Source organism: Sphingomonas sp. GW821-FHT02B09, assembly GCF_059421875.1.
Genome location: NZ_JBWKVV010000001.1, coordinates 1 through 115,343, shown reverse-complemented (window position 1 = coordinate 115,343; position 115,343 = coordinate 1). Strand labels below are relative to the sequence as shown.

The 115,343-nt window shown below is 68.0% G+C and carries 89 protein-coding genes and 3 pseudogenes (1 of these 92 running past the window's edge); 44 read left to right on the top strand and 48 right to left on the bottom strand.

The window, feature by feature from the left end; translation table 11 throughout:
- Nucleotides 1-503: the 3' end of an aminotransferase class I/II-fold pyridoxal phosphate-dependent enzyme gene (locus AC07U4_RS00460; RefSeq protein ID WP_495194032.1), read on the top strand. The gene continues 691 nt to the left of window position 1, outside the view; the window shows 503 of its 1,194 coding nt (coding positions 692-1,194); the start codon falls outside the window, past its left edge; the stop codon is at nt 501-503.
- Nucleotides 504-584: 81 nt separating this feature from the next.
- Here AC07U4_RS00460 and mntR read toward each other — a convergent pair whose 3' ends face one another.
- Entirely contained in the window at nt 585-1,022 is a 438-nt protein-coding gene (gene mntR, locus AC07U4_RS00455; protein WP_495194031.1) for a manganese-binding transcriptional regulator MntR, read from the bottom strand.
- 249 nt (nt 1,023-1,271) lie between these two features.
- On the opposite strand from mntR, the gene AC07U4_RS00450 reads away from it, so the two are divergent.
- Complete coding sequence (locus AC07U4_RS00450; RefSeq protein WP_495194030.1) at nt 1,272-3,176, top strand: TonB-dependent receptor; 1,905 nt, start codon at nt 1,272-1,274, stop codon at nt 3,174-3,176.
- Between the two features lie 68 nt (nt 3,177-3,244).
- Here AC07U4_RS00450 and AC07U4_RS00445 read toward each other — a convergent pair whose 3' ends face one another.
- The gene (locus tag AC07U4_RS00445; RefSeq protein WP_495194029.1) at nt 3,245-4,132 is read right to left on the bottom strand and encodes an SDR family NAD(P)-dependent oxidoreductase; all 888 of its coding nucleotides are present in this window, start codon (nt 4,130-4,132) and stop codon (nt 3,245-3,247) included.
- 169 nt (nt 4,133-4,301) lie between these two features.
- Here AC07U4_RS00445 and AC07U4_RS00440 point away from each other — a divergent pair, with 169 nt between their 5' ends.
- Nucleotides 4,302-5,615: a spinster family MFS transporter gene (locus tag AC07U4_RS00440; protein WP_495194028.1), complete on the top strand. Its 1,314-nt coding sequence runs from the start codon at nt 4,302-4,304 to the stop codon at nt 5,613-5,615.
- Nucleotides 5,612-7,234, top strand: a complete 1,623-nt coding sequence (locus AC07U4_RS00435; RefSeq protein WP_495194027.1) for a carboxylesterase/lipase family protein — start codon at nt 5,612-5,614, stop codon at nt 7,232-7,234. Before AC07U4_RS00440 ends, AC07U4_RS00435 begins: the two co-directional genes overlap by 4 nt.
- A gap of 261 nt (nt 7,235-7,495) precedes the next feature.
- Here the strand turns inward: AC07U4_RS00435 and AC07U4_RS00430 are convergent, their stop codons facing one another.
- From AC07U4_RS00430 to AC07U4_RS00400, 7 genes and pseudogenes are all read right to left on the bottom strand, one after another.
- A complete protein-coding gene (locus AC07U4_RS00430) occupies nt 7,496-8,185 on the bottom strand; it encodes a TetR/AcrR family transcriptional regulator (RefSeq protein WP_038666192.1) in 690 nt (229 codons plus the stop codon).
- Nucleotides 8,186-8,204: 19 nt separating this feature from the next.
- Nucleotides 8,205-9,791: an AMP-binding protein gene (locus AC07U4_RS00425; protein WP_495194026.1), complete on the bottom strand. Its 1,587-nt coding sequence runs from the start codon at nt 9,789-9,791 to the stop codon at nt 8,205-8,207.
- 115 nt (nt 9,792-9,906) lie between these two features.
- A complete protein-coding gene (locus AC07U4_RS00420; protein WP_495194025.1) occupies nt 9,907-12,021 on the bottom strand; it encodes a TonB-dependent receptor in 2,115 nt (704 codons plus the stop codon).
- Nucleotides 12,022-12,766: 745 nt separating this feature from the next.
- Nucleotides 12,767-12,880: pseudogene (locus AC07U4_RS00415) on the bottom strand (IS5/IS1182 family transposase); the annotation flags it as partial.
- Nucleotides 12,881-13,016: 136 nt separating this feature from the next.
- Nucleotides 13,017-13,241 carry an MbtH family protein gene (locus tag AC07U4_RS00410; protein ID WP_495194024.1) on the bottom strand — a complete coding sequence of 75 codons (225 nt, stop codon included), beginning with the start codon at nt 13,239-13,241 and terminating at the stop codon, nt 13,017-13,019.
- Nucleotides 13,238-13,981, bottom strand: a complete 744-nt coding sequence (fes, locus tag AC07U4_RS00405) for an enterochelin esterase (protein ID WP_495194023.1) — start codon at nt 13,979-13,981, stop codon at nt 13,238-13,240. Before fes ends, AC07U4_RS00410 begins: the two co-directional genes overlap by 4 nt.
- Before the next feature lie 22 nt (nt 13,982-14,003).
- Nucleotides 14,004-14,495, bottom strand: a pseudogene (locus AC07U4_RS00400) (enterochelin esterase domain-containing protein); the annotation flags it as partial.
- A 208-nt stretch (nt 14,496-14,703) separates the two neighbouring features.
- Between AC07U4_RS00400 and AC07U4_RS00395 the strand changes: the two are divergent.
- Entirely contained in the window at nt 14,704-16,689 is a 1,986-nt protein-coding gene (locus tag AC07U4_RS00395; RefSeq protein ID WP_495194022.1) for a TonB-dependent receptor, read from the top strand.
- Nucleotides 16,690-17,108: 419 nt separating this feature from the next.
- On the opposite strand, the gene AC07U4_RS00390 is transcribed toward AC07U4_RS00395, so the two are convergent.
- The 4 genes from AC07U4_RS00390 to AC07U4_RS00375 all read right to left on the bottom strand — a co-directional run bounded on the left by AC07U4_RS00390 (nt 17,109) and on the right by AC07U4_RS00375 (nt 22,809).
- Complete coding sequence (locus AC07U4_RS00390) at nt 17,109-17,366, bottom strand: PepSY domain-containing protein (RefSeq protein ID WP_495194021.1); 258 nt, start codon at nt 17,364-17,366, stop codon at nt 17,109-17,111.
- Nucleotides 17,367-17,410: 44 nt separating this feature from the next.
- Nucleotides 17,411-19,624 (bottom strand): TonB-dependent receptor, encoded by a 2,214-nt coding sequence (locus AC07U4_RS00385; RefSeq protein WP_495194020.1) that lies wholly within the window; start codon nt 19,622-19,624, stop codon nt 17,411-17,413.
- 83 nt (nt 19,625-19,707) lie between these two features.
- On the bottom strand, nt 19,708-20,109 hold the full coding sequence (locus AC07U4_RS00380; RefSeq protein WP_495194986.1) for a DUF2946 family protein: 402 nt from the start codon (nt 20,107-20,109) through the stop codon (nt 19,708-19,710).
- Nucleotides 20,110-20,199: 90 nt separating this feature from the next.
- Nucleotides 20,200-22,809 carry a TonB-dependent receptor plug domain-containing protein gene (locus tag AC07U4_RS00375; RefSeq protein WP_495194019.1) on the bottom strand — a complete coding sequence of 870 codons (2,610 nt, stop codon included), beginning with the start codon at nt 22,807-22,809 and terminating at the stop codon, nt 20,200-20,202.
- Nucleotides 22,810-22,944: 135 nt separating this feature from the next.
- Between AC07U4_RS00375 and AC07U4_RS00370 the strand changes: the two genes are divergently transcribed.
- From AC07U4_RS00370 to AC07U4_RS00355, 4 genes are all read left to right on the top strand, one after another.
- Entirely contained in the window at nt 22,945-23,682 is a 738-nt protein-coding gene (locus AC07U4_RS00370) for an ABC transporter ATP-binding protein (RefSeq protein ID WP_495194018.1), read from the top strand.
- Nucleotides 23,679-25,118 (top strand): ABC transporter permease, encoded by a 1,440-nt coding sequence (locus tag AC07U4_RS00365; protein WP_495194017.1) that lies wholly within the window; start codon nt 23,679-23,681, stop codon nt 25,116-25,118. Before AC07U4_RS00370 ends, AC07U4_RS00365 begins: the two co-directional genes overlap by 4 nt.
- Nucleotides 25,115-26,404 carry a DUF3526 domain-containing protein gene (locus tag AC07U4_RS00360; RefSeq protein WP_495194016.1) on the top strand — a complete coding sequence of 430 codons (1,290 nt, stop codon included), beginning with the start codon at nt 25,115-25,117 and terminating at the stop codon, nt 26,402-26,404. Before AC07U4_RS00365 ends, AC07U4_RS00360 begins: the two co-directional genes overlap by 4 nt.
- A gap of 317 nt (nt 26,405-26,721) precedes the next feature.
- On the top strand, nt 26,722-27,135 hold the full coding sequence (locus tag AC07U4_RS00355; protein ID WP_495194015.1) for a VOC family protein: 414 nt from the start codon (nt 26,722-26,724) through the stop codon (nt 27,133-27,135).
- 55 nt (nt 27,136-27,190) lie between these two features.
- On the opposite strand, the gene AC07U4_RS00350 is transcribed toward AC07U4_RS00355, so the two are convergent.
- Both AC07U4_RS00350 and AC07U4_RS00345 read right to left on the bottom strand, forming a co-directional pair.
- The gene (locus tag AC07U4_RS00350) at nt 27,191-27,769 is read right to left on the bottom strand and encodes a DUF1826 domain-containing protein (protein ID WP_495194014.1); all 579 of its coding nucleotides are present in this window, start codon (nt 27,767-27,769) and stop codon (nt 27,191-27,193) included.
- A gap of 8 nt (nt 27,770-27,777) precedes the next feature.
- The gene (locus AC07U4_RS00345; RefSeq protein ID WP_495194013.1) at nt 27,778-29,013 is read right to left on the bottom strand and encodes a GTP-binding protein; all 1,236 of its coding nucleotides are present in this window, start codon (nt 29,011-29,013) and stop codon (nt 27,778-27,780) included.
- 1,016 nt (nt 29,014-30,029) lie between these two features.
- Here AC07U4_RS00345 and AC07U4_RS00340 point away from each other — a divergent pair.
- Nucleotides 30,030-32,924, top strand: coding sequence for a TonB-dependent receptor domain-containing protein (locus tag AC07U4_RS00340; RefSeq protein ID WP_495194012.1), 2,895 nt, complete (start codon nt 30,030-30,032; stop codon nt 32,922-32,924).
- 40 nt (nt 32,925-32,964) lie between these two features.
- Here the strand turns inward: AC07U4_RS00340 and AC07U4_RS00335 are convergent, their stop codons facing one another.
- Nucleotides 32,965-33,807, bottom strand: coding sequence for a PhzF family phenazine biosynthesis protein (locus tag AC07U4_RS00335; protein ID WP_495194011.1), 843 nt, complete (start codon nt 33,805-33,807; stop codon nt 32,965-32,967).
- A gap of 236 nt (nt 33,808-34,043) precedes the next feature.
- Between AC07U4_RS00335 and AC07U4_RS00330 the strand changes: the two genes are divergently transcribed.
- Together AC07U4_RS00330 and AC07U4_RS00325 are read left to right on the top strand one after the other, a co-directional pair.
- The gene (locus AC07U4_RS00330) at nt 34,044-36,440 is read left to right on the top strand and encodes a TonB-dependent receptor (RefSeq protein WP_495194010.1); all 2,397 of its coding nucleotides are present in this window, start codon (nt 34,044-34,046) and stop codon (nt 36,438-36,440) included.
- Nucleotides 36,441-36,480: 40 nt separating this feature from the next.
- Nucleotides 36,481-37,311, top strand: a complete 831-nt coding sequence (locus tag AC07U4_RS00325; protein ID WP_495194009.1) for an aldo/keto reductase — start codon at nt 36,481-36,483, stop codon at nt 37,309-37,311.
- A 7-nt stretch (nt 37,312-37,318) separates the two neighbouring features.
- Here AC07U4_RS00325 and AC07U4_RS00320 read toward each other — a convergent pair whose 3' ends face one another.
- Nucleotides 37,319-39,067 carry an alpha-amylase family glycosyl hydrolase gene (locus AC07U4_RS00320; protein WP_495194008.1) on the bottom strand — a complete coding sequence of 583 codons (1,749 nt, stop codon included), beginning with the start codon at nt 39,065-39,067 and terminating at the stop codon, nt 37,319-37,321.
- A 131-nt stretch (nt 39,068-39,198) separates the two neighbouring features.
- Here AC07U4_RS00320 and AC07U4_RS00315 point away from each other — a divergent pair, with 131 nt between their 5' ends.
- Nucleotides 39,199-40,527, top strand: coding sequence for an MFS transporter (locus AC07U4_RS00315; RefSeq protein WP_495194985.1), 1,329 nt, complete (start codon nt 39,199-39,201; stop codon nt 40,525-40,527).
- On the opposite strand, the gene AC07U4_RS00310 is transcribed toward AC07U4_RS00315, so the two are convergent.
- Entirely contained in the window at nt 40,492-41,514 is a 1,023-nt protein-coding gene (locus tag AC07U4_RS00310) for a LacI family DNA-binding transcriptional regulator (RefSeq protein WP_495194007.1), read from the bottom strand. The two genes, AC07U4_RS00315 and AC07U4_RS00310, sit on opposite strands and share 36 nt — an antisense overlap.
- A gap of 65 nt (nt 41,515-41,579) precedes the next feature.
- Nucleotides 41,580-42,527 carry an NAD-dependent epimerase/dehydratase family protein gene (locus AC07U4_RS00305; protein WP_495194006.1) on the bottom strand — a complete coding sequence of 316 codons (948 nt, stop codon included), beginning with the start codon at nt 42,525-42,527 and terminating at the stop codon, nt 41,580-41,582.
- A gap of 91 nt (nt 42,528-42,618) precedes the next feature.
- Here AC07U4_RS00305 and AC07U4_RS00300 point away from each other — a divergent pair, with 91 nt between their 5' ends.
- The gene (locus AC07U4_RS00300) at nt 42,619-43,512 is read left to right on the top strand and encodes a LysR family transcriptional regulator (RefSeq protein WP_495194005.1); all 894 of its coding nucleotides are present in this window, start codon (nt 42,619-42,621) and stop codon (nt 43,510-43,512) included.
- Here the strand turns inward: AC07U4_RS00300 and AC07U4_RS00295 are convergent.
- Together AC07U4_RS00295 and AC07U4_RS00290 are read right to left on the bottom strand one after the other, a co-directional pair.
- A complete protein-coding gene (locus AC07U4_RS00295) occupies nt 43,479-44,834 on the bottom strand; it encodes a sensor histidine kinase (RefSeq protein ID WP_495194004.1) in 1,356 nt (451 codons plus the stop codon). The two genes, AC07U4_RS00300 and AC07U4_RS00295, sit on opposite strands and share 34 nt — an antisense overlap.
- A complete protein-coding gene (locus AC07U4_RS00290) occupies nt 44,831-45,505 on the bottom strand; it encodes a response regulator (protein ID WP_038658449.1) in 675 nt (224 codons plus the stop codon). Before AC07U4_RS00290 ends, AC07U4_RS00295 begins: the two co-directional genes overlap by 4 nt.
- Before the next feature lie 87 nt (nt 45,506-45,592).
- On the opposite strand from AC07U4_RS00290, the gene AC07U4_RS00285 reads away from it, so the two are divergent.
- Genes AC07U4_RS00285 through AC07U4_RS00275 form a run of 3 tightly spaced genes read left to right on the top strand, consistent with a single transcriptional unit; the run spans nt 45,593 to nt 51,470 of the window.
- Nucleotides 45,593-46,855 (top strand): efflux RND transporter periplasmic adaptor subunit, encoded by a 1,263-nt coding sequence (locus AC07U4_RS00285; RefSeq protein WP_495194984.1) that lies wholly within the window; start codon nt 45,593-45,595, stop codon nt 46,853-46,855.
- Nucleotides 46,852-50,049: an efflux RND transporter permease subunit gene (locus AC07U4_RS00280; RefSeq protein WP_495194003.1), complete on the top strand. Its 3,198-nt coding sequence runs from the start codon at nt 46,852-46,854 to the stop codon at nt 50,047-50,049. Before AC07U4_RS00285 ends, AC07U4_RS00280 begins: the two co-directional genes overlap by 4 nt.
- Nucleotides 50,046-51,470, top strand: a complete 1,425-nt coding sequence (locus AC07U4_RS00275; protein ID WP_495194002.1) for an efflux transporter outer membrane subunit — start codon at nt 50,046-50,048, stop codon at nt 51,468-51,470. Before AC07U4_RS00280 ends, AC07U4_RS00275 begins: the two co-directional genes overlap by 4 nt.
- 678 nt (nt 51,471-52,148) lie before the next feature.
- On the opposite strand, the gene AC07U4_RS00270 is transcribed toward AC07U4_RS00275, so the two are convergent.
- The 3 genes from AC07U4_RS00270 to AC07U4_RS00260 form a co-directional block, all read right to left on the bottom strand.
- Complete coding sequence (locus AC07U4_RS00270; protein WP_171009465.1) at nt 52,149-52,388, bottom strand: hypothetical protein; 240 nt, start codon at nt 52,386-52,388, stop codon at nt 52,149-52,151.
- Between the two features lie 304 nt (nt 52,389-52,692).
- Nucleotides 52,693-53,676, bottom strand: coding sequence for a polysaccharide deacetylase family protein (locus tag AC07U4_RS00265; RefSeq protein ID WP_495194001.1), 984 nt, complete (start codon nt 53,674-53,676; stop codon nt 52,693-52,695).
- A 32-nt stretch (nt 53,677-53,708) separates the two neighbouring features.
- Nucleotides 53,709-55,370, bottom strand: coding sequence for a sensor histidine kinase (locus AC07U4_RS00260; RefSeq protein WP_495194000.1), 1,662 nt, complete (start codon nt 55,368-55,370; stop codon nt 53,709-53,711).
- 197 nt (nt 55,371-55,567) lie between these two features.
- Between AC07U4_RS00260 and AC07U4_RS00255 the strand changes: the two genes are divergently transcribed.
- On the top strand, nt 55,568-56,035 hold the full coding sequence (locus AC07U4_RS00255; protein WP_038658436.1) for an Lrp/AsnC family transcriptional regulator: 468 nt from the start codon (nt 55,568-55,570) through the stop codon (nt 56,033-56,035).
- A gap of 75 nt (nt 56,036-56,110) precedes the next feature.
- On the opposite strand, the gene AC07U4_RS00250 is transcribed toward AC07U4_RS00255, so the two are convergent.
- Nucleotides 56,111-57,430 (bottom strand): outer membrane protein assembly factor BamD, encoded by a 1,320-nt coding sequence (locus tag AC07U4_RS00250; RefSeq protein ID WP_038658433.1) that lies wholly within the window; start codon nt 57,428-57,430, stop codon nt 56,111-56,113.
- Nucleotides 57,431-57,593: 163 nt separating this feature from the next.
- Here AC07U4_RS00250 and yaaA point away from each other — a divergent pair, with 163 nt between their 5' ends.
- From yaaA to AC07U4_RS00220, 6 genes are all read left to right on the top strand, one after another.
- Entirely contained in the window at nt 57,594-58,334 is a 741-nt protein-coding gene (yaaA, locus tag AC07U4_RS00245) for a peroxide stress protein YaaA (RefSeq protein ID WP_495193999.1), read from the top strand.
- Nucleotides 58,316-59,020, top strand: coding sequence for an SDR family NAD(P)-dependent oxidoreductase (locus AC07U4_RS00240; RefSeq protein WP_038658426.1), 705 nt, complete (start codon nt 58,316-58,318; stop codon nt 59,018-59,020). The genes yaaA and AC07U4_RS00240 overlap by 19 nt, the downstream gene beginning before the upstream one ends.
- Before the next feature lie 400 nt (nt 59,021-59,420).
- The gene (locus AC07U4_RS00235) at nt 59,421-59,717 is read left to right on the top strand and encodes a hypothetical protein (RefSeq protein ID WP_038658422.1); all 297 of its coding nucleotides are present in this window, start codon (nt 59,421-59,423) and stop codon (nt 59,715-59,717) included.
- A 114-nt stretch (nt 59,718-59,831) separates the two neighbouring features.
- Nucleotides 59,832-62,648 (top strand): DNA gyrase subunit A, encoded by a 2,817-nt coding sequence (gyrA, locus tag AC07U4_RS00230; protein WP_038658420.1) that lies wholly within the window; start codon nt 59,832-59,834, stop codon nt 62,646-62,648.
- Nucleotides 62,645-62,998: a DUF952 domain-containing protein gene (locus AC07U4_RS00225; RefSeq protein WP_495193998.1), complete on the top strand. Its 354-nt coding sequence runs from the start codon at nt 62,645-62,647 to the stop codon at nt 62,996-62,998. Before gyrA ends, AC07U4_RS00225 begins: the two co-directional genes overlap by 4 nt.
- Before the next feature lie 96 nt (nt 62,999-63,094).
- On the top strand, nt 63,095-63,652 hold the full coding sequence (locus AC07U4_RS00220) for a hypothetical protein (protein ID WP_038658413.1): 558 nt from the start codon (nt 63,095-63,097) through the stop codon (nt 63,650-63,652).
- A 325-nt stretch (nt 63,653-63,977) separates the two neighbouring features.
- On the opposite strand, the gene alaS is transcribed toward AC07U4_RS00220, so the two are convergent.
- Genes alaS through AC07U4_RS00205 form a run of 3 tightly spaced genes read right to left on the bottom strand, consistent with a single transcriptional unit; the run spans nt 63,978 to nt 68,346 of the window.
- Entirely contained in the window at nt 63,978-66,638 is a 2,661-nt protein-coding gene (gene alaS / locus AC07U4_RS00215; protein WP_495193997.1) for an alanine--tRNA ligase, read from the bottom strand.
- 44 nt (nt 66,639-66,682) lie between these two features.
- Complete coding sequence (locus tag AC07U4_RS00210) at nt 66,683-67,075, bottom strand: hypothetical protein (protein WP_038666114.1); 393 nt, start codon at nt 67,073-67,075, stop codon at nt 66,683-66,685.
- A gap of 11 nt (nt 67,076-67,086) precedes the next feature.
- A complete protein-coding gene (locus AC07U4_RS00205) occupies nt 67,087-68,346 on the bottom strand; it encodes a M24 family metallopeptidase (protein WP_495193996.1) in 1,260 nt (419 codons plus the stop codon).
- A gap of 72 nt (nt 68,347-68,418) precedes the next feature.
- Here AC07U4_RS00205 and AC07U4_RS00200 point away from each other — a divergent pair, with 72 nt between their 5' ends.
- Nucleotides 68,419-69,732, top strand: coding sequence for a dicarboxylate/amino acid:cation symporter (locus tag AC07U4_RS00200; RefSeq protein ID WP_495193995.1), 1,314 nt, complete (start codon nt 68,419-68,421; stop codon nt 69,730-69,732).
- 6 nt (nt 69,733-69,738) lie between these two features.
- Here the strand turns inward: AC07U4_RS00200 and AC07U4_RS00195 are convergent, their stop codons facing one another.
- The 6 genes from AC07U4_RS00195 to AC07U4_RS00170 form a co-directional block, all read right to left on the bottom strand.
- Complete coding sequence (locus tag AC07U4_RS00195; RefSeq protein WP_038658401.1) at nt 69,739-70,374, bottom strand: glutathione S-transferase family protein; 636 nt, start codon at nt 70,372-70,374, stop codon at nt 69,739-69,741.
- Nucleotides 70,371-71,198, bottom strand: a complete 828-nt coding sequence (locus tag AC07U4_RS00190; protein ID WP_038658399.1) for a class I SAM-dependent methyltransferase — start codon at nt 71,196-71,198, stop codon at nt 70,371-70,373. The genes AC07U4_RS00195 and AC07U4_RS00190 overlap by 4 nt, the downstream gene beginning before the upstream one ends.
- 94 nt (nt 71,199-71,292) lie before the next feature.
- Entirely contained in the window at nt 71,293-72,366 is a 1,074-nt protein-coding gene (gene recA / locus AC07U4_RS00185; protein WP_038658396.1) for a recombinase RecA, read from the bottom strand.
- A 160-nt stretch (nt 72,367-72,526) separates the two neighbouring features.
- Nucleotides 72,527-73,360, bottom strand: a complete 834-nt coding sequence (locus AC07U4_RS00180) for a 4-(cytidine 5'-diphospho)-2-C-methyl-D-erythritol kinase (RefSeq protein ID WP_495193994.1) — start codon at nt 73,358-73,360, stop codon at nt 72,527-72,529.
- On the bottom strand, nt 73,357-74,961 hold the full coding sequence (locus tag AC07U4_RS00175) for a tetratricopeptide repeat protein (protein WP_495193993.1): 1,605 nt from the start codon (nt 74,959-74,961) through the stop codon (nt 73,357-73,359). Before AC07U4_RS00175 ends, AC07U4_RS00180 begins: the two co-directional genes overlap by 4 nt.
- Complete coding sequence (locus AC07U4_RS00170) at nt 74,933-76,588, bottom strand: electron transfer flavoprotein-ubiquinone oxidoreductase (protein ID WP_495193992.1); 1,656 nt, start codon at nt 76,586-76,588, stop codon at nt 74,933-74,935. Before AC07U4_RS00170 ends, AC07U4_RS00175 begins: the two co-directional genes overlap by 29 nt.
- Nucleotides 76,589-76,753: 165 nt before the next feature.
- Here AC07U4_RS00170 and AC07U4_RS00165 point away from each other — a divergent pair, with 165 nt between their 5' ends.
- The 4 genes from AC07U4_RS00165 (at nt 76,754) to AC07U4_RS00150 (ending at nt 83,082) form a co-directional block, all read left to right on the top strand.
- Nucleotides 76,754-77,497, top strand: coding sequence for a uracil-DNA glycosylase (locus tag AC07U4_RS00165; RefSeq protein WP_137898615.1), 744 nt, complete (start codon nt 76,754-76,756; stop codon nt 77,495-77,497).
- On the top strand, nt 77,494-79,317 hold the full coding sequence (locus tag AC07U4_RS00160) for a lytic transglycosylase domain-containing protein (protein ID WP_495193991.1): 1,824 nt from the start codon (nt 77,494-77,496) through the stop codon (nt 79,315-79,317). The genes AC07U4_RS00165 and AC07U4_RS00160 overlap by 4 nt, the downstream gene beginning before the upstream one ends.
- 299 nt (nt 79,318-79,616) lie before the next feature.
- Nucleotides 79,617-81,206 (top strand): long-chain fatty acid--CoA ligase, encoded by a 1,590-nt coding sequence (locus AC07U4_RS00155; protein ID WP_495193990.1) that lies wholly within the window; start codon nt 79,617-79,619, stop codon nt 81,204-81,206.
- An 85-nt stretch (nt 81,207-81,291) separates the two neighbouring features.
- Complete coding sequence (locus tag AC07U4_RS00150; RefSeq protein WP_495193989.1) at nt 81,292-83,082, top strand: cation:proton antiporter domain-containing protein; 1,791 nt, start codon at nt 81,292-81,294, stop codon at nt 83,080-83,082.
- 101 nt (nt 83,083-83,183) lie between these two features.
- On the opposite strand, the gene AC07U4_RS00145 is transcribed toward AC07U4_RS00150, so the two are convergent.
- A complete protein-coding gene (locus AC07U4_RS00145; protein WP_495193988.1) occupies nt 83,184-83,618 on the bottom strand; it encodes a DUF488 domain-containing protein in 435 nt (144 codons plus the stop codon).
- A 65-nt stretch (nt 83,619-83,683) separates the two neighbouring features.
- Between AC07U4_RS00145 and trmFO the strand changes: the two genes are divergently transcribed.
- Entirely contained in the window at nt 83,684-85,051 is a 1,368-nt protein-coding gene (gene trmFO, locus AC07U4_RS00140) for a methylenetetrahydrofolate--tRNA-(uracil(54)-C(5))-methyltransferase (FADH(2)-oxidizing) TrmFO (protein ID WP_137898619.1), read from the top strand.
- Here trmFO and AC07U4_RS00135 read toward each other — a convergent pair.
- The 3 genes from AC07U4_RS00135 to AC07U4_RS00125 are packed head-to-tail and all read right to left on the bottom strand — an operon-like array spanning nt 84,984 to nt 86,592.
- Nucleotides 84,984-85,454: an EF-hand domain-containing protein gene (locus tag AC07U4_RS00135; protein WP_495194983.1), complete on the bottom strand. Its 471-nt coding sequence runs from the start codon at nt 85,452-85,454 to the stop codon at nt 84,984-84,986. The two genes, trmFO and AC07U4_RS00135, sit on opposite strands and share 68 nt — an antisense overlap.
- Before the next feature lie 23 nt (nt 85,455-85,477).
- Nucleotides 85,478-85,918, bottom strand: a complete 441-nt coding sequence (locus AC07U4_RS00130; protein WP_495193987.1) for an EF-hand domain-containing protein — start codon at nt 85,916-85,918, stop codon at nt 85,478-85,480.
- 56 nt (nt 85,919-85,974) lie between these two features.
- Nucleotides 85,975-86,592, bottom strand: a complete 618-nt coding sequence (locus tag AC07U4_RS00125) for a squalene/phytoene synthase family protein (protein WP_495193986.1) — start codon at nt 86,590-86,592, stop codon at nt 85,975-85,977.
- Between the two features lie 162 nt (nt 86,593-86,754).
- Here AC07U4_RS00125 and AC07U4_RS00120 point away from each other — a divergent pair, with 162 nt between their 5' ends.
- From AC07U4_RS00120 to AC07U4_RS00110, 3 genes are read left to right on the top strand one after another with little or no spacing between them, the layout of a single operon-like run.
- Nucleotides 86,755-88,647 (top strand): TadE/TadG family type IV pilus assembly protein, encoded by a 1,893-nt coding sequence (locus AC07U4_RS00120; protein WP_495193985.1) that lies wholly within the window; start codon nt 86,755-86,757, stop codon nt 88,645-88,647.
- Nucleotides 88,644-89,240 (top strand): TadE/TadG family type IV pilus assembly protein, encoded by a 597-nt coding sequence (locus AC07U4_RS00115; protein ID WP_038658361.1) that lies wholly within the window; start codon nt 88,644-88,646, stop codon nt 89,238-89,240. Before AC07U4_RS00120 ends, AC07U4_RS00115 begins: the two co-directional genes overlap by 4 nt.
- Nucleotides 89,240-89,971, top strand: coding sequence for a TadE/TadG family type IV pilus assembly protein (locus AC07U4_RS00110; protein WP_495193984.1), 732 nt, complete (start codon nt 89,240-89,242; stop codon nt 89,969-89,971). Before AC07U4_RS00115 ends, AC07U4_RS00110 begins: the two co-directional genes overlap by 1 nt.
- A gap of 111 nt (nt 89,972-90,082) precedes the next feature.
- On the opposite strand, the gene AC07U4_RS00105 is transcribed toward AC07U4_RS00110, so the two are convergent.
- The 4 genes from AC07U4_RS00105 to AC07U4_RS00090 all read right to left on the bottom strand — a co-directional run bounded on the left by AC07U4_RS00105 (nt 90,083) and on the right by AC07U4_RS00090 (nt 94,834).
- Nucleotides 90,083-91,504: a pyruvate dehydrogenase complex E1 component subunit beta gene (locus AC07U4_RS00105; RefSeq protein WP_495193983.1), complete on the bottom strand. Its 1,422-nt coding sequence runs from the start codon at nt 91,502-91,504 to the stop codon at nt 90,083-90,085.
- 1 nt (nt 91,505) lies between these two features.
- Complete coding sequence (gene pdhA, locus AC07U4_RS00100) at nt 91,506-92,546, bottom strand: pyruvate dehydrogenase (acetyl-transferring) E1 component subunit alpha (RefSeq protein WP_038658356.1); 1,041 nt, start codon at nt 92,544-92,546, stop codon at nt 91,506-91,508.
- A gap of 147 nt (nt 92,547-92,693) precedes the next feature.
- The gene (locus AC07U4_RS00095) at nt 92,694-93,107 is read right to left on the bottom strand and encodes a MerR family transcriptional regulator (RefSeq protein ID WP_038658353.1); all 414 of its coding nucleotides are present in this window, start codon (nt 93,105-93,107) and stop codon (nt 92,694-92,696) included.
- Nucleotides 93,108-93,139: 32 nt separating this feature from the next.
- Complete coding sequence (locus tag AC07U4_RS00090) at nt 93,140-94,834, bottom strand: long-chain-fatty-acid--CoA ligase (protein WP_495193982.1); 1,695 nt, start codon at nt 94,832-94,834, stop codon at nt 93,140-93,142.
- A gap of 123 nt (nt 94,835-94,957) precedes the next feature.
- On the opposite strand from AC07U4_RS00090, the gene AC07U4_RS00085 reads away from it, so the two are divergent.
- The 7 genes from AC07U4_RS00085 to paoC all read left to right on the top strand — a co-directional run bounded on the left by AC07U4_RS00085 (nt 94,958) and on the right by paoC (nt 104,666).
- Nucleotides 94,958-96,094, top strand: coding sequence for a thiolase family protein (locus AC07U4_RS00085; protein ID WP_495193981.1), 1,137 nt, complete (start codon nt 94,958-94,960; stop codon nt 96,092-96,094).
- The gene (locus tag AC07U4_RS00080) at nt 96,094-98,412 is read left to right on the top strand and encodes a 3-hydroxyacyl-CoA dehydrogenase/enoyl-CoA hydratase family protein (RefSeq protein ID WP_495193980.1); all 2,319 of its coding nucleotides are present in this window, start codon (nt 96,094-96,096) and stop codon (nt 98,410-98,412) included. The genes AC07U4_RS00085 and AC07U4_RS00080 overlap by 1 nt, the downstream gene beginning before the upstream one ends.
- A 511-nt stretch (nt 98,413-98,923) precedes the next feature.
- Nucleotides 98,924-99,334, top strand: a complete 411-nt coding sequence (locus AC07U4_RS00075; RefSeq protein ID WP_038658341.1) for a DUF2147 domain-containing protein — start codon at nt 98,924-98,926, stop codon at nt 99,332-99,334.
- Between the two features lie 51 nt (nt 99,335-99,385).
- On the top strand, nt 99,386-100,693 hold the full coding sequence (locus AC07U4_RS00070; RefSeq protein ID WP_495193979.1) for an OmpP1/FadL family transporter: 1,308 nt from the start codon (nt 99,386-99,388) through the stop codon (nt 100,691-100,693).
- A gap of 168 nt (nt 100,694-100,861) precedes the next feature.
- Entirely contained in the window at nt 100,862-101,497 is a 636-nt protein-coding gene (gene paoA, locus AC07U4_RS00065; protein ID WP_495193978.1) for an aldehyde dehydrogenase iron-sulfur subunit PaoA, read from the top strand.
- Complete coding sequence (locus tag AC07U4_RS00060; RefSeq protein ID WP_495193977.1) at nt 101,494-102,450, top strand: FAD binding domain-containing protein; 957 nt, start codon at nt 101,494-101,496, stop codon at nt 102,448-102,450. The genes paoA and AC07U4_RS00060 overlap by 4 nt, the downstream gene beginning before the upstream one ends.
- Nucleotides 102,447-104,666 carry an aldehyde oxidoreductase molybdenum-binding subunit PaoC gene (gene paoC, locus AC07U4_RS00055; RefSeq protein WP_495193976.1) on the top strand — a complete coding sequence of 740 codons (2,220 nt, stop codon included), beginning with the start codon at nt 102,447-102,449 and terminating at the stop codon, nt 104,664-104,666. The genes AC07U4_RS00060 and paoC overlap by 4 nt, the downstream gene beginning before the upstream one ends.
- 46 nt (nt 104,667-104,712) lie before the next feature.
- Here the strand turns inward: paoC and AC07U4_RS00050 are convergent, their stop codons facing one another.
- Entirely contained in the window at nt 104,713-105,126 is a 414-nt protein-coding gene (locus AC07U4_RS00050; RefSeq protein WP_495193975.1) for a hypothetical protein, read from the bottom strand.
- A gap of 229 nt (nt 105,127-105,355) precedes the next feature.
- On the opposite strand from AC07U4_RS00050, the gene AC07U4_RS00045 reads away from it, so the two are divergent.
- Entirely contained in the window at nt 105,356-106,720 is a 1,365-nt protein-coding gene (locus tag AC07U4_RS00045) for a cryptochrome/photolyase family protein (RefSeq protein ID WP_495193974.1), read from the top strand.
- Between the two features lie 294 nt (nt 106,721-107,014).
- Nucleotides 107,015-108,556 (top strand): DHA2 family efflux MFS transporter permease subunit, encoded by a 1,542-nt coding sequence (locus tag AC07U4_RS00040; protein WP_495193973.1) that lies wholly within the window; start codon nt 107,015-107,017, stop codon nt 108,554-108,556.
- A 767-nt stretch (nt 108,557-109,323) separates the two neighbouring features.
- On the opposite strand, the gene AC07U4_RS00035 is transcribed toward AC07U4_RS00040, so the two are convergent.
- Together AC07U4_RS00035 and AC07U4_RS00030 are read right to left on the bottom strand one after the other, a co-directional pair.
- Nucleotides 109,324-109,542, bottom strand: a complete 219-nt coding sequence (locus tag AC07U4_RS00035; protein WP_038658321.1) for a hypothetical protein — start codon at nt 109,540-109,542, stop codon at nt 109,324-109,326.
- 70 nt (nt 109,543-109,612) lie between these two features.
- Nucleotides 109,613-110,518 (bottom strand): LysR family transcriptional regulator, encoded by a 906-nt coding sequence (locus AC07U4_RS00030; RefSeq protein ID WP_495193972.1) that lies wholly within the window; start codon nt 110,516-110,518, stop codon nt 109,613-109,615.
- A 77-nt stretch (nt 110,519-110,595) separates the two neighbouring features.
- Between AC07U4_RS00030 and AC07U4_RS00025 the strand changes: the two genes are divergently transcribed.
- On the top strand, nt 110,596-112,692 hold the full coding sequence (locus AC07U4_RS00025) for a malate synthase G (protein ID WP_495193971.1): 2,097 nt from the start codon (nt 110,596-110,598) through the stop codon (nt 112,690-112,692).
- On the opposite strand, the gene AC07U4_RS00020 is transcribed toward AC07U4_RS00025, so the two are convergent.
- Together AC07U4_RS00020 and AC07U4_RS00015 are read right to left on the bottom strand one after the other, a co-directional pair.
- Entirely contained in the window at nt 112,686-113,276 is a 591-nt protein-coding gene (locus AC07U4_RS00020) for an NADPH-dependent FMN reductase (RefSeq protein ID WP_038658312.1), read from the bottom strand. The two genes, AC07U4_RS00025 and AC07U4_RS00020, sit on opposite strands and share 7 nt — an antisense overlap.
- Nucleotides 113,277-113,331: 55 nt before the next feature.
- On the bottom strand, nt 113,332-114,030 hold the full coding sequence (locus tag AC07U4_RS00015; RefSeq protein ID WP_495193970.1) for a pirin family protein: 699 nt from the start codon (nt 114,028-114,030) through the stop codon (nt 113,332-113,334).
- Nucleotides 114,031-114,132: 102 nt separating this feature from the next.
- Between AC07U4_RS00015 and AC07U4_RS00010 the strand changes: the two genes are divergently transcribed.
- On the top strand, nt 114,133-115,053 hold the full coding sequence (locus AC07U4_RS00010; protein ID WP_495193969.1) for a LysR family transcriptional regulator: 921 nt from the start codon (nt 114,133-114,135) through the stop codon (nt 115,051-115,053).
- Here the strand turns inward: AC07U4_RS00010 and AC07U4_RS00005 are convergent.
- A pseudogene (locus AC07U4_RS00005) lies at nt 115,050-115,343 on the bottom strand (protein CapI); the annotation flags it as partial. The gene AC07U4_RS00010 and the pseudogene AC07U4_RS00005 sit on opposite strands and share 4 nt — an antisense overlap.

Below are 115,343 nucleotides of genomic sequence, written 5' to 3'. Positions count from 1 at the left end.
ACGTGTCGGGCCTTGGCGTCGCCGGATACGCGATCGACGACTGGCTGAACGAGCATCACCGGCTGTGTGTCGGTCTTTCTGATGTTCGCCATCTGCTCGCGGTCGTTTCGGTAGGCACGACCGCCGGCGACGTGCGGGCGTTGGCGAAGGGGATTGCGGACTGCGTCACGCGGCTACGTGCGGGCGATCTCGCGCTGACGGCCGCGACCGCTGTGCCTGGCATCGCGACGCTCACGACGGAAATGGCGGCGGCACCCGCGGATGCGTTCTTCGGACCGGCCGAGCGTATCGCGCTGGAGGATGCGGCTGGCCGGATTGCCGCGGAGATCATCGCACCCGCCCCTCCGGGAGTGCCTCGCCTCGTCCCTGGGCAGCGGATCGGGATCGAGCACGTCGCCTGGCTTACCGCTAACCGTGATCTAGGCATGTTCCTGCTCGACCCGACCGATCCCAGCGAAAGAACGATCCGGTGCGTCGCGGCAGACGCTGCTGCTTCAAATTGACCCAATGTCGGTCATTGAAGCCTGCTGAACTGACTCCCGGAAGCGGACGCTCATTGCTGCGAAGGCGTGCAGCCCCGGCCGCTACGCCTTGTCCTGCGCTGAAGAGCTCATGACGACGCCCCGCATCGCTTGCAGCGTCGCGTCGCTGACGTGGTGCTCCATTCCCTCAGAGTCGATCGCGGCGATTTCCGGATCAATCCCCAGCGCGACCAGGAAGTCGACCACCACCTGATGCCGCTCCCGCGAGCGGGTGGCGAGGGCCTTGCCGGCGTCTGTGAGAAACAACGCGCGGTAGCGGCGGTTCTGCACCAGCCCGAGGCTCTTCAGCCGCTGGATGATCTTCGCGACCGTCGGCTGGGTCACCCCCATGTGCTGCGCTAGATCGATCACGCGGGCTTCGCCGCGCTCCTCGATCAGATCGCCGATCAGCTCGACATAATCCTCCGCCATCTCGCTGGCATGGGCCTCGCGGGTGGCGCGAAACGCCGCGGCACGGCGGACGGCGGTATCATCGGCCATTAGCGCACCTCCTGCTCCTGTTTGCGCTTCTGCCAGCCGAAGTGCTCATTGACCAGCCGGCTTGACATATTAGCCATGGCTAAGATAGATAGGACCAGCTGTTTAGGGGGTGACACCATGTCATGCGCAGTCGTCTGTTCGTTGCTCCTCCTCGGGGCGAACACGCCGCCGATCGATGATGGCCGCTCATCCGATCCCGCCATGCTTAGGGCAGCAACGCAGTCTACCGACGATCCGTCAAAAGACATCGTGGTGATCGGTCGCGGCGAGCGGCGGGTCGGGAGCGACCGCGCCGCCAGCGCCGGCGCAATATCGGGTGAGGACATCCGCATCCGTCCGCTGCTGCGCGCCAACGAGCTGGCCGAAGCGGTGCCGGGACTGCTCGCCGTCCAGCACTCAGGCGGGGGCAAGGCGGCGCAATATTACATCCGCGGCTACAATCTCGACCACGGCACCGATTTCAGCATCTCACTCGACGGCGTGCCGATGAACCTGCCGAGCCATGCGCACGGCCAGGGCTACCTCGATCTCAACGGTCTTATCCCCGAGACGATCGACAGGGTCGAATACCGCAAGGGACCCTATTACGCGCAGGATGGCGACTTCTCGCTCGTCGCGGCGGCGTCGATGCGCACTCTCGATCGCGTCGAGCGGCCGATGGTGGCGATACAGGGCGGCAGCTACGGCTATGGTCGCTTGGTTGCGATCGGCTCAGAGCAATTGGGGGGCGGCGACCTGCTGCTCGCGGGCGAGCTGACGATCAACAATGGCGTGTGGGCGTTGCCCGAGCGGCTGCGCCACACGTCAGCCTTCGCCAAATACACGATCGACACCGCGCTCGGCACCGTCCGCGCAAGCCTATCCGACTACAACGCGACCTGGCAGCCGACCGAGCAGATCCCGGTGCGCGCGATCGGCACGCTGGTGCCCGACCGGTTCGGCACGCTCGATCCATACCTGCGCGGCGAGACGCAGCGGCAGATCGCGACGATCGGCCTCACGAGCGAGCGGACCGATGTGACGCTCTACGCGCAGCGCTACCTCTTCGACCTCGTCTCTAACTTCACCTTCTTCCTTGCCGACCCAATTCGCGGCGACGAACTCGAGCAGGCGGAGCGCCGCTGGACCTTTGGTGGTCGGGTGCAGCACCGCATACCGCTCGGTACGGCGTGGCAGATCACCGTCGGCGCCGATGCTCGCGCCGACCGGATCGATGACCTGGGTCTCTACCATACCGAACGTGGCCACCGGATCGGCACCACCAGCCTTGCCGACGTCAGCGAAACTGCGTTCGCCGGCTATGCAGACTTGCGGTGGCGACCGATCGAGCGGCTGACGCTGTCCGGCGGAGGTCGGATCGATCGCTACCGCTTCCGCTCGCGTGCGCTTGCGGGAGCGGCGACCACCGGCGCACGGAGTGAAACGGTCGTCACGCCCAAGACCAGCGCGGCGCTGACGCTGGCGCGGGGCGTCGCAATCTATGCCAATTACGGCCAAGGCTTTCACTCGAACGACGCGCGCGGGGTGCTCGCCGCGACTGATCCGGTGCCGGGTCTCGTGCGCGGCACGGGGTATGAGATCGGCACCCGTATCGAGCGTGGGCCGGTGGTGCTCACCGTCGATCGCTGGTGGACCCGCTCGGCGGGCGAATTGGTCTACTCGGGCGACGACGGCACGGTAGAGCCGTCAGGTGCGAGCCGCCGCCGCGGCTGGGAGACGACGCTGTTCGTGCGGCCGTTCCGATGGCTGTCGCTCGACGCGGTCTACGCGACCAACCACGCCCGGTTCATCGGGGTAACGGACGCCGACCGCATTCCGAACTCGTTGGAGGCCGCGGGATCGCTGGGCGTAACCGCTGATGCGCATGGCTGGCTCGGCGCGTTGCGCCTCCGCTACATCGGCGTTCGTCCGCTGATCGAGGATGACAGCGTACGCGGGCCTGCGACGACGATCGTCAACCTGAGGCTCGCCAAGACGATCGGCCACGTCGAGATCGCGGTCGATTTTCTCAACTTGTTCGATACGCAACGCGCCGACGCCGACTACTTTTACGCCTCGCGACTTCCTGGCGAACCGCTAGACGGTGTCGAGGGCATTCACAGCCGAGCCGCGGAACCCCGGCAAGTGCGCGTTGGAGTCAAGATAACGCTCTGACCCAGATGCGGTCACTCGAACCTCGTTTCCTCGTTTCCTCGCTCCGTCTTACCACCCTCGCCCCTCCACTATTCCGCAGTCATCAGCCTCGCGGATCGTGCTGCCGCGACCTCGCGCTCGGCCTGGGTGAAGCCATAGGAAGGAACGACCTCCCCGGCACGATCAGTGATCTCCGGCCAATGCGCCAGGATTTGCTCGCCCGCGTCCTCGGCATGACCGACGTAATGCCCCTGCGTCAACGTCACGTTCGCCGTGGCGACATGGCCCGCACCTGCGCAGACGATCGTCCTCGTCGGTGCGTCATCCCCGACCAGCGGGAGCAGCGCGGGCGAGACGCGGTCCGGTGCCAGCATCGTCAGGCTCTCCGCATCGAGGACGCCCTCGGTCATCTGGGTCGCGGCGGTCGGGGCGAGGCAGTTGACCCGGATGCCGTATTTCTCTCCTTCGATCGCGAGCGTCTGCATCAGCCCGACCAGCGCCATCTTGGCTGCGCCGTAATTCGCCTGCCCGAAATTGCCGTACAACCCGGACGACGAGGTCGTCATCACGATCCGGCCGAATGTCTGGGCGCGCATCGGCTCCCAAACCGCCTTGCTGCAGATCGCCGCGCCGATCAGGTGAACGTCGACGACCGTTCGGAAATCGGCGATCGTCATCTTCGCGAAGCTCTTGTCGCGGAGGATGCCCGCATTGTTGACGAGGATGTCGATCCGGCCCCATGCGGCGCGCGTTGCATCGGCCATCGCGACGACTGCGGCTTCGTCGGTCACCGACGCTGCGATCGGCATGGCGGTGCCGCCCGCCGTGCGGATCTCGTGCGCGACCCGTTCGGCGGCGTCGATCGCGACATCGTTGACCACGACCTTGACGCCCCTGCCCGCCAGATGAAGCGCATGCGCGCGCCCCAGCCCGCCGCCGGCCCCGGTGATGATCGCTGTCCTGCCCGCCAAAGCCATTCCATCTCTCCTTTAGTTCGTTCACGTAATAGTGAATGAAATCCGGGGCGCAATGGCGACCCTTATTTCCGCAAGGATACACACGTTCATTCATACGTGAGTGTCCATTGACATGCGGCGCCGGGCGCCGCATCGTCTGGGCACAAGCCACGATATAGTGGGAGAGGTGATGACTGTTCCGATCAGCGCGCTCGCGCCCGATCCGCTTATCGACGACCGTCATCGAGGGCGCGACGCACGGCGCCCCGGAATCGTGTTGGCGATGCTGACCTTCGTCTACGTCCTCAACTTCCTCGACCGCCAATTGCTCGGCATCCTCGCCAAGCCGATCCAGGACACGCTGCACATCACCGACGGCCAGCTCGGGCTGATCGGCGGGCTATATTTCGCGATGTTCTATTGCTTCATCGCGATCCCGGTCAGCTGGCTCGCCGACCGGACCAGCCGGGTCGGCGTGCTGACGCTCGCCTGTGCGGTGTGGAGTGCCGCGACCATCGCCTGCGGCATGGCGCGGACCTATCCGCAACTCGTCGCGGCGCGAATGGTGGTCGGCTTCGGCGAAGCCGGCGGCGTGCCGCCGTCCTATGCCCTGATCACCGACACGTTCGCACCGGGGCGGCGCGGCGTGGCCTTCGGCATTTACAATCTCGGGCCGCCGATCGGTGCGGCGCTGGGGATCGCACTGGGGGCGACGATCGCGACGCTGTTCGACTGGCGCGATGCGTTTGTGGCGATCGGTCTGGTAGGCCTCGTCGCCGCCGCCGCGCTGCCGTTCGTCGTGCCGGAACCCGCGCGCGGCGCCGCCGATCCCGGCGCGACCGGCATCCTCGACAAGGCGCCGTTCTGGGCGACGCTGCGCGCCTTCTTCGCCAATCCGGTGATGACGCTGGCGGCATTCGGCAGCGGCGCGACACAATTCGTCACTTATGGCCTCGGCAATTTCGCGGTGCTGTTCCTGATCCGCGAGAAAGGCATGACGCTGCCGGAGATCGCGCTGTTCTACGCGCTGGCGATCGTCTTCGGCATGGGCGGCGGGATGGTCGCGTCGGGCCGGATCATCGATCGCTTCAGCCGGGGCTCGCGGCGGGTCTTCGCCGTCGCGCCGGCAGTGTCGCTGGCCGTCGCTTTGCCCTTCTACCTCGGCTTCGTCTGGGCACCGACCTGGCCGCTCGCCTTGGCGCTGCTGACCGTCGTGATGTTCTTCAACTACTTCTATCTGTCCTGCTCGGTGACGCTGGTGCAGGAAGAAGCGGCCCCCAACCAGCGCGTGCTGGCCGGCGCGCTGCTGCTGCTGGTGATGAACTTCATCGGCCTCGGCCTCGGCCCGACCTGGGTCGGCGCCGCCAGCGACCATTTCGCCGCGCGCGGCGCGACCAATCCGCTGCAACTGGCGCTCTACACGCTTGCCCCCTTCTACGTCGTCGCGATCGGCCTGTTCCTCCGGCTCACGCGCACGCTCGATCGTCAGGAGTCCAGGATATGAAGATCGTCATCGCCGCTCTGGCGTTCGCCTCGGCCGTCCCGGCGCTCGCCGCAGACCCGATCGTCGATGCGCCCGCCGGCAAGGTCAGCGGCACGAGCGAAGCCGGGCTGCGGGTCTTCAAGGGCATTCCCTATGCCATGCCGCCGGTCGGCGCGAAGCGCTGGACGGCACCGGTGGCGCAGCCGCGCTGGACCGGCACGCGTAGGGCGACGGACTTCGGCCCGGCCTGCGTCCAGCCGCAGGCGCCCAATGCGACGGTCTATTCGGGCGTGCCGATGCCGGTCAGCGAGGATTGTCTGACGCTCAACATCTGGACTCCGGCCAAGGCGAAGAACGCGCCGGTCATGGTGTGGATACACGGTGGCGCGCTGGTCACCGGATCGAGCCGCGAGCCGATGTACGACGGACGCAAGCTTGCCGCGCGCGGCATCGTCGTCGTGTCAATCAACTATCGGCTGGGCGTGCTGGGCTGGCTCGCCCATCCGTGGCTCAGCGGCGAGACGCCGCGGCGCGTGTCGGGCAATTACGGGCTGCTCGATCAGATCGCCGCCCTTCGGTGGGTGCGCGACAATATCGCGGCATTCGGGGGAAATGCCGGCAACGTCACGATCGCCGGCGAGTCGGCGGGCGGGCTGAGCACGCTGTACCTGATGACCACGCCCGCGGCGCATGGCCTGTTCGCCCGGGTCATCGCCCAGAGCGCCTATATGATCTCGATGCCCGAGTTGCGGAAGGCCACGTTCGGCATGCCGGCGTGGGAGAGCGGCGGCGCCTTGCTGACCACGGCGCTGAAGACGCCGGACCTCGCCAGCCTGCGCGCGATGGACGCGCAGACGCTGACCGACACCGCGGCGAAATTGGGCTTTGCGCCGTTTGGCGTGGTCGATGGCGCGGTGCTGCCGCAGCAGATGGTCGATGCGTTCGATCAGCGGCGGCAGGCGCCGGTGCCGGTGCTCGCCGGCTTCAACCAGGGCGAGATCCGGTCGTTGCGCATGCTCTCGCCCAAGCCGCCGGCGGATGCCGCGACCTATGCAACGGAGATTCGCGCCCGGTACCGCGACCTCGCCGATCCGTTCCTGCAGCAATATCCGGCCGCGACCTATCGGGAGAGCATCCTCGCCACGACGCGCGACGCGCTCTACGGCTGGACGGCCGAGCGGCTTGTCCGCAAGCAGGTCGAACTGGGCAAGCCCGCCTATCTCTATATGTTCGATCATGGCTATCCGGCGATGGATGAGGCCGATTTGCACGCCTTCCATGCCAGCGAACTGCCTTACGTATTCGGTACGTTGGCGGCGACGCCGCCGCGCTGGCCGAAGATCCCCGATACGGCGGCGGAGCGTACGCTATCCGCTGCTATGCTGGACTATTGGACGAGCTTCGTCCGCGACGGCCGGCCGGTCGCGACCGGTTCCGCAGCTTGGCCGGCCTATGAAGCGAAGCGGAGCTACATGCATTTCGCCGCGGTGCCCGAAGCGGGCCGCGATCTGTTGCCGGGCATGTTCGCACTCAACGAGCAGGTGATGTGCCGACGCCGGGCGACCGGGACGATCGGCTGGAACTGGAACGTCGGGCTCGCCGCACCGGTGATGCCGCCGGCAGTGGCGTCGTGCGAATGATCGCACGGCAAGTAGACCACGCCCGCTGAGGATTCGTATGCGTCCGCCGTGCTCCGTTCCACCCCGTCACCCCGGACTCGTTCCGGGGTCTAAGCCTGCGGCGAGGAGAAAGACTTGAGCCGACACCCTTCCCTTGCCGCCCGGTGAACTCCGGGCCGAGTCCGGGGTGACGAACTGGTAAGGCACCGGGCGACGGCGTCGGCGCATCGTCGCCCGGACACGCGACAACCCGAACGGCGACCCGACCGATGGCGATCGGTCCTAACGCCCCCGCGCCTCGCACGTCGCGAGGAAGCCCGCCGCCATGAACCGTGCCATCCGCGCCTTGATCGCCGCGAAATCCTCCGACCGGCATAGGCCGCCCGACAGTTTGTCGATCCGCCCGGTCCGGCCCAGCGACAGCATCAGCGCCCCGGTGACGAAATGATAGCCCCAGAACAGATCCTCCTCGGCACAGCCGGGCAGGGCCTGTTTGAGGATCTCGATCAGGCGCAGCACGACCGCGTCGAAATGTGTGTCCATGAGGTCTGCGCCCCATTCGGCGGTGTTGCTCATCTGCGCCCCGAGCATGCCGAAATTTCGCCAGCCGATGTCGCCATTGCCGTAGAGGTCGAGATCGGCATCGAGATAGGCGTGGAGCGCGCCCTCGACGGTCGGCTTGCCCGCGGCGTCGCGTTCATAGGCGTCCAGCGTCGCCAGCCGGCGCTCGATCGTCACCGCCGCACGCCGGGCGATGACCGCATCGAAAAGGTCCTTCTTGTCCTTGAAATAATAATGCAGCAGCGACTGGTGGACGCCGACTTGTAGCGCCACCTCCTTCAGCGTGACGCCGTACAGGCCACGCTGGGCGAATAGGGCCTCGGCGGCATCGAAGATCTGCTCCATCGTCGCCGCGCGCTGGTCGGCCTTTTTCGTCGGGCGGCGTTTGGGGCCAGTGGCTGGATCGGTCATGATGCCCACACCCATGGCCTCAGCCATGCTCTTCCCGCAAGCGCATCTTGTCGATCTTGCCGGTCAATGCCAGTGGCATGGCGGCGACGCGTACGATCGCATCGGGCAGCCACCAGCTCGCGATCCGCCCGCGCAGCGCGTCGAGCAGGGCATCGTCACTCAGCATCGCGCCCTGCCGCTCCTCGACGACCAGCACGGGGCGCTCACCCCAGCGCGGATGCGCGCGACCGACGACGGCGACCAGCGCGACGCCGGGCAAGGCACCGACGATCGCTTCAATTTCGCCGGGGTTGATCCATTCGCCCCCCGATTTGATCAGGTCCTTGGCGCGTCCGGTGATGCTGAGGTTGCCGGCCGCATCGATTTGCGCGAGATCGCCGGTATCGAACCAGCCATCGGCGTCGGTCGCAGCCTCCTCCCTGCCGAAATAGCGTTCCACGACGCTCGCCCCCCTGACCCACAGGCGCCCTTCCCCGTCGCGCTGGTCGGGCAGCGGCACGCCGGCCTCGTCCGTAAGACGCAGGTCGACGCCCATCGGCGGACGGCCCGACTTGGCCGATGCGCGGATGGTGGCGTTGGACGGCGTCACGGTCCCGACCGGTGACAGTTCGGTCATCCCCCAACTGGTCTGTATGGTGACGTCCAGCCGCGCTTCGAGTCGATCCATCAGCGCCTGCGGCACCGAGGAGCCGCCGAGCAGGATACGCCGGAGCGACGGCACCTCGCCGCCGGTTTTCTCGAGATGATCGACCAATCCGAGCCAAACCGTGGCGACCCCCGCGGCGACGGTCACCCGCTCGTCGTTGATCAGCCGGGCGAGGCTCGCGCCGTCCTGGTTGCGGCCGGGCAGCACCAGTTTCGCGCCCGCGGCGGGTCCGGCGAAGGCGAAACCCCATCCGTTGGCATGGAACATCGGCACCGCGACCAGCACGGCATCGCGCGCGGTGACGCCGACGACGTCGGCGGCGAGCAGATGCATGGTATGAAGATAGTTCGACCGGTGGGTATAGGTGACGCCCTTGGGCGCACCCGTGGTGCCGGAGGTGAAGCAAAGGCCGGCCGGCGCATGCTCGTCGAAGCCGCCCCACGGCATGGCCGCGCCATGTTCGGCGAGCAGCTCGTCCATCCGCCAGATACGCGCACGGTCCGAGGCCGGTGCGGCCATGGTCGAACCGGGCTCGTCGAACAGGATGACATGGGCGATCCCCGGACAGCGTTGCAGCAGGTCCTCGACCAACGGCGCGAGCCCCGGACTCACCGCCAGGACGCGGTCCGACGCCTGATCGATCATCGCGGCAAGATGTGCGGGCGCGAGGCGGGGGTTGAGCGTGTGGCAGACGATCCCCGTCCCCATCGCCGCGTACCAGCATTCGACATGCGCCTGGCTGTTCCACGCCAGCGTTGCCAGATTGTCGCCGGCCTTCAGGCCCAAGGCGGCGAACGCGCCCGACAGCAGGCTGGCACGCGTGCGCAGCGCGGCATAGCCGATGCGCGCGCTGCCGCCGTCGCCGCCGGTCACCACCTCGGTCGACGCATGCCATTTGGCCGCATGGTCGAGAAATTTGTCGAGCGTCAGCGCATAAGGCTGCATCGATCCGGGGGTCATGACGAGGCCTTCAAAGAGGAGCGGCTGGCAAAGAGGAGCGGCTGGCGCGCCGCGGCGTCGGAAAATCCGATCGTCGCCAGACGCCAGGATTCTTGCACAAGCGCATCGCGGGAAATCAGAATTTGGTGCTGACGCGCACGCCATATTGGCGCGGCGCCGCCGCCAGTCGGCGGATACCGTTGAGCGAACCGATGTAATGCTGGTCGGTGAGGTTGGTGCTGAACCCGGCGATCGACCACGTGCCGTTGTCGAGCGTCAGCTGCGCGTTCACGATATTGCGCGCCTTCAGATAGTCCCCCAGTTGCGCCGTCTGGAACAACGTTCCCCATACCGCGCCGATATGCGCGTAATCGACCCGCGGCGTCAGCGAGACGCCATCGGCCACCGTGATCGCATATTGCGCACCGGCGCTGAGCGTGAACGTCGGCGCATAGGGCTGCCGCCGCCCGCCGAGATTGATGCAGCCGGACGCCGAGGCTGGCCCCGTCACGGGATCGCAGGTTCCCGTCGTTCCCTTGCGCGGGTCGCGCGCGAAGAACTCGCCGAGTTCCGATTTGGAGATCGACGTCGAAGCGTCGAACAGAAGGTTACCGAACGATCCCTGCGCCGACGCCTCGAAGCCGTACAATTTGGTGGCGTTCGGCACGTTGAAGATCGACGTGAAATTGGGGGTGGCCGGATCGACGATCAGCACCTGGAACTTGCGGTAGCTGTTATAATAGCCCCCGATCTGCGTGCGCAGATGCCCGTTGAGCAGCGTCCCCTTCCAGCCGATTTCATAATCGGTGACCTTCTCCGGCACGAAGCCGCGCGGCGTCGTACCGAACAGGTTGGCGCCGTTGAGGCCGCCCGCCTTCGTCCCCGTCGCGACGAACGCGTAGAGGAAATTGTTGGCATCGACCGTCCAGTTGAGTGCCAGCTTGCCGTCGACATTCTTGTTGGCGTTGAAATCGTGCTGCACCAGCACCGTCTTGAACGTTGGCAAGGCGCCGAGAAACAGCTCGATCGGATAATTGACGTCGTTGCGCGACGTCGTCCGCGACCAGCGGCCGCCCAGCGTGACCTGAAGGCCGTCGGTCAGCTGGTAGCCGATCTGGCCGAATGCGGCGGTGGCGGTGTGCGGGTTGGTCCCCTCGATCCGCAGCGAGCGCACGACCCCGGCCGGGGCGAGCGCGACATAGCCGTTGCCGACCGGAAACTCGTATTTGTCGAATTGGTAGAAGCCGCCGATCAGCCAGGTGAAGCGCCCGGTATCGGGGGAGACGATGTTCAGCTCCTGCGACCAGATGTGTTCGTTGACGAAATCCTGGAACGTGTTGTTCTGCGCGGCGGTGCCGTCGGCATCGATCGTCTCCTGCAGCGTGCCCTTCTGGAAGCCGCTGATCGACCGGATCATCAGACCGCTGTCGAACGTGTAGCTGAGATTGGCGGAGATGCGGCCGAACTCGTCCTGACCCGACAGATAGGTATTGCTGGAGACCGTGAAGGGGTCGCTGGTATTGAGGACCGGCGCGGCGGCGCTGCCGAAATAGGCCGGGCTGTTGGGAAAGCCGCCGGTGTTGATCCGGTTGTAGTCGCCCTTGACCAGCAGGCGCAGATGACTGTCGGGTTGCCACAACAGGCTGGCGCGACCGCTGATCGCGTTGAGATCGCCGGGATTGCCGGTCCATGGCCCCGTCACGGTGAAGAAGCTGTCGCGCTTCTCGAGATTGGCGGCAAGGCGGATCGCGAGCGTGTCGCTCAGCGGCAGGTTGATTGCGCCCTGTGCCTTCACCTGATTGTAATTGCCGTATTGCGCGGTGGCGAAGCCCTTGACCTTGTCGACCGTCGGGTTGGTCTCGGTGATGAACACCGCGCCGCCCGTCGCATTGCGACCCGCGAACGTCCCCTGCGGTCCGCGCAGCACCTCGACCGACTGGATGTCGTAATAAGGCTCGCTTTGGAAATAGCCGGGGAAGGTCGGCACGCCGTCGCGATAGGTGACGACCCCGACGCCGACCGAGCTGGATATCTCCGACTTTCCGATACCGCGGATATTGAAGCTGTTCGCCTGACCGGAGGTGTTGACGGTCAGAGACGGGGTCGAGAATTGCAGCTGCTCGACGGTGTTGACGCTCTTGCGGACGAGGTCCTCGCCGGTCAGCACTGACGCCGCGACGCCGGTGCGCTGCAGGCTGGTCGAGCGGCGCTCGGCGGTGATGACGATGTCGTCGCCGGTATCACCCGGCATGGCGTCCGGGTCCGTCGCATCAACTGGGTTCTGCGATGACTGCGGCGTTTTCTGAATCGGGGCGGCAGGGGCCTCGGCCGGACCAACCTGGGCGTTCGCAATGGTCGAGCTCATCACGGCAATCACAGACGCCGACAACAGGAACGTGCGCATCAATCATCCTCTCTGCATGTCGCGTTCTTTGACGCGTCATGAGCAGAGTGGCATCGCCAAGCTTAGATTGTCAATGTTCATTAAATAGCGAGTTAACGACGGTTGCATATGTGTTCCGGTGGGCGTCGATCCGAGCGGGACCGCCTGCATTGGATGATAGCGCCTGTGCACGATTGCGCCGGCTGTTCGACGGGAAGATCAACCACACGGTCTACATCTGGCTTTCGGCCGCCCATGGTTTGAGCCATGTCACCCATACCGCATGACCCGGAAGGCGACATCCAGCCGTCATTTCACTCTCCCCAACCTCAGACACTCATTCATATTCCTGCGACGCCTCGACCAGCTATGGCGGAAATGGCGAGAAGTGGGACATTCCTGCTGTTCCTTCGCGATTTATCGAACAGCAGGTTCGGCCAGCAGCGGTCAATTGGCATCCGCCAGAACGCAACCGCAGAATGACGGCGACACCGCGCCACCCGGACATCATCTGTGCGGAAATCGCGACCAACGCGGAGCGATCTGGCTTCGGATAACGGTGGTTAACGGCGTGTAAACCGGATCAGGCGCTGACAGAAATTGATTAGCTCCTGTCGGCGAATACGCACTCCAAAAAGGGATGCCGCCGCCGAGATTGTCGGAGAAGCGGTACCGCACCGCCACGATCCTGCACGTCGGCTGGGTGAACGAGCAGTTCGAATGCGCGACGCTATAGGCATGGCGTCGGGCGCGGCCTGCTCGCCGAACCAGATGCCCGGCTGCGCCGCGAGCAGCGGCAGCGTGCGCGACGGGACGCCCGCATCGGGCGTGGCGGAAAGCGACGTCATGCTGTTTTCCTTCCGTCAGCCGGCCTGCGCCGCGCGCACCGCAGCTGGGCGGAGCGCCCCGGCCCAGCGCGCCTCGACAAAGGCGATGCAGGCGCTGCGTGGCTCCGGCCCGAAGGCGCGCGACCAGCCGGCCGGAATCGCGGCAAACACCGGCCACAGGCTCCATTGCCCGGCGGCGTTGCCCTCCACGAGGAACAGGTCGTCCTCGTCATCGAACGGGTTGGGATGATCGGTCGTCATCTTTGGATCTCCTCGACAGGATCGTTTCGGCGCAACCGGCCCAGCATCATGCGGAGGCCGTCGATCAGCCCGCCGCGCCAGCACAGCGCGTCATGGCCGCCCGCGAACTGACGAAAATGGCTGTCGTGGCCGGCCGCGACCAGTGCGGCCTGCATGGTCTCCGCGAGGTCGATCATGGCATCCTCGCGGTTGCCGACTTCCAGGAACACGCGCACCCGCCCGGGCGGGAACGTCCCCGCGCGGAGCCGTGCGGCGAGCGCGCCGGTGGCGCCGGGACGACGCACACGCCCCTGGACCAGCGCCGCATCCGGCCACCACAGCGACGCCGATTGCGCGATCGCCCCGCCCCATCGCTCCAGCCGGGAGAGCGCCGCCATCCCGCCATAGCTTTGCCCAGCGATGATCCGGCCGGCCCGGTCGCGGCACACCGGCGCGATCGCCGCGGCCAGCGGCAGAAGCTCGTTCCAGACCGCCGACCAGCTGAGATCGCGTTCGCGGCGCTGCGGATCGATCGAGTCGATCAGCAGATAGTGCGCGGGCGGCAGCCGGCCCGCCGCCGTCTCCGCATCCAGCACCGGTGTGATCGGCATCCGCTCCACCCAGTTGCGGCCGTCGAGCAGCAGGACCAGCGGACGGGCATCGCCGCCCGGCACGCCGGTGACATGGCTCCAGACCGATCGCCCGACACCGAGCACGGCGCTGTCCCATACGAGCCGGCTCGCCCCGGCCGCCACCGCCATCGAACAGGCTCCATGCTCCCTGATCGGGCGCGCTGGGCAGGTGTAGCGGCGAACTCCACCCACCCCAGCCCACGGAATAGGCCGCAAGCGGATTGCGGGGATCGGACCGCGCACCGCGTGCGAGACGGCTCCACCAGGTCCGATGCGCCTGCCGCGCCATCGCGTCCGTTCCCGGCGGCGGCGGACGATCCGCCCCGGTTGCGGGAATAAAGCTGTAGCTGCCGCGCCAATCCACGGGCAGATCGACCTGCCACCACCAGATATCGCTCCCCTCGATTCGGGTCAGCCCTTGTGGCGAGGCCGCATGATGGTCGGTGACGCCGTTGACGTCGATGTAGACGCGGTCGGTCGTCTCGTCCGCCTCCCGCCAGAGGAAGGTAACACGCACGAGCGCCGGCGCGATCCGCGCCACGAACGGCGTACCGACTGCCGCCACCCGGTCCCACCAAGGGTCCGTCCCCCGGTCCGGCGCGGCGAACAGCGCATCGCCCGACGCCGAGTGCGTATCGTCCATTGTCGGCAGGGATCGGCCCGTAACCATCACAGCGGCCAGTGCCATATTGCAAAGCATATTGCGAGTCATTAGCAGTGAAATTGCTATTGGCGAGGCGCGGGGGCGTCCGCCGCTCATCGATTGGGGGAAAATGCTGTACGTTCCGACATCTGCCGTTCGGCGACTCATCGCCGGAGCACTTTCCACCGCCTGCGTGGTCGCGCTTGCCGTGCCGGCCCAGGCTCAGCGCACTGCCCCGAAGACGACGGAAGGCGAGGCCAATGCGGACGATATCGTCGTCACCGGCGAGAAGATCGATCGCGCACTCAAGGAGACGAGCGCGGCGGTGACGGTGATCCGCGGCGTCGATCCGCAAGTCTTCAAATCGCCCTATGACGTGGCGGCGGTCGTGCCGAACATGATCGCGACCGCTGCCGACCTGCCGAGCATCCGGGGGGTGACCGGTTCGGGCGCTTCGAGCGGCATCTTCACGTTGATGTCGGGCGCGCGTCCGCGCGTGGCGACGATCGTCGACGGCATCGCCGAGACCTTCGCGGGGCAGCGTTACGCCGATGCCGGCATGTGGGACATCGCGCAGGTCGAGGTGCTGCGGGGTCCGCAATCGACGACGACCGGCCGCAACAGCCTGGGCGGCGCGATCATCCTCAACACCAAGGATCCGACCTGGTCCTGGGAAGGCGCGGGGCGCGCCGGCTTCGAGACCGAGCGCAGCACCGGCCTCCTTGCCGCGATGGTGTCGGGCCCGCTGGTCGCCGACCAACTCGCGATCCGTCTCGCCGCCGACGGGACGCGCGGGAAGAGCTATATCCGCTACGATGCGGGCAGCGGCTTCCCCTTCGACCCCGCGACGATCGAGCGGACCAATCTGCGCGGCAAGCTGCTCTGGGCGCCCGCGTCGCTGCCCGGCTTCACCGCCCTCGTCACCGGCACCAAGCGCTGGAACAAGGGCGAATATCTCTATTCGGCGACCGGTCCGGACTTCTTCCGCTATCGCTGGGACAATCCGCTCCTCAACACACGGACCAGCGATTCCAGCGTGGGGACGGTCGCGGTCGATCTCGGCTATGCTTTCGTCGAGGACGTCCATGCCCATCTACTCTACGGCCATGGCTGGTTCGACGGACAGTTCCGCCAGTCCAACCAGAACAGCTCGGCCAATTCGCAGGGGCGGCTCGACCTGACCGAGGGCAACAATACGGTCGAGGCGCGGCTGACCTATGCGCCCGCGGGCAGCAGCCTGTCGGGCGTGATCGGCCTGTATCACTATGACCGGCATCAGGATTTGCGGTCGGATCTTGGCGTCAACGGGCCGGACGATATCGACACCAATGCGGTCTATTTCGACGCCACGCTCGGCCTCGCCAACGGCGTCGACCTGCTCGCCGGCGGCCGCGTCGAACGCGAATCGCAGCGGCGCAACGTCGCCTTGTCCTGGGGCAAGGTGCAGGGCCGGGAGGCGCAGACCATCGGCCTGCCCAAGCTCGGGCTGCGCTATGCCGTTACCGACACGACCAACATCAGCGCGACGGTGCGCAAGGGCTATAGCCCCGGCGGCGGCGCGATCGACTGGAACACCGGCGATTACTACGTCTATGGCCAGGAGTCGGTGTGGACCTATGAGGCGGGATCGCGGACCGAACTGGCAGGGCGCCGGCTGACGCTGGCCAGCAATGTCTTCCTCAACAAGTATCGCGGCTTCCAGACGCTGGTCGCGCAGACCTTCACCAATATCCCCAGGGCGCGGACCTATGGCTTCGAGTTGGAGACCGCCTGGTGCCCCTGGACCGGTTTCGACATCCACGCCAGCCTGGGCCTGCTCGACAGCGACATCCGTGTGGCGCCGGCCGGCTTGGCGAAGATCAAGGGCCACCGGCTCGACAATGCGCCGTCCTTCACCGGTGCGCTCGGAGCCGATCAGCGCTTCAACAACGGCATCGCACTTGGCGCCAGCGTGAACCGGGTCAGCCGTTATGCCTCGCAGGTCGAAAGCGGCACGGCGATCGATGGCGGTGACTATACGGTCGTCAACGCGCATATCGGCTATGAGACGCCGGGTTTCGGCATCCGCGCCTATGTCCGCAACCTCGGCGACGCGCATATTCTCTATTCCGCTCGTACCAACCGCTTCGGCGATGTGCAGGGACAGGTCGGACAGCCGCGCGCGTTCGGCGTTGCCACGGATGTTCGCTGGTAACTTGAGAGCCGACCGGCGATCTAAGCGGGCCATGACATGCACGGTATAAGCCTAGCGCGCGACAAAGCGAGCGCGCGCGGGCGTTGCGCGAGCGGTCCACCAGCGGCACGGTGCCGCAGTGCCGCAGTGCCGCGGTGCCGCAGTGCCGCGGTGCCGCGGTGCCGCGGTGCCGCGGGCATAACGCCGGTGGATCTGCTCGACGCACAGGAAGTTCTCTAGCGCGGCGCAAGTCCAGTGATCGCAGAGAAAGGCGGCGCATTTCCCAGCGTCGAGATCGCGCCGGAACACCGCGCGGGGGATGGCGCCGGCCACGCATGACGGATGAGCGGTGCGCTAGCCCAGCAGCGCGAGGTTGAGCGCCCAGCGGCCCGCAAGCGCCGCGGTGACATGATGATGCAACGCCCCGGCCGGCAGGTCGATCAACGCCTGCCGCCCTCGCCCGTCACTTCGACCGTGCATTTGCCGGCCGGATCGTGCCAGCGGGCGCGCCCGGTCGCCAGCGCTCGATCCCAAATGGGCGAGGCCAGGTCCGGTGCAGGACCGGCCTGCCCGGTCTGGACGGCAGGATGAAGTGCGGCATCGATGCCGGTGTAGAACACCAGCGCCGACCCGGTGAGGCCCAGCACTTCGAACAGCAGCCCCAGGCTCAGCCCCAGCCAGAGGTGGACGCGGCGCACGAGGATGCGTGCGTGTGATGCTGCCGATCGGCGGCGCGCGGTCGTCAGAACCGCGTCGCCAGCGCTACCTCGAACGATCGTGGCGCGCCGATATAGACGTTGGTGGTCGGATAGCCGGAATATTCGCCATAGAAGGCGTCTGTCAGGTTCCGGCCGCGCAGCATCAGGGTCGCCTGGCGGCTGACCGGGAACGACAGGCTGGCATCCAGGACGGTATGCCCGGCGACCCGGATGGTGTTGGCGGTGTCGGTGTAGAAGGCGCTGGCGTGCCGCAGGAAGCCACCCACCGTCACCTTGTCGGCGACCGTGTGAAGCGCCGAGGCGTTGACCGTGGTCGAGGGGACGTTGATCGGGCGGTTGCCGCTACGATCGATCCGGACGCCACTCACCAGTTCAGACAGCTCGTCATATTGCGCGTCGGTGTAGGACACGCCGCCCGACAGGCGCAGCGCCTTCACAGGGGTAACGACCGCGGACAATTCGACACCTTGCGAGGATTGCCGCCCGCCTTGGACGGCCAGCGCCGGGTTGGCCGGATCGCGCGTCAGGATGTCCTTCTGTTCGATCCGGTAAGCCGCGCCGCTGACGCTCGCCCGGCCGCCCCATGCACTCGCCTTGAACCCGGCCTCGTAGGCGCGGCCCTTGGTCAGCCGGAACCGGCTGTTGGCGATCGAGGCCAGCAGGATTGAGGACACCGGCGATACCGCGGTCGTATATTGCGCGTAGAGCGTCAGGCCCGGTGTCACGTTCCATGTCGTCCCCGCCCGCCAGGAGACAGGATCGAAGGTCGGGCTGTTGCGGTCGATCGCGCCGCCCACATTTTGGATCGTCGCCCGGTCCAGCTCCATGTGGTCCCAGCGCACCCCGCCGACCAGCAGCCATCTGGGCGTCAGGTTCAGCGCATCCTCTGCAAAGACGGAGGTCTGCTTCAGCTTGGAGTCGAAGGTGACGTTGCCGGCAGTGAAGATCGCCGTTCCGGTGGGCAGCGGCACGATGGCCGGGTTGCGGACATCCACTGCCGGGAGGGCCGAGGTGGCGGCTGTCTGGCGCAGGCTGACGAAATCGGTGTCATTGTGTTCGATGCCGAGGCTGAAGCGGTTGCGCAGGCCCGCGATCCGGCTGTCATTGCCGATCACCCCGCGCGCGTCCCAGAATTGGTGATCGTGCCGGAAATCCTGATAGGTCTGGCGGAAGCTGCCATTCGGGAATTCCCCGGTAGGCGCAACGAAGGCCTGGCTGTCGGCGAGCAGAAACGCACGCTTCGCGGTGTAACCGGTCAGGTCGAGCGCGAAGGTCCACCCGCTGCCGATCGACCAGTCGAGCCGCGCGCGCACCGTCGTCTCGTCGGCACCGGAATAGGCGCCTTGGGGATTGTAGTTGCGGCGACGAAGCGCGCGATCGGCGACCAGGCCGTTCGCGCTTGTAACGGCATCGGTAGGGCGCAGCGCATATTGACCGGGGATCAGGGGCAGACCCTGATAGGTGGCGTCGTAGCGATCCTCGAAATGATCGACCGCGACGAGCAGCGAGAGGCGATCACTCGGTTTCCATAGCGCGCTGGCTGTCAGCCCGGCCGAGAAGGTATTGTTGTTATCGACGTCGTAGAGACTGTCCGATCGCTGGTAACTGGCGTCCGCCCGCACCGCGAGTTCGGACGATATCGGCAGGTTGACCCCGCCGGCTGCGAACACCGTGTCGAAACTCCCGACCGACAGCAGCGTGTCGAGGTGGCGATCGCCCAGCACCGGCTTGCGCGTCACCTTGTTGATGACCCCGGCCAGCGCGCCCTCGCCATAGAGAACCGAGGCCGGTCCTTTCAGCACCTCGACCCGATCATAGTGCCAGTTGTTGCTGTCGCGTTGGACAACGGTCGATGCCGACACCCGCACGCCGTCCTGAAGGATCGATACGGTGTTGCCGGCGAAGCCGCGTAAGGAGACGACGGCGGGGTTGCCCGGCACGTTACCGGCGATCGCCCCCACCACGTCGTTGAACGTCTCGCGCGCGGTGCGCAGGCCGCGAGCCAGGAGATCGTCCTGCGTCAGCACCTCGACGCTCGCCGGCGTCTCGCGGATCGACAGTCCGAGCCGGCTGCCCGCCTGCGCCTGATCGTCCAACTGCAGCGGATCGCGCTGGCCGGTGACGACGATCGTCGCATCGGTGCGGTCGTCGGCGGTGTCGCGGATTTGTGACGCGGCCGGGACGGCCAGCAGCAGGCAGGGCGCAGCCGCGCCTGCCAGAAGATGTGTTCGGATCATGGTAATACCTTTGACCGGCCTGACGCCGGAGGCGCGGGCCGCAGTTCATGGTCGCGCCGGATGAAGCGGTGCGGGATGACAGGTCAGAGGTAGGCCGGTGGTCCTCGCAGCGGAGGCCGTAGATAGGTCGGACGTGAGGGTACCCGCGGGACGGTCGCGATCAGGCCGAGGGCAAGGATGAAGACGATCAGTGCCGCGAGCTGAACGGGATCGATCGACCCCAACATCGCGGCCGACAGGCCCGAGAAGGCGCAAGGCATCTCCGCCTTGCTATGATCCTTCGACTTGCCGTGGTCGGTCATGGCACCGTGCATCCCTGGCATGGCCATCGTCATCGTGCGCGGCGCGGTGCCCGAACAGATGGTGATGGTCATACGGCCATGATCGCTGTCGATCATATAACCGGTGGGGACCAGCAGCTTCAGCAGCAGCGTCGCCGCGCAAAGCAGCACGGCAAGCTGGCGTTGCGCGAGGAGATGCCGCATGGTCTGCACGGAGAGCGACCTACCGTTGCCGGCAGGTCGTGTCACTTGGACATTCCGCCCTGCTTCCACCACCGTATAGGCCGATGAATCCTAGAAGCTTACGCCTGCTCGCACGAAGACGGTTCGGCCATTGAAGCCGAACGGCGAAATCGCGTTATACGGTTGCGTACCCGCATTGTCGGCGCCGTTCGTACCGGCTGTGACGCTCGCGACCGTCGAGGCGATGTTCTCGTCCGGGTCGACATCGAACAGGTTCTGCGCGCCGGCACTTAGACGCAACGCACGCGTCGCCTGCCACGACAGTTCCAAATCGGTCAGCACCTTGGCCCCGAATTCCTGGATAATGTCGACGTTGGACGGATTGGCCGCTGCCGCGACCCGCCTCGTCTGATAGCCCGGCGTCAGAATGTCAGCACGCGCAATCGTCACGTTCGTCAGCGCCACCGTCGCCACTTCGCCGTAGCGGGTGTTGGTGAGCGATAGCGTCACCAGCCCTCGCGTGTAGTTAAGATCCAGCGTCACCTTGGTGCGCGGCAGACTGTCTGAAAACCGCAGCTGTTGCGTCAGGTCGAACAACGGCGTCGTGATCCCGAGCGCGGAGAGCGGCGCAGGCGTACCGGCGATCCGGTCGAACTCTGTCTTGGTATAATTACCGGCCAACGTGCCGGTGAACAGGCTGCCATCGTCAAAGCGGTGGCGCGCGTTGACCACGAGATCGATGCCCTTGGTGTCGGTGTCGACCGCGTTGGTGATGTACGAAATCGCGCTGAAGTTGCCGGCGCCGCGACTGACAAGGAAGTTGGTCAGGCGTGTGTCCTGGAAGGTCGAGGAAATCGCGATGCGATCGCGGAGCTTGATCTGATAGGCGTCCAAAGTCGCGGTTATCCCGCGGCCCTCGAACACCAGCCCTGCTGAGAAGTTGTCCGACCGCTCGGGCCGGAGATCGGTTGCACCGACCAGACGGGCGGCAGGGCTGTTCACGGCCGCGACCCGCACAATCGCCTGTGCACCGTTCAGGATCAGGGTGTTCGAGGCGTTATAGCCTTGCTGCGCCAGCGCGGGCGCGCGGAACGCCGTGTTATAGGAGCCGCGCATCGCAAGGCCGCCGAACAGCGCCAGCCGGCCAGCGACCTTGTAGTTGGTGGTGTCGCCGAAATCCGAATAGCTTTCATATCGCACCGCGCCTTCGAGGAGCAGCCGGTTGAATAGGGTTTTCTCGAGTTCGCCATAAACTGCCCAGCTTCGTCGCCAGATGCTGGCACGATCGTCAGGGCCGGCGCTTGGTCCGGGTTGCGCGCCGATCGGTCCTACCGCGCCTGCCGCAGGCCCATCGATGATGCGCACTCCGCCGTCACGGAAACCGTCGATGTCGCCCGAGAAGAGGCGATAGGTCTCCTCGCGATATTCTGTTCCCACGGCGACGTTGAGCGGAGCGTCGTCGCCCAGCGGAATGGCGCGGGTAAGATCCAGGTTACTGGTCCACTGATAGAAATCTGAACCGAGCCGGTAAAAGCGGCGCGGCGAAGCCGTGCCCAGCGTCACGTTGACGCTGTTGTCGTAGAAAAGGTCCTGCGTATTGACGCCGTAACTGCTCGACAGGTCCCACCCGAACCCGGCAAGCTCGGTGCCGCGGATGCCGGCCGCCACCGAGAAATTCTCTATCTGAGAATCCAGCACCGGCCGATATCCATCAGGGTTGAAAGCGCGCAGCGTTTCGTTTTGCCCGGCGCGGCGAAAGAAATACTCGATGTCCCCGTCAAGGCGGCTGTAGCCGCCGAAGCTGTACACCTCGACGTTCGGTGCGGCTGGCGTGACGAAGTTGACGAACACCTGTTTGTTGGTGCTCGGCTGGTCGCCGAACCGGAACACGTTGCGGTCGATCGTCGCTTCGCGCGGATCGAGCGTGCCGTTGGCGGGCGTCAGCCCAGTGCCGGAGCCGTAGTTGCCGGAGATCGCAACAAGCCGACCGGCCGCATTGGTACCGAAATACTGCTGGCGGGTGTCGGGGCGGGAGCGGTTTGTGCCTTCGGCCTTCTGGATCGACGCGGTCAGCCGAAAGGCGCCGCCGTCTCCGACGCGAATACCCGACGAAACGCTCGCCTCACCATAGGCGCCGTCGCCTGCCGTGGTGATGCCGCCAGTGACCTGCGCGCGCGTGCCCACCGACCGGTCGAGGATGAGATTGATAACGCCCGAGATCGCATCGGAGCCGTATTGCGCCGACGCACCGTCGCGAAGCACCTCCGCGCGGTCGAGCGCAAAGGAGGGAATCGCGTTGAAATCGACCGACACGTCGCCGCGACCGACCCCGTTCGAGGCGTTCAGATCGGACGAGGTGTGCCGTCGCTTGCCGTTCACCAGCACGAGCACCTCACCTGGACCCAAGCCGCGCAGCGATGGTGGTTGCAGATAATCGCCGACCCCTGACCCGAGCGGACGCGGCGTGTTGAAGCTTGGCACCTCGACCTTGAGCTGCTGGATCAGGTCGACGCGCCCGCTCTGCTGAAGCTGCTCACGGCTGATCGCGTCCACCGGTGTTGCGGAACCGGTCGCGGTGCGCCCGCCGAAGCGGCTGCCGGTCACGATTATCTCGCCCCGCGTCGTATCGGTTGGCTCGGTTGGCTCGGTCGGCTCTGTATCGGCCGTCTCCGCCGGCGTCGTCTGCGTCATCGCCGGTGCGGCCGAAAGCGCCGCGATCATCGCGGTCGCGGCGAGCCGCGGAACGGTGCGTGTCACTTGTATTCCCCTTCCGAACCCTATGGCTGCATGTCCGCAACCGATGGTTTCTATCAATGATATGTTGCACTGTATCATGAAGGTTGGCAAGTTAGGGGCATGACTGATCGAGCCGAACCCATCCGCCTCCACGACGTGACATTGTCCTACGGCGATCACCGCGTCCTCGACGGTCTGTCGCTCTCCGTCAGAATCGGCAGCGTCACTGCGCTGCTGGGTGGGAACGGCGCAGGAAAGTCCACGACCCTTTCCGTGCTGCTCGGTTTCGCAAAAACAGGAGGCGGCGAGGTTTCGGTGTGCGGGATCGATCCCGCTGTGGACCCGGACAGTGCGCGCCGGCAGATCGCCTATCTGCCCGAGAATGTAGCGCTCTACGAGCATCTGAGTGCGGTCGAAAACGCGGACTATCTGCTAGCCCTTTCAGGCGAGCGGCAGGCACGTGCCGCTATCACAGACGCCCTTGCCGCAGCCGGCCTCCAGGAGCGCGCCTGGGACCAGCGGCTTGGTGGTTTCTCTAAGGGTATGCGGCAGAAGGTGGCGATCGCGGTCGCACTCCTTCGGCAGGTGCCGGTTCTGCTGCTCGACGAACCGACGTCCGGCCTCGACCCTCGCGCCACCGCCGACTTCAACGCGCTGGTCGCGGCGGTTCGTGATCGTGGCACGGCGGTCCTGATGGTGACTCACGACCTGCTGTCCGCGGCTGACGTCGCGGATCGGATCGCGTTCCTTGAGGGCGGTCGGGTGGTGGACGACATTGCGGCAAGCGGTCCCGAGCGCTTCGACGTGCGTGCGCTTCACGCGCGCTTCCAAACCGGCACCGCGGCGATTGCGGCATGAGCGCCGCCCGCCTGATCGCCCGCGACGAGCTGCGCCTGATGGCGCGCAACCGGGTTGCGGTCATCGCCCTTATACTGCTGGTGCTGCTGACCTTGGTCGCGGTGCTGAGCAGTTGGTCGCACCAGCGCGGCATTGCCGAGCTTCGCGCCCGTCATGCGGCAGTTGCCGAGCAGGCGTTCGACGCCCAGCCTGACCGCCATCCGCACCGCATGGTACATTACGGCCATTTCATCTTCCGTCCGCTGGGTGCCCTCGCCGCCTTTGATCCCGGTGTCGACGCCTTCACGGGCAACAGCATGTTCCTGGAGGGGCATCGCCAGAATACCGCCAACTTCGGCGACGTGCGGCAAAGCTCGCTTCTGGTGCGCTTCGGCCAGCTCACCCCCGCCTTCGTGCTGCAAGTGGTCGCGCCACTGCTCTTGATCTTTCTTGGCTATGGTGGGCTCGCACGGGAAACGGAGCGCGGCACGCTTCGCCTGCTGATGTTGCAAGGCGTCTCTCGCGGGCAGGTCGTGCGCGGCAAGCTGCTCGCACTCGGCACGGTGGCGTTGCTGGCCGGCTTGCCGGCGATGATCGGTTTCGTGTTGATCGCGGGACAGCCGGGTGCGCTGGCCTTGCCGATGCTGGTCATCGCACTCGGCTATCTTGCATGGCTCACGCTATGGGTCGTCGCGATCCTGCTCGTCTCCGCGGTGGTCCGGCGCAGCCGCGATGCGTTGCTTGCGCTGGTGGCGCTGTGGGCGGTCGCCGTGGTGCTGTTGCCGCGTGTTGCCCCTGATGTCGCGAGCGCGGTCGTGCCGCTCCAGAATCGTCTCCAGACCGACGTCGCAATTGCGCGGGATCTGCGAGCGATGGGCGACAGCCATAATCCTGACGACCCGCATTTCGCCGCGTTCAAGGCGCAAGTGCTCGCGCGCTATGGCGTAAGCCGGGTCGAGGACCTGCCGGTGAACTACAAGGGCTTGCTGGGCTTGGAAGGCGAGCGGCTGAGTTCCGATCTGTTCGAACGCTACGCCGGGCAGAGCTACGCCGCGCAAGACAGCCAGAACGCGCTGGTCGAGGCCGCCGGGATGCTCAGCCCTGCCATCGCAATCCGCTCGCTCTCGATGGCGGCTGCCGGCACCGACTTTGCCGGCCACCGTCGCTTTCTCGAACAGGCGGAGACGTATCGCTATGCGCTCGTCCAGCGACTGAACCGACTTCAGGCAGACGCGGTCAGCTATGCCGACGACACTGCAAAGGACGCCGGCGCCGACCGCCGCAAGCGGATCGACGCGGGCAACTGGCAGGCCATGCCTGCGTTCGTCTTTGCGGCACCTGACGGCGCCACGCTCGCGAGGGGCGCGGTGCCGGGGCTCGTAATCGTGCTCGGTTGGCTGGCTGTCGCTGCGGCGCTGCTCATGCTCGCTACCCGCCAGCTGGGAGCCCGTCGATGAGCCTGTTCGGCCATGAACTCCGCCTGCTCCTCCGGCAACGGCTGACCGTCATCGCTCTCGGGCTGCTCGCAGCACTGACCGTCGCTGCGCTTGTCGCGGGGATGGCGGAGGTGGCGCGTCAGCGCGCCGCGATCGCCGCCATTCCCGCCGCGCAGGCGCAGGACATCGGCCCGATCGCCGCCTGGGTGGATAAGGAAAAAGACGCCGGCTCGGCCGCCTATTACAGTTTTCATCCGACCTGGGACGCTCCTTCCCCGCTAGCCTTCGCTGCGCTGGGCATGCGTGATGTGTCTCCGTACATCCTGCGGGTGCGTGCCCTGGGGCTGGAGGCGCAGGTTTACGATGGCGATACCTTCAATCCTGAACTCGCACTGCCCGGCCGGTTCGACTTCGCGTTCGTGCTGGTGTTTCTTGCGCCCCTGTTTGTGATCGCGCTCTTCCACGACCTGGTCTCCGCCGAGCGCGAGGCAGGCCGCGCGCGGATGCTGGAGGCGCTGCCAAACGGCGGGCGAGCGTTGTGGCGTAGGCGTACATGGCTACGTCTCACGCTGCTCTGGGCCGTCCTGGCGGTACCGTTCGTGGCCGCAGCTACTATCGAGGGCGTCGGTTTCGCTACCATCCTGATCGTGTTGCTCTCGATCATCGCCTATTTGCTCTTCTGGACCGGCCTCGCCGCGCTGGTCGGACGGCTGCGCTGGAGTTCGGTCGCAAATGCCGCGACGCTCGCAGCGTCGTGGCTAATGCTGGTGTTGGTGGTGCCGACCCTTGCCAATGTCGCGATCAACCAGGCCATACCGGTCAACCAAGGTGCGGAGATTGCGTTGGCGCAACGCGAGGCAGTCAACCGGGCCTGGGATATCCCGCGTGACGACACCATGCGGCGCTTTTACGCGCATCATCCCGAATGGGCGGATTCACCCCCGCTCGGACCCGAGTTTCACTACAAATGGTACCTCGCTTTCCACCAGAACGGCGACGAAAGCGTGGCCGGACGCGTGCGCGCGTACCGAGCCGGCCTAGAGGCGCGCGACGCGGCAGGACGCGCGTTCGGGTGGGTGCTGCCGTCAGTCGGGGTGCAGGCGCTGCTGACCCGCCTTGCGCGCACGGACCTCGATGCGCAGCTGGCTTACCAAGACCGGATCCGCGCGTTTCATGGTCGTCTGCGCACCTTCTACTACGGCTATCTTTTCCGCGATCGACCGTTCGGCACCGCAGACTTCGCCCGCGCCCCAAGGTTTATGGATGTCACGCCCGCTGGCGGGAGGCAGCCGTCACCGGTGATGTGAGCCCGCCTCAGCTGTATAAATATGTCCTTATTGGTGTCACAACCGTCCAGTCGTGACACCAACGCGAAAGCGACCGTTTTCTGCGAGGTTCGGTGTTTCAGACTTCGCATCAGATCGTCTGCGCGGGGAATGACCCGGCCATCCGGTGCAGACCTACTATCTGCACCCGGTTCGTGCCCGCCGAGATGAACACGTGCGGGCATCGATCTTGCCATTACGAACCCGTCGGCATGGAAATATCGAAACCGATGGCCGCCCAGGATAGCGCGTCGATCCCGCGCCAATTATGACAGACCGTCCGGGACCAGGACGGGACGATGCTCGCGATGCTGAAGATTACCGCCGTCGATCACATCGTCTTCAACGTTCGCGACATCGAGGTGTCCGCGAACTGGTATGTCCGCGTCCTCGGGATGGCCAGGCACGAGACACGGTCGGACGCCGGTGGATACCGCACCAGCGTCGCTTTCGGCCATAGCAAAATCAATCTTCGCCCCATTGACGCGACGCAGGACAGTTGGTTCACTGGCAAGCAGCCTTGCGTCGGCAGCCAGGATATCTGCTTTCTAACCGATATGCCGTCGGAACGAGTGGCGGCGCATCTTTCTGAAAACGCGGTGAAGATCGAACTGGGACCGGTCGTCAAGCAAGGCGCCAGAGGCCCTATCAATTCGGTCTATGTGCAAGACCCGGACGGCAATCTGATCGAAATCTCGTCCTACGATGAATAGGTTCGTCACCGAATCGGCAAGGCGCGACGACCGACATCAGGCCGACGTCCGCCCGCTAAGCGATAGGCGGGCCGGGCAGCGGATCGATCGCCAGCACGAGACGACGTTCGCCAGTCGCGCTGATTGGCGGCGAGCGGTGGAGAATGGTGGGCGGGTCGAGCAGCAACCGCCCCTTGAACACAGCCACCGCGCCGGTCGGCACCTCGCAGACGGCATCGGCGGCATCGGCGCGGCACCACTGGGTGCCAGGCCCGATGTAGCTGCACAGCAGCCGCAGCGTCACGAAGTCGGCGTGGAAGCGGCGGCAGGCATCGGTTTCAACGACTTCCAGTCGCAACCGCAACCGATCCTCGCCGATCAGCGCGGCATGGCGCCGCACCAACAGTCCGATATCTTCGGCAAGCAGCGTCGCGACCGGATCGGCATAGCCCGCGTCAGCAAGTGCGCCATCGATCGCCTCTCCGGCGGCGAGGTCGAGCGACACATCATCGACCATGTCTAGGTCGAGAAATGCCAGTGCGGCGCGCAGCGCGTCCGGCAGCGACCGCCACCAGATGGCCAAAGCGGCATCGGGCCGCGCAATCGCGTCGAGCGAAGAGCGATCATGGTCGAGCACCACGATGTCATCAGGCATGACGAGCGTCATTCTGCCGCCTCCGGCTGGCGCTTGCCCCAGCCCGGGAACGGATCGCGCAAGCCGGACCACAGCGCCGGGGTGAAGGCGGCGGCGGGCACGAGGCAGGCGTCGAGTCGCGTGCGAATCCTTGCCTCGTCCATGCCGATGCCGATGAACACCAGCTCCTGCCGCCGATCGCCCCAGATCATGTCCCAATGCCTGGCGACGAACTCCTCGAACCGGCCATCGTCGGGCCATTGGTGCTTGGGGATCGACGCCCACCAGCGACCCATGCGCGCAGTTTCGGTCTGGCTGCCCGCCACCGCCAGCTCGCCGACCCAGTCGGGGCGCGTCGCCAGCCAGAAATGCCCCTTGGCACGCACGACGTGATCTAGGCCACCATCGGTCAGGAAGGCATGGAACTTCGCCGGATCGAACGGCGCGCGTGTGCGATAGACGAAGCTCTCGATGCCATATTCCTCGGTCTCGGGCTGGTGATGGGCATAGCCGTACAGCTCCTTGGCCCAGAGCGGATGGCGCGCGGCCTTCCCCTCGTCGAACAGCCCGGTGGCGAGGACGAGATCGAGATCGATGCGGGAATGGTCGGCCGCGACGATCACCGCATCGGCATTGAGGCTGGCGACCAGTTTCTTGACCACCGCGAGCTGCTCGGCCGACACCGACGAGGCCTTGTTGACGATCACCACGTCGGCGAATTCGATCTGCTCGACCAGCAGGCCGACCAGGCTGCGCGTATCGTCCTGGCCCATGCTCTCGCCGCGATCGGCGAGGAAGTCCTGGCTGGAATAATCGGCGAGCAGGTTCACCGCATCGACCACCGTCACCATCGTGTCGAGCCGCGCGACATCGCCCAGCGACACGCCGTCCTCGTCGCGGAACGAGAAGGTGGTGGCGACGGGCAGCGGCTCGGAGATGCCGGTGCTCTCGATCACCAGATAGTCGAACCGTCCTGCCTCGGCGAGCGTGCGCACCTCCGCCAGCAGGTCGTCGCGCAGCGTGCAGCAGATGCAGCCATTGGTCATCTCGACCAGCGCTTCCTCCGACCGCGACAGTGCCGCCTCTCCACCGCGCACCAGGTCGGCGTCGATATTCACCTCCGACATGTCGTTGACGATCACCGCCACCCGCCGCCCCTCGCGGTTCGCCAGGATGTGGTTGAGCAGGGTCGTCTTCCCAGCCCCGAGGAAACCGGACAGCACCGTCACCGGCAGGCGGGTGTCTTGCAGAGTATCGCTTGCCATGTCTGTCTCTTAGTGGGTTACGTTACAACGTAACATTGCCATTAGCTTCAGCGGATGTCCAGTAGCTCTCCGATCACAGGCGATCGCCCGCCTCGCTGGCTCGAGGTGACCGCCTCGATCCAGCGCCTGATCCATTGTCCTTTCCACCAGCCACATCCTTTTTGGGAAAGCGGGCGGGGCAGCGGGCAGGACCAAGGCTAATCACCTCCTGCATTGCGAAAGTGAATGAATGGCATGAAGTGGGCAGCGAAAAGCGGCCGCGAATGGACCGGACGTGGGTCGTTCGGACCGCCTCAGGTTACCCGATGCGTGGCGTTCGAGCGCTTGTCTGCGTGTACCCCCTATTGTACCCCTCACCGTGCAACGCGCTGACAGACGGGTTGTGCGACGACGTAGAATCAATTGCTTAGCGCGCGGCAAAAGTAGGTCAGGAATCCTGTCCCCTCGACCATTCCCATTAATTACGCGGCAGCACCCTGCCGCAGCCGGATTTACGGCACCAGCCTCGCGCCTCCCACACGATGGGCCGTAATACGCTTGCCGCGATCGACATATTCGCTCGGGTTACAGTTCCTTGGCCGACTCCCACCCCAGCGCATCGGCGATCTCCCGACGGATCGTATGCAGCTGAGCCTTACGAAGCCGGGCGCACCCGACAGCAGCCGTCGTCAGCCATGTGACAGCTCGATGACGGTTGTATGCTGACGATCGGCTTACAGCTCATTATACGATTTTATTTATCTAGTTTTCAATTACTTAGCCGCATGTCGCCACTTCATGTCCATGCTGGACCATGGTGTAATTGTCATTATCCGTAGCCGCCGGGCAACACCGGATCTGCTTCCGAAATCCGGCTTGTCCCAGTCGTTTACACCACGCTCGGCACCCTCCTAACTCGCCCGACAGCGAGTGCTGCTTCCGCACAGCGACACGACAATGGGCCGTGTCGCCGGTCCCGCGGATGTCAGGTCGAGTATCTAGCCTTGACCCGAGTTTCCCCGATCCGGACGTCCCTGATGCGCGGCGCGGCCCTGCCCGTGCTGCTGCCCGCCGCGATGATCGGCATGGCGATCACGGCCAGCCCGGCCGCCGCCCAGGACGCCAATGCACAGGACACCGCCGCCCCGGCGGCGGCCGCGCCCGACCAAACGGCGCAACCGTCCGCACAGGCGACCCCCGCCACCGGCGCGGACATCATCGTCACCGGATCGCTGTTCCGCCGCACCGATACCGAGACGCCCTCGCCGGTCACCACGTTGACCGCGGACTCGCTCGCCAAGGCGGGCATCACCACCGTCTCCGATGCGATCCGCTCGATCTCGGCGGACAGCAGCGGCTCGATCCCGACCGCTTTCTCCTCGGGCTTCGGCGCGGGTTCGTCGGGCGTGTCGCTGCGCGGGCTGACGGTCAATTCGACGCTGACCGTGATCGACGGGCTGCGCACCGCCAATTATCCGCTGTCCGACGACGGCCAGCGTTCGTTCGTCGACCTCAACACCATTCCCGACGCGATCGTCGACCGGGTCGAGGTGCTCAAGGACGGCGCCTCGTCCAGCTATGGCGCCGACGCGATCGGCGGCGTCGTCAACATCATCATGAAGAAGGAGATCACCGGGGTCTACGGCACCGTCGAGGGCGGCGTGTCGCAGCGCGGCGACGGCGGTGAGCAGCGCGCGACGCTGACGCTCGGCACCGGCCATCTCAAGGACAAGGGGTTCAACCTCTACATCAGCGGCGAATATCAGCACGACGACCCGATCTGGGCGCGCAACCGCGGCTTTCCGCTCAACACCGCCGATCTGAGCGGGATCGGCGGCGACAACAACAATGCCGGGTCCGCCGTCCCCGGCACGACGACCAGCGCGGTGGTCGCGCCGACGACGCAGCTGACGCCGGGCAACGTCCTGTCCGGATCGGGGCTGGCGACCGGGCCGTTCCAGGTGCTCAACCCCAATGGCTGCACCGGCTCGACGACGCCGATCAGCGGCACCGCCGGTAACGGCTGCCAGCAGAATCTCGTCGCCGATTATGGCCAGATCCAGCCCGAACAGACCCGCTTCGGCGTCACCGTCCATGCGACGGCGCAGGTCAACGACCAGACCCAGGCCTATATCATGGCCTCCTATTTCCAGAACGAGGTGAAGGCGTCGAGCACCGCCGCCAACATCCGCTCGTACAATCCGATCAACACGCAGAACATCGTCCTGCCGGTGCTGCTGAGCAACGGCCAGCTCAACCCCAACAACCCCTTCGCCGCCACCGGCCAGCCGGCGTCGATCTATTACCGGTTCGGCGACATACCGGGCTCGTCGGATTACAAGAACCACGTGCTGCGCGGCGCGGCGGGGATCGACGGCCGGTTCGGCGACGGCTGGGGCTATTCGGTGTCGGCGACGGTCGCGCATTCGTGGCTCGACATCACCCAGAACGGCTATCTCAACCTCACCGCACTGACCAACGCGATCAACACCGGCAGCTACAATTTCGTCGACCCGACGCAGAACAGCGCGGCGGTGCGCAGCGCGCTGTCGCCGGCGGTGCGGACGCAGGCGACCAGCGACCTCGACATGATCCAGGCGGTGCTGACCAAGGACCTGCTCGCGCTGCCCGGCGGTCCGCTGCAGCTCGGCGTCGGCGGCTCGTTCCGCTACGAGGCGCAGAACGATCCCAACCAGAATCCGAACCTCACCACGATCGGGCTCAACCAATATACCGCGGTCGGCAGCCGCACGGTGGAATCGGGCTATTTCGAGGTCAACGCGCCGGTGCTGACCAGCCTGGAGATCAACGGCTCAGGCCGGTTCGATCATTACGAGGAGGGCTACAATCGCTTCTCGCCGAAGATCGGCGCCAAGTTCACGCCGTTCCGCCAGCTCGCGATCCGCGGCACCTTCTCGAAGGGCTTCCGCGCGCCGAGCTTCGCCGAGACGTCGGGTTCGGTGATCGGCTTCACCACCACCAAGGCGCCCTGTTCGATCCAGGCGCAGCATGGCGGCACCGTCGCCGCCGACGGCACCTGTTCGGGTGGCAGCGCCTACAACCAGAGCTACTCGATCGGGTTCAACACCGTCGGCAATCCCAACATCAAGCCTGAACTGTCGCGCAGCTTCACCGGCGGCGTCGTCGTCCAGCCGCTGCGCTGGCTGAGCTTCACCGCCGATTACTACAACATCAAGAAGACCGACGTGATCTCGGGCGGTCCGCTGTCGAACCAGGCGCTCGCGGCTTATTATGCCGGCACCCAATTGCCCAACGGCTATACGGTGACGCCGGATGCGATCGATCCGGCCTTCCCCAACGCGCCGCAACGCGCGCTGTTCGTCAACTCGCCCTTCGCCAATGCCGCCGCGCTCAAGACCTCGGGGATCGACGTGTCGGCGCTGGTCCAGCTCCATCCGAGCGACGATCTGCACGTCACCAGCCGCGCGGAGGCGACCTACATCCTCCACTATCTGTTCAAGCCGAGCGCCGACCAGCCCTACAGCGACTTCGTCGGCACGCAGGCGCCCTACATCACCTCGTCGGGCGCGGGCACGCCGCAATGGCGCGGCAATTGGCAGAACAGCGTCGAATATGGCGCCTACACGCTGACCGGCACCGCATATTACGTGGCCGGCTACAAGGCGGTCGCCTTCGACCAGTTCGGCACCACCGATTGCAACGGCGGCAGCACCTATGGCGGCAGCGATCCGAACTTCAACTGCCACGTCCGCCGCTTCATCGACGTCGACCTGACCGGCAGCGTCAAGGTCAACGACAAGTTCAACTTCTACTTCAACGTCATCAACCTGCTCGACGCCAAGGCGCCGCTCAACGCGGGCAATTACGCCGCGACCAACTACAACCCGACCTATACGCAGATCGGCGCGGTCGGCCGGACCTTCCGCTTCGGCGCGAACGTCCACTTCTAGGCGGCATGGGGCCGGCGCGGATCATCCGCGCCGGCTTCCGTCACGCGCCGCTTTCGCCCACGAACAGCGTGCGGGTCTCGCCGGCGACCCAGACCTGCCCCGCCCCGTCCTGCGTGACGTGGACGCGCCCGGTCCGCCCCAGCCGCGTGCCCTGCGCGGCGACATAGCCGCCGCTGGCCCGGCCGCTCGCGAACAGCCATTGGCCGACCGAGGCGTTGAGGCTGCCGGTCACCGGGTCCTCGATCAAACCGCCATGCGCGTCGCTGAAGATCGCGCGCAGCTCGAACGCCGCATCGCCGCCGGCGGGGTGCGGCCCGACGATGCCGATGTCGACATGGCTGGGATGATGGCGCACCGGCTCCACCGCCAGCACCGCGTTCGCGGAGTCGAGCATCACCGCGATCCAGCCCGGCCCGTTGTCGACCCAGGCGGCATCGACGATCGCGGCGCGGTCGAGATGCAGGATCGCCGCCACCGCGTCGATCTCCGCCTCGCTCGGCGTGCCGCCGCGCACCAGCGGCGGCGCCGCGAACGCCAGCCGATCCGCGCCGCGACGGATCGCAACGAGCCCGACGCCGCATTCCTGCACGATCGTCCCGTCCGTCTTCGGCCGGCCGCCCGCTTCCAGCCACGCATGCGCGCTGCCCAGCGTCGGATGGCCGGCGAACGGCAGTTCGTGCGCCATGGTGAAGATGCGGACGCGATAATCCGCGGCCGGATCGCGCGGCGGCAGCAGAAAGGTCGTCTCCGAGAAGTTCAGCCAGGCGGCGATCGCCTGCATCTCCTCGCCCGACAGGCCATCGGCGTCGGCGATCACGGCGAGCGGATTGCCGGTGAAGGCACCGGTGCCGAACACATCGACGAGGCGGAACGGACGGGTCATCGAGAAGAGCCTCCTGCTGGCGGACGTACCCGCGCCCTTACCCCGCGATCACCATGATGCGAAGCGGACGCTGGTCGACGATGCGGCAATCGGCCGGCGGCGACGCCGCCCAAGCCGAGCGATGCCGCGGCCAACAATTCCTCTGTCTGCCATTCCGATCCCGCCGGTAGGAATGATCGCATCGGCCGCGACCAGCGGACGGGAATGACGGGCGACATGTCCGCGACGGGGGAATCATGGCAGTATTTCGATCATCGGCGCCGCACGTCCTGTGCGTGGTCGCGCTCGCCGCCGGCATCGTCGCGGCCCCCGCGGCGGCACAGTCGGTCGCGCCCCAGCCGGATGCGGCCGCGAGCCCCGCACCGTCGGAGATCGCCGAGATCACCGTCACCGCCCGCCGCCGCACGGAAAGCCTCGCCACCACGCCGGTTTCCGCCACCGTCCTGTCCGGCAGCGACCTGCTCCAGCAGAACGTCCGCAGCTTTCAGGACCTGCGCGGCGCGGTCTCCAACCTTGAACTGGTGCCGCTGCTGTCGGGAGGAACGAGCTTCACCGTTCGCGGCATCGGCCAGACCTTCAACCAGGTCAATTCCGACACCAAGGCCGGCTTCTACGTCGACGAGATGTACGTCAGCCGGCAGGAGGGCAACGACCTCTATTTCTACGACATTGCGTCGTTGCAGGTGCTCAAGGGGCCGCAGGGCACGCTGTTTGGCAAGAACACCACTGCGGGCGCGGTGCTGCTGACCACGCAGCGTCCGACCGACCGGTTCGAAGGCTATGCGCAGGTTCGCGCCGGCAGCCTGCGCCGCATCGACACGGAGGGCGCGCTCAACCTGCCGCTGGCGGACGGTATCTACGCCCGCGCCAGCTTCCGCACGCAGAGCGTCCGCGGCTTCATCAGGCACGTCCTCGACGACGGGCGCAACGGCAACGTCAACAACCAGTCGGGCCGGCTGCAGCTGCGGCTCGACAAGGGCGGCCCGCTCACCATCGACCTGCTCGGCGAGTACAACCGCTCCTCGACCGACGGTGGCGCAACCATCCCGCTCGCCTGCCTGCCTGGCGCGGACTATATCCAGAATTACGATGCGCTGCATCGCGTGCCCTATTGCACCGCTTATCCCGTGCTCGGGCGCAGCGACACGGTCTATGGCGCCGCGACGCTGCTCGCCCCGACCAGCGCCGCGGTCACCGACCTCGCCCGCGGCGGCGACGCCGACGGCGTCGGCCGCTATCGCGGCCTCGGCCCGTTCAACCGCACGACGGCGACGACGCTCAACGGCCGCCTCGGCTACGATCTCGGCGGCGGCATCGCGCTTCACAGCGTCACCGCCTATCGCCGCTCGCGCGCGCGCTTCTACACGCCGGTCAACAACGCCCCCGACGACATCTACGCAGAATATGACGACACCCGCACCAGCCAGTTCACGCAGGAGGTGACGATCGGCGGCACCGTCGCCGACGACCGCCTCACCTTCCTCGCCGGCGCCTTCTACTTCCAGCAGAAGACCCGCTTCCTGCAGGACACCGGCCCCGACTGGATCGATCCGCTCGGCTACGTCTACGATGCCGCGCTCACCTACCGCAGCTACGCCGGCTTCGCGCAGGCATCGTACAAGGTCACGCCGAAGCTCGAACTGACGCTCGGCGCGCGCTACACCTACGACCGCAAGACCGGATCGAGCTACGTCTTCTTCGCCGGCCGCACCAACACCTTCCTCTACAATGGCGTGCCGACGTCGTGCGGCTATTTCACCGGCGACTTTCTCGGCGGCATCGCCAATTGCGGCGGCGCGCCGTTCACCGCCAGCGGCCGGGATCATTGGGACGGCTTCGATCCCAAGCTCCAGCTGTCCTATCGCTGGTCGAACACCGTGTTCACCTATCTCACCGCGGCACACGGCTATAACGCCGGCGGCTTCAACCAGCAGATCGGCGGCCCGTCGAGCGACGGCCGCTTCCCCTCCTCCTACGATCCCGAGAAATTGTGGTCGTACGAGGCCGGGATCAAGCTCGACCTGCTCGCGCGGCGCGCGGTCGTCAATTTGTCCGGCTTCTACCAGAAATACACGGATATCCAGGCAGGCGTGAACGTGCTGATCGGCAACGTCTCGACCCGGCAGGTGCAGAGCGCCGCCTCCGCGCACGAAGCGGGATTCGAGGCGGAGGTGGTGTTGCGCCCGGTGCCGGACCTGACGCTGCGCGGCAACGCCGCCTATCTGACGCAGGGTTACGACAGCATCCGCCCCAATGCGGTGTCGCTGACACTCGACACGCCGGTCAGTTCCGCGCCCAAATATACCTACAGCGCCGCGGTCGCGTACGACCTGCATCTCGCCGACGGCGGTACGGTGACGCCGAGCGTCGACCTGCGCGGCGTCGGCGCCAAGCCCGCCTGCCAGTCGGGCGCGGACTATGTCTGCCGCCTGCCGGCCTATGCATTGGTCGGCTTCCGGCTCGATTTCGCCCCGCGCGCCGACGGGCCGTGGCGGATCGGCCTGTGGGGCACCAACCTCTTCGACACGGTGACGCAGCAGGCGCGGACCGGCTTCTTCGGCGGCTTCGGCATCGATCGCTTCACCCCCGGCCGGCCGCGCGAGATCGGCGTGGAGACGTCGTTGCGCTTCTGACCCCGTCGATCCAAATCGACGCTCGGGCGTTCGAACCGCCATGAAGACTATCGCCTTGCCCGACGGCACCCACGTTCCCGCGCTCGGCCAGGGCAGCTGGATGATGGCCGAGGACCCCGCGCGTCGCGCCGACGAGATCGCCGCGCTACGCGCCGGTATCGACCTCGGCCTGACGCTGATCGACACCGCCGAGATGTACGCCGACGGCGAATCCGAACGGCTGGTCGGCGAGGCGATCGCCGGCCGCCGCGACGGCGTGTTCTTGGTCAGCAAGGCCTATCCGCAGAACGCCTCCCGCGACCGGCTGCCGCAGGCATGCGAGGCGAGCCTGCGCCGGCTCGGCACCGACCGGCTCGACCTCTATCTGCTCCACTGGCGTGGCGGCGTGCCCCTCGGCGAGACGGTCGCGGCGATGGAGCGGCTGGTCGCCGAGGGCAAGATCCTGCGCTGGGGCGTCAGCAATCTCGATACCGATGATATGGACGAGCTGATCGCCGCGGGCGGTGCCGCCTGCGCCACCGACCAGATCCTCTACAATCTCACCCGTCGCGGCCCCGAACATGACCTGCTGCCCTGGCTGGCGCAGCGCACGATCCCCGTCATGGCCTATAGCCCGGTCGAGCAGGGCCGCCTCGCCGCCCATCCCGGCTTGCGGTCGCTGGCGGCGGAGAGGGACGTGACGGCGGCGCAGCTCGCGCTCGCCTGGCTGCTGGCCCGCGACGGCGTCATCGCCATCCCCAAGGCAGGCACGCTCGCCCATGTCGAGGCCAACCGCGCCGCCGCCGACCTGACGCTCACCGGCGAAGACCTCGCCCGCCTCGACCAGCTCTTCCCACGCCCGACCCGGCCGGTGCCGCTCGAGATGCTGTGACTGGCGCTCAGTCGCGCGCCAGCCAGAGCAGGCCGTAGCCCGGGATCGTCTCGCCCGCGGGCGCGCCGGTCAGCATGTCGGTGCGGTCGCCGCCGCGATCGATCGGCCGCGCGGTGTCGTGGAAATTGGCGAGCACCACAACCTCGCCGCGGTCGATCACCATCACGCCGTCCGCCGTCACTTCGGCCCGCGCCGGTGCCGCAGCGGCGAAGGCGGGGCTGTCGGCGCGCGCCGCGAGCAGCGCACGGGTGATGCGGAGGAACGGCGCCCCCGGACCGGCGTCGCCGGCCGCCGCCTCGGCACGGGTCCAGTCCATCGCCGGCCGGTGCAGCCAGCGCGCGTCGAGCGCCGCCGCGCCCTCGTCGTCATTGGGCAGGCCGATCTCGTCGCCCATATAGAGCATCGGCATCCCCGGCAGCGCCAAAAGCACCCCCAGCATCAGCCGATAGCGCGCCAGCGTCGCCTCCCCCTCGCCGCCGAGCAGCGACGCCAGCATGCCGACCGTCGCGACCGGCGCATCGGCGCGCGCCTGGAACGAGCGGCCCTGCGCATAGCTGCCCTCCCCGGCGAAGAAGGCCGAGCAGTCGCGCAGCACCGCCTCCGGCACGATCCCGCGCAGCGCCGTCCAGATGATGTCATCGTGGCAGCGCAGATAGGTCAGCCACGCGGTATCCGGCCGCGCCAGCCGGGTCCGGTCGAGCACGGTGACCAACGGCGCCGCATCCCCGGTCGCCAGCGCGGTCCACAGCGCCGCCATCGCGCCGTTGTGATAGGCGATCTGGCAGGCGCGGCTGCCGTCCGCCGGCTCCAGATAGGGCAGCACCTCGCGGGTCTGTTCGATCGCCTCGGCGAGCAGCGCGACGCCCGGCGCCACCGCGTCGAGCCCGGCGCGCAGCGCGGCGACCAGCCGGTGCGTCTCGGGCAGGTTGCGCGACGCCGTGCCCTGCCGCTTCCAGAGATAGGGCGCGCTGTCGAGCCGGAACACGTCGACGCCGACGTTCGCCCAGAACAGCAATACGTCGAGCATCTCGCGGAACACCGCCGGGTTCGACCAGTCGAGATCCCATTGGAACGGATAGAAGGTCGTCCACACCCAGCCGTCGAGCGCCGGCTCGTACGTGAAATTGCCCGGCGCGGTATCGGGGAAGACTTCGTCCAGCCCCGCCTCCCACGCCGCGACCTCCTCGGCCTGCGCCACGATCCGGAAATAACTGCGCTTGTTTGCATCGCCGGCTAGCGCCGCCTGCGCCCAGGCGTGATCGCGCGCGCAATGGTTGAGCACGCAGTCCATCGCTAGCGCCATGCCGCGCTCGTGCAGGTCGCGGGCGATCGCACGCACGTCGTCGACGCTGCCGAGCCGCGGATCGATCGCGCGATAATCGGCGACCGCGAAGCCGCCGTCGCTGTCGCCCGATTGCGGCAGCGTCATCGGCAGCGGGTGGAGCAGCCGCACGCCCAGCCGGTTGAGCCAGCCCAGCCGCATTTGCAGCCCCGCCAGATTGCGCGCGAAGCGATCGACGTAGAAGCTGTAGCCGATCATGTCGGACGCGCCGAACCAGCGCGGATCCGCCGCACGGTCGCCATCGAGCGTGCGCAGATCATAGGCGCGCGCCTCGGCGGCGGCATCGAGCACCGCGCGCAGCCGGGCCTGCTCGACGGCCCATTGCGGATGATCGCGATACAAGGGATCGAGCAAGGCGATCAGCGCCGCGCCGCGATCCGCCGGGCCGTCGCCCGCCACTGGTGAACCGTGCATGTCCGTCCTCCCGTGCCGCCGGTATCACCCGCTGCGGCCTGCCTGCCCCGATGATCCGCGCCGACTTTCACAATCGATTGTGATCGTCAAGCGGAGCGGATATGACGGCGGCCCCGGGGGGAGAGGCGACGATGCACGACAGGACAGGCGGCACGACGGCAGGGCGGCTCGGCGTCTGGCACATCGTCCAGATGAACCTCGGCTTTTTCGGCCTGCAATTCAGCTTCGGACTGCAACAGGCCAATATGGGGCCGATCTACGGCTATCTCGGCGCCGACGAGGCGACGCTGCCGCTGCTCTGGCTCGCCGGGCCGGTGACCGGGCTGCTCGTCCAGCCGATCGTCGGCGCGCTGTCGGATCGCACGGTGAGTCGCTGGGGGCGGCGCACGCCCTATTTCCTGATCGGCGCCATCCTGTGTTCGCTGGGGCTGCTGGCGATGCCGTACAGCCGGACGCTGTGGATGGCGGCGAGCCTGTTGTGGATCCTCGATGCCGCCAACAACGTCACGATGGAGCCCTATCGCGCCTATGTCGGCGACCGGCTCGACGCGGGGCAGCGGCCGCTCGGCTTCCTGATGCAGAGCGCGTTCACCGGTCTGGCGCAGACGCTCGCCTATCTGTCGCCGTCGCTGCTCGTCGCGATCGGCATGAGCCGCGATGCGGTCGACGCCAACGGCATTCCCGATATCACCCGTATCGCCTTCCTGATCGGCGCGGCGCTGTCGCTCGGCACGATCCTCTGGTCGGTATGGCGGGTGCCCGAACTGCCGCTCGATCCCGCGGCGGTGGCGGCGATACGGCGCCGCCCGTTGTCGGCGGCGACCGCGCTCGCCGATATCGCGGTGGCGATCCGCGAGATGCCGCTGGCGATGCGCCGGCTGGGGATCGCGATGTTCTGCCAATGGTATGCGATGTTCGCTTATTGGCAGTTCATCGCCCACGGCCTCGCCGCCTCGCTCTACCACACCGCCGACCCCGCCAGCGCCGGCTTCCGCCAGGCGGCGCTCGACGTCGGCCTGCTCGGCGGCTTCTACAATTTCGTCGCCTTCGTCGCCGCCTTCGCGCTCGTCCCCTTCACCCGGCGTGCCGGGCCGAAGATCGTCCACGCCGCCTGCGTCGCGTTCGCCGGGCTCGCGATGCTCGCCATCCCCTTCTGCGCCGATCGCTGGACGTTGCTGCTGCCGATGCTCGGCATCGGCTGCGGATGGGCGAGCCTGATGGGCAATCCCTATGTCATGCTGACCGACAGCATCCCGGCCGAGCGCAACGGCGTCTATATGGGCATCTTCAATATGTTCATCGTCGTGCCGATGATGATCGAGAGCGTCACGATGCCGTTGCTCTACCGCTCGCAGCTCGGCGGCGATCCGCGCCACGTCATCATGCTCGCCGGCGGGCTGATGATCGCCGCCGCAATCGCGACGCTAGCCGTCCGCGGGCCGCGCCACGCCGCCGCCTGAGACGGTCGAGCCGCGCACGATCAGCGTGGCCGGCAGCAGGCACGACGGCGCGGCCCGCCCGGCGAGCCGCTCGAACAGCGCCGCGACCAGCCGCCGCGCGCCCTCGGCGACATCCTGGCGGATCGTCGTCAGGCCGGGCGTGACATGCGCCGCCATCGCCACGTCGTCATAGCCGACGATCGCGACCTCCTCCGGTACCTTGACCCCCGCCGCGGCCAGCGCCTGCATCGCCCCGATCGCCGCCACGTCGGATGCGGCGAACAGCGCATCGGCGCGCCCGCCGCCGCGCCACCACGCGGCCACCGCCGCGGCGGCGGCATCGACCGTCGCCGCCGCCGGCACGATCGCGACCTCCACCCCCGCCAGTTCCACGCGAAAGCCGGCGAGCCGCTGGCCGAATTCGGGCAGGCCGGCATCGCCGACGAAGGCGAAGCGGTGCCGCCCGAGCCCGCGCAAATGGCGCGCCGCGACCCGTCCGCCTTCGCGATTGTCGGACCCGACCGTCGGATAGCCCGCGTCCGGCAGCGCCGCGCCCCACACCACCAGCGGCGGATAGCGCCGCGCCACCCGCGCGATCGTCTCGGCCTGATCCGACTGGCCGATCAGGATCAGCCCGTCGATCTTGCCCGAATCGACCAGCCGGTCGAGCCAGTCGTCGCCCGCCGGCAGCACCCGGCTGAGCACGATGTCATAGCCGTGCAGCACCAGCGCGTCGGCGACATGCCCCAGCAGGCTGAGGAAGAACGGATCGGTGAGATGCTGCCCGACCGCATGGCCGAGCGGCCAGGCGATGCCGATCGCATTGGTCCGCTGCAGGCGCAGGTTCCGCGCCATCTCGTTGGGGCGATAGCCATGCGCCTCGGCGAGATCGCGTACCCGGTTCCGCGTCCCCTCGGCGACCGACCAATGACCCGACAGCGCGCGCGAAATGGTGGAGATCGACAGGCCGCTCAACCGGGCGAGATCGGAAAGGCTCTTGGCACGCATGGCGACGACTAACCCCGCGGCCCGCGGGCAAAGTCAAGCCACGACGGTGCGATCGACGTCCCGGCTCACAGGCAGCCGAGGCTGGCGAGCGTCGTCCGCACCGCACGCTCCAGCGGCGTATGCGGCTCCGCGCCGAGCGCCGCGACCAGCCGCGCATTGCCCAGCCGCACCGGCCGCTGCCACAGATAGCGCATCTCCATCATCTCGCGCGGCGTCGTCGCGACCAAAGCGGCGAGCCGCAGCAGCCACCACGGCAGCGGCCGGATCGGCACGGCGGGGTCGCCGAGCACGCGCGCGATCGTTTCGACCATCCGCCGGCCGTCGCCATCCCATTGACCCTCCATGTGGAAGCGTTCGAAGGCGGACGATCCCGGCCGATCGAGCAGGCGCACCATCGTCTCGGCGACATCGGGCAGATACGCCCATTGGTGGCCGACACCACGCCGCCCCGGCTGCCGGATCACTTTGGGTCGTACGCCGGGCGCGATCAGCCCCTGCGCGAACCAGCTGTTCGCCGCGCCCGGCCCGAAATAATCGCCGGCGCGGACGATCAGCACCCGCGCCTCGCCGCGCTCCGCCGCCGCCTGCAACCGCCGCTCCAGCGCCACTCGGATCGCGCCCTTGCGCGTCGCCGGCCGCTGCGGGGCATCCTCGTCGATCGGGTCGCCGGCATCGGGGCCGTAATTGTACACCGTGCCGGGCAGGACGATGCGCGCGCCGCTGGTCCGCGCCGCGCCGATCGTCGCATCGATCATCGGCAGCACCAGCCGCTGCCAGTCGCGATAGCCCGGCGGGTTGACCGCATGGACGATCACCGCCGCGCCGCGCGCCGCGGCCTCCACCGCCGCCGGGTCCATCGCATCGCCGACGACCGGCACGCAGCGCGGATCGAGCCGCGCCGCCCCATGCCGGACGAGCGCACGCACCTGCCAGCCGTCGTGCAGCAGCCGCTGCGTGACCGCGCCGCCGATCCCGCCGGTCGCGCCGAGGATCAATGCCGTCCGCTGTGTCATTACCATCTCCATCATCGTGCGAAGAAGGAAATGGCCGCGATCCAGCACCACGGGAATTGTCGAAAGCCGATGGGCTGCTATACGGAAATGCATGAACAGCGAACCGAGTTGGGACGTCTACCGCAGCTTCGCCGCGGTGCTGCGCGAGGGTTCGTTGTCCGCCGCTGCGCGCGCGCTCGGCATGACCCAGCCGAGCATCGCCCGCCACGTCGATGCGCTCGAACGCGCGATCGGCGGCACGTTGTTCGTCCGCTCGCAGCGCGGCCTGTCGCCGACCGATCGCGCGCTTGCGCTGCGGCCGCATGCCGAGGCGCTGGCGGTGGCGGCGGACGCGCTGCGCCGGACCGGGACCGGCCGGCCCGATGCGGTCGCCGGCGTGGTGCGGATCAGCGCCAGTCATTCGGTCGGCGTCGCACACCTGCCGCCGATCCTCACCGCATTGCGCCGGGAGCATCCGGGGCTGATCGTCGAGCTGGCGCTGTCGAACGAGGTCGACGATCTGTTGCAGCGGCGCGCCGATATCGCCGTCCGCATGGTCGAGCCGACGCAGCAGGCGCTGGTCGCGCGGCGGATCGGCGCGCTCCACGTCGGCTTCCACGCGCATCGCGACTATCTCGACCGTCGCGGCATGCCGGAGAGCGCCGCCGAGCTGCGCGCCCACGACCTGATCGGCTTCGACACCGAGACGCCGTTCATCCGCAGCGCGATGCGCCATCTGCCGGGGATCGACCGCGACGCCTTCGCGCTGCGCGTCGACAGCGAGGCGGCGCAACTGGCGGCGATCCGTGCCGGTTTCGGCATCGGCATCTGCCAAGTCGCGATCGCCCGCACGGATCCCGCGCTGGTCCGCCTGTTGCCCGACGCGCTCGACCTGCCGCTGCCGATGTGGATCGTGATGCACGAGGATCTGCGCCGCAGCGAACGCTATCGCGCCGTCTTCGACGCGCTGGTTCAGGGCCTCTCCGCGGTGGCCGCGAACGGCTGAGCGATGGCGTCCCCCGCCGTCCGCTTGAAGCGGATCGTCGCGCGCAACCCGCGGCCGTCGTCGCCGGCGCCGATGTGCAGCCGTCCGCCATGCGCCGCCGCGACGCGCTGGACGATCGACAGGCCGAGTCCGAAACCCTCGGTGCGCGCGGTGCCGGCCCGCCAGAAGCGCGTCGCCATCCGTTCGAGATGCGCCGCGGCGATCGGCGGGCCGTCGTCGCCGACGCTCACCTCCGGCCCCGGCCCGACCCGCACGGTGATCCGCGTCCCCGGCGGCGTGTGCCGCGCGGCATTGTCGATCAGATTCTCCAGCGCGAGGCCGATCGCCCCGGCATAACCGGGCAACACCGGCGCGCCGCGGTCGTCGAGCGCAATCCGCCGCCCGCCCGCGATGATCGCCGGCGCGCGGTCCGCGACCACGTCGGCGGCCACCGAAATCAGGTCGATCGCCGCCCCCGCCCCCTCGATCGGCCGTTCCAGCTCGGCGAGGACGAGCAGTTGCGCGATCACCCGCGCCGCGCGATCGACCTCGCCGAGCAGCGTGCGGCGGATGGCCTCGTCGGGAATCGCATCGGCGCGCAGCCGGATCGTCGCCAGCGGCGTGCGCAGTTCGTGCGCGACGTCGGCGGCGAAGGCGGTCTGCGCCGCGAACGCCTGTTCGAGCCGGTCAAGCGCGGCATTGGTCGCCGCGGCGAGCGGCTCGACCTCCCACGGCAGCGTGCCGTGCGGCAGTCGCCGGTCGAGCGTCTGCGGGCCGATCGCCGCGGCGATGTCAGACGCCGCGGTCATCCGCCGCGTCAGCCGCCGCGTCAGGCCGACCCCGACCAGCGGCAGCAGCACGACCAGCGGCAGCAGCAGCAGCGCGAACCGCGCGAGGAAGGCGTCGACGATATCGTCCGCCACCACCTCCGGCGCGGCATCGTCCTGCGCCACCACCACCCAGCGCCCGCCCGCCGGCCGGCTCACCGCCGCCAGCGTGCCCCGCCGCACGATCCGCAACTGCCCGTCGAGCGGCACCGCGGCGATGATCCCCGGCCGCGGCCGCCCGCGCTGCGCGAGGATGCGCCGGCCGCCGTCCACCACGGTCAGCGTCAGCCCGCCCGCGAGGATGTCCGCCGCCTCGATCGCCTGGCCCGGATCATGGTCGCGCAGCAGCGTCGCGATCCCCTCGGCCTGCTGGCGCAGCACGTCGCGCTGGTAATGATGCGCGACGCGATGCAGCATCAAGGCGCCGAGCGGCAGCATCGCCGCGGCGATCAGTGCGGTGACGCCGTGGAGCAGCGCGAACTGCCCGGCGAGCGACCTCGGCGCGCGCAGCCTCACGCCGCCGCGCGGAGCAGATAGCCGACGCCGCGCACCGTCTCGATCCGCGCGCCGGTCTCCGCCTCGTCGAGCCGCTTGCGCAGCCGGTGGACATAGACCTCGACCGCGTTCGAGCCGAGATCGCCGCCGGCGCCGAACAGATGATCCTCGACCAGCCGCTTGGGCACGACGTTGCCGCCGCGGCGGAGCAGCAGCTCGAGCAATTCGGTCTCGCGCGCCGACAGCGGCAGCAACGTCTCGCCAACCCGCGCCACCCGCGTCTCGACGTCGAAGACGAGCCGGGCGCAGCTCAGCGACACGCCCAGATAGCCGCCCTGCCGGCGCAGCACCGCGAGGATGCGCGCGTGCAGCTCGTCGGGATCGAACGGCTTGACGATATAATCGTCGGCGCCGCCGTGCAGCCCGCGGATGCGCGCATCGACGCTGCCGCGCGCGGTCAGCGCCAGCACCGGGCGGACGTTGCCGCCGGCACGCATCCGCCGCAGCAGCGCCAGCCCGTCGCCGTCGGGCAGGCCGAGGTCGAGCAGCACCGCGGCATGGTCGATCGCGGCGAGATAGGCCTCCGCCTCCTCGATGCTGGCGGCATGGTCCACCGTCATGCCGCGCTGGCGCAGCGCACCGGTCAGCGCGTCGGCCAGCGCCGCATCGTCCTCGATCAGCAAAATCCGCAAACATCCTCCCGCGCCGCAGCATCCGTCAGCACGCTGTAAGCCAGCCCGCCTATCGGCTCCAAGCTTCATCGCATGCGCAGGTCCCCGATGCACGCCACCGAACACCCCGAACCCCTCGCCCCCGCCACCACTTTGTCCCGATCGGCGCAATGGCGCTGGCTGGGCATCGTCGCGGTGGTGCTGGCGGGCCTGGTGCTGCTCGTCATGCTCGTCGGCAAGCTCACCCATCATGAGGAGACCGCGCCGCCACCCCCGCCGCCGGGCACCTTTCGCCCGACCAAAACGCAGATGGCGTCGCTCGCCACGATGCGGGTCGGCATGGGCACGTCGGACGCGCGCACGCTGGCGAGCGGCGCGATCACGGTAGACGGCAACCACAGCACGCCGGTGCTGATGCCCTATAGCGGCCAAGTCGTCCGCGTGCTGGTCGATGCCGGTCAGCGGGTAAAGCAGGGGCAGCCGCTGCTGCTGGTCCGCACCAACGACTTCGTCGACGGCCGAAACGCACTGTTCGCCGCCCGCGCCGCCTATCAGAACGCGCAGGCGCAGCTCGCCACCGCGCAGCGCACCGCCGAACGCCAGCGGCTGATCTACGAGACCGCGGGCGGCGCGCAGAAGGACTATCAGCAGGCGCAGACCGATCTCGCCGCGGCGCAGGCGACCGCCCGCACCGCCGCCGCCGCGCTCGGCGCCGCGCGCGACAAGCTCGCGGTGCTCGGCAAGTCGCCTGCGGAGATCCGCCAGCTCGAGGGCGTCGGCGAAGTCTCCGGCATCCACGACGTTACCACGCTGCACGCGCCGATCAGCGGCCTGATCGCCTCGCGCGACGTATCCGCCGGCGAATATGTCAGCCAGGGCGGCGACAAGCCGGTGATGACGATCACCGACCCCTCGCGCGTCTGGCTCGTCGCGCAGGTCGCCGAAAGCGATGCCGAGGCGATTCACGTCGGCGATTCGGCGACGGTCACCACCCCCGCGCTGCCCGGCCGCCGCTTCCAGGCGCGCATCGACCTCGTCGGCGCCGCGCTCGATCCGCAGACGCATCGCCTGCCGGTGCGCGCCGCGATCGCCAATCCCGACAGCGCACTCAAGCCGCAGATGTTCGCCAGCTTCCAGATCCACCGTGCGCAGGCCGGCGACGCGATGCGCGTCCCCGCCGCCGCGGTGATCCACGAGGGCGATCAGGCGCGCGTCTGGGTGGTCCGCCCCGACGGCCTGCTCGTCGCGCGCGACGTCGTCGCCGGCGACGCGCAGGACGGCCAGGTCGTCATCGTCAAGGGCCTCACCCCCGGCGAGCGCATCGTCACCGCCGGCGCGCTGTTCGTCAACGAAGCGGGAATTGGCGAATGAACCGCATCGTCGCCTTCGCGCTCCGCCAGCGGCTGCTCATCGTCGGCGTCTTCGTCGCGATGCTCGCCGCCGGCGTGATCGGCTTCGCCAACCTCAATATCGAGGCCTATCCCGATCCCGTCCCGCCGATGGTCGAGGTCATCACCCAGACGCAGGGCCTTTCCGCCGAGGAGATGGAGCGCAACGTCACCATCCCGATCGAGGTCGGCATGGCGGGCATCCCGCACCTCACCGCGATCCGCGCAATCAGCCTGTTCGGCCTGTCCGACATCAAGATCCAGTTCAGCTACGACCTGACCAACGACCAGGCCAAGCAGCAGGTCATCAACCGCCTATCGCAGCTGCCGCCGCTCAGCGGCGGCGCGCAGCCGACGCTGTCGCCGACCAGTCCCGTCGGCGAGATCTACCGCTACAAGATCAGCGCGCCGAAGGGCTATTCGGTGATGGACCTCAAGACGTTGCAGGACTGGGTGCTGCAACGCCGGTTCAAGCGCATCCCCGGCGTGATCGACGTCACCGGCTGGGGCGGCAAATTGCGCGCCTATGACGTGGTGATCGACAATGACCGGCTCGCCGCGCACAACGTCACCGTCAGCCAGGTGCTCGCCGCGATCGCCAAGAGCGACGGCAACGTCGGCGGCCAGACGATCAACTTCGGCAGCCAGGCGGCGATCGTCCGCGGCGTCGGCCTGATCCAGACCCCGTCGGGGATCGAGAACGTCCTCGTCGGCAGCGCCGGCGGCCAGCCGGTGCTGGTCAAGGACGTTGCCACGGTGAAGGTCGGCAACAGCCCGCGGCTCGGCATCGCCGGCTATAACGACCAGGACGATATCGTGCAGGGCATCGTGCTAATGCAGCGCGGCGCCCAGTCGATGCCGACGATCGAGGCGGTGCAGAAGGAGGTCGCCAATATCAACGATTCGGGCGTGCTGCCGCCCGGCGTCCATCTCGACCGCATCTACGACCGGTCGGACCTCATCCACCTCACCATCCATACCGTGCTCGAGAATATGGTGGTCGGCATCCTGCTGATCTTCGCGCTGCAATGGCTGTTCCTCGGCAATCTACGCAGCGCGATCATCGTCGCCGCCACCATCCCCTTCGCGCTCGCCTTCGCGATCCTGATCCTCGTGCTGCAGGGCGAGAGCGCCAACCTGCTCTCGGTCGGCGCGCTCGACTTCGGCCTCGTCGTCGACGCCTGCGTCATCATGGTCGAGAACATCTTCCGCCACATGGTCGAACGCTCCGCGCACGTCGAAAGCGGGCGCGGCCATTACACGCTCGCCAACCGCTTCTCGGCGGTGCTCGGCGCGAGCAGCGAGGTCAGCCGCGGCATCTTCTTCGCCGCCGCGATCATCATCGCCAGCTTCCTGCCGCTGTTCACGCTGACCGGGGTCGAGGGCCATATCTTCGGCCCGATGGCCAAGACCTATGCCTATGCGATCAGCGGCGGCCTGCTCGCGACCTTCACCGTCGCACCGGTGCTCGCCACCCTCCTCCTCCCCGACAAACTGTCCGAGGTCGAGACGTGGATCGTCGGCAAGCTGCGCCGCGCCTACGAACCCGCCGCCGCCTTCGCGCTCGGCAATCGCGTGCTGACGCTCGGTGCCGCCGCGCTGATGCTGCTGGTCGCGGTGCTCGGCGTGCGCACGCTCGGCATCGAATTCCTGCCGCACCTCGAAGAGGGCAATATGTACATCCGCGCCACTTTGCCCGGCTCGATCAGCCTGGAGGCGGGCGAGCCCGCGGTGAACGGCATCCGCCGCATCATCGCCAGCTATCCCGAGACGACCGCGGTGCTCTCCGCGCATGGCCGGCCCGACGACGGCACCGACGCCACCGGCTTCTTCAACGCCGAATTCTTCGTGCCGCTCAAGCCCGCCAGCGAATGGCCGCACGGCGTCACCAAGGAAACGCTGATCGCCGAACTGTCGCAGCGACTGACCGCCAAATATCCCGGCGTCGATTTCTCCTTCTCGCAGATCATCGAGGACAATGTCGAGGAAGCCGCTTCGGGCGTGAAGGGCGCCAATTCGATCAAGCTGTTCGGCCCCGATCTCGCAACGCTCGAGAAATACGCCAACCAGATCAAGGACCAGATGAGCCAGGTGCGCGGCATCGAGGATCTCGGCGTGTTCCAGTCGCTCGGCCAGCCGACGGTGCGCGTCGACGTCGATCGCGCGCGCGCCGCCCGCTACGGCCTGACGCCTGACGACATCAACGCGACCGTCGCCGCCGCGGTCGGCGGCAGTTCGTCCGCCGATCTCTACGAGGCCGGCACCGACCGCCACTTCCCGATCATCGTCCGGCTGAAATCGGAGCAGCGCGATTCGCTGGAGGCGATCCGCCGCATCACCATCGGCGCGCCCGCCCCCGACGGCAGCAGCGGCACGATCCAGGTACCGCTGTCCGAGGTCGCCGACGTCCACCTCACCTCGGGCGCGTCGTTCATCTACCGCGAGCATCAGGAACGCTATATCCCGATCAAATTCTCGGTACGCGGCCGCGATCTCGGCGGCGCGGTCGAGGAGGCACGCGCGCGCATCACGCAGAAGGTGCATCTCCCCGCCGGCTATCACCTCGAATGGGCGGGCGAGCTCGACAATCTCACCAACGCGATCGCGCGACTCGAGATCGTCGTGCCGATCAGCCTGCTGCTGATGCTGCTGTTGCTCTACGCCAATTTCGGCTCGATCCGCGACAGTATGCTCGCCTTCTCCGCCATCCCGATGGCGGTGGTCGGCGGCGTGCTCGCCTTGGCGCTGACCGGCACCGCGTTCAGCATCTCCGCCGCGATCGGCTTCGTCGCCTTGTTCGGTATCGCGGTGATGGACGGCATCCTCGTCGTCACCACCTTCAACAATGCGGTCGACGAAGGCGTCGATCGCGCCGCAGCGATCGGCACGACCGTGCGCCACAGCCTGCGCCCGGTGGTGATGACCTGCCTCGTCGCGGCGATCGGCCTGCTCCCCGCGGCGCTGTCGACCGGCATCGGCAGTCAGGTTCAGAAGCCGCTCGCGCTCGTCGTCGTCGGCGGCATGGCGCTCGCGCCGCTGCTGATCCTGCTGGTGCTGCCGGTGCTGATCGACCGCTTCTCGAAGCGGGTGCCGCCGGAGGATCGCGGCGCGCACGGCCGCGACGTGGGCCATGCCCCGCCGCACGGCGATGCCACCGGACCGGAGGTGGTGGCATGAGCCGCGCCTTCGCCCTGCTGCTCGCCTGCACCACCGCCGCCTGTGCCGCGGGGCCGCACGATCTCGACGCGCACGCACCGCTGCCCCCGGCGGCGACGCCGGCGCCGATCGCGCCCACGGCCGGCACCGCGCAGACCTTCACCGCCGCGCCGCTGCGCGCCGACTGGTGGACCGCCTTCGCCAGCCCGCAGCTCGACGCGCTCGTTGCCGAAGCGCTCGCGCACAACAACGATATCGTCAGCGCTGATGCCTCGCTGCGTCAGGCGCGCGAGCTGGCCGGGGCCGCCGCCGGCGCGGCGTTGCCGCAGGTCGACGCCGGCTATCAGGCCGAACGCGCCCGCGTCTCGAACGCGCTGTCGCCGCCGGTAGCCGACCAGAATCAGGAACTCTATACGCTGCACACCGCGCAGGTGAACGTCAGTTACGGCCTCGACCTGTTCGGCGGCACGCGCTCGCGGGTGCGTTCGGCACGCGCCGCCGCGGAGGTCCAGCGCCAGCGGCTCGGCGCGGCGCGCACCACGGTCGTCGCCAATCTCGTCCAGGCGGTGATCCAGCGCGCCGCGCTCGCCGATCAGGTCGAGGCGGCGAAGACCGCGGTCGCGGTCAATCGCGACATCCTCGACAGCCTGCTCCGCCGCCAGCAGCTCGGCGCGATCGGTGCCGCCGACGTCGCCACGCAGCAGACCGCGCTCGCCACCGCCGAGGGCGCACTGCCGCCGCTGATCCGGCAGGAAGCGCACCAGCGGGTCGTTATCGCGACGCTGCTCGGCCGCCCCGCCGGCGATACGCTGCCGCCACTGCCCGCGCTCGCCGCGTTGACCCTGCCCGGCGCACTGCCCGTGGTGCTGCCCTCCGATCTCGTCGCGCGGCGGCCGGACGTGCTCGCGGCCCGTGCGCAGCTCGAAGGGGCCGGTGCCGACGTGCGCACCGCGATCGCCGCGCGGCTGCCCTCGATCACGCTCAGCGCCAATGCCGGCGGCTCGGCGCAGCGCTTCGGCGACATGTTCAGGGACGGCAATCCGTTCTGGACGCTGATCGGCGGCATCACCCAGCCGATCTTTCACGCCGGCGCGTTGCGCCATCAGCAGCACGCGGCGGAGGCGGCGCTCGACGGCGCGAAGGCAGCCTATCGCAGCGCGGTGCTGCAGGCGTTCGGCGACGTCTCCGATGCGCTGACCGGCCTCGCCACCGACGCCAACGCGCTCGACGCGGCGACGCGCGCAGCGGACGCGTCGGGCCGGGCGCTGACCTACGTCCGACGCCAGCTCGCGCTCGGCGACGTCGGCACGCTCGCGCTGCTCAACGCCACCGCCGCCGACGCGCAGGCGCGTGCGCAACTGGTGCAGGCCCGCGCCGCCCGGCTCAGCGACACCGTCGCGCTGTTCCAGGCCAGCGGCGGCCCGGTCGCCGCGCCGCGCTGATCCGCACCGCAGCCGGGGCGGCGGACGCAGCCGCCCCGTATTGGTTCGCCTGCGACGCTCGTCGCGCGATTCGCATGACCCCGCGCCACGCGTAGGACGCGGCTGTCGTCATCCCCCTGACCGGCAAACACCAATTTGCCGGCCTGTCCTACATCGTCGTCGCAGTGATAGGCGTCCGCAAACGCCGCTCACGCTCTTTCTCATCGCGACCACGAGACTGGTGCAAGAATGGAAACGATCGGAGTGGATCGTTTCCATTAAGGTGTCCATCTTGTCCATGTCGTCCAACACGACAAGCATGTCACACGCATCACCAACGCGTTCCGGCAAGGTCGCCCCACGACCTCGACACCCTTGATCCATTACGCCGAACGCAAGGTCTGCCAAAAGCTGCCAAGTGCTCTTGCGAAAGCAGGAGCCCAGGAGTCTCGTACGCCATAAGACGTTATCTAGCTTGGCTCTGGGCTCCTGCTTTCGCAGGAGCACTGCGCTGGTCGACCAGCGATGCGGACGTTCGCAGACCTCTTGGCCAAGCCTAGAAAGACGAAAAGGCCGAAGTTCCGCCCCCACGCAACGCCGACCCGCCAGACCCCAGAATCAACAAGGGGGGCCGAAGCCCCCCTTGCGTCACGTTCCGATTGACGGCGCCACGAGGACGCCGCCGATCCGCGAACGATCTTAGTTGCTGTCGCTGTTGTCGTCGTCGGCGACGATCACGATGCCCGCAACGACGGCAGCCGCCGCGACGAGCGCGATGATCAGACCGCCACCGGCGAGCTCGTTCTTCTTCGCCGAAACCGAACCGGTGCGAACCGACTTGGCAACCGACAGGCTCGCTGCCGGGTTGGCAGGAGCGGCAGCGGCCGGAGCAACGGCCAGGGCGGCTGCAGCAGCAGCCATCAGATACTTGGCAACCATGATGGTCTCCCCTCTCACGTGGTGAGCCACCCCCTTGGCAGCGACACGAACAAAATACAATCCGAAAAGGTCGCGCTACCATCGAATAGGCGATGAATTGCCCGATCCCGCACGATGAACGGCGCGTTCGACTGCCTATCCGACGGCAATAGCCCCGGACGAGGGCGTACAAAGCAATGCTTGCTTGTCAGGACTGGTCCAAAGCGGAAGATATCGCGGCCACGGTGGTTTGTTGCACTTTGAAGTCGTGATCTTCATCTTGCGGCAACATCTGCCGGGTCCGGCATTGCTTGTGCGGCAGGCATCAGCCCGTCGTCCGATCCGCCGCCGCCAGGATGTCGTCGACGCCCGCTGGCCGAACGCCGAGCGCGTCGAGCAGGTCGAACATGCGCGCCCACCACGTCCAGAACCGCGCCAGATCGTCGCGGCTGCGCACATAGGGCGTGTGGCCGGGCACGAGGCTCGGCGAATGGAAGGAGAAGCTGATCAGCCGCTGCCCCTCCTCCTCGACCGCGACGCGCACCGCGGCAAGCGCATCGGCGATCGGCATATCCTCGGGCGTCAGCGCCACGCGCTGCAACAGCCCCGCACGCGCCGCCGCACCGCGCCCGCGCGGCACGCGCGCCAGCGCCGGATAGAGCATCGCGCCATAGTGGCGCAGCCGACCGGTGAATACGGTGGTCAGCGGCAGCTCGACCAGGGACCCGATCCGGAACGCCTCGCTGCCCACTGCGGTGAAGTCCGGCCCGAGATCGCCGCGATAGTCATAGCGCGCCCGCATCGAGCTCTCGACGCGATAGCCCCGGCTGGCGAGCAGCCCGGCGGTCGCCGGCCCGATACCATAGCGTCCGGCCCGATAGGCGAGCGGCGGCCGTCCGAACGCTTCGGTGAGCAGACCGGTCAGGCTGTCGAGCTTGCCCGCCTCCAATGCCGGCGGCAGATTGCCCGCGTAGCTGTCGCCCGCCGCGGGCGCCGCATAAGGCGGCGTCACCCAGGCATGGAGCTGCGCGCCCGGCGACGCGCGCCCATCCGCCAGTATTTCGCGCAGGATATCCACCGCCGCCGCATCGCTCGCCACCGGATGGTCGATCATATAGGCCGGCCCGATCCCCCGCTCGGCAAAGCGCGCATGCGCCTCGGGCAGCGCACGCATCGCCGTGACCGCGCGATGGCCGGGATCGAGCGGCGCCGACCAGTCGAACTCCTCCTCGACATCGACGAAGACGATGAACCGTCGCCCGAACGAAGCCGGCCAGCGGATGAGCGCGTCGTCCGTCGGCGCCGGCACCCGATACGGCGAAACGGCGCCGCCTCGCCCGATCAATGCGTCGCCTGCGCCACCGTCTCGTCGACCGCCGCGGGCAATCGCAACGTCAGGAGATCCTCGCCGAACACCAGCTCGCCGCCCAGCTCGACCGCCAGGTTGCGCGCCAGCCGCAGCGCGAAGCCGGTGCCGAGCAGCGGCGCGCCCTCCGCATCGGTTGGCCCCGCCGCCTCGCCGTCGAGGCTCAACAACGCCTCCTCGCCGTCCGCGGACAGCGCCAGCGGCCGGGCGAAGCAGATCGCCACCTGTCCGTCCGGCGCCGGTGCCTCGGCGATGTCGATCCGCTCACCCGCCACCGCCGCCGCGGTCAGCGCCGCCAGCAGTCGCGACAGCAGCCGCTCCAGCGCGCGATCGTCGCTCAGCGCGGCATGGTCGCCCATCGGATGGATGTCGAGCGCGGTACCGCGCAGCGCCGCCAGCGGCGCGAGATCCTGCGCGATCCGTTCGAGCAGCGGTTCGAGCACGACCGGGCCGGGCCGCAGCTCGAGCGCCTTGCCCTCGATCCGCGCGGCGGTGTCGAGATCCTCGATCGCGCCGAGCAGGCTCGCCGCCTGCTGACGGATGGTCACCGCATGCTCGCGATAGACCGGGGCGACCGGGCCGAGCAGTTGCGCCTCGATCAGCTCGGCGAAACCGGCGATCGCATTGGTCGGCGTGCGCAGCTCGTGTACCAATTGGCGCAGCGAATCGGACACCATCTTGCGCGGGGTGAGGCTTGCCTCCTCGTCGGCGCGCGGCCGGCGGGCGATCGCGACATAGCCGGTGAAGCGGCCGCTCTCGGCATCGAACTGCGGCGTGCCCGCGACCCGCCAGGCTCCCGCCGCATCGGAATGGCCGCCGACATCGAGCCGCGCGCCGGCGAAGCGCTGGCGCTGGCGCAATGCCCCGGTGATCACCGCATCGACGCGAACCTCCCCCTGCGGCATGCCGACCGCGAGCGAGGCACCGATCAGCGCGCCCCGCGCCACGCCGTCCACCGCGCGGATGATGCCGAGGTGATCGGTGTCGAAGTGGAAATAGCTCGGCGGCTCGCTCGCGGCGGCAGCGATCGGCTCGTTGGGATCGCGCTGCTTCTGGAACGCGTCGATCCGCGCGACGAGATCGGCGATCTGGAACCCGCCCTCGGCATTGGGCTCGGGCGGCGGCGGCGCGACCGGGTGGAGATGCGGGACGGGGGCGATGTCTGCCGGCGGCGTCGGCTCGGCCAGATCGTTGGCGGCGGCCGGCGCGTCGTAGCGCAGCACGAAATCCGCCGGGCCGAAACTGGCGAGCCCGCGCTCGACCGCACCCGGCAGGTCGCGGCGATGGCGGAGCAACGCGCGACCATGTGCATCGAGCCGGGGCAGCAGCGCCAGCCAGTCCGTATCTGCCAGTTGTGCGGTGCGCAGCAACGGCGCGGCGACCTCGATCGAATCCTCGGCGAAAAAGCCGATCAGCGCCGCGGGCGGGCGGGCGAAGGCCAACGCCCGCGCACTCGCGGCCCGAATCGCCAGCGGCACCGCCGGTCGCAACCCGCGCAGCCGGTCCAGCGACCCCGCATCCGCAGCGATGCGCCCGCGGCCCATTAGGTCGGTCAGCTGCCGCCACGCCGATTGCGCGCCGAACCCACTCTCCATGTCGGCCGAAAGCACCGTTTTCAGGCTATCGTCGAAACGCACACCAACTCCTGGAGACCGCCCCACCTCAACGATGTGCGCGCTGATCCCTTAACGATCGGGGCACGCGAGAGGAACTGCCGATTTGCCGCCCGCCGGCAACACGTCGCATAGTGGGACAATTGCGTTGCGCCGCAATTTTCTTATGCTTAGGGGGAGCCGCCGTTTACATCCGGCCTGTTTCTGGAGTTTGATACGCAATGTCCTTCGATCGGATCGATCGTCAGATTCTCGCCCACCTGCAACAGGATGGGCGGATGACCAATGTCGAACTGGCCGAACGCGTCGGGTTGACCGCGCCACCCTGCCTGCGCCGCGTCCGCGCGCTGGAGGAGGCCGGGGTGATCCGCGGCTATCACGCCGATCTCGATCCCGCCAGTCTCGGTTTTCCGATCACCGTATTCGCGATGGTCTCGCTCCGCAGCCAGGCCGAGCACGACCTCGCCGCGTTCGAGGCGCATGTCGCGGACATTCCGGAAATTCGCGAATGCCACATGCTCAACGGCGAGATCGACTTCATCCTGAAGATCGTCGCCAGCGACCTCAAGAGCTTCCAGGAGATCCTGACGACGCACCTGACGCCCGCGCCGAACGTCGCCAGCGTCAAAACCTCGCTCACCATCCGCACCGCCAAGTCGACCTCGGGCATCCCCGTCGTCATCGACTGACCCGCGACGGCGGCCGACAAACGAAAGGGGGCGGCCCGTCGCCGGACCGCCCCCCTTCCCGTCGTTACCGGTCGATCAGGCCGGCGTGGCGGGCGTGGCCGGCGTGGCGCCGACCTGCGTCCAGGTATTCCACAATGCGGCGATGCCCGCGCGTGGATTGCCGGTGACCGCACCGAACGCCGCCTGCGCGCCGGCCTTGTCGCCCGACTTGGCGAGCGCGATGCCGAGGCGGGTGTTCACCTCATTGGCGTCGACACCACCCTTGCTCAGCGCCGCACGATACAATTCGATCGCCTTGGCATAGTTGTTCTGGCCGAGATAGGCGTCGGCGGTCGACGCGGCGATCTTGCCGTCCTTCGATGCCATCGCGGTCTTCTCGCTGCTCGCCAGCGATCCGTCCGCCTTGATCGCGGTGTTCGCCGCGGTCAGCAGGCTCTTCGAGAAGGCGCTGGTCGCCGGGATCTTGCCCGAGGCCATGCCTTCCTTCAGCACCGCCGCCGCCTCATAGGGATTGCCGCGGTCGTAGACGTTCTTGGCATAATCCTCGTACATCGCCTGATCCGGCATCGCACCGGCGGTACGCAGCAGGCGATACAGATCGACCGTCTGCGCCTTGTCCGGCGCGGCGAGGCTGTTCTGCGCGAACGCATATTGCAGGATGACGTCACGCCACACCCGGGCATTCGGATAGGCCGCGACGTACTTCTGCATCCAGGCGAGCGTTTCCGGCGCCATCTTCTTGTTGTTCGCGGTGGCGATGCCGAAGCGGTAATAGGCCTCCGGCACGGTCTGGCCCGCCGCCTTCTGCGCGGTGATGAACCGGTCGAGATCGGCGAGGCCACCGGCGGTGTCACCGGCCTGCACCTTCACCTTGGCGAGCTGCAGATCGAAATCGGGGCTGTTGTAGCCGGCCGCCTTCGCCTGGGTGAAATACTGGGTCGCCACCGGGTACTGACCGCTATTGTAGGCGAGCTGGCCACGACGGAACAGATATTTGCCGCGGTCGGCGGCCGGCGTGTTCTTGGCGGCGATCAGCGCGTCGAGCGGCTTGGCGAGCACGGTCTCGTCAAGCGGTGCCTTGGGATTGGCCTCCTGCGCGATGACGAGCTTGGTGTTCTCCAGATCGTAACGGAGTGCGGCGGCGATATATTTGTCGTCGTCGGTGGTGGCCGCGGCCTCGACCTGCGCGACGAGCGGCTCGGCGGTGGCGGGATTGCGGGCCTTGACGGCTTCCTGCGCCTGGAAGGCGATCGCCTGCACCGGCTTGCTGAGCTTGAAGCCAGGAGCCGCCTGCTCTTCCTTCTTGTCCTTGGCGGCCGCGGGGGCGACGATCGCCAGACCGCTCACGCCGGTGGCCAGCACCGCGGCCAGCGCGAGCTTCGAAAGGGTCTTCATGCTAACTCTCTCTCCAGATAGTGAGGCATCGCTGCCGCTAACGTCTGCGGGGCTGTAACGGTCCGTCGCAAGCCGTTCAAGCGATGCCATGCCCGTCCCGGTTGCGGCATCCGCACTGAACGGCGATTGAACGGCCGCCGCGGGGCGGCTACCGGCGGGCACGATGATCGCCGTCCTCTCCCCCGCCAAGACGCTCGACTATGAGTCGCCCATCCCCGATCTCGCGCCGACCCGGCCGCGTTTCGCCAAGGAGGCGGCGACGCTCGCCGCCGCCGCATCGCACCTGACGCAGAAGAAGCTGTCGGAGTTGATGCACATCTCGCCGGCGCTGGCCAAGCTCAACGCCGACCGCTTCCGCGACTTTGCGGACTCGCCCGAACGGCCGGCGATCTTCGCGTTCGACGGTGACGTCTACACCGGCTTCGACGTCAAGACGCTGGAGGAGGAGGCGCTTCCCTTCGCACAGGATCATCTACGACTGCTCTCGGGCCTGTACGGCATGCTGCGCCCGCTCGATTTGATGCGCCCCTACCGGCTGGAGATGGGTACGCGCTGGGCGCCGCGGCACAAGAAGCTGACCGACTGGTGGGGCGACCGCATCGGCAAGGCGCTGGCCGAAGACGTCGCCGCCGACGGCGAACGGGTCGTCCTCAACCTCGCCAGCCAGGAATATTGGGCGGGGGTCGCGGGCCACCTGCCCGCCGACGTCCGCGTGGTGGCGATAGATTTCCGCGACGGCGACCGCTTCGTCAGCTTCCACGCCAAGAAGGCGCGCGGGATGATGGCGCGCTGGATGGTCGAGCATCGCATCACCGACATCGACGCGATGCGGGGGTTCGACAGCGACGGCTATGCGTTCGACGCGGCGGCGAGCAGCGACGATCAATGGCGGTTCTCGCGTTGAGCGCCGCGGTCGTCATCGGCGCATCCGGCGGGATCGGTGCCGCGCTGCATGAGGCGCTGGTCGAGGAAGCGGCCTACGCCCGCATCCACGCGCTGTCGCGCTCGGGTGCCGCGCCGATCGATATCACCGACGAGGCGAGCATCGCCGCCGCCGCGGCGCGGATCGCCACCGGGCCGGCGCCGTCGCTCGTCATCCTCGCCACCGGCCTGCTGCACGATGCGGAGCGCGGCCCGGAGAAAAGCTATCGCGAATTCGATCCGGCGTGGCTCGAACAGGTGCTGCGCGTCAATGCGGTCGGGCCGGCCTTGGTCGCCAAGCATCTGCTGCCGCTGATGCCCAAACAGGGGCGGACGGTGTTCGCCGTCCTCTCGGCGCGGATCGGCAGCATCTCCGACAACCGGCTCGGCGGCTGGTACGGCTATCGGATGGCGAAGGCCGCGCTCAACCAATTGGTTCGGACGTTGAGCATCGAGGAGAAGCGCCGCAACGATCGCTCGATCGTCGTCGGGTTGCATCCGGGCACGGTCGACACCGCGCTGTCGAAGCCGTTCCAGGGCAACGTGCGGCCGGGAACGCTGTTCACGCCGGATCGCGCGGCGTCGCAATTGCTCGACGTGATCGACGGCCTGACCGTGACCGACAGCGGCAAGCTGTTCGACTTCGAGGGCAAGGAAGTCGCGCCTTAAGGCGCGGCTGGATGCGATGCCTGACCTAACCCGATGCATAAGGCTGTGGCGATGAGGCTCGATTGGGCTTCGACGCTCGATGTCACCCCCGACTTGTACCGCTGCCCCTGCCCAACCCCACCAGTGCTCCTGCGAAAGCAGGAGCCCAGGGCCCGGAACGCCGTCAGCTGTCGGTCTGCTTGACCCTGGGTTCCTGCGTCCGCAGGAACACTGGAGGGCACGGTGGGCGAGTGTGCCCGGAACGCCATCGTGCAGCCCCGCGCGAGGAGGCGACGGGTAGCCGGCAAGCCCCCGAACATGACAGAATCGTCATGTTTCAGCCATTTACGCGTCAGCCCGGCGCGCGCATCCTTGCCGGCAGGACGACGCGATCCACGCGTCCGCCGCTGGAGATGATGCCATGACCAAGTCCCTGCCCTTCGCCATGCTGGCCGTCGCGTCGCTGTGCTGCGGCTCGGCGGCCCTCGCCACGCAGGCCGCCACGCCGAAGACCACCGCCAGGACGGTGGCGACCAGCCGCACGACGACCACCACCAAGCCCGCAGTCGGCCGCCCGACCGCGACGGCCAAGACGACGACGCGCACCACCTCCGCCGCCAAGGGCCGGATGGTGACGACCAAGACCAGCACCGGCAAGACCGTCACCTACGATTGCAGCAAGGCCGGCAACGCGACCAAGACCGCCTGCAAGAAATAAGCGTCGCCACTCCTGTATCCCGCGCGCACGCGTATGTGCGTGCGCGCGTGACTTTCGGTCCGGGTGGTCCTACAAGATCGGCACACTTCTGTAACAATCCGAAAGCGTATAGCCTTGGCCGACGAGACCACCCTCGCCGAACCCTCCGACATTTCGACGATTTCCATCGTCGACGAGATGAAGTCGAGCTACCTCGACTATGCGATGAGCGTCATCGTGGCGCGCGCGCTGCCCGACGTGCGCGACGGGCTGAAGCCGGTCCATCGCCGCATCCTGTTCTCGGCGCAGGAAAACGGCTTCCTGTTCAACCGTCCATACCGCAAGTCGGCGCGCATCGTCGGCGACGTGATCGGTAAATACCACCCGCACGGCGACACCTCGATCTACGACGCCTTGGCGCGGATGACGCAGGATTGGGCGATGCGCCTGCCGCTGATCGACGGCCAGGGCAATTTCGGCTCGATGGACCCCGATCCGCCCGCCGCGATGCGCTACACCGAGGCGCGCCTCGCCCGCGCCGCCAATTATCTGATGGAGGATCTCGACAAGGATACCGTCGATTTCCAGCCCAATTACGATGCCAGCGAGCGCGAGCCGCAGGTGTTGCCGGCGCGTTTCCCCAATCTGCTCGTCAATGGCGCCGGCGGCATCGCGGTCGGCATGGCGACCAACATCCCGCCGCACAATCTCGGCGAGGTGGTCGACGCCTGCATCGCCTATATCGATGCGACGATGGCCGGCGGCACGATCTCGATCGACGAGCTGATCGAGATTGTCCCCGGCCCCGACTTCCCGACCGGTGCGATCATCCTCGGCAAGGCGGGCGCGCGCTCCGCCTATCATACCGGCCGCGGCTCGATCATCGTCCGCTCGCGCCATATCGTCGAGGAGAGCCGTGGCGACCGGCGCTCGATCGTGCTCACCGCCATCCCCTTCCAGCAGGGCAAGAACGCGCTGGTCGAGAAGATCGCCGAGGCCGCCAAGGACAAGCGCATCGAGGGCGTCAGCGACATCCGCGACGAATCGAACCGCGAGGGCGTGCGCATCGTCATCGACCTCAAGCGCGACGCGACGCCGGACGTGGTGCTCAACCAGCTCTGGCGGCACACGCCGGCGCAGGGGTCCTTCCCCGCCAACATGCTCGCGATCCGCGGCGGCCGGCCGGAGACGCTGAACCTCAAGGACATCATCCAGGCCTTCGTCCAGTTCCGCGAACAGGTCATCACCCGCCGCTCCAAGTTCGAGCTCAACAAGGCGCGCGACCGGGCGCATATCCTGCTCGGGCTGGTGATCGCGGTCACCAACCTCGACGAGGTGGTGCGGATCATCCGCGGCTCGTCTAGCCCGGCGGAGGCGCGCGCCGCGCTGCTGGCGCGCGAATGGCCGGTCGCCGAGATCGCCCCCTATCTCAGCCTGGTCGAGGCGGTCGAGGGCATCCAGGTCGGCGAGAGCTACCGCCTGTCCGACGTGCAGGTCCGCGCGATCCTCGATCTGCGCCTGCATCGCCTCACCGCTTTGGGTCGGGACGAGATCGGCGACGAGCTCAAGGGCCTCGCCGATTCGATCGCCGCGCTGCTCGAGATCCTCGGCAATCGCAAGCGCCTCTACGAGGTGATGCGCGAGGAGCTGGTCGACGTCCGCTCGATCTTCGCGACGCCGCGCCGGACCGAGATCGCCGCTGCCGCCGACGGCATCGACGACGAGGATCTGATCGAGCGCGAGGACATGGTCGTCACCGTCACGGTGCAGGGCTATATCAAGCGCACGCCGCTCGACGCCTTCCGCGCGCAGAAGCGCGGCGGCAAGGGGCGCGCCGGCATGGCGACCAAGGAAGAGGATGCGATCACCAGCCTGTTCGTCACCTCGACGCACACGCCGGTGCTGTTCTTCTCCAACCTCGGCAAGGTCTATCGCAAGAAGGTCTGGCGCCTGCCCGAGGGCGGGCCGGCGACGCGCGGCCGGCCGATGATCAACCTGCTGCCGCTGGCGCCGGGCGAGACGATCTCGACCGTCCTGCCGCTGCCCGAGGACGAGACGCGCTGGGGCGACCTGCACGTCATGTTCGCCACCGCCAACGGCACCGTCCGCCGCAACGCGATGGACGCCTTCGCCAACATCCCGTCGAACGGCAAGTTGGCGATGCGCTTCGACGAAGGGTCCGACGACAAATTGATCGGGGTCGCGGTGCTGACCGAGAGTGACGACGTGCTGCTCGCCACGCGCAACGGCAAGGCGATCCGCTTCGCCGCCACCGACGTGCGCGAATTCCAGAGCCGCACCTCGACCGGCGTACGCGGCGTCAGCCTCGGCGAGGGCGACGAGGTGATCTCGCTCTCGATCCTGCGCGGCTTCCACGCCACCACCGAAGAGCGCGAGCAATATCTGAAAGCCGCGGCCTGGAAGGAAGGCGAGCGCGAGGCGGCGCTGCCGCCCGAGCGGATGGCCGAGTTCGAGGCCGCGGAGGAGTTCATCCTCACCGTCACCCAGAACGGCTATGGCAAGCGCACCTCGGCCTATGAATATCGCCGCACCAACCGCGGCGGCCAGGGCATCACCAACATCGTCTCCGCCGGCCGCAACGGGCCGGTGGTGGCGAGCTTCCCGGCGCATTCGGGCGAGCAACTGATGCTGGTCACCGATCAGGCCAAGCTGATCCGCATGTCGGTCGGCGACGTCCGCGTCACCGGCCGCAACACGCAGGGCGTGACGCTGTTCAGCGTCGCCAAGGACGAACATGTCGTCTCGGCCGCGCGGATCGACGAGGAGGAAGAGCCCGAAAACGAGGCCGAGGCGGTGATCGCCGAGGAATTGGGCAGCACCCCGGCGCTGCCGGGCGGGGACGATCTGGTGGTCGACGACGGCACCGGCCCGCAGACGATGGACGAGCAGGTCGACGACAGCGACGACGGCGAGAGCGGGGATGAGGCATGAGCCAGCGTCCTACCACCGCGTATAAGGTGCTGACCGCCGAGCAGATGGCGGCGCTGGAGCGGAACCGGCAGTTCGCCGGGGCGCCGGTCGACCTGGCCGACGGCTACATCCATATGTCGACGGCGGCACAGCTCACCGAGACGGTCGACAAGCATTTCGCCGGGCAGAGCGACCTGCACGTCGTCGCAATCGACCTCGGCAGCTTCGGCGACACGCTGAAGTGGGAGAAATCGCGCGGCGGCCAGCTTTTCCCGCATCTCTACGAGCCGCTGCTGCTCGAAACCGTCATCGCTTACGGTCCGCTGGAGCGTGCCGCGGACGGGACGGTCCGATTGCCGATCGCCGGCTGATCCCGGTTCAGGCTCCGCTCGCCGAGAAAGGCGGGCGGAACCGCATTTGGAACACCATCGTTACCCCGTCACAACGACCAAGATGGGAGAATTCCAATGCGTACCCTGGCCCTGACGATCGGCAGCCTGATGATGGTGCCCGCCGCGGCTCTGGCACAGCAAGCCCAGCCTGCCCCTGGCGCCGCGGCGACCGCCACCGGTTCCGCCACCGCTACCGCGCCCACCGTCGGCGCGACGATCTATGACAGTGCGGGCGTCGCGCTCGGCACCGTCGCCAGCATCACCCCGCAGGCGGTGATCCTCAACACCGGCACCGCGCAGGTGCCCGTCCCCCCCGCGTCGATCGGCAAGACCGACAAGGGCTTCGCGATGGCGATGACCAAGGCCGATCTCGACGCCGCGGTCGCCAGTTCGCAGGCACAGGCGCAGGCGGCGGTGAAGTCCAAGCTGACCCCCGGCACGTCGGTGACCGGCCTCAACGGCGCGACGCTCGGCACGATCAAGGCGGCCGACGCGCAATTCGTCACGCTGACCACCGCCAAGGGCGACGTCAAGCTGCCGATCGCCGGCTTCAGCGCCGATGCGAGCGGCAAGATCGTCGCCGGCATCACCGCCGACCAGCTCGCGGCGGCCACCACCGGCGCGGCGAAGTAACGGATCGGGGAGGGTCCGCCCTCCCCGTTTTCGGCGTACGACGGCGGGAGCGATATCCAGTCAATTCCTCCCCCGCCAGGGAGTGCCGGGTTGGATTGCCCCCGGCAATCCAAGCACATGCCGGGGGCATGTGCGACCCGGCACTGTGGCGCGGCGAAGCCGTGACGGAGGGGGAGGTAAGCGACGACCTCGGTTGCGTGTCCTCCCCCTCCGTCATGCCTTCGGCATGCCACCTCCCCCTGGCGGGGGAGGACTTTCTTCAGGCTTGAACGTCGAGCCTCGTCGGCACCGTCACGCTCACCGCCGCATCACCAACTGACGATCTTCAGGCCGCGACCGCCTGCTCCGTCAGCGTCGCGCGGATCGCCTCGACCGCGTCCGCCGCCTTCGCCCCGTCGGGACCACCACCCTGCGCCATGTCGGGCCGGCCGCCGCCACCCTGCCCGCCGAGCACCGCAACCGCGCGGCGCAGCAGGTCGACCGCATTGACGCGGCCGACCAGATCATCGCTCACCCCGACCGCGATCGAGGCGCGACCGTCGTTGACCGCGACCATCACCGCGACGCCCGCGCCGCCCAGGCGCTGCTTGGCGTCATCGACCGCGCCACGCAGCCCCTTCGCCTCGAAGCCGTCGAGCACCTGACCGATGAACGCGACACCGCCGACCTGCTCCGGTCCCGCGGCCGCACCACCGGCGCCACCGCCCATTGCCAGCGCCTTCTTCGCCTCGGCGAGTTCCCGCTCCAGCCGCCGCCGCTCGTCGAGCAGCGCGATCACCCGCGCCGGCACCTCGTCGGGCGTCGTCTTGAGCGCGCTCGCCGCCTCGCGCAGCCGCTCGTCGCGACCGTTGAGATAGGCGCGCGCCGCCTCGCCGGTCAGCGCCTCGACGCGCCGCACGCCCGACGACACCGCGCCCTCGCCGACCACCTTGAACAGGCCGATGTCGCCGAGCGCATTGACGTGGGTGCCGCCGCACAGCTCGACCGAATAGGTCTTGCCGCCATCCTCGGTGCCCATCGACACGACGCGGACCTCGTCGCCGTATTTCTCGCCGAACAGCGCCATCGCGCCCTCGGCGATCGCCTCGTCGGGGGTCATCAGCCGCGTCGTCACGCTGCCGTTGCCGCGGATCTGCGCGTTGACCGCTATCTCGGCGTCGGCGAGTTCCTCCGCCGTCATCGCCACCGGGTGCGAGACGTCGAAGCGCAGCCGCTCGGGCGCGACCAGCGAGCCCTTTTGCGCAACATGCGTGCCGAGCCGCTGGCGCAGCGCCTCGTGCAGCAGATGCGTCGCCGAATGGTTGGCGCGGATCTGCGCGCGACGCGCGACGTCGATCTGGAGACGGACGGCATCGCCGACCTTGATCGCACCGCCCTCGATCACCGCATGATGGACGAAGACGCGGCCCAATTGCTTCGAGGTCTCGGTCACCACGGCCCTCAGGCCGCCGTCGGTCGTGATCGTGCCGGTGTCGCCGACCTGCCCGCCGCTCTCGCCATAGAAGGGCGTCTGGTTGACAATAATCGCGACGGTGTCGCCCGCCGCCGCCTGATCGACGCGTGCACCGTCCCTGACCAGCGCGACTACCTCGCCCTCACCGACGTCGGCGCTATAGCCGATGAATTCGGTCGAGCCGGTCTCCTCGGCGATGTCGAACCACAGATCGTCCGATGCCTTGGCGCCCGAGCCCTTCCAGGCGGCGCGGGCAGCACGCTTCTGCTCGGCCATCGCCGCATCGAAGCCGGCGCGATCGACGGTCAGCCCGCGCTCGCGCAACGCGTCCTCGGTGAGGTCGTAGGGGAAGCCGAACGTGTCGTAGAGCCGGAACGCGGTCTCGCCGGCGAGCGTCGCGCCCTCGGCCATGTCGACGGTCGCCTCGTCGAGCAGCTTCAGCCCCTTGTCGAGCGTCTTGCGGAACTGCGTCTCTTCCTGGCGCAACGTCGCCTCGATCAGCGGCTGCGCGCGGACCAGCTCGGGATAGGCGGCGCCCATCTCTGCGACCAGCGCCGGCACCAGCCGGTGCATCAACGGCTCCTTGGCGCCGAGCAGATGCGCGTGGCGCATCGCGCGCCGCATGATCCGCCGCAGCACATAGCCCCGGCCCTCGTTCGCAGGTAGCACCCCGTCGGCGACGAGGAAGCCGGACGAGCGGAGATGATCGGCAATGACGCGATGCGACGCCCGCCGCGGCCCCTCGGCATCGGTGCCGGTCAGCGAGGTCGAGGCAGCGATCAGCGCCTTGAACGTGTCGGTATCGTAATTGTCGTGGACGCCCTGCAGCACCGCGGCGATCCGCTCCAGCCCCATGCCGGTGTCGATCGACTTCTTGGGCAGCTCGCCGACGATCTCATTGGCCTCCTGCTCATATTGCATGAAGACGAGGTTCCAGATCTCGACGAAGCGGTCGCCATCCTCGTCCGGGCTGCCGGGAGGGCCACCCGGGATGTGGTCGCCATGGTCGTAGAAGATCTCGGAACAGGGGCCGCACGGGCCGCTGTCGCCCATCGCCCAGAAATTGTCCTTGGTGGCGATGCGGATGATCCGCTCTTCGGGCAGATATTTGGTCCACAGGCCGAACGCCTCGTCGTCGGTATGATAGACGGTGGCGGTCAGCTTCTCGGCCGGAATACCCCAGACGCTCGTCAGCAGGGTCCAGGCGTGGTGGATCGCCTGTTCCTTGAAATAATCGCCGAACGAGAAATTGCCGAGCATCTCGAAGAAGGTATGATGCCGCGCGGTATAGCCGACATTGTCGAGATCGTTGTGCTTGCCGCCGGCGCGCACTGACTTCTGGCTGCTGGTCGCGGTGGTGTAGGGCCGGCTTTCGAGGCCGGTGAAGACGTTCTTGAACGGCACCATCCCGGCGTTGACGAACATCAGCGTCGGGTCGTTCTGCGGCACCAGCGGCGCGGAGGGCACGATGGCATGGCCCGCGCTCGCGAAATAGTCGAGGAAGCCGCGGCGGATGTCGTTGGTCGAGGTCATAGACCAAGCGACTTAGGCGAGAGACGGCCCGCCCTCAAGCGTCGTTACGCGCCACCACACATGTGCTGCGAGTCGGGCAGCGTCCACGATTCCATCGTGCGCAGGTTGGTCGTCGTATAGATCCGGCCGCGATCGTCGCCCGGCGGGCAATGCCGTGGGATACTGACGAGGCAGGCGAGCACGCGATCCCCCCGCCGCGCATTCTGTGCCGCCGCGACGCGGCTGTAGGAGACACCGTACAGGCCATTGGCGAGGGATATGCTCGTTCCACTCTCGGGCACCGGCCGGCCCGACCCATCCTCCAGCCGCGCGGACACGTTGCGCACCGTGCTGAACACGCATGTCCCGACCCGCTTCGGCAAGCCCGGCGGCTGCGCCGCGACCGCGGGTCCGGCAAGCGACAGCAGAGCAAGGGCGTAGGCGCAGGAAAGCCGCATATGCTGGTCCTTCATCCGAAAGGTTGATCGATCGACTTGGGCGGCGTGCTGAACCAGCGCGGCCCCTCGGCGGTCATGTGGAAGCAGTCCTCCAGCCGGACGCCAAACTGGCCGGGCAGGTAGATGCCGGGCTCGTTCGAGAAGCACATGCCGGCGGCCAGCCGCGTCGTCTCGCCGCGGACGAGGTTGACGGGTTCGTGGCCGTCCATGCCGATGCCGTGGCCGGTACGGTGCGACAGGCCGGGCAGTTTATAGTCGGGGCCGTAGCCGAGGCCGGTGTAATAGCGCCGCACCGCATCGTCGACGCTGCCCGCGGTGACGCCGATCCGCGCCGCGGCGAGGGCGACCTGCTGGCCGCGCGCCGCCTGATCCCAGACCTTGCGCTGCGCGACGGTGGCGCTGCCCTGCGGCACCCAGGTCCGCGAGATATCGGATTGATAGCCCTGCACGGTGCAGCCGCAATCCATCAGCAGGATCTCTCCCGCGGCGATGCGATGCACCTCGCGGCTGCCGTGCGGCAGCGCGGCGGCGGGACCGATCAGCGCCAGCACGAATTCGGGAGCGCCGCCGAGCCGGGTGGTCGCGGCGGACATCATCGCGCCGATCTGGCTGCCGGTCATCCCCGCCTCGACCCGCGGCGCCAGCCAGCGATAGGCGGCGAGCGTCACCTCGGTCGCGACCTGCATCAACGCGAGTTCGGCGGGCGTCTTGATCATCCGGCAGCCGCGCACCACCGGATTGGCGCTCACCTGCCGTGCGTCAGGGGCGAAGCGGGCGAGGTCGGTCGGGATGAAGACGCGCGTCGTCTCCTCGATGCCGATCGGCAGCCGGTCGAGTCCGCGCTCCTTCAGCCAGCCGGCGACGACGGCCAGCGCGTTGCCGTCCTCCTGCCAGACGCGCACCGCGGCGGGGACGCTCAGCGTCTGGCGGACCGACGGCTCCTCGAAGAAGGGCGTGACGATCAGCGGTTCGCCCTCGCGCGGCAGGATCGCCAGCGTCGGCCGTTCGCTGCGCCCCCAGCGCACGCCGGTGAAATAGAGCATCGACGAGCCCGGCTCGATCAGCACCGCGCCAAGCCCGTTCGCCGCCATCAGCGCCTGTGCGCGGGCGAGCCGGCGCGCGCGCTCCTCCGGCCCGATCGGCACCGCGCCCGTCGTGATGTCGCGCAACGCGGACAGATCGGGTTCGGCGGCGCGGAGCAGCGCCGACGACAGGAGCGGCACCGCCGCGGCGGCGGCGAGGAGCGAACGGCGCGAGGGGCTGAAGACCATGACGCAGCGATACGGCGCTTGACCCGGCGGCCGCAATCCCCTTCCCTAGAGGCAAATCCTGGAGTTTCGTGCATGGCCAAACGGCTGACCTTGTTTATCGTGATCGGCCTGTTGCTCGGTGTCGTGGTGGGACTGGCGATCAACGGCTGGCTCGACGACGGTTCGCCAGCGGCGGCGGCGCGGCTGAAGGGCATCGCCGGCTATTTCGCGATCGGCACCACCGTTTTCCTGCGACTGATCAAGATGATCATCGCGCCGCTCGTCTTCGCCACGCTGGTCAGCGGCATCACCCAGATGGGCGATACGTCGGCGCTCGGCCGGGTCGGCGCCAAGGCGATCGGCTGGTTCGTCTCGGCCAGCCTGCTGTCGCTCGGGCTCGGGCTGATCCTGGTCAATCTGATCCGGCCGGGGGTCGGTATCAACCTGCCGCTGCCGCCGGTCGACGCCGATGCCGGCATCGCCACCGCCGCGTTCAGCCTCGACAAATTCATCACCCACATCGTCCCCGCTTCGATGGTCGAGGCGATGGCGACCAACGAGATCCTGCAGATCGTCGTCTTCTCGATCTTCGTCGGCGTCGCGATCACCGCGGTCGGCGAGCGCGCCGCGCCGCTGACCCGGGCGATCGACGGTCTGGTCGCGGTGATGCTGCGGATCACCGATTACGTCATGCGCGTCGCGCCGCTCGCGGTGTTCTGCGCGGTGGCGGCGACGCTGACCGAGCGCGGCGCCGGGGTGATCGGCCAGCTCGCCTTCTTCATGGGCAGCTTCTATCTCGCCTTGCTGTGCCTGTGGGCGATCCTGCTCGGCATCGGCTTCCTGTTCATCGGGCCGCGCATCCGCGATCTGATCCGCTACGTCCGCGAGCCGCTGCTCGTCGCCTTCACCACCGCCTCGTCGGAAGCCGCCTATCCGCGCATGCTGGAGGCGCTCGACAAGTTCGGGGTGCCGCCGCGCATCGCCAGCTTCGTGCTGCCGCTCGGCTATTCGTTCAACCTCGACGGCTCGATGATCTACATGACCTTCGCGTCGCTGTTCATCGCCCAGGCCTATGGCATCGACCTGCCGCTCGGCACGCAGATCGCGATGCTCCTGTTCCTGATGATCTCGTCCAAGGGCATCGCCGGCGTGCCGCGCGCCAGCCTCGTCGTGATCGCGGCGGTGCTGCCGGTGTTCAAGATCCCCGAAGCGGGCCTGCTGCTGATCCTCGCGATCGACCATTTCCTCGACATGGGGCGCACCGCGACCAACGTGATCGGCAACGCGGTGGCGGCGTCGGTGGTGGCGAAATGGGAGGGCGGGTTCGATCCGCGCGAGCCCGCGACGATCGACCCCGCGGTGGCCGAGGGGCCGGCGGCACCGGCAGCGACCAGCTTCCGGCACTAGCCGCCATCAGGCGTAGGCGTAGCGGCCGCCCTTCTCCAGCGCCGCCTGATAGGCCGGCAGCGCATGGACCTTCTCGAGCCAGGCGATCGTCGCCGGGCGCGAGGCATCGAGGCCGGCGCGGCTGCGCGCCGCTTCGAGCGGGAAGCTCATCATGATGTCGGCGGCGGTCATCACGTCGCCGGCGAACCACGGGCGTTGCGCCAGCTCCGCTTCGACATAGTCGAGATGGACGTCGATCATCGGCTGGATGCGCTTGACCGCCGCCTTGCCCATCAGCGGGATGCGGCCGAGCACCAGCTTGAGCAGCAGCGGCGGCATCATCGAACCCTCGGCATAATGGAGCCAGAAGCGGTAGCGCAGCACCGACTCGCGATGCGCCGGCGGCCCGAGCCGGCCGTCAGCCTTCTCGACGAGATATTCGACGATCGCACCGGTCTCCGCGATCACCCGGCCGCCGTTGGCGTCGAGGTCCTCGATCACCGGCGACTTGCCGAGCGGGTGGACGCGCTTCAGCTCGGGCGGCGCCAGCATCGTCTTGGGATCGCGCTGATACCGCTTGATCTGATAATCGAGGCCCAATTCTTCGAGCATCCACAAGATCCGCTGCGAGCGGCTGTTCTCGAGATGGTGGACGATGATCATACGGTCTCCCCTGTCGCGCGGGCGGTCCATAGCCAGGCCGCCGCAGGGAAATCCACGACAGGGCCATTTCGTTGCGCCGTCAGCGCCGCGCGCAGGCGGGCGAGAAGCGCCGGCCGGTCTTCCGCGGCGGCATCGCGGAGCCGGGAGGCGGCAGGTCCGATGCGGGTGAGGAAGGCGACGGCATCCTCTACCGCCTCCTCCCCCGCGCCGACGCGATAGCTGAAGCGGGTGAGAACGGCGGTCGCGTCGGCCCAGCCGCCGGCGGCGAGGACCGCAGCGCCCGCCTCCGGATCGGCGAAGGCGAAGGGGCCGGGCACGTAGCTGCCCGAGCGTTGCGGCGCGGGGGTGATCAGCGTCGCCCAGGGATTGTCGGCGACGGCGGCGAAGCAGCTGAACACCAAGCGGCCACCGGGCCGCGTCGCGGCAGCAAGACGGGTGAAGGCAGCCGCGGGATCGGCGAAGAACATGACGCCGTGGCGCGAAACGATCAGGTCGAGCGGCGCGAGCCCGGCAGCGGCGACCAACGCGTCGGCGGTGCGGAAGCTGAGGTTGGCGCGCGCATGGTGCGCCTCGGCGACGGCGACGAGGTCGGGTGACAGATCGGCACCGGTGACTTGCGCGTCTGGCCGCGCTGCGGCGAGCGCGGCGGCGGTGGCACCGGCACCGCAGCCGATGTCGAGCGCATTGATCGCGCCGGCCGGCGCGGCAGCGAGGATCGCGGCGTCGAGCCGTGGAGCGAGATCGGCGAAGGCGCGCTCGGTCCGGCGCCATTCCTCCGCCCAGACGGTGCCGACGCGGCCGGTCCAGTCAATATGGGTGGTCATCGGCAGTCTCCGGAGAAGGTTGGCGCAATTCCAAGCAAAAGAGGCCCGCCGTTGCCGGCGAGCCTCTCGTTTCGTGCTTATCGATGTGCCGGCATCAGATGTCGTCGTCGGCTTCCGGACCGGCCATCATCTCCTCGGCGACCTTCTCGGTGCGCTGACGGATCGCCTTTTCGAGGCGGTCGGCCATTTCGGGATGCTCGCGCAGATAGGTCTTCGAATTCTCGCGGCCCTGGCCGATGCGGACGCTGTCGTAGCTGAACCACGCACCCGATTTCTCGACCAGCCCGGCCTTGACGCCGAGATCGAGGATCTCGCCGATCTTGGAGATGCCCTCGCCATACATGATGTCGAATTCGACCTGCTTGAACGGCGGCGCGACCTTGTTCTTGACGACCTTGACGCGCGTAGCGTTGCCGGTGACCTCTTCCTTGTCCTTGATCGCGCCGGTGCGGCGGATGTCGAGACGGACCGAGGCGTAGAATTTCAGCGCGTTGCCGCCCGTCGTCGTCTCCGGATTGCCGTACATCACGCCGATCTTCATGCGCAGCTGGTTGATGAAGATCACCATGCAGCGCGAGCGGCTGATCGAACCGGTCAGCTTGCGCAGCGACTGCGACATCAGCCGGGCCTGCAGGCCGACGTGGCTGTCGCCCATCTCGCCCTCGATTTCCGCACGGGGCACGAGCGCGGCGACCGAATCGACCACCAGCACGTCGATCGCGTTCGAGCGGACGAGCGTGTCGACGATCTCGAGCGCCTGTTCGCCGGTGTCGGGCTGCGAGACGATCAGCTCGTCGATGTTGACGCCGAGCTTCTTGGCATAGACGGGATCGAGTGCATGTTCGGCGTCGACGAAGGCGGCGGTGCCGCCGCCTTTCTGCGCCTCGGCGATGACGTGCAGCGCGAGCGTCGTCTTGCCCGACGATTCGGGGCCATAGACCTCGATCACGCGGCCGCGCGGCAGGCCGCCGACGCCGAGCGCGATATCGAGGCCGAGCGAACCGGTGGAGATCGTCTCGACCTCCATCGACTGTTTCGCGCCGAGCTTCATCGCCGAGCCCTTGCCGAAGGCGCGGTCGATCTGGGCCAGCGCGGCGTCGAGCGCCTTCTGCCGGTCGGTGGATGCGGTTGCCATGCCGGTGTCGATCACTTTCAGATTGGCGGCCATCGGGAGGTTCCTCGCTAGAGCAAGCGCGTCACCGGGGCAACGCGTCTGTTTTGCTATGTACGGCGTTTGTTCTCTTGGAACAAGAGGGGAACGCTAAGCCGCGGCAGGATTATGGGTGTTTCGCCATCCCGCACCGGAAAGGCGTCCGCGAAGAGCGGGCTCAGGTCAGCGTCGTCGCCAGCGTCCACCACCCCTCGGCGCCTGCGCGCGCCGCCGCGGCGTCGCGTGCCGCGACCGACTCGAACAGCGCGAAACAGGTCGCACCGCTGCCCGACATCCGCGCCAGACGCACACCCGCCGCCGCATCGAGCAGCGCCAACACCGCGGCGATCGCCGGCGCGATCGCCACCGCCGGCGCCTGCAGGTCGTTGCGCCCGACCAGCGCACGCGCGAGCACATCGCCGTCGGCGGCAATGCCACCGCGGTCCACGCCATCCCATCTCGCGAACACCGCCGCGGTGCTCACCGCGACCCCGGGATTGACCAGCAGCAGCGGCATGCCCGCCAGCCCCTCGACCGGCAGCAACGCCTCGCCCTTCCCCGTGCCGAGCGTCGCGCGGCCGAGCAGGCAGGCGGGGACGTCGGCACCGAGCGCCTCGGCGATGACGAACAGCCGCGGGTCGTCGGGCGCGATGCCGTGCAGCCCGGCGAGCGCCCGCAGCGTCGCCGCCGCGTCCGCCGAGCCGCCGCCGATCCCCGAGGCAATCGGCAGATGCTTGTCGAGCGTGATCGCATGCGGCTGCGCGATACCGAAGGCCGCGCGAAAGGCGTGCGCAGCGCGGATCACCAGATTGTCCGAATCCGCAGCGCCGGCGAGCGCGGCGGCGAACGGCCCGATGATCGCGAACCGGTCGGTCGCGTCGGGCACCACCGTCACGCTGTCGCCATCGGCGGCGAAGACGAACAGCGTCTCCAGCTCGTGATAGCCGTCGGGGCGACGACGACGGACGTGGAGCGCGAGGTTGATCTTGGCAGGCGCCGGCTCGACGATCATTTGCGCGGCAGCCCCTGCACCGCCTTGGTGGCGAGCCGCGTCGCATCATCGGCCGAGGCGGTCAGCGCCGCGGCGCGCCAGGCGTAGCGCGCCTCGTAACGGCGGCCGCGGGTCCAATAGAGGTCGCCGAGATGCTCGCCGATCTCCGCATTGATCGGATCGCCCGCGGCGGCGCTTTCGATCAGCGGCTGCGCGCGGGTGACGTCGCCGCCGATGAAATAGGCCCAGCCGAGCGAATCGGCGATCGAGGCATCGTCGGGCTTCAACGCATGCGCGCGTTCGAGCATCGCGATCGACTGCGGTACGTCGACCCGCCGCTCCGCCTGCGCATAGCCGAGATAGTTGAGCGCGAGCGGCTCGCGCGGCGCGATCGCCACCGCTTTCTGCAGGGCGACGCGGCCCGCCGGCCAGTCGCCCGCCTGTTCGAGCGCGCCGCCATATTGCAGCCAGGCGCTCCATGCGGTCGGATCGGCGTCGACGACGCGGCGATACCAGTCCGCCGCCTCGCGATGACGGTTCATCGCGCTGAGCTGATCGGCATAGGTCTGCCAGTCGCTCTCGCCCGCCCCTGCCCGCTCGGCACCGCTGCGAGCGAGCGCCAGCGCGTCGGCGGGGCGGCCGGCGGTGGTCAGGATGCTGATCCGCGTCGCGCCGGCGGTCGCCGCATAGGGACTGGCGGGCGCGATGCCGTCGAGCGTCGCCAGCGCGCGCGGAATCGCCTTGTCCTTGGCGAGCGCGGCGGCGAGCAGCAGCCGGGCGCGGTCGTTGGCCGGACAAGCGATCACCGCGGTGCGCGCGAGCGCGATCGACAGATCGGTGGCGTCCTGATCGGCCAAGTCGCCGGCGATCCGCCCGAGCAGCCGCGACACGCCGAACCCGAGCGTCGGCTGCGCGGCGTCGCCGGCCCGCACCGCCGCGAACCCCGGATCGCCGCCGGCGAGCAGCGCCCGCGCCCGATCGGTCTCGCCGCGACCGAACAGCAACTGCCCGGCGGACAGGCGCAGGTCGACCGGCGACCCCGTCTCGCGCAGCGCCTGGATGGTGGCCAGCCCCCGTGCGGTATCGCCGCGGGCGATCTGGAGCAGCGCCGCGGTCTCGGCGGTGAGCCGCTGGCTGACCGGGTCCTTCCCCGCTTTGGCGATCTGTGGCGCGGGATCGTTCCCCTGCGCGAACGCGATCCACGCGCGCAACGACGGCACCAGTACCGCCAGCGGCGTCGCGGCGAGCGCATCGGTCGCCGCGGTCGCGCCGGCGACGTCCTGTTTCGCCGCGGCGACGGCGAGCGGCAGCAGCGGCAGATCCGCGGGCGCCTCGGGTCGGCCGCGCAGCACCGCGACGGCGCGGGTGGCGAGCGCGACGTCGCCGGCGGCCAGCGCCTCGCGATAGGCGCGCAACGCGACGGCCGTGCTCGCCGGCGCGGCGGCGAGCGCGCGGGCATAGCCGGCCGCGGCGAGATCGACCCGGCCGTCGGCATCGGCGGCGCCGGCCTTGAGATAGTCGGCGAGATGACCGGTGTCGGCCGCTGCCGGCGGGACCGCGCCGAAACTCAGCAGCGACGCGAGGAACAGGCGTTTACATATTGGGATAATTCGGGCCTCCACCACCCTCCGGCACCACCCAGTTGATGTTCTGGGTCGGGTCCTTGATGTCGCACGTCTTGCAGTGGACGCAGTTCTGCGCGTTGATCACGAACTTGGGATCGCCGGTCTCCTGGCCCACGATCTCGTAAACGCCGGCCGGGCAATAGCGTTGCGCGGGTTCGTCGTAGAGCGGCAGGTCGTATTCGACCGGCACGTTCGGGTCCCTCAGCGTCAGATGGACCGGCTGGTCCTCCTCGTGATTGGTGTTCGACAGGAACACCGAGGAGAGGCGGTCGAAGGTCAGCACGCCGTCGGGCTTGGGATAGACCGGCGGCTTGACCAGATCCTTGCGCCACAGGCTTTCGTGATCGGGATGATGCTTCATCGTGAACGGCATCCTGAGACCGAAATGTTCGAGCCACATCGTCACGCCGGCGAGGCCCGAGCCGAGGAAGTCGCCGAACTTCTTGACCAGCGGCACGACGTTGCGGACGACCGACAGCTCCTTGTGCAGCCACGACGTCTCGAACGCCGCCGGATAGGCGGCCAGTTCGTCGCGCTCGCGCTGCGACAGGATCGCCGCGACCGCAGCCTCGGCGGCCATCATCCCCGACTTCATCGCGCCATGCGTGCCCTTGAGCCGCGGCACGTTGAGGAAGCCCGCCGAACAGCCGATCAGCGCGCCGCCGGGGAAGACCAGCTTCGGGATCGACTGCAACCCGCCGTCATTGATCGCGCGCGCACCATAGGACACGCGCTTGCCGCCCTTGAGGATCGCGGCGATCTCCGGATGCGTCTTCCACTTCTGCATCTCCTGAAAGGGCGACAGATAGGGATTGGTGTAATTGAGCCAGGTGACGAAGCCGAGGCTGACCTGCCCGTTCGCCTGATGATACAGCCAGCTGCCGCCGTTGGCGTCGTCGCCGAGCGGCCAGCCCTGCGTATGGATGACGCGGCCGGGACTGTGCAGCGCGGGATCGATGTCCCACAATTCCTTGATGCCGAGGCCATAGACCTGCGGCTGCGCATCCTTGGCCAGATCGAAGGTACGGATCACCTCCTTGGTGAGGTGGCCGCGCACGCCCTCGGCGAAGAAGGTGTATTTGGCGTGGAGCTCGAGCCCCGGCGTATAATCGGGCTTGTGCGTGCCGTCGCGTGCGACGCCCATGTCGCCGGTGGCGACGCCCTTCACCCTGCCCTGTTCGTCGAACAGGATCTCCGCGGCGGCGAAGCCGGGGAAGATCTCGACGCCCAGCTCCTCGGCCTTGCCCGCCAGCCAGCGACACAGATTGCCGAGGCTGCCGGTATAGGTCCCCTTGTTGTGCATGAACGGCGGGGTGAGGAATTCGGGCAAAGTGCGCTTGCCGGTCGCGGTCAGCACCCAATGGTGATTTTCGGTCACCGGCACCTCGGCGAGCGGGCAGCCATCCTCGCGCCAGTTCGGCAGCAGTTCGTCGAGGCTGCGCGGATCGATCACCGCACCCGACAGGATGTGCGCGCCGACCTCCGAGCCCTTCTCCAGCACGCAGACCGACAGGTCGGCACCCTGTTCGGCCGCGACCTGTTTGAAGCGGATCGCCGCCGACAGGCCCGCCGGGCCGGCGCCGACGATCACCACGTCATAGGGCATCGATTCGCGTGTCGACATCATTCCACTCCCGGGCACCATCCGCGGTGCATCACGCTTGTATGTTGTCGGCGGCGGCAAAAGCGTTCAGGCGCACGACGACAACGGCTCGTCTCCGGCCCGCGATCGGACAAGTTGACGCAAACGTCAACCTGGAGAAGGATCGTCGCAACAAAAAGGAATAATGTGGGGGCCGATCAGCATATCGACTGGATGAGCAGCGTCGGCAGCGCGCTCGACTGGTGGCAGGAGGCGGGCGTCGACACGCTCGTCGAGGATGCGCCGCGCGACTGGCTGAGCCAGCCGATGCCGGCGCCTACCGCCTTCGCCGCAGCGGTCTCCGCGGCCGCGGTGCCGGCCGCCCCCGCCGCCGCGACGATGCCCGACGCGCTCGCCGACTTCATCGCGTGGCGGCTGGGCGATGCGGTGCCCGAGGTCGAGTGGCGCGGCGTTTCGATCGCCGCCAGCGGCCCGCCCGACGCCGCGATCATGGTCCTCGTCGATTGCCCCGACAAGGACGACGGCGAGGCGGGCACCTTGCTGAGCGGCGCCGCCGGCGCCCTGTTCGACCGGATGCTCGCCGCGATCGGCCTGTCGCGCGACACGATCCACCTCGCCGCGGTCTGCGCCAGGCGGCCCGTCGCCGGGCGGATGCCGCGCGATACCGAGACGCGGCTGTCCGACATTTCGAAGCATCATATCGGCCTGGTCGCGCCCAAACGGCTGCTGCTGCTCGGCAATGCGGCCAGCCGTGCCATTCTGGGGGCGGAAATGCCGGGGACGCGCGGGTCTTTGCATTCATTTAACCATAAAAGCGGAGAGACCGGGGTCGTCGCCAGCTTTCACCCGCGCTTCCTCATCGAGAAGCCCGTGGCGAAGGCGGAGGCCTGGAAGGATCTGCAATTGCTGATGGGAAACCTGCCCGCATGACCCGCACGCTCGCGCTGACCCTGGCGCTGATCGCGCTGCCCGCCGCCGCGCATGCCGCCGGGCCGACCGAACCCGCCGGCGACGCCAGACTGCCCGCGGCCACCGCGCTCGCCGATCGCATCCCCGATCAGCTCGATGCGACGCAGCGCGAGGGCTATCGCGCGGTGTTCCAGGCGATCCGCGACGGCAAGTGGCAGGACGCGCAGCTCGGGCTCGACGCGATGAAGCCCGGCCCGCTCCATGCCATCGCGCGTGCCGAGCTGTTCACCGCCAAGGGCTCGCCGCGCGTCGAGCTGGAGCCGCTCGTGGCCTTGCTCAACGAGGCGCCCGAACTGCCCGAGGCCGAATCGCTCGCCCGCCTCGCCAGGTCACGCGGTGCGGCCGAATTGCCGCCGCTGCCGCAGGCGCAGCGATTGATCTGGCAGGACGGCGCCCCCCGCCGCGTCCGCGCCAAGGCGACGAAGAGCGACGAGATCGCCGCCGATCTGGCGCTCAAGATGCAACCGTTCGTCAAGGCCGACATGGGTCCCGAGGCGCAGGCGCTGCTCGAGACGACGCCGGGCCTCACCATCGAGGCGCAGACCGAATGGCAGGCGAAGGTCGCCTGGATGTATTTCCTCACCGGCGACGACGCCAACACCCGGGCGATGGCGGCGAAGGCCGCCGCCGGCTATGGCGACTGGGCGGTGCAGGGCCGCTGGACCGGTGCGCTCGCGGCATGGCGCCAGAACGATTGCGCCGCGGCGGAAAGCGGCTTCGAGGGCGTCGCCGCACGCGCGACCGACGTCGATCTGCGCGCCGCCGCGCTCTATTGGACGTCGCGCGCCGACATGGTCTGCGGCCGGCCCGACAAGGTGCAGGCGCGACTGCAGTCCGCCGCGCAATTCTCCGAGAGCTTCTACGGCCAATTGTCGCGCCAGGCGCTGCTGATCAAGGACAAGGGCAAGCCGTCGACGCAGGTCGTTGCGGCGGACTGGGCGCGGCTCGACAAGCGGCCCAATATCCGCGTCGCCGCCGCACTCGCCGAGATCGGCGAGACCGACCTCGCCGACACCGTCGTGCGCCAGCAGGCGCGGATCGGCGACCCGTCCGAATTCGGCAGCCTCGTCCGCGTCGCCGAGGCGTTGAGCCTGCCCGCCACCACCGTATGGCTGGCGCACAATTGCCCGCAGGGCGTCGTCGCCACCGCCGAGGCGCGCTATCCGACGCCGAACTGGACGCCGTCGAGCGGCTGGCGCGTCGACAAGGCGTTGGTCTACGCCCACACGCTGGAGGAGAGCGGCTTCCGCAACAAGGTGGTGAGCCCGGCCGGCGCCTATGGCCTGATGCAGATCATGCCCGCCGCCGCGACCGATTATTCGCGCGAGCGCGGCCTGCCGCTCGACAAGGCGGCGCTGACCAAGCCCGCCACCAACATGGATATCGGCCAGCGCCATCTCGAGCGGCTGCGCGACATGGCCGGCGTGACCGGCGGGCTGCTGCCCAAGGTGATCGCCGCCTATAATGCCGGGCCGCGTCCGGTCGGCGACTGGAATGCGATCGTCCACGATAACGGCGATCCGCTGCTCTATATCGAGAGCATCCCTTATTGGGAGACGCGCGGCTATGTGACGACGGTGCTGCGCAATTACTGGATGTACGAGGCGCAGGGCGGCCGCAAGGCGTCGGTTAGCCGCTCGGCGCTGGCGCAGGGCCTGTGGCCGCGCTTCCCCGGCCTGCCCGGCGCGGCCGCGGTGCGCATCGCCGGACGGCCGAGCAACACCGCGATCGCGGTGAACGGCAGCGTGAGCCCGCAATCGCGGACAGTGACGGGGAACTGAAGCGGGGGACGCGTTCAGCCTCCCTCTCCAAGGGCCATCGCATATAACATCTGTGATGAGGTTCGATCGGCTTCCTCATGAGATTCGTCACCCGGACTCGTTCCGGGGTCCACCCGCCCGCAGGGGAATGGTCTCGGATCAAGCCTTTCTCCTGGCCGCAGGGTGGACCCCGGAACAAGTCCGGGGTGACGGTGTGGCAATCCTTCGTCACGGCTCGTGAGCTTGCCTCATCTCCTTCCTGCGGTATGGTTCGGTCCGATGTGGGATGACCCCCGCGTGCCATGGGAAAGGACGAATCGATGCTCGGCGGGATGCAGGATTTCGAGCTAAGGGTATCGACGCTGATCGATCACGCCGCGCGTGAGCACCCGACCCGCGAGATCGTCACCCGCTGGGCCGACGGCAGCGAGACGCGCAGCGACTGGCGCACCCTGTCGCATGACGCCAAACGGCTGGCGCAGGCGCTCGAACGGCTCGGGGTGCAGCGCGGCGAGCGCGTGGCGACGCTGGCGATGAACCACGGTCATCATCTCGCCGCCTGGTATGCGACGATCGGCATGGGCGCGGTGATCCATACGATCAACCCGCGCCTGTTCGACGACCAGCTCGTCTACATCGCCAACCATGCCGAGGATCGCGTGTTGCTCTACGATCGCGCCTTCCAGCCGATCGTCGACCGGCTGCGGACGCGATGGACCAGCATCGACCATTATGTGGTGATGGACGACGACGGCCCCGACGGCTTCGCCGCGCTGATCGCGCCCGAGGACGGCGACTATGACTGGGTCACCGGATCGGAGCGGGAGGCCTGCATGCTCTGCTACACCAGCGGCACCACCGGCCATCCCAAGGGCGTGCTGTACGACCATCGCTCGATCCTGCTTCACGCGCTACTCGTCGCTTCGCCCGCGGTGCTCGGCCTGTCGTCGACGGCGGTGTTGCTGCCGGTCGTGCCGCTGTTCCATGCCGCCGCCTGGGGTACGCCGTTCGCCGCGCCGCTCGCCGGCGCGAAGCTCGTCTTCTCCGCGGTCAACGACGCCAAGGTGCTGTGCGATCTGATGAACCGCGAGGGCGTCACGATCTCGTCGGGGGTGCCGACGGTATGGCTGGCGATGTTCGCGCATATCGATGCGACCGGCGAGGCGCCGCGCGCGCTCAGGATGGCGACGATCGGCGGCTCGGCGGCGCCGCGCGCGATGATCGCGCGGCTGATCGACATGGGCGTCGAGGTCAAGCATTTGTGGGGGATGACCGAGACCTCGCCGGTCGCCACCGCCGCCGCGCCGCCGCCGGACTGGCAGAGCTGGCCGCGCGAGCGCCAGCTCGACCTGCTCACCCGGCAGGGCAGCGTGCCTTATGGCGTCGAACTCGTCGTCCGCGACGACGACGGTACGCCGCTGCCCCGCGACGGCACCAGCGCGGGACGGCTGCACATCCGCGGCCCGTGGGTGATCAAACGCTATTTCCGCGCCGAGGCGGATGCGATCGACGCCGATGGCTGGTTCGACACCGGCGACGTCGCGGTGATCCACCCCGACGGCACGATGCAGATCACCGACCGCTCGAAGGACGTGATCAAATCGGGCGGCGAATGGATCAGCTCGGTCGAGCTGGAGAATGCCGCGGTCGGCTGCCCCGGCGTCGCCGAGGCGGCGGCGATCGGCATCCCCCACCCCAAATGGGACGAACGGCCGCTGCTCGTCGTCGTCCGCAAGCCGGGCAGCGACGTCGACGAGCGCGCGATCCTCGACCATCTCGCCGGCGTGGTGGCGAAATGGTGGCTGCCCGACGGAATCGCGTTCGTCGATACGCTGCCGCACACCGCGACGGGCAAGTTGCTCAAGACGGCGCTGCGCGAGCAATTCCGCGACTATCGGTTCGCGGCGTGAGACGACCGATCCCCTGCCCGGCCGCGCGCGCGAGGAAATTGCAATCATCGGCTGACATTTCACGTCTTGTGCCTACAATCCCCTTATGGCGATCGGACTGGACAATGCGGGCTTCAGCGACGCGCTGGTGATCCTGGGGGCGGCGGGGCTGGTGATCCCCGCCTTCGCGCGGTTTCGGGTCAGCCCGATCATCGGCTTCATCCTCGTCGGCATGCTCGTCGGCCCCGACGGGCTCGGCGCGCTGACCGACCGGGCGCCGTGGCTCTATTACCTCACCATCTCCGATCCCGATTCGATCGAGCCCTTCGCCGAATTCGGCATCGTGCTGCTGCTGTTCTCGATCGGGCTCGAACTCTCGTTCAAGCGCTTGTGGTCGATGCGCGCGCAGGTGTTCGGCACCGGCCCGGCCGAGCTGATCGGCTCGGCGGCGCTGATCGCGGTGGCGGTCCACCTGCTCGGCCAGGATTGGGGCGGCGCCGCCGGCCTCGGCCTCGCGCTGGCCTTGTCCTCGACCGCATTGGTGCTGCCGCTCGTCGGCACGACCAGTCCGGTCGGCCGCGCCGCCTTCGCGATGCTGCTGTTCGAGGATCTCGCGCTGGTGCCGATCATCTTCGCGCTCGGCGCGATGGCGCCGACCGCCAGCCCCGACGGCTGGGTCGGCATCGCCGGCGTCGCATTGCGCGGGCTGGCGACGGTGGTGGTGATGTACCTCGGCGGCCGGCTGGTGCTGCCGCGGCTGTTCGCCCAGGCGGCGCGCACCAAGAGCCCCGAACTTTTCCTCGCCGCCTCGCTGCTCGTCGTCATCACCGCCAGCGTCGCGACCACCGCCGCCGGCCTGTCGCCGATCGTCGGCGCGCTGCTCGCCGGGCTGCTGATCGCCGAGACCGAATATCACACCGAGGTCGAGGTGATGACCGCGCCCTTCAAGGGCCTCGCGCTCGGCGTCTTCCTGATCACCGTCGGGATGAGCGTCAACCTGCGCGAGGTGCTGGCCAATTGGCCGTCGCTGCTCGGCGCGGTGGTCGCGGTGGTCGGGGTCAAGGCGGTCGTCACCTATCTGCTGCTCCGCGTCGCGCAGACCGGGCGCGGCATCGCCGCCGAGACCGGGCTGCTGATGGGCAGCCCGTCGGAGACGACGCTGATCGTGCTCGCCACCGCGGCACAGGCGCAGCTCATCCTGCCGTCGACCGCCGCCTTCTGGCAGACGGTGACCGCGATCGGCCTCACCATCACGCCGCTGCTCGCCAAGGCGGGCCAGCGTCTGTCGCGCGGCATCGACCGCTTCACCCCCGGCGACGGCCTGCCCGAGGATACGCTCGGCGAGGGGCCGGGCGCGGTGGTGATCGGCTTCGGCCGCGTCGGGCGGATGGTGTCCGACATGCTCGCGGTCCACGGCCAGCGCTATATCGCGGTCGAGGCGGACATCGACACCGTCGCCGAGGCGCGGCGCAGCGGCCATCCGGTGCTGTTCGGCGACATCGCGCGTGGCGACTGGGTCGAGCGGCTCGACCTCGCCCGCGCTCGCGCGCTGATCCTGACGATGGACGATCCGGTGCTGACCGTACAGCTCACCCGGCGGATGCGCGCGCTCGCCCCGGCGCTGCCGATCATCGCCCGCGCCCGCGATCCGCACCATGCCGCCGAACTCTATCGCGCCGGCGTGACCGACGCGGTGCCCGAGACGCTGGAAAGCTCGCTGCAATTGTCCGAGTCGGTGCTGGTCGACCTCGGCGTCGCGATGGGACCGGTGATCGCCTCGATCCACGAGAAGCGCGACGAACTGCGCCAGTCGATCCGCGCGGAGGCGGAGATCGACCGCGAGCCCCGCATCCGGCGCGTGCGGCGGCTGGGGGAAGCGGTGCCGGGCAAGGTGTGAGCGGCCCCACCCTCAATCCGTTCGCCCTGAGCCTGTCGAAGGGCAAGTGAGGCTCAAGCCACTTCGACAAGCTCAGTGCCAACGGCGGCAAAAGTCCCCGCTCATGTATACAGGTCGACAACCTCCGCCCCCTCGCCGACCGCCTCGAGCAGCAGCGTACGATGGCAATGTTTCGGATCGCGCTCGAAGCAGAGCAGCGCGCTCGGCGTCTCCGCCGCCAATCCCAGCATGATGGCGGCGGCCGCCTGCGCCTCGGGCAGTTCGAGTTGCTCCTCATACACCGCCTCCAGCGTCGCCACGTCGCCCTTCTTGGCGGCGTCACGCCCGCGCTTGGGGGTGCCGAGCGCCTTGAGGTGGACATAGCCGATCCCCGCCTCGGCGAGGCTGGCGGCGAGCGAGGATTTCGAGAAGCCGGGCCGCCGCGACAGCGGCAGCGCACGCACGTCGATCACCCTTTTTACTCCCGCACGGTCCAAAGCGGCCAGGAAGTCGGCCATCGTCGTGGCTTCATAGCCGATGGTGTAGATCGTGGTCATGCCGGCCGAACGCACGAGCCGACCGCCGCGTTGCCCGCCGCCCCGGTGCGGTTTAAGGCACCCATATGACCCATGATATCCATATCGTCGGCGGCGGCCTCGCCGGTTCGGAAGCCGCCTGGCAGCTCGCCGAGGCGGGCTATCGCGTCCGCCTGTCGGAGATGCGCGGCTCGGGCGAGCGCACGCCCGCGCATCAGACCGACCATCTCGCCGAACTCGTCTGCTCGAACAGCTTCCGCTCCGACGATGCGGAGGCCAATGCGGTCGGCCTGCTCCACCAGGAGATGCGCGCGATGGGCTCGCTGATCATGCGCCAGGCGGATGCGCATCGCGTCCCCGCCGGGTCGGCGCTGGCGGTCGACCGCGACGGCTATTCCGCCGGCGTCACCGCGGCGCTCGCCGATCATTCCAACGTCACGCTGGTCCGCGAACGCGTCGACACGCTGCCGGACGGGCCGGCGATCCTTGCCACCGGGCCGCTCACCGCGGCGGGGCTGGCGCAGGCGATCGGCGGCGCGACCGGCGCGGAGGCGCTCGCCTTCTTCGATGCGCTCGCCCCCATCGTCCACGCCGACACGATCGACATGGACGTCGCATGGAAGGCGTCGCGCTGGGACAAGGGCGAGGCCGATTACATCAACTGCCCGATGGACAAGGAGCAATATCTCGCCTTCCACGCCGCCTTGCTTGCCGGCGAGAAGAGCGAGTTCAAGGATTGGGAGAAGGACACGCCCTATTTCGAGGGCTGCATGCCGATCGAGGTGATGGCCGAGCGTGGGCTCGACACGTTGCGCTACGGCCCGATGAAGCCGGTCGGGCTCGACAATCCCCGCACCGGCCGCTGGCCCTATGCGGTGGTCCAGCTGCGCCAGGACAATGCGCAGGGCACGCTCTGGAACATCGTCGGCTTCCAGACCAAACTGAAGCATGCCGAACAGGTGCGGCTGTTCCGCACCATCCCCGGCCTGCAGAATGCGGAGTTCGCACGCCTCGGCGGGCTGCATCGCAACACCTTCATCCGCTCGCCTGAATTGCTCGACCCGACGCTGCGGCTGAAGAGCCGCCCGAACCTGCGCTTCGCCGGCCAGATCACCGGCTGCGAGGGCTATATCGAGAGCGCCGCGATCGGCCTGCTCGCCGGCCGCTTCGCCGCGGCGGAGCTGGCGGGCGAGACGCTCGCGCCGCCGCCGGTCGAGACCGCGCTGGGTGCCTTGCTCGGCCATATCACCGGCGGCGCGGAGGCGGAGACCTATCAGCCGATGAACGTCAATTTCGGGCTGATGCCGCCGATCCCCGGCCGCACCAAGAAGGCCGACCGCAAGCGGATGTACACCGATCGCGCGCGCACCGCCTTCGCCGGCTGGCTCAACTCTCCTCCGCCGGCGCCGCAGCCGTCGGCGGACATTTCGGCCGGGACGATGGCTTCCGCTTGACCGCGGTGGTGGCGAATTCCGCGGCGTCCATCGCACCGGATTTGTCATGGTCGGCGGCGACGAACTTGGCGGTCGCCTTGGCCGCCCATTCGTCGAAGTCGAGCCGGCCGTCGCCATTGACGTCGAGCTTGGCGAAGCCCTTGCGCCGGTTGGCGAGATATTCGTCCCTCGTGACCTTGCCGTCCTGATCTCGATCGTAGCGCGCGAAGCGTTTCTGCTCGCGTGTCGCCTCGGAGGCTTCCGGCACCGGGTCGGCTGCGGCGGCCCCCGTCGCCGGCGCTGCAGCGGCCTGCGCCGAGGGTTGCGCCGGCAGCAACGCCGGCCGCCCGGATCCGCCGAACAGCATCGCCCCGCCCGCCACCGCCGCCAGCACCGCCGCACCGATCGCCCAATATCGCCACATCACGCGTCCCCCTTCGCCATCGATCATCCCAGCGACAAACCCTGCGGCGGGTCCAGCCGGCGGTCGTCCGCGCGCCGAACCGCATCGCGGTGCGGGTCGAGCCCTCTGAAGAATTCGGCTGCGTCGAGCGTGCCCGAGCGATCGTGATCCGCCGCGTCGAACTGCGGATCCGCCCATTCCCCGAGATCGAGCCGGCGGTCGCCATCCCCGTCCAGCCGGGCGAATCCGCCCCGCATGGCGGCGCGATATTCGTCGCGCGACAGCACGCCGTCGTGATCGCGGTCATGCGCCGCGAGCGCGGCATGGGCGACTGCCGCGGCATCCGGCGATGCCGCCGACCAAACCGGCACGTGCCTGGTTTCGGCCGGCAGCACGGTCGGCGGCCGGTCCGCATGCACCACCGCGACCAATGCGACGCTACAGCCGGCGAGTAACGCCACCTCTGCCATCACCCGTCGTCGCATTGCCGAGTCCCTCGTTGCAAGTCGAGGCTAGCATGGCGAACGATCGTCGCAAATGTTCATCGTCCGGTTATTCTAAACCGCCCTACCTTCAAAGCCTTGGCAAGTGCCAATCCGGGGGTGGCATCGAGCCGCGCGATCAGGCTCAATACACCGATCGGGCGCAGCTTTGCTGGCCAAGGTGCTGAAAAAGCGTGCGACAACTCGCGCCGTGCGGCGTCCGCGGCCAGCCCGGCCGCCGCCGGCGCGGACAGATGCCCGGCGAGATCGGCGAGCGCCCAGCCCCGCCCCGCCGGCACGAGCAACGGCGAGTCGGCGCCGAGCACCATTCCCGCCGCGGCGAACAGCCCGGCCCCGCGGGCCTCGGCGTGGCGATCCAGCGTCTCGGCGCCGAGCGCGTCGGCGACGATCAACTCCTCCCATCCGTCGATCATCCCGGCGAGCCGCGCGCCGCTGACGCCCGCGGGCAGCAGATGTTGCTGGACGTCGCGGAGCAGCGGCTCGGCCGGCGCCGGCGCGCCGTCGAGCTTGGTGAGCGCCTCATGCCACCAGGTCAGCCGCATCTGCCCGACCATCGGCTCGCGCGTCGCACGGACGATCCCGGCGAGACGGGCGTCGAGCGCGAACAGCGTCTCGATCGCCGGGCGGTGGCGCGACGGCACTGCGAGGATCGCCAACGATCGATCCCCGTTCGGCGCAGCCGCTGCGTCGTTCGTCTGCAAACTTTGATTAACCATGCCGTTTGACTGCGATTTCATACCGGCGGGTTAACTGGGATTGTCCAATAGAACAAACGAGAGCCGGTTTTGGCCATGCACACGTCGCGGTCGTCCTCCCCTATGGGTCTGCTGACCAGACTCCGCCGCGACATTCGCGGAAACACGCTGGCGATCATGGCGGCGGCATTGATTCCGCTGATCGGCTTCGCCGGTTCGGCGGTCGACATGGCACGTTTATACGTCGTCAAGGTCCGCCTCCAGCAGGCGTGCGACGCGGGCGTGCTCGCCGGTCGCAAGGCGATGACCGACACGCAGATGTCGACGCCATTGGAAGATGCCGCCAAGCAGCAGGCGACCGCCTTCTTCAACAACAACTTTCGTCCCGGCTGGTATCAGAACCGCAACGTCAGCTTCTCGACCAGCAAGGCTTCGGTCAATACCACCGTCGGGGTGGCCAATGCGGTCAGCGGCACGGCCTCGGCGACCGTGCCGATGGCGCTGATGCAGTTCTTCGGCGTGAGCGCGCGGCCGCTGACGGTCAATTGCCAGGCGGTGTTCGACGTCGGCGATGCCGACGTCATGTTCGTGCTCGACATCACCGGGTCGATGAACTGTTACCCTTCCGACCCCGCGACCTGCGGCAACGCCACCGAGAAACCGGCTTATGGTCTGGGCACCAACATGACCTATTCGAAGATCGAATCGCTTCGCCAGTCGGTGTTGCTCTTCGACAGTACGATGCGGTCGAGCACCGATCCGTCGACCCGCATCCGTTATGGCTTCGTACCCTATGCCTCGGCGGTCAACGTTGGCCGGCTGATCCCGTCGCAATATCTGCAACAGAGCTGGACCTATCAAAGCCGCCACCTCTCGCCGCTGATCGGCGCGGTCGGCTGGGGCGGCAGCGACAAGATGCTGCCTGGCGATTACGCCCCCTATCAGCTGTTTGCCACCTCCTTCTCGCTGTCCAACATCCCCAAGGCGATGTGCGTTGCACAGCGCTACCCGGCGACCGGCTTCATCACCAGCGGCCCCAATTGGAACACCAGTTATCCGCAGGCGATGAAATATTACAACGTCAGCTGGACGTCCTCGTCGGGCGGGACCTGTTCCGGCTGGCAACAGCCGCTCCGCCCCTATTGGCGCTACGAGCCGGTGCAATGGGACGTCTCGCAGCTGCTCGGCACCATCAACGGCAGCACCGTCGCCGATCCGACGCGGTTCGACGGTTCTACGTCGAGCTGGAAGGGCTGTATCGAGGAACTGAACACCTCGAAGAGCACCACGTTCGACGTCAACGCGCTTCCCGACGATCTCAACCCGGACATCATCCCCGCGGCGGCGACGAACAAGTGGCGGCCAATGTGGGCGGACGTCGTCTACCAGCGCAACAACAGCAATTTCCAGGATATCAACGACGAGAACACCAACGACTACAGCAACAGCTATCGCGCCGGCTATGCGCTGGCGAACAGCGCCTACACCGCCTGCGGCATGCAGGCGCAGCGGCTGACCGTCATGAGCGCACAGGACGTCAACGATTACGTCTACAACAGCGACTTCAAGGCGGTGGGCGGTACCTATCACGACGTCGGCATGATCTGGGGCCTGCGGATGCTGTCGCCCAACGGCGTGTTCGCCGCGGATACCACCGCGCGACCGGGGCGGCCTGCGCCGTCGCGCAACATCGTCTTCATGACCGACGGCACCATGTCGCCCAACGGTCAGATCTACGGCCAATATGGTATCGAGGACTGGGACAATCGCACCGGCGGCGCCAACAACGACAATCAGGATTATGCCAATCACACCGCACGCTTCCGCATCGAGTGCGACGCGGCCAAGAAGCGCGGCATCAGCATCTTCGTCGTCGCGCTCGGCACGAGCATCACCCCGGACCTGACCTATTGCGCGTCCCCCGGCCAGGCGTTCCAGGCGAGCAGCACCGACGCGGTGAAAGGCGCCTTCCGCACGATCGCGCAACGGCTCGCGATGCTGAGGATCAGCCAGTGAGGCCGCGGCTCCGCCACCTTGCGAAGGACACGCGCGGCGCGACGATCATCGAATTCGCGATCGTCGTCCCGGTCATGCTGCTGCTCATCATGGGGCTCAGCGATCTGGCCTATCAGGCGTATATGCAGGCGGTGCTCACCGGCGCCGTGCAGAAGGCGGGCCGCGACGGCACGATCCAGAACAATGCCTCGAACACCGCCGGCACGACGCTCGATCAGCGCGTGATGAGCCAGATCAACAGCCTCGCCAAGACCGCCACCGGCACCTCGTCGCGCAAGAGCTTCGGCCAGTTCGGCTATATCGCGGCCGAGCCGTTCCAGGACAATAACAACAACGGCGTCTACGACGCCGCCACCGAATGCTTCACGGACGTGAACGGCAACGGCACGCGCGACCTCGATCCCGGAATCGCGGGTCAGGGCGGCGCCAACGACGTCGTCGTCTACACGATGACGGTGCAGTTCAACCGGCTGTTCCCGCTCGCCGCCATCATCGGCTGGTCGCGACGCGCGACGATCAGCGCGACGACGATCCTCAAAAATCAGCCCTATGCCACACAGGCTGGTCCGACCGCGCAATTGGTATGCCCGTGATGACGCCGACAAGAATTGCCCGGGCGACCCGCCGGCTCGCCGCCGAGACGAGCGGCCTCGCCCTGCTCGAATTTGCGCTGACGCTGCCGCTGGTGCTCGGCGTCGGCGCGTGGGGCACGGAGATGGCATGGCTCGCGATCACCAATCTGCGCGTCAGCCAGGTCGCGCTCAACCTCGCCGATACGGCATCGCGCGTCGGCCTGATGAGCAACAGCGGGATCACGCAGCTGCGCGAGGCCGACATCAACGACGTGCTCACCTCGGCGCGTCTGCAGGGTGCGCCCCTCGACCTCACCAATCGCGGCCGGATCACCATTTCCAGCCTCGAACAGCAGACCGCAGGCAGCCAGTATCTCCACTGGCAGCGCTGCCTCGGCAAGCGCAGCGGGACCGGCTACGATTCCAGCTACGATCGCACCAACGGCACGATGGACCGCGGCGACGGCATCGGCACGAGCCCTGCCAGCGCCGGCGTATCGATGCCCAATGGCATGGGCGACAGCAGCGGGACCAAGGTGAACGCCCCGGTCGGATCGGGCGTGATGTATATCGAGGTCAGCTACGACTATCGACCGGTGTTCAGCTCGGCATGGGTGCCCGGCGGCGCGGCGGTGACGCGGATCCGCTATACCGCCTCCTACATCGTGCGCGACCGCCGCGATTTCAGCCAGATCTACAATCCGTCACCGGCCGCGACGCAATCGTTCTGCGATCTCTATACGGCGAGCTGAGCGCACGATCTGCCCCCCGGCGGGGCGAAGCTCTCACAAAAAAAGGCCGGGCGATTGCCCGGCCTCCCTTGATCGGTGCGGACCCCGGCCATGCCGGGATCGGCGGTGCGATCACACGATCTTCTTCACCGTGGCGACGACGCGCTTGGCGTCGATCAGCGCCTTCTTCTCGAGATTGGCGGCATAGGGCAGCGGCACGTCCTCGTTGGTGACGCGCAGCACCGGCGCGTCGAGGTCGTCGAACCCCTCTTCCATCACGATCGCGGTGATCTCCGATGCGATCGAACAGGTCGGCCAGCCTTCCTCGACCACGACGAGGCGGTTGGTCTTGGCGAGGCTCTTGAGCACCGTGTCCTTGTCGAGCGGGCGCAGCGTGCGCAGGTCGATGACCTCCGCCTCGATGCCCTCGCCCGCCAGCGTCTCGGCGGCTTCGAGCGCGAGGCCGACGCCGATCGAATAGCTGACCAGAGTGACGTGCTTGCCCTCGCGCATGATCCGCGCCTTGCCGATCGGCAGGACGTAATCGTCGAGCTTGGGGACGTCGAACGAGCGGCCGTACATCAGCTCGTTCTCGAGGAAGACGACCGGGTCTTCCGAGCGGATCGCCGCCTTGAGCAGGCCCTTGGCGTCGGCCGCGTCATAGGGCGCGATGACGATCAGGCCGGGGACGCTGGCATACCAGGGGGCGTAATTCTGGCTGTGCTGCGCGCCGACGCGGCTCGCCGCGCCGTTGGGGCCGCGGAAGACGATCGGGCAGCGCATCTGGCCGCCGGACATGTAATTGGTCTTGGCCGCCGAATTGATGATGTGGTCGATCGCCTGCATGGCGAAGTTGAACGTCATGAATTCGATGATCGGCTTCAGGCCGCCCATCGCCGCACCGGTGCCGACGCCGGCGAAGCCATATTCGGTGATCGGCGTGTCGATGACGCGGCGGTCGCCGAACTCGTCGAGCAGCCCCTGCGTGACCTTATAGGCGCCCTGATATTGCGCGACTTCCTCGCCCATCACGAAGACGCGGTCGTCCTTGCGCATTTCCTCCGCCATCGCGTCGCGCAGCGCTTCGCGGACGGTGGTCTTCACCATCTCGGTGCCCTCGGGGATCGCCGGGTCCTGCACACCCTTCTTCTCGGCGGAGGCGACGAGCTTCTGCGTGCCGCTCTCCTGCTCGGCCGCCGCGGCGCCCTCGGGGATCGGCGGCGCGGCCCGGTCGGTCGCCTCGTTCTTCGGCGCCGGATTGGCGCCCTCGCCCGCGGTGGAGCCGGCGGTGGTCGCGGCATCGGCGCTCTCGCCGTCCTCGAGCAGCACGGCGATGACGTCGCCGACCTTCACATTGTCGGTGCCCTCGGCGACGACGATCTTGCCGATCGTGCCTTCATCGACCGCCTCGAATTCCATCGTCGCCTTGTCGGTCTCGATCTCGGCCATGATGTCGCCGGACTTGACGGTGTCGCCTTCCTTGACGAGCCATTTGGCGAGCGTGCCTTCCTCCATCGTCGGGGACAGCGCGGGCATCTTGATCTCGATTGCCATCTCAGTACGTCTCCACCAGCACGTCGGTATACAGCTCGGCCTCGTCGGGCTCGGGCGTGCTTTCGGCGAAATCGGCGGCTTCGTTCACGGTCTTGCGGATCTCTTGTTCGATGGTCTTGAGGTCGGCCTCGCCCACCCCTTGCGCTTCGAGCAGCTTCTTGACGTGCTCGATCGGGTCGGACTTGTCGCGCACGCCCTGCACTTCCTCGCGGCTGCGATATTTGGCGGGGTCGGACATGGAATGGCCGCGATAGCGATAGGTCTTCATCTCGAGGATGACCGGACCCTTGCCGGCACGCACCCAGGCGAGCGCCTCCTCGGCAGCACCGCGACAGGCGAGCACGTCCATGCCGTCGACCTGGATGCCAGGGATGCGGAAGCTCTCGCCGCGGCGATACAGCTGGTCCTCGGCCGAGGCGCGATTGACGCTGGTGCCCATCGCATATTGGTTGTTCTCGATCACGAAGATGATCGGCAGCTTCCACAGCTCGGCCATGTTGAAGCTCTCGTACACCTGGCCCTGGTTGGCCGCGCCGTCGCCGAAATAGGCGAGGCAGACGCCACCGTCGTTGCTGTACTTGTGGCCGAAGGCAAGGCCGGTGCCGAGCGACACCTGCGCGCCGACGATGCCGTGGCCGCCGTAGAATTTATGCTCGGTCGAGAACATGTGCATCGAACCGCCCTTGCCGCGGCTGATGCCGGCGGCGCGACCGGTAAGCTCCGCCATGATGACCTTGGGGTCGATGCCGTAGGCGAGCATGTGGCCATGGTCGCGATAGCCGGTAATGACCGAGTCCTTGTCGCCGTCCAGCGCCGACTGCAGGCCGACCGCGACCGCTTCCTGACCGATGTAGAGATGGCAGAAACCGCCGATGAAACCCAGGCCGTAGAGCTGGCCGGCCTTTTCCTCGAACCGGCGGATCAGCAGCATGTGCTTGTAGAAGTCGAGCAATTGCTCCTTGGTCGCCTCGAACGGCTTGGGATCGGCGGGACGCTCGCGATTGGTGAGCGGTACGGCGGGAGGAGCAGGCGATTTGGCCACGTATTACCTCAACGGTCCTGGGGGATGTGGCGCTGCCTATAGTCCCCCTTCTGCCAGAACATCAATTCCCCGCCGGCAAGAAGCTGGTCCGCCGCTCCGCCGCGCAGCCCGGCCATCGTCACGCACGGCCTTGCTTTCGCGCGATATCTACCCCGCGACGCGGCGCCCTTCGGGTTCGTGCGCATGGACGCGGGCCAGCGCCTCGCCCTCCAGCTTGGCGAGGTCGGCGAGCGTCTGGTCGAGCGTGTCGCGCTGCTGCTCCAGTTCGGTGATGCGCTGGCGCACCCGTTCGGCGAGCGCGCGCATCTGTTCGAGATGCTGCGGATCGGCGTCGTAGAGGTCGAGGAATTCGGCGATGTCGGTCAGCGAGAAGCCGAGCCGCTTGCCCCTCAGGATGAGCTGCATCCGCGCGATCTCGCGCCGGCGGTAGACGCGCGTCGTCCCGATCCGGGACGGCTCGATCAGGCCCTTGTCCTCGTAGAAGCGCAGGGTCCGCGCGGTGATGCCGAGCATGTCGGCCACCTCCTGGATTCCCTGCAGGTCTCCGCTTTCGTCCATCATCCGCTCCCCGACGCCTACCCCTGCCCGACGGCTTATCGCGCCGCCTTGGCGAGTTCCTCCTCGACAAGCTCCTTCTTGGAAAGCTTGCCGATCAAGGTCTTGGGTAGAGTGTCGCGGATTTCGACCTCGCGGGGAAGCTCGATCTTGCTGATCTTGTCGCGCAGGAAATCGCGCAATTCGGTCGGCGTCGCGGCGCCCGGCGGGTTGAGCACGACGAACGCCTTGGGCGCCTGGCCGCGATGCGCGTCGGCGACGCCGATCACCACCGCCTCGATCACCGCGGGATGCTCGTACAGCGCCTCCTCGATGACGCGCGGATAGACGTTGTAGCCGCCGCACAGGATCATGTCCTTGATCCGGTCGACGATGAACAGATAGCCGTCGGCATCGAGATAGCCGACGTCGCCGGTGCGCAACGCGCCGTCGGCGAACGCCGCCGCGGTCTCCGCCGGCTTGTGCCAATAGCCCGCCATGATCTGCGGGCCGCGGGCGCAGATCTCGCCCTTCTCGCCGGCGGGCACGATCCGCGTCGGATCTTCGCGGTCGCGAATCTCGATCGTCGTGCCGGGGAACGGCAGGCCGGCCGAGCCTTCCTTGTTCACCCCCTCGAACGGGTTGCAGGTGATGATCGGCGAGGCTTCGGAAAGGCCATAGCCCTCGACCAGCTTGGCGCCGGTATTGGCCTCGAAGGCGTGGCGCACCTCGACCGGCAGCGGCGCGCCGCCCGAGATGCAGACCTTGATCGCGGACAGATCGGGACGCTGCCCGGCCGGCAGATTGGCGAGCGCGTTGTAGATCGTCGGCACCGCCGGAAAATAGGTCGGGCGGGTGCGCTTGAGCGTCGCCAGCAACTGCTTCAATTCGAAGCGCGGCAGCAGGATCATCTCGGCGGCGACGAGCGTCGAGAAGGTCAGCACGTTGGTCAGCGCGAAGACGTGGAACAGCGGCAGCACGCCGAGCACGCGATCCTGATCGGGCACCTCGCCGCCGCAATGGACCAGCATCGCATCGGTATTGGCGACGATATTGGCGTGGCTCAGCATCGCCGCCTTGGGCACGCCGGTGGTGCCGCCGGTATATTGCAGCACCGCGACCTCGTGCGGGTCGACCGCGACGGGCCTGGGCGTGCCGCCCTTCGCCATGAAGGCAGCGTAATAGAGGTGGCGGGCGCTCGCCGGCGCGCGGCCGATCTCCTTGCGCTTGACCAATTTGTAGCCGAGCTTCTTGAGCCCCGGCAAAACGTCGGCGATTGGGCAGCTGATGACGTGGCGGATGCCCGTCTCCCCCGCGACCTTGAGCACGCGCGCCTGGATGTCGGCGATGTCGCAGGTGGCGATGATCTCGGCGCCCGAATCCTCGATCAAATGGGTCAGCTCACGCTCGACGTAGAGCGGATTGACGTTGACGACGATGCCGCCCGCTTTCAGCGTCGCGTAGAACAGCACCGGATAATAAGGCGTATTGGGCAGGCACAGGGCGACGCGCGTGCCCTTGACGACGCCGAGCGCCTGCAACGCCGCAGCGGCACGATCGACATCGGCGGCGAGCGCGCCCCAGGTCGTGATCCGCCCCATGAAATCGACCGCCGGCCGATCGGGAAAGCGCGTCGCCGACCGGGCGAGCAGATCACCGAGCAGCCGCGGCTGCGCGACCAGCGGCACGCCGTTCCGGACCGCCAGCGGCGCGGCAAGGGTCGTGCTCGTGTCTCGGCTCGCGTCGTCGCTCATCCGTCCATCCTCTCATCTTCACCATCGAGCATATTGTCCGCTCGTGCCACTTGACGTAATGGGAAGGTATCGCACCTATACGGCATCCCGCAAGCCTCGGTTGCCCGCAAAAGAGAGGATTTCATGACCAACGTCGTCATCGCCGGTTATGCACGCTCGCCCTTCCACCTCGCCGGCAAGGGCGCGCTCGCCCGCGTCCGCCCCGACGACCTCGCCGCGCAGACGATCCGCGGGCTCATCGAGAAGACCGGCGTCGACGCCTCGGAGATCGAGGACATCATCCTCGGCTGCGCCTTCCCGGAGGGCGAACAGGGCCTCAACGTCGCGCGGCTGATCGGCCTGCTCGCCGACTTGCCGCTGTCGGTCGGCGGCATGACGGTCAACCGTTTTTGCGGGTCGTCGATGAGCGCGATCCACATCGCGATGGGCCAGATCCAGATCGGTGCGGGCGAGGCGTTCATCTGCGCCGGCCTCGAATCGATGAGCCGCATTCCGATGGGCGGCTACAACCCCCTCCCCAACCCGGTGCTCGCGAAGGCGAACCCCGGCGCTTACATGGGAATGGGCGACACCGCCGAGAACGTCGCGACCAAATATCAGATCACCCGCGGCGAGCAGGATGCGTTCGCGGTGAAGAGCCAGCAGAAGGCCGCCGCGGCGCGCGCCGACGGCCGCCTCGCCGACGAGATCGTGCCGATCACCACCAAGGCCGGCACGGTCAGCGAGGACGGCACGATCCGCCCCGACACCACCGTCGAGGCGCTCGGCAACCTCAAGCCCGCGTTCAGCCAGGACGGATCGGTGACCGCCGGCACCTCGTCGCCGCTGACCGACGGCGCGTCGGCGGTGCTCGTCACCTCGGAGGAATTCGCGAAAAAGCACGGCCTGAAAATCCTCGCCCGGATCAAGGCGGTCGGCGTGTCGGGGATCGAGCCCGAGACGATGGGCCTCGGCCCGATCAGCGCCTCGCAAAAGGCGCTCGCCCGCGCCGGCGTATCGGTCGCCGACCTCGACGTGGTCGAGATCAACGAGGCCTTCGCCAGCCAGGCGATCGCCTGCATCCGCGACCTCGGCCTCAAGGACGAGACGATCAACAAGGACGGCGGCGCGATCGCGATCGGCCATCCGCTCGGCGCGACCGGTGCGCGCATCGTCGGCAAGGCGGCGGCGCTGCTCGAGCGCGAGGGTGGGCGCTATGCGCTGGCGACCCAGTGTATCGGCGGCGGTCAGGGCATCGCCACGGTGCTGGAGCGCGCATGATGGCCGAGGCTATTCGCAAGGTGTGCGTGATCGGCGCCGGCGTGATGGGCGCCGGCATCGCGGCGCAGGTCGCCAATGCCGGTATCCCGGTGCTGCTGCTCGACATCCCCGCGCGCGAAGGTGACGATCGCGACGCGGTCGCCAAGGGCGCGGTCGCCAGGATGCTCAAGACCGATCCCGCGCCGTTCATGTCGACCGGTGCGGCGAAGCTGGTCGAGACGGGCAATATCGACGATCATCTGGATCGCGTCGCGGAATGCGACTGGATCGTCGAGGCGATCGTCGAGCGGCTCGACATCAAGCAGTCGCTCTACGCCAGGCTCGAGGCATTGAAGCGTCCCGGCACCGCGGTGTCGTCGAACACCTCGACTATCCCGCTCGGCCATCTGGTCGAGGGTCGCTCGGACCAGTTCAAGGCCGACTTCCTCATCACCCACTTCTTCAATCCGCCGCGCTACATGCGGCTGATCGAGATCGTCCGCGGCGAACAGACCGACGTCGCCGTGGCGGAGAAGGTCGAGGCGTTCGTCGACCGGTTCATGGGCAAGCGCATCGTCCGCGCCAAGGATACGCCGGGCTTCATCGCCAACCGCATCGGCACCTATTGGCTTGCGGTCGCGATCAACGCCGCGATGGACCAGGGCCTCACCGTCGAGGAGGCCGACCAGATCGGCGGCCGGCCGATGGGCGTGCCCAAGACCGGCATCTTCGGCCTCGTCGATCTCGTCGGCGTCGACCTGATGCCGCTGCTGTCCAAGAGCCTGTCCTCGACGCTGCCGCAGGGCGATCCCTATTTCGACACGGTGCGGCCGATGCCCCTCGTCGACAAGATGATCGCCGACGGCTTCACCGGCCGCAAGGGCAAGGGCGGCTTCTACCGCTTCGACAAGGCGACCAGGACCAAGCTCGCGCTCGATCTCGCCACCGGCGACTATCGCGAGGGGGTGAAGCCCGCCGCGCTGCCGCCCAAGGCCGAGAAGGACCTCGCCGCGCTGATCGCCGTACCCGGCAAGGTCGGCGATTACGCCTGGGAGATCCTCGGCAAGACGCTGTCCTATGCGGCGATGCTGGTCGGCGAGGCCGCCGACGACATCGTCGGCATCGATGACGCGATGAAGCTCGGCTACAATTGGAAGTTCGGGCCGTTCGAGCTGATCGACAAGATCGGTGCCGCTACCTTCGCCGCGCGGCTGCGCGACGAGGGCCGCAGCGTCCCCGCGATCCTCGACACCGCAGGCGACCGTCCCTTCTACCGCGTCGTCGACGGCAAGCGCCAGTTCCTCACCCTCGCCGGCGAGTATCAGGACGTCGTGCGCGGCGAGGGCGTCGTGCTGCTCGAGGACATCAAGCTCGGTGCCGAGCCGATCGTCAGGAACGCCTCCGCGGCGCTCTGGGATATCGGCGACGGCGTCGCCGCGCTCGAGTTCACCACCAAGATGAACGCGCTCGACGGCGAGATCATGGCGTTGATCCAGCAGGCGATCCCGATCGTCGAGGCGCGGTTCAAGGCGCTGGTGATCTACAACGAGGGCTCGAACTTCTCGGCCGGCGCCAATCTCGGCATGGCGATGTTCGCCGTCGCCGCCGGCATGTGGGGCGAGATCGAGAAGCTGATCGCCGGCGGCCAGCAGGCGCTCAAGGCACTCAAATACGCCCCCTTCCCCGTCGTGTCGGCACCCGCCGGCATGGCGCTGGGCGGCGGCTGCGAGGTGCTGCTCCATTCGGACGCGGTGCAGGCGCATGCCGAGACCTATGTCGGCCTCGTCGAATGCGGCGTCGGCCTGCTGCCCGGCTGGGGCGGCAACGGCGAGATGCTCGACCGTATGGCGAAGGCGCCGATGATGCCGCGCGGGCCGATGCCCGCGGTCGCCAAGGCGTTCGAGACGATCTCGACCGCGCAGGTCTCCAAGTCGGCGGCGCTCGCCAAGGAGATGCTGTTCCTGCGGCCGGGCGACGGCATCACGATGAACCGCGACCGGTTGCTCGCCGACGCCAAGGCCAAGGCGCTGTCGCTGGTCGATGGCTATGCGTCGCCGGAGAAGCCGACCTTCCGCCTGCCCGGCGAGAGCGGCCGCGTCGGCATTGCGGGCGTCGTCGACGGCTTCCGCAAGAAGGGGATGGCGACCGAATATGACGAGATCGTCTCGGCGCGGCTGGCGACGGTGCTGACCGGCGGCGACGCCGATCTGGTCGACATCGTGCAGGAAGACGACCTCCTCACGCTGGAACGCGAAGGCTTCATGGCCGCGGTGAAGGACCCGCGGACGCAGGCACGCGTTCAGCAGATGCTGACGACGGGTAAGCCACTGCGGAACTGATCCCGATCCCGTTACCGGTTGCTCGGGACAGTCACACGAAGGTGTTCGACTAGGTTCGGGCTACCCGGATTCATCCCGTCACCCCGGACTTGTTCCGGGGTCCACTCCGCGGCGAGGAGAACGGCTAGAATAAGCACCGTTCGCCCGTTGCCCGGTGGACCCCGGAACGAGTCCGGGGTGACGAACCTGATGAGGATGCCGATCGAGCATCATCTCGTCAGCCTCCGACAGCGGCAATGCTCGCAAGCAAGCGATCGGGTCCGTGGCCCCCACGCCGCACGTCGCTCAAAACCTGCCACCACCACGCAACCCCGCTTGACACCCGACGCCAGCGGTTTAGGCGGGCCGCAGGTTGCCGTATACGGCATCCTGTTAGCCATTAGGTCATCGTTCATCGTCGACCGGCAATGATGGCGACACACCGCGACCGTACGGATACGGCGCGAAAGCTTTTGGAAGGCTTATTCGATGCATGCGGCTGTTAGCGTGCATCCCGGAGAGGAGAATCATCATGTCCCTGCTTTTGCTCGGCGCCCTGCTCGCAGCGGCCCCTGCCCCCGCCGCCGATACGGCGATCGGCCGCTGGAAGACCGAGACGAAGAACGGCATCGTCGAGATCCAGCGCTGCGGCGCGTCGATCTGCGGCCGTCTGCTGACCTCCGAACTGCTTCGCCAGCAGCCCGACCTCAAGGACGCCAACAACCAGAACGTCGCGCAGCGCAGCCGTCCGCTCAAGGGCCTGCTGCTGATCAGCGGCTTCACCGCCGACCGCGACGGCTGGTCCGGTGGCCAGATCTACAATCCCGACGACGGCAAGACCTACAAGGCGAAGGTGACGCCGGTCGACGCCAACACGCTCAAGGTCCGCGGCTGCGTGTTCGTCCCCTTGTGCAAGACGCAGACCTGGACCCGCATCCGCTAAAAGCGTGTCCGTCCGACGTGTTTGCCCCCAGTTCGCTTAAGGAAGACCCCCATGACCCTTCGTAAGACCTCCCTGCTCGCCACCGCCGTGCTCGGCTCGTTCGGCTTCGCCACCGTTGCGCACGCGCAGGCCTTCTACCTGCAGGAACAGTCGGCGCGCGGCGCCGGCCGTGCCTTTTCGGGCGAAGTCGCCGACACCGGCCCGCAGTCGCTGTGGTGGAACCCGGCGTCGATCGCCGGCATGGAGAATGGCGAAGCCGCGATCAACGCCTCGGGCATCCTGCCGCGCGGCAAGGTCGTCGATAACGGCACCACGATACGGCGGACGCCGGCCGGCGCATTCGTCCCGGTCAACGGCACGGCCGGCGCCAACAGCGTCGCCCGCAATCCGATCGACAATGGTCTGCTGCCGTCGGGCGCGATCGCCATGCCGTTCGGCCCGGTCGCGATCGGCCTTGCGGTGACCTCGCCGTACAGCTTCACCACCGATTACGATTCGACGAGCTGGACCCGGTACAGTGCGACCCGCACCAAGCTGCAGACGATCGACATCCAGCCGTCGATCGCCATCGCGCTGACCGACTGGCTGCGCGTCGGCGGTGCCGCCAACGTCGAGCACGTCTATGCCAGCCTCGGCAACAACCTGCCCAACCTCACCACCGCCGCCGACGGCCGCCAGAAGCTGGAAGGTGACGGCTGGGATCTCGGCTGGACCGCCGGCATGCAGATGCACAACGATTGGGCGACCGTCGGCGTCAGCTACAAGTCGCGCATCGAGCATACGCTGAAGGGCGATTTGCTGGTCGAAGGCCTCGTCGGCCCGCTCGCCACGCAGAACCGCACCGTCAACGATGTCGAGGCGAGCTTCTACACGCCGGCGCAGGTCATCGTCGGCGCGCGCATCCGCGCCACGCCGCAGCTGACGCTGAACGGCCAGGCAGTCCGCTACAATTGGAGCAAGTTCGACGCGATCCGCCTCGGCGCGCCGCTCAACACCGCGCTGCCCGAGAATTACCGTGACAGCTACAGCCTCGCCGGCGGTCTCGACTATGCGGTTTCGCCGCGGCTGACGCTCCGCGCGGGTGTGCAGCATGCGACCACGCCGACGCAGAACGGGCTGCGCGATGCGCGCGTGCCGGACGCCAACCGCTGGAACTATGGCGCGGGCGGCACCTTCCAGCTCACGCCCAAGTTCGGCATCGATCTCGCCGCCAACTACGTCGATTTCAAGAACGCCACGATCGACCGACCGACGCAGGCCTATACCGGCACGCTGGCGGAGACGACTGTGCGCACCAACGGCACGTTGCAGGACGCGCATGCCGTCGTCCTCTCGGCCGGCGCGCACATCGGTTTCTGATGCGAAAGTCCGGGTTTCGCCTGCGTTAGGTGGAACCCGGACCTATCCTGCCGCGTACTCTCCCCAAGCGTTTGCTTTGGTTGGATAAGGCAGGATAAGCCCCACCGGAGCCGACGGACGATCGGGATCATAGAGGTCCCGGCGCTCGACAGCATCACGGGGGCCCCTATGCGCCAGAATGAATTTCAGATGTCCCGCCGCGGGGTAATCGCGGTCGGGACCGTCGGTGTTGCCGCGACCGCGCTGCCGGCCGAAGCGGCGACGCCGCAGATGCAGGATCGCGCGCCGGTGCCGACGGTGCCGGTGACGCTCAAGGTCAACGGCCGCACCAGCAAGCTCGATCTCGACACCCGCACCACCCTGCTCGACGCGCTGCGCGAGCATTGGAAGCTGACCGGCACCAAGAAGGGCTGCGATCACGGCCAGTGCGGCGCCTGCACCGTGCTGGTCGACGGCCGCCGGATCAACTCGTGCCTGACCCTCGCGGTGATGCACGACGGCGACGAGATCACCACGATCGAGGGGCTCGGCAAGCCCGACGACCTGCATCCGATGCAGGCCGCCTTCATCAAGCATGACGGCTATCAGTGCGGCTATTGCACGCCCGGCCAGATTTGCTCGGCGGTCGCGGTGCTCGACGAGATCAAGCGCGGCGTCCCCAGCCACGTCCAGGCCGATATCGTCGGCCAGCCGATCGCCTCGGCGGCGGAGATGCGCGAGCGGATGAGCGGCAACATCTGCCGCTGCGGCGCCTATTCCAACATCATCGAAGCGATGTCCGACGTCGCGGGGGCAAAAGCATGAAGGCCTTCACCTATGAGCGGGCCGAGACGCCCGCAGCGGCCGCCGCGGCGGTCGCGGCCAAGCCCGGCGCCAAGTTCATCGCCGGTGGCACCAATCTGCTCGACCTGATGAAGCTCCAGATCGAGGAGCCGGTGCATCTGGTCGACGTCAACCGCCTCGCGCTCGACAAGATCGAGCCGACGCCCGACGGCGGCCTGCGCATCGGCGCGCTGGTGCGCAACACCGATCTCGCCGCCGACGCCCGCGTCCGCCGCGACTATGGCGTGCTGACCCGCGCGATCGTCGCCGGGGCGAGCGGCCAGTTGCGCAACAAGGCGACGACCGCGGGCAATCTGCTCCAGCGCACCCGCTGCCCCTATTTCTACGACACCAACCAGCCGTGCAACAAGCGCAAGCCCGGCACCGGCTGCGCCGCGATCGGCGGCTACAGCCGTCAGCTCGGCATCATCGGCACCAGCGATGCCTGTATCGCCACCTATCCCGGCGACATGGCTGTGGCGATGCGCGTGCTCGATGCGACGGTGGAGACGGTCCAGCCGTCCGGCCAGACGCGGCGCATCCCGATCGCCGACTTCCATCGCCTGTGGGGCAATACGCCGCATATCGACACCAACCTGCAGCCGGGCGAGCTGATCACCGCGGTGACGCTGCCCAAACCGGTCGGCGGCACGCACATCTACCACAAGGTGCGCGACCGGGCGTCCTACGCCTATGCGCTCGTCTCGGTGGCGGCGATCGTCCAGCGCGACGGCAGCGGCCATGTCGCGATCGGCGGCATCGCCCCCAAGCCGTGGCGCGTCGAGGCGGCGGAAGTCGCCTTGCCGCAGGGTGCCAAGGCGGTGAGCGGTCGCCTGCTCGCCGGCGCCCGCCCGACCGCCGACAATGCCTTCAAGGTGCCCCTCGTCGAGCGCACGCTCGCCGCAGTGCTGGCCGAAGCGAAAGACGCAGCATGAAATTCGACCAGCCCGCGGGCCAGAACCCGATCGACCAGCTCAAGGTCATCGGCAAGCCCACCGACCGTATCGACGGCAAGTTCAAGACCACCGGCACCGCGCCCTACGCCTATGAGCGCCACGATGTCGTCCCCGACGCGGCCTATGGCTATGTCCTCGGCGCCGGCATCGGCAAGGGACGGATCGCGTCCATGGACCTCGCCGCGGCGAAGGCCGCACCGGGCGTGCTGACGATCGTCACCGCCGACACCGCTGGCGCGCTCGGCAAGGGCGACATGAACACCGCCAAGCTGCTCGGCGGCCCCGCGGTCGACCATTATCATCAGGCGATCGCGCTGGTCGTCGCCGAGACGTTCGAACAGGCGCGGTCCGCCGCGGCGCTGATCCGCGTCGATTACGCGCGCGAGAAGGGTCGCTTCGACCTCGACACCGCGCTCAAGACCGCCCCGCTGAAGGGCGACAGCAGCGGCGAGGGCAGCTCGGCCCCGCCGGTCGACCGCGTCGGCAATTTCGAAAAGGCCTTCGCCGCCGCGCCGGTGCAGCTCGATGCCGTGTACGAGACGCCCGACCAGAGCCACGCGATGATGGAGCCGCATGCCAGCATCGCACGCTGGGACGGCGACAAGCTGACGCTGTGGACGTCGAACCAGATGATCGCCTGGGGCAAGGGCGACGTCGCCAAGACGCTCGGCATCCCCAAGGACAACGTCCGCCTGATCTCGCCCTATATCGGCGGCGGGTTCGGCGGAAAGCTGTTCGTCCGCGCCGATGCGGTGCTGGCGGCGCTCGGCGCGAAACAGGCCGGCCGCCCGGTCAAGGTGACGCTGCAGCGCCCGCTGATGATCAACAACACCACGCACCGCCCGGCGACGCGCCAGCTCATCCGCCTCGGCGCCGGCAAAGACGGCAAGCTCACCGCGATCGCGCATGAGAGCGGGTCGGGCGATCTGCCCGGCGGCGGTCCCGAGACCGCGGTGTCGCAGACCAAATTGCTCTACGCCGGCGCCAATCGCCTGACCTCGATGCGGCTCGCGGTGCTCGACCTGCCCGAAGGCAATGCGATGCGCGCGCCCGGCGAGGCGCCCGGCCTGATGGCGCTCGAGGTCGCGATGGACGAGATGGCGGAGAAGCTGAACATGGACCCCGTCCAGTTCCGCATCGTCAACGACACGCAGTTCGATCCCGAGAAGCCCGGCCGCAAATTCTCGCAGCGTCAGCTCGTCGAATGCTTGCGTCTCGGCGCCGACAAGTTCGGCTGGTCGCAGCGTCAGGCCAAGCCGCGCTCGGTCCGCGACGGGCGCTGGCTGGTCGGCATGGGCGTCGCCTCGGGCTTCCGCAACAACATCACGATGAAGTCGGGCGCACGCGTCGGCATCGACAAGAAGGGGATGGTCACCGTCGCCACCGACATGACCGACATCGGCACCGGCAGCTATACGATCATCGCGCAGACCGCCGCCGAGGTGATGGGCGTGACCCTCGACAAGGTGAACGTGCTGCTCGGCGACAGCAGCTTCCCCGTCGCCGCCGGCTCGGGCGGCCAGTGGGGCGCCAACAGCTCGACCGCGGGCGTCTATGCCGCCTGCATGAAGCTGCGCGAGACGGTGGCGCAGAAGCTCGGCTTCAACTCCGCCGACGTCGAATTCGCCGACGGCAAGGTCCGCTCGGGCAACCGCAGCGTGCCGCTGGCGCAGGCCGCGGGCGATGCCGGCCTGTCCGCCGAGGACAGCATCGAATTCGGCGACCTCGCCAAGAAGGAACAGCAATCGACCTTCGCCGGCCATTTCGTCGAGGTCGGCGTCGACGCCTATACCGGCGAGATCCGCATCCGGCGCATGCTCGCGGTCTGCGCGGCAGGGCGCATCCTCAACCCGAAATCGGCGCGCAGCCAGGTGATCGGCGCGATGACGATGGGCGTCGGCGCCGCGCTGATGGAGGAACTGGCGGTCGACAAGCGCTTCGGCTTCTTCGTCAACCACGATCTCGCCAGCTACGAGGTGCCGGTCCACGCCGACATCCCGCATCAGGAGGTGATCTTCCTCGACGAGGTCGATCCGATGTCGTCGCCGATGAAGGCCAAGGGCGTCGGCGAGCTCGGCCTGTGCGGCGTCGGCGCGGCGATCGCCAATGCGGTCTACAATGCCAGCGGCGTGCGCATCCGCGAATATCCGGTCACGCTCGACAAGGTCATCGCCGGCCCGTCGATGATGGCGTGATCCATCATCCCCTCTCCCCGCGGGGAGAGGGGACACGGCGTGCTTGCTAATCCCGCGCCACCGTCACGGCGGCGACGTGCAGCGGATAGTCGCGGTCGTCCTCCGCCATCCAGATCCTGCCCGCGCGATCGGTGAGGTAGAAGCGGCAATAGATGCTGCGATCCCCCGCGAAACGCAGGCACACCCGGTCCGGCGTCACCCGATAGCGTCCCGCCGAATCGGGCTTGTCGTTGTAGCGCAGCGTATAGTCCTCGCCGACGGCGGCGAAGCGCTCGACCGGCGGCACCGCCCCGTCCCGCGTCTGCACGCTGCCGCGCACCAGCCGTTCGAGCGCCGCGCCCCGCACCAGCGTCATCTGCTCCGCGCCGCGGATCGCCACCGGCAGCCGCGGCGCGCTCGGCGCAGGTGCGGAGGGCGAACAGGCGCCGAGCATCGTCGCCGCCATCATGATCCGCTTCATCGTTTCGTCCCGACAGTCATACGCCGTCCTAGCACGCCAAATCCGGCACGTCCGGGATCGGATGCCGCCGGACAAGAGCCAGTGCTCCCGCGCAGGCGGGAGCCCAGGGTCCCGATAACCACCGCTGTTGCTCTGCGTGACCCTGGATTCCCGCCTACGCGGGAATACATGCGGGGTTACTATCCGCGGGAGGGGAACCCCGGCCCGCACCCGAACGCTTCACCCGGCGATGACCGAAACGACCCTGCTGTGGCTGCGCCAGGATCTGCGCCTCCACGACCAGCCCGCCCTCGTCGCCGCCGCGCATGCCGGCCCGGTGATCCCCGTCTACATCCTCGACGACGACGCGCCCGGCCAATGGCGGATCGGCGGCGCGCAGCGTTGGTGGCTGCATCACAGCCTCGACGCGCTCGGCAAGGATCTCGCCGCCAAGCACAGCCGCCTGATCCTGCGCCGCGGCGACGCCGTCGCGATCCTCAGGCAATTGCTCGCGGACACCGGCGCCACCCGCATCCATGCGATCCGCCATTACGAACCCTGGTGGCGCAAGCAGGAGGATGCGCTCGGCGACGTGCTCGACCTCTACGACGGCAACCGCCTGTCGCGCGTCGAGGACGTCACCACTGGCGCCGGCACGCCGTTCCGCGTCTTCTCCTCCTTCTGGCGCGCGTTGCAGGCGCAATTGCCGCCGGAGCAGCCGCTGCCCGTCCCGCGGACCATCCCGGCCCCCGACCATTGGCCCGAGAGCGACGCGCTTGCCGACTGGGACCTGCTGCCCACCAAACCCGACTGGTCGACCGCCTTCGCCAAGGACTGGACGCCGGGCGAGGCGGAGGCGCTCGCCAAGGCAAAGGATTTCCCCGACGAGGTCGCCGCCTACGACCGCCGCCGCAATCTGCCGTCCGAAGAGGGGACGTCGCGCCTTTCCCCGCACCTCCACCATGGCGAGGTGTCGCCGCACACCGTCTATCACGCGCTCGGCCACGATGCCGAGGCGGCGGCCTTCCTGCGCGAACTGGCGTGGCGTGACTTCACGGCAGGCGTGCTGCTCGCGCTCCCCGATTACGGCAGCGTCAACGGCCGCCACAAATATGATGCGCTGCCGTGGCGCGACGATGCCGTCGCGAAGCGCGATCTGAAGGCGTGGCAACAGGGCCGCACCGGCTATCCGATCGTCGACGCCGGCATGCGCCAGCTCTGGCAGTCGGGCTGGATGCACAATCGCGTGCGGATGATCACCGCCAGCTTCCTCGTCAAACATCTGCTGATCGACTGGCGCGAGGGCGAGCGCTGGTTCTGGGACTGCCTGATCGACGCCGACTACGGCAACAATTCCGTCAACTGGCAGTGGATCGCCGGCACCGGCGTCGACGCCAACATGTTCGGCCGGATCATGGCGCCGCTCGGCCAGTCCGAGAAGTTCGAGGCGGGCGACTATATCCGCGAATGGGTGCCGGAACTGGCCAGCCTGTCCGACGAGACGATCCACGATCCCGACGCACACGGCGTCCGCCCCGACGCCTATCCCGCCAAGATCATCGGTCACCGCGAAGGGCGCGAGCGCGCGCTTGCCGCGGCCAAGACGCTTGGCTAACCAAGACCTCGACGAAACGATGCCAGTGCTCCTGCGAAAGCAGGAGCCCAGGAGTCCCGATCGCCGACACCCGTCGCTCTGCTTGACCCTAGGCTCCTGCTTTCGCAGCAGCACAGTGCTGCTCCACCAGCGATGCGCACCCGGTCCCAACCCCCGGAAACGACAAAAACTGCGCTGGAAAACTTCAATACGACCCACCGGTCCCTATATGGAAAACAGCGAAGGCCCCGCCCGCGAGACCCGGCCACGCTCTTCCCGGAGAGGCCGACCAAGCGAGAAAGCTTTACCCTTCGCATGCACCTGCACCTTCCCGCCGCTTTTGATCCGCGCCTCTATCTCAGGCCGCGGCGGCGCGGGATCGCCTCGGTCAATGCAGAGGTGCGCGACGGCATCGTCCCCGCCGGCGACGATATCGCGCAGACCGCCGACCACAGCGGCGGCGAACGACCGACGCGCAACTATCGCACCGTCGCGCTGATCATCGCCACGGCGATGTTCATGGAGAATCTCGACGCCACCGTGCTCGCCACCGCGCTGCCGACGATGGCGCGCGACTTCGGCGTGCGCGCGCCCGAGATGAGCATCGCGCTCACCTCGTACCTGCTCGCGCTGGCGATGTTCATCCCCGCCTCGGGGACGATGGCGGACCGGTTCGGCGCGCGCCGCGTGTTCCGCGCCGCGATCGGCCTGTTCGTCGTCGGTAGCCTCGCCTGCGGCCTGTCGCCCAGCCTCGAGATGATGGTCGCCGCACGCTTCCTGCAGGGGATCGGCGGCGCGATGATGATGCCGGTCGGGCGGCTGGTGCTGCTCCGCTCGGTCGCCAAGCGCGACATGGTGTCGGCGATGTCGTGGCTCATCATGCCGGCGCTGATCGGGCCGATCGTCGGCCCGCCGGTCGGCGGCTTGATCGTCACCTATCTCGACTGGCGCTGGATCTTCTGGCTCAACCTGCCGATCGGCATCGCCGGCATCGTCCTCGTCGGCCGCTTCATCGCCGACGTGCGCGAGGACACGCCGCACAAATTCGATCCGCTCGGCTTCCTGCTGTCGGGCGCGGCGCTCGGCTGCCTGTTGTTCGGGTTCGAGATGGCGAGCCGCCCCGGCGAGGGCCGGTTGGCGGCGACGCTGATCGCCACCGGCGCGGTCTTCGGTCTCGGCTATTGGCGCCACGCTAGGCGTACGGAGCATCCGATCCTCGATCTGTCGCTGATGCGCATCCCGACCTTCCGCCTGTCGGTGCTCGGCGGTTCGCTGGCGCGGATCACGCAGGGCGCGCAGCCGTTCCTGCTGCCGCTGATGATGCAGCTCGCCTTCGGCCTCACCGCCGCGCAGAGCGGCGCGATGACCGTCGCCTCGGCGATCGGCTCGTTCGGGATGAAGGGCGTGGCGCGGCGCATCCTCAAACGCTTCGGCTTCCGCAACAGCCTCGTCGTGATGGGCGTCGCCGGCACCGCCGCTTATGCCTGCTGCGGGCTGTTCGATCCCGCCTGGCCGCTGCCCGCAGTGTTCGCGGTGCTGGTGCTCTCGGGCTTCCTGATGTCGTTCCAGTTCACCGCCTACAACACCATCGCCTATGACGAGATCGCCAAGGACCGGATGAGCGCGGCGACGAGCTTCTATTCGACCTTCCAGCAGCTGATGCTGTCGCTCGGCATCTGCATCGGCGCGACCGCGCTGCACGTCTCGATGCTGTGGCGCGGGGCGGATGCGGTGGCCTTCCCCGACTTCACCTTCGCCTTCTGGACGGTGACGGCGATCTCGCTGACCGCGATCTTCGTCAATGCGCGGTTCGACCCGCAGGCCGGCGCCGAATTGAGCGGCCGGGTGAAAAGCTAGGCGGAAGCTCCGCGCTGTGGATGCCCTCTGGAGAAGGTTCTGTTCGCGCAGAGGCGCAGAGACGCGGAGGTGTTCCGCTTGCGGCAAACGCGGTCCCTTCCCTCATGGCCGATGGAAAGGGCCGCTGACGCGGCGAGCGCAACACCTCTGCGCCTCTGCGCGAACCACCCTTCTTCTTACGCCGATCACTCCACCGTCAGTGATCTTCGTCAATGCAAGGTTCGACCCGCAGGCCGGCACCGAATTGAGCGGCCGGGTGAAAAGCTAGGCGGAACCCCGCGCCGGGTGGATGCCTTGGGAGGAAGGGTGGTTCGCGCAGAGGCGCGGAGGCGCGGAGATGATCCGCTTGCGGCAAACGCGGTCCCTTCCCTCATGGCGGATGGAAAGCGCCGCTGTCGCGGCGAGCGCAACACCTCTGCGCCTCCGCGCCTCTGCGCGAACAACCCTTCTTCTTACGCCGACGACCCCACCGTCAGTCCCGACCGTATCGAAGCACGGTGACGCCCGAGCCCGAATACACAAACGGCCCGGAACGGCCTGCGCCGCCCCGGGTCGTCCTCACCCCGATACGCCGGGTGAAACGCTCAGGCAGGATTGACACTCCTCAAGTCCTCCCCCGCCAGGGGGAGGTGGCATGCCGAAGGCATGACGGAGGGGGAGGACACGAAACAGACGTGGTAGCTTACCTCCCCCTCCGTCACGGCTTCGCCGCGCCACCTCCCCCTGGCGGGGGAGGAACTTACGCCAAGTCTGGAAGCCGATCCAGCTCAGCGCTGCTTCGCCGCGGCCTTCTGCGCGCGCGCCTGCTTGGCATAATGGTGGTGCATCGCGACGCAGCCGGCGGCCGCGCCCATCATCGCATGGCCCTTGCCGACGAAATGGCCGGCGGCCCCGCCGGCGGCGGCGCCACGGATACAGCCTTTGGCGAGCGCCGGCTGTGCGCCAACGAGCGCGGTGGCGGCGGCGAGGAACATCAGACTCTTCATGGCGAACTCCTGTAACGAAACCTTGCTGGGAAAAGCCGTGACGCAACCGTCATGTTCCATGAATTCGGCGTCATGCCGGCGTCATCACCTCCCAGCGCCGCGGATCGATCGTCTCGCGCAGAAAGGCGACGAAGGCGCTCACCGCCGCCGGTACCGCCGGACTGCGCAGGTGCACCGCATAGATGCCGACCTCCGCCGATCCCTCCCACGCGTCGAGCACGCGGACCAGCCGCCCGTCGCGCAAGGCGTCGCCGACATCCCACAAAGACCGCAATGCGATCCCGACGCCACCGAGCGCCAGTTCGCGGATCATCTCGCTCGAATTGGTCCGCACATGGCTCGCGCGTTCGATCGCGACGGTCTTGCCGGCGGCGACCAGCCGCCACGGCATCTGCCCGTCGGCGGCGAGCAGGCGATGGCCGGCGAGATCGCCGATCCGCCCCGGCGCGCCGTGTTCGGCCAGATAGGCCGGCGCCGCGCACAACACCCGCCGGCTCTCGCCGAGCCGGTGCGCCACGACGGTCCCCGGCACCGCCCCCGCGATCCGGATCGCGCAATCGACGCGCTCGCCGAGCAGATCAACGAAATGGTCGCTGAGGTCTAAGGCGAGATCGATGCGGGGATAGGCGGCCAGAAACGCGCCGAGATGCGGGGCGACGTGCAGCCGCCCGAACGACGTCGGCGCCGACACGCGCAGCGGCCCCGCCGGTTCGCCACGGGCGCCGGTCACCCGCGCCTCCGCCTCGCCGAGCGCGGCGAGCACCGCGTCGAGATCGTCGCGGAACCGCGCCCCGGCCTCGGTCAACGCCAGCCGCCGCGTGGTCCGGTGGACGAGCCGGACGCCCAGCCTGTTCTCCAGCCGCTGCAAGCGCTTGGAGGCCATGGCCGGCGAGATGTGCAGGCTGCGCGCCGCCGCCGACAGGCTGCCGCCCGCCGCCACCGCGACGAACAGCGCATAGTCCGGATCGAAGGCCATTCGTTCCCCACAGGATAAACTGCTTCAACATCTTCATGGCTAGCGAACGGCCGACCTTGGGTCTAGCCTCACGGCCTATGCGAGAGGATAGAGAAGTTATGGACCGCGCCGGCCTCGTCATCGCCCCCCCGCTGGCGACCTTCATCGAGGAACGGGCCCTCCCCGGCACCGGCCTCGACCCGGCCGCCTTCTGGTCGGGTGTCGCCGCGCTCTTCGCCCGCTTCGCCCCCGAGAACCGCGCCCTCCTCGCCGAGCGCGACCGGCTCCAGGCGGCGATCGACGGCTGGCACCGCGCCCACACCTTCGACCCGGCGGCCTATCACGCCTTCCTGACCGACATCGGCTATCTCGTTCCCGAGCCGGCCCCCTTCGCGATCGACCCCGCGGGCGTCGACGCCGAGATCGCGACGATGGCGGGGCCGCAGCTCGTCGTCCCGATCCTCAACGCCCGCTTCCTCCTCAACGCCGCCAACGCGCGCTGGGGCAGCCTCTACGACGCGCTCTACGGCACCGATGCGCTCCCCGGCACGCCCGCCACCGGCGGCTACGACGCGGCACGCGGGGCGCAGGTGATCGCCTGGGCGAAGGCCTTCCTCGACGAAGCCGTGCCGCTCGCCACCGGCCGCTGGGCCGACTGGACGGGCGGTGATCCCGTGCTCGCCGACCCCGCCCAACTCGTCGGCCGTGCCGGCGACACGTTGCTCTTCCGCCACCACGGCCTGCACATCGAGCTGGTGATCGACCGCGCCCACCCGATCGGCGCCACCGACCCCGCCGGCATCGCCGACATCCGCCTCGAAAGCGCGCTCACCACGATCTGCGACCTCGAGGACTCGATCGCCGCGGTCGACGCCGAGGACAAGGTCGCCGCCTACGCCAATTGGCTCGGCCTGATGCAGGGCGACCTCACCGCCAACTTCGCCAAAAGCGGCGCGACACAAACCCGCACGCTCGCCCCCAACCGCATCTACACCGCCCCCGACGGCGGTACGCTGACGCTGCCCGGACGCAGCCTGCTGTTCGTCCGCAACGTCGGCCACCTGATGACCACGCCCGCGGTCCGCCTGCCCGACGGCAGCGACGCGCTCGAGGGCATCCTCGACGCCATCGTCACGTCACTGATCGCGCGCCACGATCGCGGTCGCAACAGCCGCACCGGTTCGATCTATATCGTCAAACCCAAGATGCACGGCCCCGCCGAGGCCGCTTTCGCCGACCGCCTGTTCGACGCGGTCGAGGACCTGCTCGCGCTGCCCCGTCATACGATCAAGCTCGGCCTGATGGACGAGGAGCGCCGCACCAGCGCCAATCTCGCCGCCTGCATCCACGCGGTCCGCCACCGGCTGGTCTTCATCAACACCGGCTTCCTCGACCGCACCGGCGACGAGCTGCACACGTCGATGCACGCCGGCGCGATGATCCCCAAGGCCGAGATGAAGACGAGCACATGGATCGCCGCCTATGAGAACCGCAACGTGCAGATCGGGCTCGCCTGCGGCATGTCGGGCAAGGCGCAGATCGGCAAGGGGATGTGGGCGGCGCCCGATCGCATGGCCGATATGCTCGACCAGAAGATCGGCCATCCGCAGACCGGTGCGAACACCGCCTGGGTCCCCTCGCCCACCGCTGCGACGCTGCACGCGACGCATTACCATCGCGTCGACGTCTTCGCCCGCCAGCGCGCGCGCAGCGCCGAGACCCCCGCGCCGCTCGCCGACCTGCTCACGCTCCCGGTCGCCGAAGCCGGGCGCAACTGGCAGGCGGACGCAGTGCGCGCCGAGCTCGACAACAATGCGCAGGGCATCCTCGGCTATGTCGTGCGTTGGGTGGATCAGGGGATCGGCTGTTCCAAGGTGCCCGACATCCACGACATCGGCCTGATGGAGGATCGCGCGACGCTGCGCATCTCGTCGCAGCATATCGCCAATTGGCTGCTGCATGGCGTGGCGTCACCCGCCGACGTCGATGCCGCCTTCGCGCGGATGGCGACGAAGGTCGACGTGCAGAATGCCGACGACCCGCTCTATCGGCCGATGCACGGGAATGAGGCTAGCAGCCTCGCCTGGCAGGCCGCCCGCGCGCTCGTGTTCGAAGGGGTGGACCAGCCTAATGGCTATACCGAGCCGCTGCTCCATCGCTTCCGCGCCGCGCGCAAGGCGGCGGACGCTCAATAGGGCGGCGTCTTGATCGCCCGTTGCGCTCGCGCCGCCTCGGTCCACCACGCGAGATCGTCGGCGAAGGGCGGGAACGCCTTGTCGAGGCTCGCGCCGCCGTCGCCGACCGGTTCGGCCTCGGCGGTGAGCGCATGGCCGATGCCGCCGACCGCGAGGCTGCTCGACACGACGACCATCCCCATCTCCGACAGGATGCCGTGCCACGCCAGACCGGCACGCGCGCCGGCGAAGCGCCCGGCCGAATAGCTCGCGATCGCCGCGGGGCGCCAATACCATTCCTCGAGGAAATGGTCGGTCAAGTTCTTGAGACCGGGCTGGACGCTCCAATTATACTCACCGGCGACGAAGACGAAGGCGTCCGCTGCCTTGATCTTGCCCGCCAGCGCCTCGAGCGCCGCCGGTGCCTCGCCGGCGGGATATTCCTTGTACATGCGGTCGAGCATCGGCAGGTCGAGCGCCTTGGCGTCGATCAGCTCAGCATTGGCCCCGCGGGCGCGGAATGCGTCGACCAGATAATGCGCCAGACGGATGCCCTGCCGGTCGGACCGGTAGGATCCGTAGAAGATCAGGATGGTATCGCTCATCGCACCCCCTTCGCGGCAAGTGCCGGGGAGCGCAAGGCGCGCTCCCCGGTCGGGGTCAGGCGGCGTCGACCAGGACGATCTCGGCATCCTCGGTCGCGGTGATGCGGATCACCGCCTCGTCGACGATCGCGGCGCCGTCGCGCGCATCGAGCGCCACGCCGTTGATCTCGACCTTGCCGGTCGCCGGCACCAGATAGGCATGGTGGCCGGCGCCGAGGGCATATTCCGCCGTTTCGCCCGCCTTGATCGTCGCCCCGACGATGCGTGCGTCGGTGCGGATCAGCAGCGCGTCGGCATCGTCGCCGAAGCCGCTGGCGAGCGTTACGAACGTGCCGGCGCGTTCGCCCTTGGGGAAGGGCTTGGCGCCCCATGACGGCGCAGCGCCGCGCGTCTTGGGCTCGATCCAGATCTGGAAGATCGTCGTCGTGCCGGGTTCGCGATTATATTCCGAATGGCGCACGCCCGATCCGGCGCTCATCACCTGCACGTCGCCCGCCTCGGTACGGCCGATGTTGCCCAGACTGTCCTGATGCGTGATCGCACCCTCACGGACATAGGTGATGATCTCCATGTCGGCATGCGGATGCGGCGGAAAGCCGGTGCCGGCAGCGATCGTATCGTCGTTCCAGACGCGGATCGGGCCCCAGCCCATCCGCTTGGGATCGTAGTAATTGGCGAAGGAGAAATGATGCTTGGCATCGAGCCAGCCGTGGTTGGCACCACCGAGGCTGGCGAAGGGGCGACGGTCGATCATGGTCTGTCTCCTGTGGAAGCCGGGACGCTTCCTGTTGGGGCCAAGATGGGGGAGCGGGCGACTTGACGAAACGGCAATGATGGCATCTCATCATTGCCGATAATGACACGTCGCCTCCCCGATTTCGAAGCCTGGGCGATCTTCGCCAAGGTCGCCGAGCGCGGCTCCTTCGCCGGCGCGGCGGAGGCGCTCGGCCTCGCCAACCCGACCGTGTCGAAGGCGATCGCGCGGCTGGAGGCGCGGCTCGGCGTCGCCTTGCTGTCGCGCACCTCGCGGCGGCTGTCGCTGACCGAGGCGGGGCGCGCGGCGCTCACCCGCGCCGGCCGCATTCTGCAGGAGGGCGAGGCGCTGGAGGACGAGGCGGCGGAGCAATCCGACGTCGCGCGCGGACTGGTGCGGATCAGCGCGCCGCTGTCGTTCGGTACCGCTTATGTCGGTGCGACGCTGCCCGACTTCCTCGCCGCCTATCCCGAGATCACCCTCGATTTCGCGCTGAGCGACAGGCGCGTCGATCTGGTTGCGGAAGGCTTCGACCTCGCACTGCGCATCGCCGCACTGGAGGACAGCTCACTGCTGGCGCGGCGGCTGTGCACGGTGCGCATCCTGCTCGTCGCTGCGCCCGCCTATCTCGACGCACACGGGCGGCCGAGCCATCCCGCGCAGCTCAAGGACCATTGCGCGCTCGCTTATACCGGCGGGTCGAGCCGCGGCGTCTGGCGCTTCGGCCATCCGCAGTTCGGCGAGGAGACGGTCGAGCCGCCGGTTCGCGTCTGGACCGACAATGCCGACATGCTCAACCCGGCGCTGCTCGCCGGGCAAGGCCTGGCGCTACAGCCCGAATTCCTCGTCTGGCGCGAGATTCGCGAGGGGCGGCTGGAGGTGGCGATGCCCGAATGGAGCGTCGCGCCGCTCGGTCTCCACCTCATCACCCCGCCGAGCTCGCTGCGCCCGCGCCGCGTCACGGTGCTGATCGATCATCTCGCCCGGGCGCTGGCGAAAGCGCCTTGGGCGGTGGCGTCCTAGAGCCGGTGATAGGCGCGATACCAGTCGACGAAGCGCGGCACGCCGACGTCGATCGTCGTGGTCGGCCGATAGCCTAGATCGTCGGCGATGGCGGTGATGTCGGCGAAGGTCCGCACGACGTCGCCCGGCTGGATCGGCAGGTCGCGGCGCACCGCCGGGCGACCGATCGCCGCCTCCAGCAAGCCGATCACGCGGCCGAGCGGCTCCGAGCGATTGTTGCCGATATTGTAGAGGCGGTGCGGCGCGACGCTGCCGCCGGGCTTTTCCTGCCCGTCGTCGGGCGGCGGCTG

Bases quoted from the DNA above. Each gene is read 5' to 3' on its own strand.
- alaS (WP_495193997.1), bottom strand. From the start codon at position 66,638: ATGACCTCGACCAACGACATCCGCCGCGGCTTCCTCGACTATTTCGCG.
- AC07U4_RS00070 (WP_495193979.1), top strand. From the start codon at position 99,386: ATGACCCTTCGTAAGACCTCCCTGCTCGCCACCGCCGTGCTCGGCTCG.
- AC07U4_RS00190 (WP_038658399.1), bottom strand. From the start codon at position 71,198: ATGACCACCCATATTGACTGGACCGGCCGCGTCGGCACCGTCTGGGCG.
- AC07U4_RS00145 (WP_495193988.1), bottom strand. From the start codon at position 83,618: ATGACCACGATCTACACCATCGGCTATGAAGCCACGACGATGGCCGAC.
- mntR (WP_495194031.1), bottom strand. From the start codon at position 1,022: ATGGCCGATGATACCGCCGTCCGCCGTGCCGCGGCGTTTCGCGCCACC.
- recA (WP_038658396.1), bottom strand. From the start codon at position 72,366: ATGGCCGCCAATCTGAAAGTGATCGACACCGGCATGGCAACCGCATCC.
- AC07U4_RS00325 (WP_495194009.1), top strand. From the start codon at position 36,481: ATGAAGACTATCGCCTTGCCCGACGGCACCCACGTTCCCGCGCTCGGC.
- AC07U4_RS00225 (WP_495193998.1), top strand. From the start codon at position 62,645: ATGAGCCAGCGTCCTACCACCGCGTATAAGGTGCTGACCGCCGAGCAG.
- fes (WP_495194023.1), bottom strand. From the start codon at position 13,981: ATGGCGGTGGCGGCCGGGGCGAGCCGGCTCGTATGGGACAGCGCCGTG.
- AC07U4_RS00010 (WP_495193969.1), top strand. From the start codon at position 114,133: ATGACACGTCGCCTCCCCGATTTCGAAGCCTGGGCGATCTTCGCCAAG.
- AC07U4_RS00240 (WP_038658426.1), top strand. From the start codon at position 58,316: ATGGCGGTTCTCGCGTTGAGCGCCGCGGTCGTCATCGGCGCATCCGGC.
- AC07U4_RS00420 (WP_495194025.1), bottom strand. From the start codon at position 12,021: ATGCCGGGTGATACCGGCGACGACATCGTCATCACCGCCGAGCGCCGC.
- AC07U4_RS00020 (WP_038658312.1), bottom strand. From the start codon at position 113,276: ATGAGCGATACCATCCTGATCTTCTACGGATCCTACCGGTCCGACCGG.
- AC07U4_RS00170 (WP_495193992.1), bottom strand. From the start codon at position 76,588: ATGTCGACACGCGAATCGATGCCCTATGACGTGGTGATCGTCGGCGCC.
- AC07U4_RS00235 (WP_038658422.1), top strand. From the start codon at position 59,421: ATGACCAAGTCCCTGCCCTTCGCCATGCTGGCCGTCGCGTCGCTGTGC.
- AC07U4_RS00430 (WP_038666192.1), bottom strand. From the start codon at position 8,185: ATGACCGATCCAGCCACTGGCCCCAAACGCCGCCCGACGAAAAAGGCC.
- paoC (WP_495193976.1), top strand. From the start codon at position 102,447: ATGAAATTCGACCAGCCCGCGGGCCAGAACCCGATCGACCAGCTCAAG.
- AC07U4_RS00210 (WP_038666114.1), bottom strand. From the start codon at position 67,075: ATGCGGCTTTCCTGCGCCTACGCCCTTGCTCTGCTGTCGCTTGCCGGA.
- AC07U4_RS00040 (WP_495193973.1), top strand. From the start codon at position 107,015: ATGCACCTGCACCTTCCCGCCGCTTTTGATCCGCGCCTCTATCTCAGG.
- AC07U4_RS00380 (WP_495194986.1), bottom strand. From the start codon at position 20,109: ATGCGGCATCTCCTCGCGCAACGCCAGCTTGCCGTGCTGCTTTGCGCG.
- AC07U4_RS00340 (WP_495194012.1), top strand. From the start codon at position 30,030: ATGCGCGGCGCGGCCCTGCCCGTGCTGCTGCCCGCCGCGATGATCGGC.
- AC07U4_RS00360 (WP_495194016.1), top strand. From the start codon at position 25,115: ATGAGCCTGTTCGGCCATGAACTCCGCCTGCTCCTCCGGCAACGGCTG.
- AC07U4_RS00045 (WP_495193974.1), top strand. From the start codon at position 105,356: ATGACCGAAACGACCCTGCTGTGGCTGCGCCAGGATCTGCGCCTCCAC.
- AC07U4_RS00270 (WP_171009465.1), bottom strand. From the start codon at position 52,388: ATGGTTGCCAAGTATCTGATGGCTGCTGCTGCAGCCGCCCTGGCCGTT.
- AC07U4_RS00280 (WP_495194003.1), top strand. From the start codon at position 46,852: ATGAACCGCATCGTCGCCTTCGCGCTCCGCCAGCGGCTGCTCATCGTC.
- AC07U4_RS00160 (WP_495193991.1), top strand. From the start codon at position 77,494: ATGACCCGCACGCTCGCGCTGACCCTGGCGCTGATCGCGCTGCCCGCC.
- AC07U4_RS00355 (WP_495194015.1), top strand. From the start codon at position 26,722: ATGCTCGCGATGCTGAAGATTACCGCCGTCGATCACATCGTCTTCAAC.
- AC07U4_RS00080 (WP_495193980.1), top strand. From the start codon at position 96,094: ATGGCCGAGGCTATTCGCAAGGTGTGCGTGATCGGCGCCGGCGTGATG.
- AC07U4_RS00305 (WP_495194006.1), bottom strand. From the start codon at position 42,527: ATGACACAGCGGACGGCATTGATCCTCGGCGCGACCGGCGGGATCGGC.
- AC07U4_RS00375 (WP_495194019.1), bottom strand. From the start codon at position 22,809: ATGATCGCGGCGCTTTCGGCCGCACCGGCGATGACGCAGACGACGCCG.
- AC07U4_RS00255 (WP_038658436.1), top strand. From the start codon at position 55,568: ATGTCCTTCGATCGGATCGATCGTCAGATTCTCGCCCACCTGCAACAG.
- AC07U4_RS00110 (WP_495193984.1), top strand. From the start codon at position 89,240: ATGACGCCGACAAGAATTGCCCGGGCGACCCGCCGGCTCGCCGCCGAG.
- AC07U4_RS00445 (WP_495194029.1), bottom strand. From the start codon at position 4,132: ATGGCTTTGGCGGGCAGGACAGCGATCATCACCGGGGCCGGCGGCGGG.
- AC07U4_RS00310 (WP_495194007.1), bottom strand. From the start codon at position 41,514: ATGCGTGCCAAGAGCCTTTCCGATCTCGCCCGGTTGAGCGGCCTGTCG.
- AC07U4_RS00320 (WP_495194008.1), bottom strand. From the start codon at position 39,067: ATGCACGGTTCACCAGTGGCGGGCGACGGCCCGGCGGATCGCGGCGCG.
- AC07U4_RS00085 (WP_495193981.1), top strand. From the start codon at position 94,958: ATGACCAACGTCGTCATCGCCGGTTATGCACGCTCGCCCTTCCACCTC.
- AC07U4_RS00370 (WP_495194018.1), top strand. From the start codon at position 22,945: ATGACTGATCGAGCCGAACCCATCCGCCTCCACGACGTGACATTGTCC.
- yaaA (WP_495193999.1), top strand. From the start codon at position 57,594: ATGATCGCCGTCCTCTCCCCCGCCAAGACGCTCGACTATGAGTCGCCC.
- AC07U4_RS00275 (WP_495194002.1), top strand. From the start codon at position 50,046: ATGAGCCGCGCCTTCGCCCTGCTGCTCGCCTGCACCACCGCCGCCTGT.
- paoA (WP_495193978.1), top strand. From the start codon at position 100,862: ATGCGCCAGAATGAATTTCAGATGTCCCGCCGCGGGGTAATCGCGGTC.
- AC07U4_RS00315 (WP_495194985.1), top strand. From the start codon at position 39,199: ATGCACGACAGGACAGGCGGCACGACGGCAGGGCGGCTCGGCGTCTGG.
- AC07U4_RS00180 (WP_495193994.1), bottom strand. From the start codon at position 73,360: ATGATCGTCGAGCCGGCGCCTGCCAAGATCAACCTCGCGCTCCACGTC.
- trmFO (WP_137898619.1), top strand. From the start codon at position 83,684: ATGACCCATGATATCCATATCGTCGGCGGCGGCCTCGCCGGTTCGGAA.
- AC07U4_RS00015 (WP_495193970.1), bottom strand. From the start codon at position 114,030: ATGATCGACCGTCGCCCCTTCGCCAGCCTCGGTGGTGCCAACCACGGC.
- AC07U4_RS00425 (WP_495194026.1), bottom strand. From the start codon at position 9,791: ATGACCCCCGGATCGATGCAGCCTTATGCGCTGACGCTCGACAAATTT.
- AC07U4_RS00365 (WP_495194017.1), top strand. From the start codon at position 23,679: ATGAGCGCCGCCCGCCTGATCGCCCGCGACGAGCTGCGCCTGATGGCG.
- AC07U4_RS00385 (WP_495194020.1), bottom strand. From the start codon at position 19,624: ATGATCCGAACACATCTTCTGGCAGGCGCGGCTGCGCCCTGCCTGCTG.
- AC07U4_RS00205 (WP_495193996.1), bottom strand. From the start codon at position 68,346: ATGGTCTTCAGCCCCTCGCGCCGTTCGCTCCTCGCCGCCGCCGCGGCG.
- AC07U4_RS00345 (WP_495194013.1), bottom strand. From the start codon at position 29,013: ATGGCAAGCGATACTCTGCAAGACACCCGCCTGCCGGTGACGGTGCTG.
- AC07U4_RS00435 (WP_495194027.1), top strand. From the start codon at position 5,612: ATGAAGATCGTCATCGCCGCTCTGGCGTTCGCCTCGGCCGTCCCGGCG.
- AC07U4_RS00155 (WP_495193990.1), top strand. From the start codon at position 79,617: ATGCTCGGCGGGATGCAGGATTTCGAGCTAAGGGTATCGACGCTGATC.
- AC07U4_RS00050 (WP_495193975.1), bottom strand. From the start codon at position 105,126: ATGAAGCGGATCATGATGGCGGCGACGATGCTCGGCGCCTGTTCGCCC.
- AC07U4_RS00150 (WP_495193989.1), top strand. From the start codon at position 81,292: ATGGCGATCGGACTGGACAATGCGGGCTTCAGCGACGCGCTGGTGATC.
- AC07U4_RS00135 (WP_495194983.1), bottom strand. From the start codon at position 85,454: ATGTGGCGATATTGGGCGATCGGTGCGGCGGTGCTGGCGGCGGTGGCG.
- AC07U4_RS00075 (WP_038658341.1), top strand. From the start codon at position 98,924: ATGTCCCTGCTTTTGCTCGGCGCCCTGCTCGCAGCGGCCCCTGCCCCC.
- AC07U4_RS00300 (WP_495194005.1), top strand. From the start codon at position 42,619: ATGAACAGCGAACCGAGTTGGGACGTCTACCGCAGCTTCGCCGCGGTG.
- AC07U4_RS00035 (WP_038658321.1), bottom strand. From the start codon at position 109,542: ATGAAGAGTCTGATGTTCCTCGCCGCCGCCACCGCGCTCGTTGGCGCA.
- AC07U4_RS00200 (WP_495193995.1), top strand. From the start codon at position 68,419: ATGGCCAAACGGCTGACCTTGTTTATCGTGATCGGCCTGTTGCTCGGT.
- AC07U4_RS00130 (WP_495193987.1), bottom strand. From the start codon at position 85,918: ATGCGACGACGGGTGATGGCAGAGGTGGCGTTACTCGCCGGCTGTAGC.
- AC07U4_RS00060 (WP_495193977.1), top strand. From the start codon at position 101,494: ATGAAGGCCTTCACCTATGAGCGGGCCGAGACGCCCGCAGCGGCCGCC.
- AC07U4_RS00025 (WP_495193971.1), top strand. From the start codon at position 110,596: ATGCGAGAGGATAGAGAAGTTATGGACCGCGCCGGCCTCGTCATCGCC.
- AC07U4_RS00105 (WP_495193983.1), bottom strand. From the start codon at position 91,504: ATGGCAATCGAGATCAAGATGCCCGCGCTGTCCCCGACGATGGAGGAA.
- AC07U4_RS00030 (WP_495193972.1), bottom strand. From the start codon at position 110,518: ATGGCCTTCGATCCGGACTATGCGCTGTTCGTCGCGGTGGCGGCGGGC.
- AC07U4_RS00330 (WP_495194010.1), top strand. From the start codon at position 34,044: ATGGCAGTATTTCGATCATCGGCGCCGCACGTCCTGTGCGTGGTCGCG.
- AC07U4_RS00095 (WP_038658353.1), bottom strand. From the start codon at position 93,107: ATGATGGACGAAAGCGGAGACCTGCAGGGAATCCAGGAGGTGGCCGAC.
- AC07U4_RS00410 (WP_495194024.1), bottom strand. From the start codon at position 13,241: ATGACGACCGATCATCCCAACCCGTTCGATGACGAGGACGACCTGTTC.
- AC07U4_RS00220 (WP_038658413.1), top strand. From the start codon at position 63,095: ATGCGTACCCTGGCCCTGACGATCGGCAGCCTGATGATGGTGCCCGCC.
- AC07U4_RS00335 (WP_495194011.1), bottom strand. From the start codon at position 33,807: ATGACCCGTCCGTTCCGCCTCGTCGATGTGTTCGGCACCGGTGCCTTC.
- AC07U4_RS00350 (WP_495194014.1), bottom strand. From the start codon at position 27,769: ATGCCTGATGACATCGTGGTGCTCGACCATGATCGCTCTTCGCTCGAC.
- AC07U4_RS00285 (WP_495194984.1), top strand. From the start codon at position 45,593: ATGCACGCCACCGAACACCCCGAACCCCTCGCCCCCGCCACCACTTTG.
- AC07U4_RS00195 (WP_038658401.1), bottom strand. From the start codon at position 70,374: ATGATCATCGTCCACCATCTCGAGAACAGCCGCTCGCAGCGGATCTTG.
- AC07U4_RS00090 (WP_495193982.1), bottom strand. From the start codon at position 94,834: ATGAGCGACGACGCGAGCCGAGACACGAGCACGACCCTTGCCGCGCCG.
- AC07U4_RS00250 (WP_038658433.1), bottom strand. From the start codon at position 57,430: ATGAAGACCCTTTCGAAGCTCGCGCTGGCCGCGGTGCTGGCCACCGGC.
- AC07U4_RS00120 (WP_495193985.1), top strand. From the start codon at position 86,755: ATGGGTCTGCTGACCAGACTCCGCCGCGACATTCGCGGAAACACGCTG.
- AC07U4_RS00440 (WP_495194028.1), top strand. From the start codon at position 4,302: ATGACTGTTCCGATCAGCGCGCTCGCGCCCGATCCGCTTATCGACGAC.